This window comes from Candidatus Pelagibacter sp. PS_17 (assembly GCF_059417945.1).
In genome coordinates this window covers 1,207,603-1,321,394 of the sequence record NZ_CM182073.1, presented here as the reverse complement: position 1 = coordinate 1,321,394, position 113,792 = coordinate 1,207,603, and the positions used below count along the sequence as shown (strand labels likewise).

The window sequence follows — 113,792 nt, the reverse complement described above, 5'->3', positions numbered from 1 at the left end:
AAATATTAACTGTTTCTCTGATGAGGGTAGGGGATGGGATAAGTCAAATATTACTTTTAATAAAAATATACTAAACATAAATTTTAGAGAAAAATTTACATTCAGAAGAGGTAGAGTTAATTGTTCACTTAATGATGATGGAATATGGAGATGGTTCGGCGTTCAATTTTCAGTGAATCAAAATTAAATTAAACTTTCTAAATCTTTGCTAGATGGTAATAACTTTGCATCATCAAAATCTGTTAAATCATTTTGTCTAATAATTTGTTGTAAAATTTTAACATACTCTTTTCCTGTTTCTGCATATTTATCTAAGTATTCGGTAAGAATCATACTGTCTAATTCTTTTCCTTCATCTCGCAATTCTGCTCTTGCACTTCTAAAATCTTTATAAGACGAGTGTGTATTCAAATTTCTTTGATAAGCTTTTACGGACGCTTGCAAAACCTTAAATCTCATAACTTTGTGTGTACTATCATCTTCTGCATCAGCTGGTTTTATTCCTTCACCACTCCACGTCCACTGACCAAACAATGCATTTCCCTCCTGAGCAAACCTTGATGTTCCCCAACCAGTTTCCTTTGCAGCTTGTGCAATTGCCATTGAAACGGGCACTTCATCCATTCTAATTTTCAATGTTGATAAATCTTTATTTACAACTCCATATTGTTTAAATTTTATGTTTAACCACTCTTGTTCTGTCTTTGTATTTTTGCTTTTATTTAAAATACTAAAGAGCTTTATTCTATCTAGTTTAATACTATTATTTTCATCAATGACTAAAGGCAAAATTATCTGAATAAATAAGTCTTTTCTTTTTTTAGTATTTTCTATTTTTCCAATTTCTTTTGGTAATAGATCTAAATTTATAGGCTTTACTAATTTATTTTCTCTAACATCTTTTAAATTATAATTTGTTGATTTAAAAAGTTCTTCAATTGTTGCAGCACTTAATAGTATGGCATCTGAGGGCTGTTCATCGAATGTTAAAACATCTTCATATAAAAACTTTTTATTTAATTGTTCATCTAGTTTTGTTGTTTTGTTTTCTAATAATTTTTTTAAATTATTCTTTGAATTATTTTCATAATCCTTAGAAAATATCATTTTTTCTTTTGTAAGATTCATGGCTAATGGAGCTATAAAAAAAATCGATATAATGATTAAACTTGATAAAAAAGTTCTTGAAAGATTATCTAGTCCACTTTTTTGTGCTTCTAGTTTATTTTTTTTTTTTAAATCTTTTGCAGTTTCAAAAAAAGATGTAAGTTTTTTTCTAATAATTATTTTTTTTCTCATAACTATATTGCAACCACTTCTTTAACCTCAGGCAAATAGTGACATAAAAGATTTTGCACTCCTTGTTTTAAGGTCATTGTCGAGCTGGGACAGCCAGAACAGCTTCCTTGTAATTCTACTTTAACAATTCCATCTTTAAATTCTTTAAATTTAATATCACCACCATCTTTTGCAACAGCAGGTCTAATCTTTGATTCTAAGATACTTATAATTTGCTTTTCGATTTCAGTGTGTTCCTCTTTTTTTTCTCCAAGTAGCTCATTGGCAATTACAAATTCTTTTCCTGTAGAATAAAAATCATTAATCAGTGAAATAGCTATATGTTTAATATCTTCCCAATTTACTTCTTCATTTTTATTTATAGATATAAAATCTTCTCCTAAAAATACGCCTGTAACCCCATTAATTGATAAAATATTTCTTACTAATTCATTGTCAGTTTCTTCTTTTTTTATCACTTCAAATGAGCCATTATTGGAAACTGTTTTTCCAGGCAGAAACTTTAGTGAATTTGGGTTTGGTGTTACTTCGGTTTGAATAAACATCTTTTTATATATAATGATTACTGAGAAAATTTAAACTAATTAATATAATCTTATTAAAAACCTACTAAATCTTTAATTTCTTTTATTTTTTTTGAAGCAATTTTATTAGCTTTATTAGAACCTTCTAAAAGAATTTTATCTAAATAACCTTCATCATTTAATAGTTTTTTTATTTCTTTTGAGATTGGGTCAATAGTTTCAATTAAAGTCTCTGATAACTTCTCCTTAAACTCTGAAAAATTTTTTCCTTTAAATTCAATAATAGATTTTTCTAAATTTTGATTTTTTAAACTTGAATAGATCCCTAATAAATTTTCAGCTTCTGGTCTTTCATTCAAATCTTTAATATCTGAAGGAAGTGGCAAAGGATCCGTTTTTGCTTTTTTAATTTTATTTAAAATCTCTTCGCTATTATCTGTAAGATTAATTCTGCTCAAATCTGAAGGATCTGATTTGCTCATTTTTTTTAAACCATCTTTAAGACTCATTATTCTAGAAAACTCTTTCTGTATTAAGGGCTCTGGAACTTTTAAAAAATCTGTTGCATTAAAATCGTTATTAAATTTTTGTGCTATATCTCTACAAAGTTCTAAGTGTTGTTTTTGATCATCACCAACAGGAACATGGGTTGCGTCATACAGCAGAATATCAGCAGCCATTAATACAGGATAGGAATAAAGGCCAATACTAGCTTTTTCCTTATCTTTTCCAGCTTTTTCCTTAAACTGAGTCATTCTATTAAGCCAACCAATTCTTGAAACACAACTTAATATCCATGCGGCTTCAGAGTGAGCTGGAACCATTGATTGATTAAAGATTATACTTTTGTTAGGATCTATTCCACTTGCAATAAATGTTGCTGCAGTTTCTCTTATATTCTTTTTTAGTTCCTTAGGATCTTGTTTTACTGTAATTGCATGAAGGTCAACTACACAAAAAATACACTCATTTTCTTTTTCATTTTGGAGTTTTACAAAATTTTTAATTGCTCCAAGATAGTTTCCTAAATGTAGGTTTCCAGTAGGTTGTACTCCAGAAAAAATTTTTTTAATCATATCAATAGTTTAAATTAATATCCGTTCTTTTAAAAGCCTTGATTAAAACTGCAATGAAAAAATAAAATATAAGACCAGCAATAACGGCACCCACTAAATAGATCGCTTTAAAATTTTCTTGATAGGATAATTCATTATTAAAAAAATAAATTATATAGTTAAAAAATATTCCCATAATCACTGATGTTGTTAAAATTTTAATTAATCTATCTATAAAGATAAGATTAAAATTGAAAAAACTTTCTTTTTTTAAAAAGATAAACAATAGCAATGCATTAAACCAAGATGAAATGGTAGTTGCGATTGGTATGATTATAAAACCAATTTGTTTAAAAAAGATAACGCTTATAAATATATTTAATAAAACAGATAATAATGAAATATAAAACGGTATTTTTGTATTATGTCTTGCGAAAAAAAATGTCGAAAAAACTTTTATTAATGAAAAAGCAGGCAAGCCAATTGCAAAATAAAATAGAGCTTTTGCTGAATTCTTAACACTTAGCTCATCAAAAGAACCATAGCCAAATAATGAAGAAACAATTTCTTCTGAGGCAATCAATAATGCAACTGTTGCTGGGATACTCAAGAATAGACTAAGTTCTAAAGCTTTATTTTGAATTAAGTTTATTTTATCTTTATTTTGACTTTTAACATATTTGGATAGTTGGGGTAAAATAACTGTACCAATTGCAATTCCAGCAATGGCTAAATTTATTTGATAAACTCTGTCAGCATAATAAAGGTAAGAAACCGCACTAGCTTGAAAAGATGCAATAATTGTTCCTACTAAAATATTTATTTGAGTAACACCTGATGAAAAAATACTAGGTAATAATTTTTTAAAAAAGTTTTTAATTTTTTTATTAATGTTAATTTTAAATTTAATCTTAGGTGAAAAATTTTTTTTTACAAAAAAGTATAGAAAAATAAATTGTACAACGCCTGAAATGGTTACAGCATAAGATAAATAATAAACAAGATTATCGTCTAATATTTTTGCAAATAACAAAACTCCAATTAAAAGTATATTTAAAATAATTGGCGCAGCGGACGCTATTGCAAATTTATTATGTGAATTTAAAATTGCAGAAAAAAATGATGCCAAACTTATGAAAATTAAAAATGGGAAGGTAATTCTTGTTAAGGTTATAGCTAGTTCCATTTTATCATAATCGCCTTCAAAACCTGGTGCAATTAGATAAACAAATAAAGGCATCAATATCTCTACAATCAGAACTAAAATTATTAGACCTAGGGTGAGTAGATTAAAAATACTATTAGCAAAATTTTGTGCTTCTTTTTTTTTATTCAATAATGATGAGTAGCTTGGAACAAAAGCTGCATTAAATGTTCCTTCAGAAAATAACCTTCTAAAAGTGTTGGGAATTCTAAACGCCACAAAGAAAGCATCTGCCAAAATTCCAGTTCCAAGGAATACTGCTATTAAAATATCTCTTAAATAGCCCAGTAACCTACTAATTATTGTAAAAAAGCTAAACGTGCTTGTTGACTTAATAAGGTTCATAAATCATATTAGTCTTAAATTTGCTCCATTTGTATATCTAATTAACATAAATGAAAAAAACTAAAATAGATCATTATACTGATAAAGAGGCTCTAGAATTCCACAGCTTAAATAAGCCAGGAAAAATAGAAATAAATTCTTCAAAACCAATGACAACTAAGAGGGATTTGGCATTAGCTTATTCTCCTGGTGTTGCAGTTCCAGTTCAAGCAATCGCTGACGATCCAGAGACAGCATACGATTATACATCTAAAGGAAATTTAGTTGCAGTGATAAGTAATGGATCAGCTATTTTAGGAATGGGTAATTTAGGAGCACTTGCATCTAAACCTGTCATGGAGGGAAAGGCAGTTTTATTTAAAAGATTTGCTGATATCGATTCTATTGACTTAGAAATTGACTCTCAAGACTCCGATGAAATTATTAATAGTATTAAAAACTTTGCATGCAGTTTTGGTGGTATTAACTTAGAAGATATCGCAGCTCCTGATTGTTTTATAATTGAAGAAAAATTAAAAGAAATTTTAGATATTCCAGTTTTTCATGACGATCAACATGGAACGGCAATTATAACTACAGCTGCATTAATTAACGCCCTAGATATTAGTGGCAAATCAATAAAAGACATTAAAGTTGTTGTAAATGGAGCAGGTGCATCAGCAATTGCTTGTACAAATTTGTTTAAAAATAGTGGTGTACTTAGTGAAAATGTAATCATGCTTGATCGTAAAGGAGTGGTCTATAGAGGTAGAACTGAGGGAATGGACCAGTGGAAATCTGCCCATGCAGTAGAAACTAAAAAAAGAACTTTAGAAGAAGCTATAAATGGAGCTGACGTATTTTTAGGATTATCTGCCAAAGGAGCTTTGAAAAAAGAGTTAGTAAAAACTATGGCTAAGAACCCAATAATTTTTGCCTGCGCAAATCCTGATCCTGAAATAACACCTGAAGAAATAATGGAAGTTAGAGATGATGCCATTATTGCAACTGGAAGATCTGATTATCCCAATCAAGTAAACAATTTAATTGGTTTTCCTTATATTTTTAGAGGAGCATTAGACGTAAGAGCTACAACTATTAATGAAGAAATGAAGGTTGCAGCTGCAAACGCAATTGCAAAATTAGCAAGAGAAGATGTTCCAGATGAAGTTGTTGCCGCAATGGGAGGAGATCGTCCTAAATATGGAAAAGATTATATAATTCCATCCACGTTTGATCCAAGACTGATTAGTGTAATTCCTGCAGCTGTTGCAAAAGCTGCTATGGATAGTGGTGTTGCAAAAAAACCTATAAAAGATTTTGAGGCTTATAGAGACCAACTCAAACAAAGGCTAGATCCCTCAGTAACTATTATGCAAGGTATTAACTCTCATATCAAAAAAAATCAAAAGAGAATTGTTTTTGCAGATGGAGAAGACGAAAACACTCTTAAGGCGGCAATTGCATTTAAAAATTCTAAATTAGGTACACCAATTTTAATTGGTAAAAAAAATAAAATTAAAGAAAGAATAAAAGAAATTGGCTACAATGAAAATTTTGATATCGAAATAGTTAATTCTGAAGACACACCAAAAAGAGAGAAGTACGTAAACTTTTTATTTGAAAAATTGCAAAGAGAGAAAGGTCTTTTGGAAAGAGATTGTGATAGATTAGTTAGAAATGATAGGGTTGTATGGGCATCTTGTATGGTTGCTTGTGGTGATGCAGATGGTGCTGTCACTGGAAATACTAGAAGATTTGGAGCTTCTTTTGATAAAGTTACACAAGTTGTAGATGCTAGACCAGGTGAAATCATGTTTGGATTAAATATGGTTGTTGCTAAAGGAAAAACTATTTTTGTTGGAGACACGAGTGTAAATGAATATCCAAGTTCAGAGGAGCTTGCAGAAATTGCAATTTCATCAGCTAGAGTAGTTAAAATGTTTGGCTTTGTTCCAAAAGTTGCTTTTGTTTCTCACTCTACTTTTGGTCAACCTCTAACAAGTAGAACTAAACATATAAAAAAAGCTGTTGAAATTTTAAAAGATAAAAATGTAGATTTTGATTTTGATGGGGACATGCAGCCAGATGTTGCCTTAAATGAAGAATACAAAGAATTATATCCTTTCTCAAGTATTGTAGGAAATGCAAATATATTAATAATGCCGGGCCAACACAGTGCTGCTATCTCTTATAAAATGATGAAAAGCTTAGGTGACACAAAAGTTATTGGTCCTCTTTTAATTGGATTGGGTCAACCCATTGAAATAGCCCCTTTAAGATCATCTACTTCAGAAATCATAAATTTAGCATCAGTTGCTGCCTACTCTGCTGATGTAATTGATTATAAAAAAAGTTAATTTTTTTGAATTCTTAAGTCTTCAACCAAGACAATACTTGCAATAACATCTTCTACATCTAGTATTTCTTTTGCTTCATTTATTACTTCTTTTCTTTCTTCTGTGGTTAAAGAAATCCCATAAATAAATATTTTTTTCTTATAAGTATCAATTTGATAATTGGTTGCTTTAATTTTTTTGTTAAATATTAAAGCTGTACGAAGTTGAGATGTAATTAATAAATCTTTAGCAGATTGTTGAAAATTAAAATCTTCTTTTATTTTAATATCATTTTTAACTGATCTAGCACCTTTTGTTTCCCATGCAAGTTTAGTAATTTGAAGTTTTTCTTCAGGATCATCTACTTTTCCTGTTACAAAAATTTTTCCATCTAAAACTTTTGTGCTAACAGCTAAGATATAGCTCTTGTCTCTTAAGGCTAATCTTGCAGCTAAATTTTTTTGCATTACAGAATCGTCTATTTGGGTCCCTAAAGATCTTGGATCAAACGCAACACTAACACCTGTTCCAAAAACTCCTTTTGAGCTAATCCCAACACATCCTGTTAAGATTAAAAAAATTAAACTTATTAAAAATATTTTATTTTTCATTTTTTATTTTTAGACAATAATTGTAAATTTCTTTTTTGGATACATTAGTATTTTGGCTAATTAAGTCTGTAATATCTTTTATGCTTAGTTTTTTAATTAATTTTTGAATAATTATTTTATCAGATTCTTTTAATATTATCGATGAATTTTTTTCTTTTACCTTTTCAGAAATAACAATTGTTAACTCTCCTTTGGGATCAGATTTAAATGGTTCAAGTGTCTCCACATCTGTTCTTATATATTCCTCATAAAATTTGGTCATTTCTCTGCAAACCAAAATTTTTCTATTTGCAAAGTAACGTTTTAAATCTTTTATCGATCTATTAAATTTTCGTGGAGAAATAAAAAAAACAATACAGCACTCTAAATTTGCAAGCCTTTCGAAATCTTCATTTAATTTGCTATTTTTATCTGGAAAAAAACCATAAAAAAAATATTTTTCATTAAATCCACTTATGGAAACTGCAGAAGAAACAGCTGACGCACCCGGAATTGGAAAGATATCTATTTCGTTAATAGCACATTCATTGACTAATATAGCTCCTGGATCTGAGATAGATGGAGTTCCAGCGTCAGAAATCAAAGAAACGACCGATCCTGATTTTAAAATATCAATTACTTTCGATAAATTTTTTTTTTCATTAAATTTATGATTTGCAATAAGTTTTGATTTAATTTCATACCGTTCTAATAAATTTTTTGAAATACGTGTGTCCTCACACAGTACATAATCCGATTTTTTTAATACTTCTAGGGCTCTTAAAGTGATGTCGCTTAAATTCCCAATAGGAGTAGATACAATATAAAGACCACTTTTAACTTTATTATTTATATTTTCAGTATGTAGAATCATCAAATTATAATAGTTATAATAATAACATTAAAATGAACAAAATTATTAAAATTATACTTTTTTTAGCTTTTGGTTTCTTAATTACTCCAGTAGCACTCTTGGCAAATGAGAAAATTAGGATTGGTCTTCTTGTCCCTTTAACTGGAAAGAACTCTGAAATAGGACAATCTATAATTAAATCTACACGTCTTGCAATCAATACAATAAACAATGCATCAATTGAGATTATACCAAAAGATACACAATCAAACCCTGAGGTAACTTTAGTGGTAGCCAAAGAGTTGGCTAATTCAGGAATAAAAATTGTTGTTGGTCCAGTTTTTAACGAAAGTCTAATTTACCTGGATGAGTTAAGTGAATTAACATTCTTGGCTCTAACGAATAAAAATGATAATTTTTCCAAAAACATTATTAACGCTGGAATTAATGCAACTTCACAACTAAATGCAATTAAGAAGTTTATAGAATTAAACGAAATAAAAAAAACTATTTTTCTTACTCCAGATGTAAGTTTTAAAAATGAAATTGAAAAAGCTATTTCTAATTCTAAAATAAAAATATTAGAAAATTATATTTATAATACTGACCCGACTAAACTTACCAAACAAATTGAAAAAATTACACGTTATGAAATTAGAAAACAAAACCTTGAAGATGAAATAAATAGACTAGAGAAATCGGAACAAAGCAATAAAGAGCTCTTAATTGAAAGGTTAAAAAAGAGAGATACTCTTGGTAGTGTAAAATTTGACTCAGTGGTAATTTCTGATTTTGATGAAAGTTTAAAAAGCGTAACAACTTCCCTGCTTTATACGGATATAACTCCTAAAGAAAAATATTTTATTACCCTTAATCAATGGTTTGATGAGTCTCTTTTAAAAGAGACAAGCTCACAACCCTTGTATTTTCCCTCTGCAAATAAAGATAATTATGATAAATTTTCTAATGAATATTTTGAAAAATATAATCAGCACCCTAATCAATTATCATTTTTAAGTTATGACTTGGTTGGGCTTGTGTATTATTTAATTCTTCAAAACGAATCTGTTATTGATAAAAAAATGTTTACTAAAAAAACTTTGTTTAAAGGAAAGGTTGGAGTTTTTGAAATTAAAAACAATAAAATTAATCATATTTTAAATTTTTATAAAGCTGAAGATGGAGAATTTAAAAAAATCTTTTAATTTTTTTAAAAGCTTTAAATCTATGATCTATTTTATATTTCTGTGATGCTCTCATTTCACCAAATGTAATTTTTTTTCCAAGTGGTATGAAAATAGGATCATAACCAAAACCATTTTTACCTTTTATAACTGGTGAAATAAAACCCTCAACCTTTCCAATAGAATTTATTATTTCTTTATTTTTATTATAAATAGTTAAGGCACAAATAAACCTGGCCTTAATTTTTTTCTCTCGCCAGTTTTTGGCTTTTTTATCTAACTCCTTAAAAACTCTATACATTGCTTTTTTAAAGTCGCCTTTTTTACCCCCCCATCTAGCTGAATAAATTCCAGGGTCTCCATCTAAAACATCTATTTCTAAACCTGAGTCATCAGACAGACATATCATTTTTGATTTTTTAGAAAAAAATTTAGCTTTGATTAAGGAGTTTTCCTTAAATGTTTTGCCATTTTCAGGAGGGCTTTTTATTTTAAAGTCCTGTGGAGAATATATTTCAACATTTTTAGGCAATAAATCCTTAATTTCTCTTAATTTTCCTTTATTATTAGTGCCTACCAACAATTTTATAATTTTATTCTTTAACATCTAGCAATTATCAAATTTCATACCATATAAGTTGTCATGGAAAAAGATCAAAACATTAATTCTGAAAACCAAAATGAAGAAATTAAAGAGAGTGATGCTGAGGAGCAAAACCAAGTAGAACAAGAAATTTCAGCCGATAAAACTAAAGAGGCAAAAGAGGTTACACCTGAAGAAAAAATTAAGGAGTTAGAAGATAAACTTACTAGAACTTTTGCTGAAATGGAAAATCAAAGAAGAAGATTTGAAAAGGAAAAAGATGATGCTTTTGATTATGGTGGATTTTCTTTTGCAAAAGAAGCTTTAAATTTAATTGATAATCTTGAAAGGTCAAAACAAATTTTAGAAAGTGATGAAGTATTAAAAGATACTGAAGCTTTAAAAAAAACTTTAGAGCATTTTGAAATTATTAGTAAAGATATGGTGTCGATTTTTTCAAAAAATGGAATTACACCTGTTGTTTCTATTGGTAAAAAATTGGATCCCAATCAACACCAAGCTATGATGGAAATTGATGACGATCAAAAAGAACCTGGAACAATAGTTCAAGAAATTCAAAAAGGTTTTATGATGAAAGATAGACTTTTAAGACCAGCATTAGTCGGAGTTTCAAAAAAAACTAAAACTCCAGATGAACAAAAAAGCGAGGAAAATAAAGAAAATTCAGACAATTAATTATAATTGTAAGAACTTGTAGATTAAAAATTAACACTTATATGAAGGGAAGGAATTAAATTATGAGCAAAATTATAGGAATAGATTTAGGAACAACAAATTCATGCGTGTCTATCATGGAAGGTAGTCAGCCAAAAGTTTTAGAAAATGCTGAGGGTGCAAGAACAACTCCTTCAGTTGTAGCTTTTACTGAGGATGGGGAAAAACTTGTGGGTCAACCTGCAAAAAGACAAGCTGTAACCAACCCTGAAAATACTATTTTTGCCGTAAAAAGATTAATTGGAAGAAGTTTTGAAGACCCTACTGTAAAAAAAGATATTGCAGCTGCACCTTTTAAAATTGTGAATTCAGAAAAAGGAGATGCTTGGATTGAAGCTAAAGGGGAAAAATATTCACCTTCTCAAATTTCAGCTTTTATTCTTCAAAAGATGAAAGAAACAGCTGAAAAATATTTAGGCCAAGAAGTAACGAAAGCTGTAATTACGGTTCCTGCATATTTTAATGATGCTCAAAGACAGGCAACAAAAGATGCTGGTAAAATTGCTGGCCTTGAAGTTTTAAGAATTATTAACGAACCAACAGCCGCTTCTCTTGCTTACGGTTTAGATAAAAAACAAAATAAAAAAATAGCTGTTTATGACTTAGGTGGTGGAACTTTTGATGTCTCTATCCTTGAGTTAGGTGATGGTGTATTTGAAGTTAAATCTACAAATGGTGATACATTTTTAGGTGGTGAAGACTTTGACAATACAATCGTTGATTATTTAATTGGTGAATTTAAAAAAGATTCTGGAATTGATTTAAGATCAGATAAATTGGCTCTTCAAAGATTAAAAGAAGCTGCTGAAAAAGCAAAAATTGAATTATCTTCTACAGAGCAAACAGATGTTAATTTACCTTTTATAACAGCTGATAAAACTGGTCCAAAACATATTAATCTAAAAATGACTAGAGCAAAATTAGAGGCTTTGGTTGAAGATTTAATCTCAAGAACATTACCACCATGTAAAACTGCTCTTAAAGATGCAGGGCTTACTGCAAGTGAAATTGATGAAATTGTAATGGTTGGTGGAATGACAAGAATGCCTAAAGTTCTAGCTGAAGTTAAAAACTTTTTTGGTAAAGAACCTAATAAAAGTGTAAACCCTGATGAAGTTGTAGCAATGGGTGCTGCAATCCAAGCTGGTGTTCTTCAAGGAGACGTTAAAGATGTCCTTCTTTTAGATGTAACACCTTTATCGCTTGGAATTGAAACATTAGGTGGGGTTTCAACAAAATTAATTGAAAAAAATACAACAATACCAACAAAAAAAAGCCAAGTATTTTCAACAGCTGATGACAATCAACCTGCCGTATCGATAAGAGTGCTTCAAGGTGAAAGAGAGATGGCATCTGACAATAAAATGTTAGGAAACTTTGAACTAGTTGGAATTGCGCCTGCTCCAAGAGGAGTGCCTCAAATAGAAGTAACTTTTGATATTGATGCAAATGGAATTGTGAGTGTTTCTGCTAAAGATAAAGGAACTGGAAAAGAACAAAAAATTCAAATCCAGGCCTCAGGTGGCTTAAGTGATGAAGAGATTGAAAAAATGGTAAAAGATGCTGAAGCAAATAAAGAAGAGGACAAAAAGAAAAGAGAATCTGTTGATGTTAGAAATCAAGCAGACACTCTTTTACACTCTACTGAAAAAAATCTAAAAGAGCATGGTGCCAAAGTTTCTGATGTTGATAAAAAAGCAATTGAAGATGCCTCAACTGATTTAAAAGAAGCTATTAAAGGAACTGATACCGAAGTAATTAAGAAGAAAACCGAAACTTTAGTTCAAGCCTCCATGAAGTTAGGTGAAGCAATTTATAAATCTCAAGAGAAAAAAGAAGGTTCACCAAAAGAAGGTGATAAAAATGATGAAGGAAAAAAAGACGATAATGTAGTTGATGCTGACTTTGAAGAAGTTAAAGAAGAAAGCAAAGAAGGCAAAGAAGAAGATAAAGAAAAAAGCGCCTAAGACTTACAGCAACTATCATCTTAAAGTAACTTATGGCTAAAAGAGATTTTTATGACGTCTTAGGGGTTAGCAAAAGTGCAAGCCCTGAAGAATTAAAATCTGCTTACCGTAAATTAGCTGTAAAATATCACCCAGACAAAAACCCAGGTGATAAAGCCTCAGAAGATAAATTTAAAGAAGCTGGTGAAGCTTACGGCATTCTTTCAGATAAAGAAAAAAAACAAAACTATGACAACTTTGGCCACGCTGCTTTTGAGGGTGGTGGAGGTAGACAGGGAGGAGGCTTTGGTGGTGGTTTTGGTGGAGCTGATTTTTCAGATATATTTGAAGATTTTTTTGGAGATTTTGGTGGTGGACAATCAAGAGGAAGACGAAAAACTAATAATAGAGGGTCTGATCTTCGATATGATTTATCTATTACCCTTGAAGAAGCATATGAGGGTAAAAAACAAGATATAAAATTCTCAACTACAGAAAAATGTAATACTTGCAGTGGTAATGGTTCTAAACCTGGTCATTCTCCAGACAGATGTACGGTTTGTGGTGGAAATGGAAAAGTAAGATCTAATCAAGGTTTTTTTACTGTTCAACAAACTTGTCCTCAATGTGCAGGCTCTGGTGAAGAAATAACAAATCCATGTACAGATTGTAATGGTCAAGGTAACAAGCAAGCTTCCAAAAAAATATCAGTTACAATACCTAAAGGTGTCGATGATGGAACTAGGATTAGATTAGCTGGCAAAGGTGAAGCAGGATCCAAAGGTGGAGCAAATGGTGATCTTTATCTTTTTGTAAATGTTCATTCACATGATTTATTTAAAAGATCTGATGAAAACTTATTTTTTGAATTTCCTATATCCATTGCTGATGCAGCTTTAGGAACCACAATAGAGATACCAACAATTGATGGTGGAAAAGCTAAAATTAAAATACCTGATGGAACTCAAAATGGAAAACAATTTAGGCTAAAAGGTAAAGGTATGCCTTATATGAGAGGTAGTGGAAATGGAGACCTTTATGTCCAAGTAAATACTGAAGTTCCTATTTCTTTAAATAAAGAGCAAAAAGCTTTACTTGAAAAATTTAGAGAAATTGAAAATGAAAAGTCCAATCCAAGTATCAAACAATTCTTTCAAAAAGCAAAAAGTTTTTGGAAAAACTAAAGACTAATTAACTAAAAAAGGTTAATATTTTCCTAGATGAAAAAAATTAATTTAGCTATTTCTGGCTGCTTGGGAAGAATGGGTCAACAGCTTATTAAATCCTCAAAAAATAATAAAAACTTTGAACTAACTGCTCTAACAGAAAACAAAGCTATCAATAAAAAAATTGCTGGCATCAAGCTTGATGTAAACACAGAACAAACTTTTAAAAAAACTGATGTAATAATAGATTTTACAGTCCCAAACTGTACTTTAGATATTTTAAAAATTGCATCTAAATTAAAAAAAAGAGTAGTAATTGGAACAACGGGATTTAATCAAAAAGAAGAGGCCTTGATTAAAAAATTTTCAAAAACCATTCCAATTTTAAAAGCTGGGAATATGAGCCTTGGTGTTAATTTATTAATGTATTTAACTGAAATTGCCTCAAAGTCACTAAATGAAGAATATTTAAGCAAGGTATTTGAAGTTCATCACAAACACAAAAAAGATTACCCATCAGGAACAGCCTTAATGCTGGGAAAAGGAATTGCAGATGGAAAAAATAAAAACCTTTATAACTTAATGGGTAAAAAATTTTTAAATAAAAAATCTTTTCCTTATGGAAAAAAAATTAATTTCAATTCAATTAGAAAAGGTGAAATTATTGGTGAACATGAAGTTACATTTTCTAGTGGCAAAGAAATAATAAAATTAAATCATGAAGCTTTTGATAGAGCACTTTATTCAGATGGAGCTCTAACTGCTGCAAAATGGTTGATTAATAAAAAACCAGGACTTTATTCAATGAGAGATTTATTGAACTTTAAATAATGGATGAACAAGATAAAGCAAAAAAAATACTAAAAATTTTAAATAAACTTTATCCAACAACCCCTATCCCACTAGATCATACTAGTAAATTTACTCTCTTGATGTCAGTTCTTTTATCAGCACAATGTACTGATCTAAATGTTAATAATGTAACTAAAAATATATATCCAAAATATAATAGACCTGAGCATTTTGTAAAATTAGGCAAAAAACGAATAGAAAAATTGATTAAAAGTATTGGTCTCTTTCGAGTTAAGGCTAAAAGTATTTATTTGATGTCTAAACAGCTTCTTGAAAAGCATGGGGGCAAAGTACCCAAAAGCTTTGAAGAGCTCGAAAAACTGCCTGGTGTAGGCCATAAAACTGCAAGTGTGGTTATGTCTCAAGGTTTTGGGGTTCCAGCTTTTGCAGTTGATACCCACATTCATAGATTGGCTCAAAGATGGGGTTTAACGAATGGCAAAAATGTTATTCAAACTGAAAAAGATTTAAAAAAAATATTTCCAGAAAAAACATGGAGCAAATTACATTTACAAATAATTTATTATGGAAGAGAATTTTGTAAGGCAAGGGAATGTTATGGTTTGACTTGTAAAATTTGCACGACTTGTTATCCTAATCGAAAAAATCCAGTTAAAATAAAAAAAGCTTAATATGAAAATACTAGGAATTGGTAATGCAATTGTTGACGTCATTTGTAAAGTTGATGACCAATATTTAATAAATAATCAATTAACAAAAAGCACAATGAAATTAGTTGATGAAACTGAATTTCAAAAACTTTTATCAACTCTTAAGATAGAAGAAACTATTTCTGGTGGGTCAGTTGCAAATTCTATTGTTGGGTTATCACAATTAGGAAATAATGTTGGGTTTATAGGTAAAGTTAACGATGATGATTTGGGACAAAAATACGAAGAAGGTCTAACCAAAGAAAAAGTTCAATATTTTTATAATAAAAAAAAGGAAATCTCACCAACTGGGACTTGTTTAATTTTAATCACACCAGATGCAGAAAGAACTATGGTTACATTTTTAGGTATTGCTGGAAAAATTAGCCCTAGTGATATTAATGAAAAAGCAATTAAAGATAGTGAATTGATATTTTTAGAGGGATATTTGTGGGATGAGGGTGAACCAAAGTCAGCTTTTGATAAAGCCATGTTGATCTCTAACACTAAAGCAATGTCCTTATCAGATCAATTTTGTGTGGAAAGACATAAAGGTAACTTTTTAGATTTAGTTAAAAATAAACTTGATATTACCTTTGCTAATGAACAAGAAATTAAATCATTAATTGATGCTAAAAGCTTTGATGATGTTATTGAATTTGGCAAACAACTAGGAAAACTCTTAATTATTACACGTGGTGAAAAAGGAAGTATTGCTATTAAAAATCAAGAAATTTTAGAGTGCCAAAGTAAACCTGATTTAAAGGTTGTAGACTTAACGGGTGCTGGAGACCTCTTTGCAGCTGGTTTTCTTCATGGGTTGATTAATAATATCTCAACAAAAGAATGTCTCGAAAAAGGAACCGAAATGTCTTCAAAAATAATCCAAAAAGTTGGTGCTAGACTAAATTAACGTATTTTAATCAATAAAATAGCCATTTTTATGGCTTAATATAAATTTTTCATCTTTAAATAAATCACTTATTTTTTTTCGTAATCTATAAATATGTGTTTCTACCGTATGGGTTTCCATATTTGATGCATAACCCCATATATTTTTTTGTAGGTCTTCAACATTGTGTTTAATTTTTTTATCATTTAAATACAAAATAATTTCAATTTCCTTTTCTGTTAATCTCAACTTTAAATTATCTTTAGAAAAAAATTTAGAATTTAGATTTAATTCATAGTCTTTAATTGTAATATTAGACTGTTGGGTAAATTTTAATTTAATTAATTTAATATTTATTAACTCTATTAATTTTTTAAAAGATAAGGGCAAATCATTAAAATCTAAAAAATTTTTATCAGTTATATTATTATTGAATAATAGTTTATGATCTGTTTTTGAAATTACTAAATAATCTAATCTATTTAGATCAAATTTCTTTTTAAAATCTTCTTTATTCTCAATTTTTATAATCGTAAAAGATAAATTTTCTTTTATCTCGTCTAAAATTTCATATAGTGAATTAAAGTTTAAAATAAAAACATTTTGCATAATTATATTTAATATTACTTATGATAATTCATGTACCAAATAAAAACACTCTTATAATTGATGACTTTAAATTGAAATGCTGTGTTGGAAAAAAAGGCTTAAATTCTAAGAAAAAAGAGGGTGATTATTCAACGCCTAAAGGATTATTTAATTTAAGAAAATTATATTTTAGAAAAGAACGTGTTGGTATTCCAAGTTGCAAAATTAATAAAAAGATCATTAAACAAGATATGGGTTGGTGTGATGACCCAAAACATAAAAAATATAATGAAGAAATTAAAACAAACAATAAAAATCTTAGGGAAAACCTGCATAGAAAGGATCATAAGTACGATTATATAATTTCAATTAGTCATAATGAAAAAAAAGTTCCAAATAAGGGAAGTGCTATATTTATTCACCTAACTACTAATTACAAACCAACCGCTGGATGTGTTGCCTTAAAAAAAAAGGATTTTGAAATATTATTAAAATTAATAGATAAAAAAACTAAAATTAAAATTGGTTAAGCTCTATTACCAAATATTTTTGAGCCCACTCTAACGTATGTTGCATTATTTTTAACCGCCTCTAAATAGTCTCCTGACATACCCATGCTGAGTTCCTTAAAATTTAATTCTTGATTTATTTTATTCATTTCAAAAAAATATTTTCTAGTATTTTGATCATTTGGTGGAATGCACATTGTGCCAATAACATCTAAATTTAAATCTTTACAGAATTTATAAAAGTTACCTAATCTTTCTTTATTTATTCCAGATTTTTGATCATCATTACCAATATTAACTTGAATAAATATCTTGGGATTTTTTCCTTGTTTAGTTTGCTCATCAGCAATTTTAGTTGCTAATTTTTCACTATCTACTGAGTGAATATAGTCAAATATTTTTAATGCAAATTTAACTTTATTACTTTGAAGCCTTCCAATTAAATGAAGTTTAATGTTCTTATTTTGGTTTTTTATATCAGTCCATTTATCTAGGGCCTCCTGAACCTTGTTTTCCCCATAATGAAGATGTCCATGATCAATTAATGGCAAAATATTTTCTATTGGAAAGGTTTTTGATACTGCAATAATTTTAGGCAATTCATCATGATTTACTTTAGATTTAATAAGCTCTTCTATATAAATTAAGTTCTTAATCGTGTTATGCATAATAAAATTTTAAAGAAATATTACTTTATAAATAAATTTAATCAAAGTCACATAGATAAACAAGATAAACGAACAATCATAATATTTAGAAATTATGATCAAAAAGTAGATGAAAAACTAATTATAAAGATAAAAAATTATTGTAAAAAAAAGGGTAATAAATTTTTATTATCTAACAATATAAAATTAGCCATAAAACTTAAATTGGATGGTGCTTATATTCCTTCATTTAATAAAGATAAAAAACATCTTTCTTATTCTTTTAAAAAACATTTCATTATTTTGGGTTCAGCTCATAATATTCATGAGATAAAGATTAAGGAATCTCAAAACATAAATGTAATTTTACTGTCTTCAATATTTAAAAAGAATAATAACTTTTTGGGTGTTTATAGATTCAAATTGCTTTCTCTTTTAACAAAAAAACCAGTTATAGCTCTTGGTGGAATTTCAAATCATAACCTAAAAAAGCTAAACCATACAAGCTGCATTGGTTTTGCTGGTATTTCTTTCTTTGAACAAAAAAAAGGCCCCTAAAAAGGGGCCCTTTTATTAATTTGTGATCTAAATTAAATTAGAATGCAAATGATAAACTTACACCTGCGTATTCGTAATCTTCACTTGTTGCAGTAGTGTAACTTGTATTATCTGCTTCTTGATAATTAGCACTAATAGTCATTCCACCTGAAGTATACGATGCTACAATCTTAGAGTACTCAGCATCCGAAGTTTCCGAAGTACCATTACTGTCGATTTCTTCTTCTGCATAAGATACTGAAAGTGCATCAGATATAGTGTATGACAATTTAAATGATGTAGCGTCTTGGTCAGCAGTAGCTGTATTACTGTCACTTTCGTGATCAGAATACGCAATTGTTACTGGTCCGTAAGCATATGATGCTTTTATAGACGTTGTATCAGTGTTAGTAGTTGATCCACCAGAACCAGCTGCTTGACCATCATTTGAACCTGCTCCGTAGCTTACTGATAAACCTTCAATACCAGTATACGTTAAAGCATAAGCAGAGTCAGACTCGTCTTCACCAGTTGCTGGAGTATATGAAACTGCTGCAGTTACACCATCAACCATTGAAGGAAGAGTATAATGAATGATGTTATCACCACTTCTTGATTCTCTAACTGTAGTTCCACCTTTTCCATCAAAGTTATCCCAGATGTTTCCAGCTGCAGTATCACCTACTGCCGCTTGTGCAGAGTCTCCACCTTCACCATGAAATACAAGAGTTCCCATAGCATCAGAGCTAACTGTTACTGAGTGAGCATCAAAAATTGAACCTGAATCTGCTGTATTCGCCGCAGCATTTGCAGCCGTCTCAGCATTGTCAAATTCATCAATCACGAATGATAATGAAACATTCATTCCATTGTCTAATTCACCTGAACCAGAAAATGTAATTTGGTTTCCCATTGAGAAAGATTTAGTAGAGTTTTTTGCAGTTCCACTGTAGTTTTCCCAGTTAATTGACGCTGAACCAGACACTGCTAATTCACCAGCAAATACTGATGTAGAAACAAGTGAAGCTGCTAAAGCAGTCATACCTATTTTTTTAAAGTTATTCATATTTTTCCTTTGTTTGTTGTTATTGTTATTATTAATAATAAACAGCGAATATGTATCAAATTAAGACCTATTTTTTATAAAAATGAGTTTTTTTTATTTACATTTATTATAAGTGTTGTATTTTTACATCACTTTAAAAGTGGCTATTTACTTATACTTTTAGTAATTTTCAGAATATATTGTATAAAACTATTAAATTAACAACTAATTATTATGATTTCTTTTAAAAACCTAAAAACTATCTTTGTTCTAATTTTATCATCTATTATTTTAATTTCATGTAATGGCAAACTTCCTGGGGCCGATGCTCGAAAGTACCCTGATGACCCAAAACTTAGGGTTAAAAAAAACCTAGAAGAAGGAAGAGGGTTTAGGCTATCAGATAGTATGAGTAAGTCTTTCAAAGGTGGGGGTGTTTTTGAATTTGCAAGTTCTAATGAGCTATGGAGAGCATCACTTGATACTATAGATTTTATGCCTTTAGCATCAGTTAACTATAGTGGAGGCATTATAATTACAGATTGGTACTCAACCGATCAAAACTCAAATGAGAGTATTAAAATTTCAATTAGATTTTTGACAAATGAAATTAGATCCGATGCTTTAGATATTAAAGTTTTCAATAAAAAATGTATGTCAGGATCTAATTGTGTGACCTCTGAAAAACAAGGAAATATTAATACTGAATTAAAAACTAAAATTTTAAAAACAGCAGCACTTTACGAAGCTCAAAAAAAATCAGAAACCTCCAAAGAATATAAGGGTGCTCAAAATTATTAGACTATAAGTTTAAAATAAAAAATTAAATTTTTGTGGATAGATATAATTTCAAAATAGTAGAAGATAAGTGGCAAAAACTTTGGGAAGAAAAAAAGTCATTTTCAACTAAAGTTGATAAAAACAAAAAAAAATTTTATTGTTTGGAGATGTTTCCTTACCCATCAGGTAAAATTCATATGGGCCATGTAAGGAATTATACAATTGGTGATGTGTTAGCTCGTTTTAAAGCTTTGCAAGGTTATAATGTTCTTCATCCTATGGGATGGGACTCATTTGGAATGCCTGCGGAAAATGCTGCAAGACAAAATAATTTAGATCCTAAAACTTGGACTGAATCAAATATTAAAACCATGAAATCTCAGCTTAAAAAACTTGGGCTATCAATTGATTGGGATAAAGAAATCTCAACTTGCTCACCAGAGTATTATAAACATCAACAAGAATTTTTTTTAGACCTGTATGACAAAGGATTAGTTTATAGAAAAGAGAATTATGTTAACTGGGATCCAGTTGATCAAACTGTCCTTGCAAATGAACAGGTAGTTGATGGTAAGGGTTGGCGGTCAGGAGCTATTGTTGAAAGGAAGAAGTTAAATCAATGGTTTTTTAACATCTCAAAATTCTCTGAAGAACTTTTACAAGGATTAGATGGCTTAGATAATTGGCCCAATAAAGTAAAAGTTATGCAAAAAAATTGGATTGGAAAATCTTTTGGTTGTGAGGTCGAATTTAAAGTGGAAAGTGAAAAACCCATTGAAAGCATTAAGTGCTACACAACAAGACCCGATACTTTATTTGGCTTTTCCTTTCTTGCTCTCTCAGTTGATCACCCTTTAGCAAAATATTATGAAGAAGATAAGAAATTTCAAGAATTTAAAAAAGAATGTTCTAAAACAGGAACTACTGAAGAATCTATTGCCTCTGCTGAAAAATTGGGCTTTAAAACAGATCTAATTGCAGTTAACCCACTAGATAAAAATATGAAGGTTCCAGTTTATTTTGCAAACTTTGTATTGATGGACTATGGGTTAGGTGCTGTTTTTGGTTGTCCCGCACATGATCAAAGAGATCTAGATTTTGCAAAAAAATATAATTTAAAAATTACACCCGTTGTTAAGCCTGAAAAAGATAAAGATTTTGAAATAAATAATGAAGCTTATACGGGTGAAGGATATCTTTATAATTCAAATTTTCTTGATGGTTTAAAGGTGCCAAGCGAATCTATTATTAAGACAATAGAATTTCTTGAAAAGAATAATTTAGGGACAAAAAAAACTAATTATCGATTAAAGGATTGGGGAATATCAAGACAAAGATATTGGGGTTGCCCTATTCCAATGGCTTATGATGAAAATGATCAGCCAATTAAAATTCCAAAAAATATGCTGCCTGTTAAACTTCCAGAAATTGATAAATTAAGTAGTGCAGGCAACCCCTTAGATTCTGAGAATGAATGGAAATATTTTAATTTAGGTGGAAAAAAATATAGAAGAGAAACCGATACATTGGATACTTTTGTTGATTCTTCTTGGTATTTTTTACGTTTTTGCTCTTCTCACAATACCAATCATGGCTTTACACAAGAGGAGGTTGATTATTGGATGCCAGTTGATCAGTATATTGGTGGGGTTGAACATGCCATTTTACACTTATTATACTCAAGGTTTTTTATGCAAGCTCTCTCCTATAAAAATGATACTTTTAAATTAAAAGAACCATTCGATGGTCTATTTACACAAGGTATGGTTTGTCACGAAACTTACAAAGACCAAAACAATACATGGTTAAGTCCAGAAGAAGTGTCTTCTGAAGATGGTAAAGAATTTTATAAAAAAGATAATCCTTCTGAAAAAATAATTGTTGGACCAACAGAGTCTATGTCAAAATCTAAAAAAAATACTATTGATCCAGAAAATATTATAAAAAATTATGGGGCAGATTCTGTTAGATTATTTATTTTATCAGACAGTCCTCCAGAAAAAGATGTACAATGGTCTGATCAGGGAATGTTAGCGTCATTTAAATTTGTTCAAAAACTATGGACATTAAATTCTAAAATTTTAGATAAAATAAAAAATAATGACCAAGATGATGAGGGTAAAGATTTAACTAAATTTACTAATCAACTAATTAATAAAATAACACAAAACCTAGAAAAGTTTCATTATAATGTAATTGTTGCTAACTTTTATGAAATGTATAATTTTCTAATCAAAGAAATAGATAAACCTATAAAAAGAGAGATTTTAATTGAAAACTATAAAAAAATTTTAATTCTAATGAATCCATTTATTCCACATTTTTCAAATGAATGCTTGAATAACATTAATGAAAATCAAATAAATTGGCCAAAAATTTCAAAGAAAGATTTAATAGAAGAAGATATTAACTTTGTTGTTCAAGTTAATGGTAAAAAAAGAGCTATTTTAAAGATAAAAAGAGATGTGGTTGAAAAAGAAATTTTAGAGATCGTAAAAACAAATCTAGAAATTGAAAAATTTTTAAAAAACCAAACAATAAAAAAATCAATATTTGTACCCAACAGGCTTATAAATATTATACTATAAAAAATGTTCCGAAAACAAATTATACTTCTTCTTTTATTACTACTATCATCATGTGGGTATGAAGCAATTTACTCCAAAAAGAATTCTGTAAATTATAATTTTTCAGTAAGCGAATTAAACTTTGTTGGAGATAGAACAGTTAATCTAAAAATCAAAGAAAAACTAAATAACTATGCTCAAGCTAAAAAAGATAAAGATTTTATACTAAGAATCTCTAGCACTTCAGAAAAAATAACTTTAGCAAAAAATACTGCTGGGGACGCCACATCCTTTAAAAATTCAGTTTCTGTTAATGTAGAAGTTTTGATGAACAATAAATTTAAAAGCAATTTTATAATTTTGGAAAGTTTTAATTATAATAACATTTCTAATAAATTTGATTTGAAAAAATATGAAGAAGAAATTAAAAATAATTTAGCTGAGGCAGCTTCTGATAAATTAATTTTTAAACTATCCAATATTCAATGATACTAAAGTCGTTTGAATTAAACAAAATAAAACTAAATAATTATAAATTTTATCTATTCTATGGTGATAATGAAGGTCTAAAAGAAGAGAATATTAAAAATTTATTTGAAAAAAACTATAAAGATAAAATTCATAGATATGAAGAAAAAGAGATACTAGATGATATTAATATTTTTTTTAATAGCGTTCTTACTAAATCATTTTTTGATAATGAAAAACTCATAATTATTAATAGAACTACGGATAAAATTAAAACAATCATAGAAGAGTTGATAGAGAAAAACCCTGAAGATATACAAATTATCTTAAATTCAAAAAATTTAGAAAAAAAATCTAGCTTACGAAAACTATTTGAAAAAGAAAAATCAATTGTATGTATCCCGTTTTATGAAGATAATAATCAAACTTTAAACTCAATTATTAGTCTTTTTTTTAGGAATAAAAAAATCCCAATATCTCAGCAATTAATTAATGTCTTAGTAGAAAGAAGCAGGGGCGATAGAAAAAATCTGAATAATGAATTAGAAAAGATTGAAAATTTTTCATTAAATAAAAAAAATTTGAACATTCAAGAAATAATTAAGTTAACTAACCTTGCAGATAATTATAGTGCTTCGGAACTCGTGGATCACTCATTAGCTAAAAATACTAGGAAAACAGTCACTATTTTAGGTGAAAACAACTATTCAGACGAAGATAATATCATAATTATTAGAACATTATTAGCTAAGCTAAAAAGACTAGTTAAAATTTACGATTTAATTGATGAAAAAAACAATATTGAACAAGCAATTTCTACGTGTAAACCACCAATTTTTTGGAAAGATAAACCTCTCGTTACTCAGCAAATAAGGTCTTGGAAAAAAGATGGGTTAGAGCAGTTAATTTATAAAACTAATGAAATTGAACTTTTAGTTAAAAAAAACTCAGCGCTTGCTAAAAATATATTGACAGATTTTATAATTAATAATTCAAAAAAAACTAATAATTAGATTGAATAATTTCAATTATTTTATTCAACTGATCTAAATCTTTATATTCTAATAATAAAGATCCTGAATTATTTTTTTTATTTTTAATTAAAACATTAAGACCAATTTTTTCTCTAATTGAGTTCTCCAAGACTTGTAGGTTAATATCCTTAGATGTTTTAAGAGAGTGCTTTTTAGTTTTAAATATTTTAACAAAATTTTCTGACTGTCTAACTGAGAGATTTTTTTCAATTATTTTATTTGCAACAAACTCTGCATTATCCAGACCTACTAAAATTTTTGCATGTCCTGCTGATAATTTTTGCGTTTGAATTAACTTTAAAACTGCTTGAGGAAGGTTAAGTAATCTTAAACAATTAGCAATATGGCTTCTACTTTTTCCAATAAATTGCGCTACTTTATCTTGATCATATGAAAACTCTTCAATAAGACGCTGATAACCTTGTGCTTCTTCTATTACATTTAAATCATTTCTTTGAACATTCTCAATAATTGCAAATTCTAAAGATTTTAAATCATCTATGTTCGTTATAACTACTGGAACTTCGTGTAGCCCTGCTTTTTGTGCTGACAACCACCTTCTCTCACCTGCAATTATCTCATACTTTGAGCTACCTTCATTAGACTTTCTGACAATAATTGGCTGAATAATGCCTCTTTCTTTTATTGAGTTAGTTAAATCTTGTAAACTTTCTTCATCAAATGTTTTTCTTGGCTGAAATTTATTACTTACGATATCAGATATCGAAACTTTATTGATATTTATTTCCGCTTTTGTTTCACCTATTAAAGATGACAAACCTCTACCTAGGCCTTTTTTTATTTTATTTGCATCCATTATGCGGCGCTCCCTATTTTTTGTTCTTGATTAATAAATTCATCTGTAAAGTTAAAATATGATTTACTACCTGGACAAGATTTATCATACATTAAAACTGGCATGCCATGGGACGGTGCCTCAGACAGTCTAACATTTCTTGGAATCACTGTTAGATAAACTTTTTCATTAAAATAGTCTCTTGCTTCTTTTTCAACTTGTGTGGATAGCTTATTTCTTTTATCAAACATTGTTAAAAGTATGCCTCTAATTTTTAATTCAGGATTTAAATTAACTTTTATCCGTTCTATGGTTTTCATTAGCTGGGTTAAACCCTCTAAAGCAAAAAATTCAGTCTGCAGTGGAACTAATAGTGAGTGAGAAGACACAAGAGCCATAACGGTAAGCAAGCTTAGTGATGGTGGACAGTCTATAAGCACATAATCATAAGTTGTTCTAGAATCATTTAAATAAGCGGTTAATTCACGTTTTAAAATAAATGCTCTCATGCTATCATCAGCTGTCTCAACCTCAAGCCCAGATAAATCTACATTCGAAGTGATAATATCTAAATTTTTAAACTCAGTTTTTCTAATCACATCAGAAATGACTCTTGTTCCATTTAGCACCCCATAAATAGTATCTGTCGAGCCTTCTAAATTGGAAAGACCAAGACCCGTAGTAGCGTTTCCTTGTGGGTCAAGGTCTATTACTAAAACTTTTTTCTCTTGTTGCGCTAAACCTGCTGCAAGATTAATTACTGTTGTTGTTTTTCCAACCCCACCCTTTTGATTTATCACAGAAATAATTTGCATTTAGTTTTTTAATTTTTTTTTTTATATTTTTTATATTTAATAAAAATGAATCTTCGCTCGTAATACTTTTTTTTTTTCAAAATCAAAATCCCAATTCATTAAAGTTTCTTCTAAAACTTTTTCTCCGTTTTTTCCCATGAATACAATTAAATTTTTATAACTGCTAAAATTTTTATAAACTAAATCTAAAATTATTGGTAAAGGTTTAAAAGCTCTTGCCATTATTGTACCCGAGTCTAAATTTTCTGCTTCAAAAATATTTTCTTGCATAACTTCAGTATTTAATTTTAAATCTCTTGATACTTTTCTTAAAAAAGAGCTTTTGTGGTGACTTTTTTCATATAAATGAACTTTGGCTAAATTTTTTTGATTTTTAATCATAATTGATATAATTATACCTGGCATACCTCCACCTGAACCTATATCTGTTACAATATTACTATTTAAATCAACAAATTCAATAATTTGCGCTGAATCAATTATATGACGCTCTCTAATTACCTCATTTTTAGCTGTTTCTTTACTTATTATATTAATTTTTTCATTTTCTTCCTGAAGCATAGATATGAATAGATCAAACTCAATTAATGTTTCACGTGGAACATTTTGGTTTTTTAGTAGTGGATAATTTTTAAAAATTTCTTCCATTAAGCTATTAGCTTAATAGACTTTCTTTTTACATGTGACAACAAAATATATACGGCAGCTGGAGTTATTCCATCAATTCTCAGTGCTTGCCCCATAGTTTTTGGTTTTATTTGTTTAAATTTGGCTTTTACCTCATTTGATAGTCCAGAAAGATCATCATAATTAACATTTTCAGGTATAACTAAATTTTCGTCTCTTTTAAATGCTAATATATCTGCTTTTTGTTTTTTAAGATAACCTCTGTAATGAGCATTTATTTCAATTTGCTCATCTATTTTTTCATCAAAAAAAGGAATTTCTGGCCAAATTTCTCTTATTTTTTTCATATCAACACCTTTTTGAGTCAATATTTCATTAGATTTTCTTAAAATACCATCCTTTGCTATTTTAATATCAAATTTTTTTATTTTTGTTGGGGAGATTGATGATTCAGACATTATTTTTGATATTATCCCTAATTTATGTTCTTTATCTTTAAAAATATCTTCTCTTTCTTTTGATATTAATCCAATTTCAATTCCTTTATTTGTTAACCTTTGGTCGGAATTATCTGCTCTAAGACTTAGTCTATATTCTGCTCTTGAAGTGAACATTCTGTAAGGCTCTGCAACACCCTTTGTTACCAAATCATCTATCATAACTCCAATGTAGGCATCTGATCTATCTAAAATAAATGGTTCTTCTTTCTTAAAAGATAACGCAGCATTAATTCCAGCAATTAATCCTTGGGCTGCAGCTTCTTCATAACCAGTCGTCCCATTTATTTGTCCAGCAAGATATAAATTTTGAATTTTTTTAGTTTCAAGAGTTAAAAATAGTTCCCTGGGGTCAATATAGTCATATTCTATGGCATAACCTGGTCTAATTATCTTAACGTTTTCTAAACCGTTGATACTATTACAAATTTCTTGCTGAACATCTTCAGGTAAAGATGTAGATATTCCATTTGGGTATATTGTGTGGTCATTTAAGCCCTCGGGCTCTAAATATATCTGATGACGGTCCTTATCTGCAAACTTTACTATCTTATCCTCTATTGAAGGACAGTATCTTGGGCCAACCCCCTGTATGCTACCTGAATACATAGCACTTTTTTTTAAATTTTTTTGGATTATCTTATGAACTTTTTCATTCGTATAAGTCATCCGACATGAGACTTGTTTGTTTAAATTTTTTTTAGTTAAGAAAGAAAAAAAATAAGGATCTTCATCTGCAAACTGTTCTTCTAAATTATCATACTTAATTGTTCTAGCATCAAGTCTTGGTGGTGTCCCTGTCTTCAGTCTTCCTATTTTGAAATCATATTTTTCAAGTTGTTCACTTAATCCTGTTGAGGGCTTCTCATCAAACCTTCCAGCTGGTGTTCTCTCATCACCGATATGGATTAAACCATTCAAAAATGTGCCAGTTGTTAAGATTAGCTTACCACATAAAATTTTTTTACCTGATTTCGTTTTAAAACCACTTATAGTGTTTTTATTAAAAATAAATCTTATTACAGGATCAGAAAAAATGCTTAAATTACAGTAGTTTAGTAATTTTTCTTGCATATATTTACGGTATAATGATCTATCTGATTGAGTTCTAGGTCCTTGTACTGCAGGTCCTCTGCTTCTATTTAATAATCTAAATTGTATTCCTGATTTATCCGCAACCTCTCCCATCACACCGTCTAAAGCATCTATCTCTCTAACAAGGTGACCTTTGCCAAGACCACCTATCGCTGGGTTACAAGACATCTCTCCTATAGTCTCAATTTTGTGTGTGAATAGGGCAGTGTTAATTCCAAGACGAGCAGACGCTGCAGCCGCTTCACAGCCAGCATGTCCTCCTCCAATAACCACTACTTCAAATGATAAATCATTTTTCATAAGTTAAATTTATAACTGATATTAATATTTACAAGCAGACAGTATTTTTTTAATAAATATTTCTTAAGTTAATTAAGGCTACGTGTTTATGATTAAAATTGAAGAATTAGTGATAGATATCAACTAAAATGGAGAAAATTAGCTAAAAAAACCCTTTAAATATTGATTATTTGCCGATGCAAAAATCATTGAAAATACTACCTAATATCTCTTCAACATCTACTTTTCCAACTACCATTCCTAAATGTCGGGTTGCTAAACGAAGATCTTCTGCAGCTTTATCAAAATCTTCAGCTTCATTTTTTTCTTCAAAGTTTTTCAAATAATTTAAGCTTTGTTGAAGATGTTGTCTATGTCTTGCACGGGTAATTAAAATATCTTCACTTGTGATAAATTTATTTTTTAATTTGTTTTTAATCTTTAAAATTAAATCTTCTAAGTTGAGATTATTTTTTACTGAAATTAAAACATGTTCATAATTTTTTATTTCAGAATTTAAATCTTCTTTTAGAAGATCAGATTTATTGACTACAAGTATTGCATTTTCATCCATCAATTCCTTCAAAACTCCTTTAAAATCCATGCTTTTAGCGTCTATAACAATTAACTTTAAGTCTGCATTTTCTGCTTTATCAAGTGCTAATTTTATTCCTTTTTTTTCTATTTCATTTTTAGAATCTCTAATTCCTGCGGTATCAGAAACAACCACTGGATAACCATCAATATTTAAATGGGTCTCAATTACATCTCTTGTTGTTCCAGCTATTTCTGAAACAATTGCTGCATCTCGATTAGAGAGGTGATTTAGTAAACTAGATTTTCCAGCATTTGTTGGGCCTATGATTGCGATCTTAAAACCTTCTCTAATTCTTTCACCAACTTTCTGATCGTCTAAAATTTTTTTTATATTTAAAATTACTTCATTAGAAATTTTTTTTATATTTTTCAAAATATCTTCAGGCAGGTCTTCATCTGGAAAATCTATTTTTGCTTCAACGTGTGATAAAATTTTTAAAAGTTTTTCTCTTAACTCATTAAACTTATCTGCAGAATTTCCATTCATAATTTTTATTGCTTGTTGTCTTTGGATTTCAGTTTCTGCTGAAATTAAATCTGCAATACTTTCTGCTTTCAACAAATTTATTTTTCCATTTTGAAATGCGAGTTTTGTGAATTCACCTGCTTCAGCTAGACGACAGTTTTCAATTTTTGAAATAGAGTGGTGTAGGGCGTCAATTACTGCTTTGCTACCATGGATATGAAATTCAGCCATATCCTCGCCTGTGTAGCTCTCAGGGCCAGGAAACCACAATATTATACCCTCATCAATTAGCTCAGAAGTATTGATTTTGTTGATTTTTCTTAATGTAGCTACTCTTGGCTTAGGAAGCTCTGCATTTGTTATTAGCTTTATTACTTTCTTGGTGTCTTCTCCAGAAACTCTAACAATTGCTATCCCAGAAATTCCTGGACCAGTAGAGAGAGCATAAATTGTCATGCTAATATTATAGCTTCAATTTTGTAGTTCTGTAAAACTTTAAATCAATTGGTAATAAATTTTTACTAAGCTGGTTTATTCATTGAGCTAAAGAAATCTGCATTACTTTTTGTTTCTTTAAGTTTTGAATTAATAAATTCAATAGCATCCATTGTTCCCATAGGACTGATAATTCTTCTTAGCACATTCATTTTTGAAAGGTCGTCTTTATCAAACAATAATTCTTCTCTTCTTGTCCCAGACTTGGTTATATCGATTGCTGGATAAATTCTTCTTTCGGCAATTTTTCTATCCAAAACTGTTTCACTATTTCCGGTTCCTTTAAATTCTTCAAAAATTACTTCATCCATTCTTGATCCCGTATCAATCAAGGCTGTTGAGATGATTGTTAAAGATCCACCTTCTTCAATATTTCTTGCAGCACCAAAAAATCTTTTTGGTCTTTGAAGTGCGTTCGCGTCAACTCCACCTGTTAATACTTTTCCAGAACTTGGAATTACTGCATTATAAGCCCTGCCCAGTCTTGTGATCGAATCTAATAAAATTACTACATCTTTTTTATGCTCAGTTAATCGTTTTGCTTTTTCAATTACCATTTCAGCTACAGCAACGTGTCTTGATGCAGGCTCATCGAAAGTAGAACTGATAACCTCACCCTTAACCGTTCTTTTCATATCCGTTACTTCTTCTGGTCTTTCATCAATCAATAAAACCATCAAGTAACTTTCTGGATAGTTTTTTGCAATTGAGTTTGCAATACTTTGTAAAATCATTGTCTTACCCGCTTTAGGAGGAGATATAATTATTGATCTTTGACCTTTCCCAATTGGACTCACAAGATCAATTAATCTTGGGGTTAAATCTGGTTTTTTTTCAATCTTGGTTGTCTCAACTTCCATCACCATTTGTTTGTTTGGGTAGAGTGGAGTTAAATTGTCAAATGCAATTTTGTGACGAGCTTTTTCTGGCTCTTCAAAATTTATTTTTTCTACTTGTAATAACGCAAAATATCTTTCCCCCTCTTTGGGCGCTCTAACAGGTCCTTCGACGGTGTCTCCTGTTCTTAAACCAAATTTTCTTATCTGACTTGGACTAACATAGATATCGTCTGGTCCAGCCAAATAGTTTGATTCCATTGCTCTTAAAAAGCCAAATCCATCTTGTAATAATTGTAAAACTCCTGCTCCAGTTATCTCTTCTTTTTCTGCAACTTTTTTTAATATAGCAAATAAAATTTCTTGTTTTCTAAGTGTGCTAGCATTTTCAATCCCAAGCTTTTCTGCTTGAGCTATTAATTGTTCAGACGATTTTAGTTTTAGTTCTTGAATATTCATGTTGAGGGATTGTGATTAGGGTTATTGGATGGATTGAATATATATACTCTAACGAGTATTTCAAGTCTAGATCGGTTTAAATATAACAATAAAAACAACCAAAATAAGCAATATTGTTGGCACTTCATTAATTATTCTAAAAAATTTAGAGGATTTAGTATTTTGATCTAGTTTAAAATCATTGAGCAATTTACCTAAATAGAAATGATAAATTGTTAATAAAGTTATTAATATTAATTTTAGTTTTAACCAAAGGGTTAAGATGGCCTCAAGTCCAACAACAGAGATTAATATTAATCCAAAGATCCAAGATAAAATCATTGCTGGCATCATGATGAAATAAAATAATTTTCTTTCCATTGTTTTAAATATTGAAGATGAAATTTTATGATCAATATTTTCAACATGGTAAACAAAAATTCTTGGAAGATATAAAAGGCCAGCCATCCAAGAAATTACAGCTATCAGGTGAAGACTTTTAAACAGTAAATAACTATTCATAATTTAAACAAGGACACTTTTTGAAATTTGAAGGACACTGAATTTTTGGAGGATAAAGGTTTTCACTTAATTTATATTCGTTTTTTTTTATTATTAATTCCGACATTGCTTTAATAAAATCCACATTAGTGCCAAGAGCTGGAACACGTGTATAATTTTTGCATCCATTAGCATCTGCCATCTCCTTATATTCTATATCTAGTTCAACCAATGTTTCTGAATGTTCAGAAACAAATGCGATAGGTACCAAAACAATGTGCTTGCCAAGTTTAGAATTTTCAATAATTATATCTTCAGTAGACGGTCCTATCCACTTCAGTGGACCAACTCTACTTTGATAACTTAATATCCAATCCAAGTTTTCAATATTCAGACTCTCGACAATTTTTTTGACAGATTGTTCTACTTGCCATTGATATGGATCTCCCTTTTTAATATTTTTTTCTGGCAGGCCGTGAGCAGAAAATATTAGTTTAAAATTTTTAAGATCCTTAATTTTTTTTTTTATTTCTTTTGTGTGTGCGTTGATAAAATTTTGATCTGTAGGGTAACAACAAATTGTGCTTGTTTTAACTTTGTAGTTATTTTTTTTACAAATATCTTTCCATTCTTTAATTGAAGACCCGGAGGTTGCGGCAGAGTATTGTGGATAAAGAGGCATTAAAATAACTTCTTCGGGATCAAATAGTTGAACATCTTTGATCACATCATTTGCTCTTGGGTTCCAACACCTCATTACAATAAAACATTTATATTCATTGTCCATTTCAGTTTGGTTTAGTTTTGTTTCGAGTGCTTCTGATTGCTCCATCGTTAATTTTAGTATTGGTGATGAACCACCAAGCTCCTCATAAATTTTTTTAGCAACGGGCGCTCTTCTATTGGATATTAGTTTTGCTAGAGGATATCTCAATATAGTTGGTAAATTTAGAATTGCTGGATCATTAAACAGATTGAATAAAAATGGTTCTACATTTTCAATTTTATCAGGACCACCTAGGTTAAATAAAATTACTGCTTTTTTCATTTAATAATCTTTAACTATTTTAACCAAATACTCTACCATATCTGGATTGGTTTCGGGTAATACCCCATGACCCAAATTAAATATATAGGGATGATCTTTAAAGGTGTTTAAATATTTTAAAGTCTCTTTTTTCAAATTTTCTTTGTCCGTTAATAAAATTTTAGGATCGAGTCCTCCTTGAACTGGTATTTTTATTTCTTTACATACTGAAACAGGATCAACATCATAATCAATATTAACTGCATCAGGTTTAACAATATCGCAATAATTTTTATAATTTTTTATTCCTCTGGGGAAACAAATTACAGGAATATTTAATGATTTAATATAATTCACTAAATTTAGTGTTGGAACATAAACATAGTTTGGTAGGTCTTTTTCTTCCAGGAGACCCGCCCAACTGTCAAAAATTTGAATTACAGTTGCACCGTTTTTAATTTGCTGGTCAATATGTAATTTTAAAAACTTTTCTAAAATTATTAAAACCCTATTTATTAAAAATTCATCTTTAAAAAAATCTTTTACTAATTCTTTTTTTGGGGAATGTTTATTAATCATATAAACTAACAATGTCCATGGTGCACCCACAAATCCTATTAAATTTTTATTTTTTATTAAATTGTCTTCACTAACTTTTTTGATTGATTTATAAACTGGATATAATTTTTCTACAAAATCAATTTCATCAATCTTAGATATTTTTTCTAAATCTAATAAACCCAGTTTTGGACCAAAATTTTTTTCAAATTTTACTTCTTGGTTTAATCCATATGGGATCATTAAAATATCTGAAAAAATTATAGCCGCATCTAAGTCAAATCTTTTAAGAGGTTGTAAAGTTATTTCTGAAGATAGGTTTTCGTTTAAACATAGGTTTATAAAATCTGGATTTAATTTTCTAATTTCTCTAAACTCTGGTAAATATCTACCTGCTTGTCTCATTAACCATATTGGAGAATTATTAGTTTTTTTGTTTATTATGGTTTCTTGGATGGGTGTCATAATAATAAGTAAATATTTAATTATAGTATTAGTTATATAGTATGTGAATAATGGTAATTAATTGTTTTCCAGTTTTTATACACTATTTATCAACAATTAATAATTTATAGAATTAGCACATAGTTTTAAATTAAGGGTTTATTTAATATTATTAGATAAAATGTATATTAATGCTTAACATGTTTATTAATGTTTATAAAAATGGATTTTTACAAAGAAAAATAACAAACAAGTTTATTTTGAAGGATGATAAAAATAATACTTAATTATCAACATTTTATTCATGAGTAATACATATCAAATATACCTTATTTCTGACTCCACAGGTGAAACACTAGATAGAGTTTTTCTAGCAATTAAGGCTCAATTCAAAAACATAAAATATGATGTTAAATCTTATTTTTTTACAAGAACAGAAAATCAAGTTTCAAAAATAATGGATGAGGCAAAAAAAAATGATAATGCAATAATTTTATATACGATTGTTGACACTTCACTTGCAAAATTTTTAGCAAACAAAGGAGATGAAAAGAAAATTCCATGTTTTAGTGTTTTAGGAAATTTAATAATGAACTTCTCTAAACTTTTAAATCAAAAAGCATCTCACGTCCCAAGCGGGCAACATGCTTTGAACGAAGAATATTATGAAAGAATAGAGGCCATCCAATTTACAATGGCTCATGATGACGGAAACCTTGTTGAAGATGTAGATAAAGCAGATTTGATATTATTGGGGGTAAGCAGAACAAGCAAAACACCAACATCAATTTATCTTGCTAATAGAGGTTATAAAACTTTGAATATTCCTTTAGTAAATGAACAATCAATACCAGAAAGCTTAAAAAAGAACCCCAAACTTTCTTGTGTAGTGGGTTTAACAACCGAACCTCAGCGCTTAGTTGATATTAGAAAAAACAGAATGAATGCTCTTAAAGAAAAAGAAAATACAAACTATACAAATATTAGCAAAATTGAAAAAGAAATTAATGAAGCTAAAAAAACATTCACAAAATATAAATGGCCAACAATTGACGTTACTAGAAAATCAGTAGAAGAAACGGCAGCATCAATAATTAAGATATATGAAATAAACAAAAATAATGGTTAAAGAAATTATACTTGCATCAAAAAGTGGTGTGAGAAAAAAAATTTTAGAGGAAAATAATATTCAATTTAGGGTGGAGCCATCTAATGTGGATGAGGATAGTGTTAAAGAAAGTTTGTTAAAAGAAAAAGTAACTCCAACGATTATTTCAAAAAATCTAGCAGAATTAAAGGCCAATAAAATTAGCCAAAAATTTACAGAAGAAATTGTACTTGGTGCAGATAGCGTAATAGATTTAGAAGGCAAAATAATCTCAAAACCAAATGATAGAGAAGAGGCACTAGAAATTTTAAAAAGGATGAATGGAAAAACTCATCAATTGATAAGTTCAGTTTGTATATCAAGGGGTGGATCAATGATATGGAATTACACTGATAAAGCCTCATTAACCATGAAAAATATGACTTTTTTAGAATTAGAGAACTACCTAAAAAAAATTTCTGATAAGGATCTGTATGCTTATAATGTTTATCAAATTGAAGGAGAAGGAAGAAATTTATTTTCAAAGATAGAAGGAGATGAAGATACAATTATGGGCCTTCCAGTCAAAAAAATTAAAGAATATCTTAAAATTATAAAATGAAAAAAAATTTTTTAGTTATAGGAAATCCAATTGACCATAGCTTGTCACCAAAACTACACAATTACTGGATAAAAAAATATAAAATTGATGCAGTTTATGGAAAAAAGCTCTTAAATAGTAATGAGATAAAAGAATTAATTTTTAATATAAGAGAAGAAAAAATTCATGGAATAAATGTAACAGTACCATTCAAAAAAATAGTTATACCTTTTTTAGATGAATTAAGTGAAGAAGCAAAAATTTCTCAATCGGTAAACACAATCTATAAAAAGGATAATAAAATTTTAGGCGATAACACTGATATTGAAGGTTTTAAACTTAGTTTAGAAAAAATAGAACAAGAAACTAAAAATAAAAAAGCCCTAATACTGGGGGCGGGTGGAGTTGTTCCTTCAATTATTACTGCGCTTAAAAAAATGCAAATTAAAAAAATTTATTTAAGTAATCGAACAGAATTAAAGGCAATAGAACTAAAGAGAAATTTTCCGGAAATTGAAATAATTAAATGGGGAGAAACTTTAGATTTTGATATAATCATAAACGCAACAAGTATTGGATTAAAAAAAGAAGATGAAATTAATATTAATTATCAACAAATAAGCAAAAATAAATTTTTTTATGATGTAATTTATAATCCACCAGAAACAAACTTTTTAAAAAATGCAAAAAAATATGGTGGAATAACAAAAAATGGTAAAATGATGTTTATTTATCAAGCTCAAAAAGCCTTTTTTATCTGGCATAAAGTTGTTCCAGAAGTAGACAATGAAACAATTAATCTTTTAGATGTATGATTAAAATTGCAGTTGTAGGAGATATTGGTTCTGGAAAAAGTCATATTGCTAAACTTTTTGGTTATCCAGTTTTTAATGCAGATCAAGAAGTAGCAAGCATATATAAAAAAAACAAAAATTGTTTTAGAAAATTAAAAAAAAATTTACCTAAATATTTTTCAGTATTTCCAGCAAACAAAATACAAATTATAAAAGCAATAGAAGACAGTGAAAAAAATTTAAAAAAAATTACAAAAATTATTCATCCAGAAGTTAGAAAGAAATTAAGTATTTTTTTAAAAAAAAATAAAAAAAGAAAAGCTATAATTTTAGACATTCCTCTTTTATTAGAAAATAAATTAAACCAAAAAAGTGATATAATAGTTTTTGTTCAGTCAAAAAAAAGTGAAATTATAAAAAGACTAAAAAAAAGAGATAATTTTAATTTAAATTTATATAATCAATTTAAAAAAATACAGTTACCACTTAGTTATAAAAAGAAAAAAGCCAATCATGTTATTAAAAATAATTTTACCAATAAGCTTGTTAAGCAAAGTGTAAAAAAAATACTAAAAAAAATTATATAAAATGAAAGAAGTGATATTAGACACTGAAACAACAGGACTATCTGCTAGAGATGGACATAGAATTGTAGAAATCGGATGTATTGAGTTAGAAAATTTGATACCAACCAAAAATAGATTTCATTGTTATCTTAATCCTGAAAGAAAAGTTTCTGAAAAAGCCCTAGAAGTTCATGGTTATACGGATGAATTTTTATCTACTCACAAAAAGTTTGGAGATATAGTTGATGAGTTTTTGGGTTTTATAGAAAATAAGAGACTTGTAATACATAACGCTGAATTTGACCTATCTCACTTAAACAATGAATTATCATTGCTAGGTAAGGCAAAATTAAATAGTGAAAATGTTGTGGACACACTTACTTTAGCCAGGGATAAATTTCCAGGCTCTCCAATAAGTCTTGATGCGTTGTGTAAAAGATACAGAATAGATAACTCAAAAAGAACACAACATACTGCCCTTATTGACTGTGATCTATTAGCTAAAGTTTATATTAATCTTCTTGATCAAAAAGAACCAACTTTAAATTTTAAAAATGAAGATAATGAAAAAATAATAATAAACTCCAATGACACAAACCAGTATTATAAAAAAGTAGTTAAACCATCAGAGACAGAACTTAAACTTCATAAAGAATATCTAAAAAATAGTTTAAAGAAGAATTTTTTTAATTAGCTCTTTGTTTGTATAATTCAGTAAAATTAATTTTTTTTTCAAATTTTATTCCAGGATAGCCAGAGTCGGTTAATAAATTTAAAAATATTCTCTCTAAGTCAGGGTAAATTTTATTAGGCACGTCACATAGAATAATTTTTTCCATTTCTTTTTTATCAGAAACCTTTTCATCTACTTTAACTATAGATGTGTAAGTTATCTCAAAATGTGCTTTTTTTAAAATTTCAGGTTGGTCTGAAAATTTTATGATTGTGTTGACTTCAATAATTCCATTTTTCACTGCCTTTGAATTAATATCAATGTTTAATTTGTATTTAGAAATTTTATCTCTTACAAATATATGTGTTGAAGTGTCAGGTGTTTCACTCGACATATCTTTAATAAAACTTCCAATAATTTTATAATTTTCTGTCATTTTCATCCTCTATATCTTCAAATTCACCATTAATAAAATCTTGTTTTTTATTTATAGGCTTTTTTTTAATTGATACTTTTTTAAATATCAATTTTCTTGTTGGTGGAAATATTATTAATAAACCCAAGAAGTCTGTAGCAAAACCAGGTAAAATCAAAAGTAATGCTGCAAATGCTAAAGCTGCACCAGAAATAATTTCATAAACTGGCAGTTCATTTTTTACCATTTGAGACATTCCGGACTTTAGAGTGTTAAAGCCCTCATATCTGGCGTAGATAACCCCAAAAAAAGCCGTAATAAAGATAAGTAAAATGGTGTTAAAGGCTCCAATTTGAGAACCCAGCTTGATAAATAAATAAATCTCAACGATTGGAATACCAACTAATAATAATAAAAATGTGTTCATTTGTCCTTAGTCTAAATTGCTAGTTGTAATTAATCAACATAGTAAATATTATTAAATTTATGAGTTATAGTTTTGAATACATAGATATTATTCTTTTAGCAATGATTGCTGGTTTTATCTTTCTTCGTCTTAGAGGAATACTTGGTAAAAAAACTGGTTTCGAAGGAAAAATTCCACCACAATTTGAAAAGGAATTTCAAAAAACAAATATAACCCCAAAACCAGTTAGTGAAAATTTTGATGAGGTGTCACAAAAAGAATTTTTAAAAGGCGCTAAAATTGCTTATGAAACAATTATTACAGATTTTAGTGATAGTGATAATAAGCTGATAGCAAGCAAACCACTTTTAAGTAAAAAAATTTATGATCAGTTTAAAGAGGCGCTTGAAGATAGAGCTAACAAAGGTCATTTTGCTGAAATAACTTTTATAGGGATTAAGTCAGCTGTAATTAAAACGCACAAAAAAATTGAAGATAGCTTAGAAGTTACAGTAGATTTTGTTAGTGAAATTATAACATGTATAAAAGATAAAGATAAAAATATTGTATCAGGGGATAGTGATAAAATAAAAACTGTTTATGATACTTGGGTTTTTTCAAAAGACATTAAATCATCAAATCCAAATTGGTTATTAATTAATACTATTACCTAATTGATTAAGAAGATAACAGACAAAGATAAAGAAGATTGGGAAAACTTCCTAAATAATAAAAAAAAAATTCTTAATAAAAATTCTGTAAAACAAAAAGATATAAATAACCCAGACAAAAACATACAGGACTGGGAAAATTTTTTAAACACTAAAGAGAAAATTCCCAATAAAGATTTTATTCTTAAAAAAAATATAAGATACGAGAAGATAAAGAAAATAGATTTGCATGGTTACACTATTGAAGAAGCAAATAAGGCCATAGAACAATTTATTCAAAAATGTTTTGATGAAAATGTTACTAAAATAATAGTGATTACAGGTAAGGGACTAAGATCTAAAAATATAGAAAATCCTTACCTCTCAAAGGATTTAAGTATATTAAAATATTCAGTTCCAGAATTTATTGAAAAAAATAAAAGTTTAACACAGTTTATTATTGAAACTGCAGATGCTAAGATTGAAGATGGTGGTAGTGGAGCTTTTTATATTTATCTTAAAAATAAAAACAAATTTAAAGAATAAATTTAGATAAATCTATATCCTTAACAAGTTCATCTAGGTTTTGTCTTACATAATCAGAATCTATTATAATTTTTTCACCAGCTCTATCTGTTGCAGTAAAACTAATATCATCTAATATTCTTTCTATAATAGTATGAAGTCTTCTAGCACCAATATTTTCTACAGTGTTATTAACTTCTGAAGCCATATTGGCAATTGCATCGATACCATCATCAGAAAATTCTAGCTCAACGTTTTCTGTTTTTAAAAGAGCAACATATTGTTTTATCAAACTATAGTCTGGTTCTTTAAGAATTCTTTTAAAGTCATCACTGGTTAAAGCTTCAAGCTCAACTCTTATTGGAAGTCTACCTTGTAACTCTGGAAGTAAGTCTGAAGGTTTAGCAAGCTGGAATGCTCCAGATGCAATAAATAAGATATGATCAGTTTTAATTGTACCGTACTTTGTACTTACTGTCGTTCCCTCAATTAAAGGAAGCAAATCCCTTTGCACTCCTTCTCTAGAAACATCTCCACCAGATCTATCTGTTCTTCCTGAAATTTTATCTATTTCATCTAAAAAAACTATTCCATTATTTTCTGTTGAATCTTTTGCTGATTTTATAATTTTATCTTCTTCTATTAACTTGTCAGCTTCATCATTAATTAAAATTTCATGAGATTCTTTGACAGTCATTTTCTTCTTTTTCTGTTTATTACCAACAGATTTTCCAATCATCTCTCCAATATTTATCATTCCAATGTTTGCTCCAGGCATTCCAGGAATTTCAAATGCAGCTTGAGAGCCACTATTATTTACTTCAATTTCAATTTCGTTATCATCTAAATCACCATCTCTTAATCTTTTTCTAAAACTTTCTCTAGTAGCAAGACTTGCTTTATTTCCAACTAGAGCATCCAAAACTTTTTCTTCTGCTAATTTTTGTGCTTTCGTATGAACTTCTTTTCTTTTTTTTACTTTCTCCATTGCAATTGCAATTTCAAGAAGATCTCTTATAATTTGTTCAACATCTCTCCCAACATATCCAACCTCAGTAAATCTTGTAGCCTCCACCTTTACAAAAGGAGCCTCAGCTAACTTAGATAGTCTTCTAGAAATTTCTGTTTTACCAACTCCAGTTGGCCCAATCATTAAAATATTTTTAGGTAAAACTTCATTCTTCATTTCACCTTTTAAAGCTTGTCTTCTCCACCTATTTCTTAAAGCAATAGCCACCGCCTTTTTAGCTTTATTTTGTCCAACAACATATCTGTCTAATTCAGAAACTATTTCTCTAGGTGATAAAGAACTGACTAAAGAGTTATCTTTCTTTTCAGTTTTTTCTTTTGGAAAAGGTGTAACGTTTGTGTCTTCCATTAAATTTTTTCAATTTTAATATTATTATTAGTGAATACACAAATTTCAGATGCAACTTGAATTGCTTTTTTAGCAACTTCTTCAGCACTCAAATCTGTATCTAATAAAACCTTAGCAGCAGCCAAAGCATAATTTCCACCTGATCCTATACCTATGGCATCACCCTCTGGTTCTAACACATCACCAGTTCCTGAGATTATAAAGCTATTCTCTTTATCGCCAATAGCCATTAAAGCTTCAAGTCTTCTTAAATATTTGTCAGTTCTCCAGTCTTTTGCTAACTCGACAGCTGCTCTTGGAAGATTACCAGCATGTTTTTCAAGTTTTGCTTCTAGCCTTTCAAACAAAGTTAGAGCATCTGCAGTTGATCCAGCAAATCCAGCTATTACATTTCTTTTTTCAATTTTTCTAACTTTTGCAGCAGTACTTTTTATAACTGTATTGCCCATACTAACCTGGCCATCTCCAGCAACCACTACTTCATTGTTTTTTCTAATAAGTACTATTGTAGTCATAGATTATAAATGGATATTAATTTTTATTCTTCAAGTAGTAGATTGCAAATATTGATATAGTTAATTAATCCCTATATACATATTATATATTATGAGCAGAATTGGAAAAGTTTCCAGAAAAACAAAAGAAACCAGTATTAGTGTTGAAGTTAATATTGATGGCAAAGGTCAATATAAAATTGATACTGGAATAGGTTTTTTAGATCATATGCTCGAACAATTATCAAAGCATTCACTTATTGATTTAAAAGTTAAAGCAAAAGGTGACACTCATATAGATCTTCACCACACAACAGAAGATACTGGAATTGCTATAGGTGAGGCTTTAAAAAAAGCATTGAAAGATTTTAAAGGAATTAAGAGATACGCTCATGCAATGATTCCAATGGATGAAACATTAACAAGAGTTGCAATTGATGTTTCAAATAGACCTTATTTAATATGGAAAGTTAAATTAAAAGTAGAAAGACTTGGAGAGATGGACACAGAACTTTTTAAAGAATGGTTTCAAGCTTTTTCTCAATCAGCAGGAATAACTTTGCACATGGAAAATATTTATGGAGATAATAGCCATCATATAATTGAGTCTTGTTATAAGGCTCTTGCAAGATCATTAAGAACAGCTTTAGAGATAGACCCTAGAAATAAGAAGAGCATTCCATCAACTAAAGGCTCATTATAAGTTTAATGAATGTCACAATTGTTGATTATAACTCAGGAAATATCAGCTCTGTAATAAATTCCTTTAAAGAAGTCGCTAAAGATAAAGTTAATATTGAAGTAACATCAGACTTAAATAAGATTAAATCAAGCGATAAAGTAGTTTTACCGGGACAGGGATCGTTTAAGAGCTGCGTTGATGCATTAAATGCCATAAATGGCTTAGTAGAAACACTAAATGAGTTTACAGTTACTAATAAAAAACCTCTTCTTGGAATTTGTGTTGGTTTACAGATGTTTGCAGATCTTGGATATGAAGAAACTGAAACAAAAGGGCTTGGTTGGATTTCAGGAAAAGTTTCAAAGATTGATAATCAAAATAATAAATTCAAACTTCCGCACATTGGTTGGAATGAAATTAATATTGTTAAAGAAAGTAAGATTTTTAAGAACATAGAAAATAAGTCACATATGTATTTTGTACACAGCTACGAATTTATTCCAGATGATAAAAGTGTAATTTCAGCAACAACAAATTATTCATCAAATATTGTCTGTTCAGTTGAAAGAGAAAATATCTTTGGAACCCAGTTTCACCCTGAAAAGAGTGATAAATTAGGACTTAAAATTATAGAAAATTTTTTAAATTTATAAATATGAAAATATTTCCAGCTATAGATATTAAAGATAAGAAATGTGTAAGATTAATTAAAGGGGACTTTAATAATAAAACTGAATATGAAATATCACCGGTTGATCAAGCTGGTAAATACAAAGATTATGGCTTTAAAAATTTACATATTGTTGATTTAGATGGTGCCTTAACAGGAGAGACAGTTAACCTGGATATTATTAAAGAAATAGTTCATAAATTTGATTTAAAAATTGAAGTAGGTGGAGGCGTTAGAAGCATTGATAGTATTGAAAAATATATAAATGCAGGAGTTGAAAAAGTTATTTTAGGAAGCGCAGCTATAAAAGATAAAAATTTTTTAAAAGAAGCATGTCAAAAATTTCCAAATAAAATTGCCTTAGGTCTAGATGCTAAAGATGGATACTTGTCAGTTTCAGGATGGAAGGAAAATTCTAATCAATTAACTTTAGATTTTTTAAAAGAAGTAAACGATTATGGTGCTAGCAGATTAATTTATACAGACATAAATAGAGATGGTACCAAACAAAGTCCTAATTTTGAAGAAACAATTAATGTTGCAAATGTATCTAATTGCCCAGTAATTATTTCAGGAGGAGTGTCTTCAATTGATGACATTAAAAAAGCAAAAGGTTTAAAAAATATTGAAGGAATAATAGTTGGTAAGGCTATTTATGATGGTGATATTAAATTGGAAGAATTAGTAAAAGAATTAGATGCTTAAAAATAGAATTATACCCTGTTTAGATGTTAAAAATGGGAGAGTTGTTAAAGGAATTAACTTTGTAGATTTAAAAGATGCTGGCGATCCAGTTGAGCAAGCTAAAATTTATAGTGATGGAGGTGCTGATGAGATTTGTTTTTTAGACATTACTGCTTCCAATGAAAATAGAGACACAATATATGATGTGGTTGAAAGAACGTCTAAAAAATGTTTTGTGCCGTTAACGGTTGGGGGTGGGGTTAGAGGAGTTGAAGATATTAATAAATTACTAAATTGTGGCGCAGATAAAGTTTCAATCAATACTGCGGCAGTTCAAAACCCTGAAATGATAATTGAAAGTTCAAAAAAATTTGGATCACAGTGCATTGTTATTGCAATAGATGCTAAAAAAAATGGCAATAAATGGGAGGTTTTTACTCATGGTGGAAGAAAAAACACAAATATAGATGCAATAGAATTTGCAAAAAAAATGGAAGATAATGGAGCAGGAGAATTATTAGTTACTTCTATGGATAGAGATGGCACTCAAATTGGTTATGATAATGATTTAATGTTTAAAATATCTTCAACAGTTAATATACCAGTGATTGCCTCTGGCGGAGTAGGTAACCTGGATCATCTAGTTGATGGTATAAGACTTGGCAATGCTAGCGCTGTACTAGCAGCTTCAATCTTTCATTACGGAACACATTCAATTAATGAAGCTAAACAATATTTGAATTCAAAAGGAATTCCCGTTAGAATTTAGAGATGTCAGAAAATCTATTAAATTTAGTAAATACAATTAGAGACAGAAAAAATAAGGATGAAGATAAATCTTATACTTCATCGTTATTATCAGGTGGCCTGTCAAAATGTATAAATAAAATGGAAGAAGAATTTGATGAACTAAAAGAGGCCCTAAATGATAAATCTAATATAGTTCATGAAGCAGCAGATACAATATATCATATATTAGTTGCACTTGAGGCAGCCGATATTAAGTTTGAAGACGTCTTAAAAGAGTTGGAAGACAGAAAAAAACAATCAGGTATTGAAGAAAAGAATAATAGATAATGAGTTACGACAAAAATAATATTTTTGCAAAAATTTTGAGAAAAGAAATTCCTTGTAAAAAAATATTTGAAAATGAACATGTCCTTTCTTTTCATGATATAAGTCCTCAAAAAAAAATACATGCACTAGTTATTCCAAAAGGTGAATACATTGATTTAGATGATTTTAATGCTAGAGCTTCAGATCAAGAGATAGTTGCGTTAAGTAAAGCTATTACAGAAGTTTCGAAAATATTAAATATCTCAACAGACACAGGTAAAGGTTATAGAGCTTTAACAAATTTGAGTGAAGATGGCGGTCAAGAGGTTCCACATTTACACTTCCATTTATTTGGAGGAGAAAAAGTTGGAAAAATGGTTGAGTGACAGAAAAAATTTATCGAAGTTATTTAGAGATAAGATCTCTAGATGAATTAAAAGAAGTTAAGAGGCCTGCAGAGAATTACTCCGTAGAGCTTGTAGACCCAAAAGATTTTCAATTAAATAAATTTTTTTACAAATCTATTGGTAAGAATTGTCAATGGGTTGATAGACTTATTTGGACAAACTTAAAATGGACAGATTATGTTTCTAATGACCAGTTATTTACATACATTCTTAAAGATAAAAGTGAAATAGCTGGCTATTTTGAACTCTTATTTAATAAACAAAGCAAAGAAGCTGAAATTGCTTATTTTGGAATTTTAGAAGAATATTTTGGAAAAAAATTAGGAGGATATTTATTAAGTGAGGCAATTAAGTGCTCATTTAATATGGGTGGTGTAAGAGTTTGGCTTCACACTTGTTCTCTCGATCACAAAAATGCGTTAAAAAATTACCTAGCTAGAGGTATGAAAAATTTTAAGTCTGAAACCTTAATTAGATGATTAATTATTTTCAGGTAATTTAAAAATATTTCCATCTATCTCTTGGTTTTTTTTGATAGAAGAAATAAATGTTATTGATAAATTTTGATAAATATCTTCAGTTTGCCATCCAATTAAATTTAAATCTTTCTTATCAAAAAAAATATTAATTTCGTTATTGTTCTCAAAAATTTTAAAATTTAAATACTTATTGTCGATATCCCTTGGCTCCAGTTTTTCTATCTTAGAAATTAGATATTCTTTATCTAGTAAAAATTCTAAAGGAGTTTTGTTAAGTGGGTAGCGATAATAACTTCCCTTGTTACTGGTTTTAATAACTAAAGATTTTCCATTTGATACTAAATTTTTTTTATTAGGATTACTGTACTCACAAAAAATTTTTTTAGGATATTCAATGATACATTTTCCATCTTCACTTTTATCATTAATTGTTTGTATAAAATTGAAACTTAAATTATTAGTAAGTTTCATTTGCGAAATTATTTTATCTTTTGATGATGAGTTGGCTGGAAGATAAAAACTGAAAAACAATAAGATAATTATTATTTTACGCATTAAAGCACATCTCTTTTACCAACATGATTAGCTTTACTCACAACTCCGTCCGCTTCCATCATATCAATAATTCTTGCAGCTCTATTATACCCTATTTGCAATTTTCTTTGTAAAAATGAAGTAGATGCCTTGCCCTCTGATTTAATGATATCAAGTGCAGCCTGGTACAACTCATCTTTATCTCCAGAGCTAGAAGTTTCTCCACTCAATTCTTTCTCATCAGCGAAATTTAGGATTTCATCTATATAATCTGGCTCTGCTTGACTTCTTAAATAATTATTAACTTTTTCAATTTCAGTTTCAGATACAAATGGAGCATGAATTCTAACAATCCTATTTGCTGAAGACATATAAAGCATATCTCCCTTACCAAGTAGTTGCTCTGCACCTTGTTCGCCTAAAATTGTTCTACTATCTATTTTTGAGGTTACCTGAAAAGATATTCTGGTTGGAAAATTTGCTTTAATAGTTCCTGTAATAACATCAACACTTGGTCTTTGTGTGGCCATTATAATGTGAATTCCAGCAGCTCTTGCCATTTGTGATAATTTTTGAATATAATTTTCTATTTCTTTACCAGCAACAAGCATTAGGTCAGACATTTCATCAACTACAACAACAATATAGGGCATGGCCAAAGTGTGCTTAGCATTATAGCCATCAATATTACGGACTCCTTCTTTGGTCATAAGTCGGTATCTATTTTCCATCTCTTTAACAACCCAACCTAAGACAGAAGCTGCTTTTTTTGCCTCAGTAATCACAGGACATAATAAGTGAGGTATGCCTTCATAGGTTGATAGTTCAAGCATTTTAGGATCGATGAGTATGAACTTACATTTGTCTGGCGTGTGCCTGTAGAGTAAAGACAAGATAATAGTATTTATACAAACAGACTTACCTGATCCAGTGGTTCCAGCAATTAATAAGTGAGGCATAGAAGCTAAGTCTCCAACAATAGGAACACCGGAAATGTTCTTACCAAGTGCAATTGGTAATCGAATATCTTTTTTATTAAAATCAGAGTTAGAGAGTATTTCACTTAAATAAACATTCTCACGACTAGAATTTGGAAGCTCTATACCGATGGTGCTACGTCCTGGAATAGTAGCAATTCTTGCAGATTCAGAGCTAGTATTTCGAGCAATATCATCTGAGAGATTAATAATTTTTGATACTTTAACTCCTGCTGCCGGCTCAAATTCATTTAGTGTTACTACAGGGCCATGACTAACCTTTTTTATATTCCCACTAACCCCAAAATCTAATAAGATTTTTTCTAAAAATTCACTATCAATATAATCTTCATCTTTTAGTTTTTCCCTATCTTTTTGTGTTGGGATTTTAAGTAAGTCAATAGTAGGTAGTTTGAAGCGAATTTTTTTACTAGGAGATTTATTTTCACTTTTTATAAAAGGTAAATCTTCTTGAATTAAATTTGTAATTTCTTCTTGTGGTATAAATTCACTAATTATCTCATTTTCATTAGTATAATTCTTTTCTTTTTTTATAAAGATTAATTTAAAAAGTTTTTTTATTAATTTATAAAAATAAATAATTTTAAAATGAATACTAATTAAAAATAAAATTAAAATAATTAAAATTAAAAAGTAATAAGAAATTTGATAATTAATATTAATTAAAGAAGTTAAAAAAGTTGTTTCTAAATATTTTCCAATAAAACCACCATTTCCATTAATATAAAGGTTGAAGGCAGTAGGGTAAAAAAAAGAAAAAAATAAAGAACCAAATGAAGAATAAAGAACTGAATAAAAAATACTTTCAAATATCAAAAAAATTTTTTTATTCAGAACTATATTTATGCCGGAAAATATGAGAGTAAATGGAATTAATAAAGAAATGAGTCCAAAGGTTTGAAAAAAAAGATCAGCTGTATAACTTCCATTAAAACCAAGCAAATTTTTAATTTCTGTATTATCTGGGAAAATAAAATTAGGGTCATCGGGAGAAAAAGTTGCAAGGGAAACCAGCAAAAGAAGACCAATTATAACAAAAGCAATTCCAGCAGTTTCTATAATTCTATTTATACCGAAATTAATTGTATTGTTGGCTAATTTTTTAAATTCCATAAATAAATGAGTCTAATTAATCACTTTGTATCATCTAATTTTTATTGTTAAAATTAAAATTATTATGAATGTTTGTATTATTGGTGAAGGTCTAACTGCTCTATCTTTAGCTAAAAGCCTTATAAATAAAAAAATAAATGTTCATTATTATTATAAAAGTAGAAATAGTAATTTTTCCTCCAATAGAACAATAGGAATATCTAAAAGTAATTTTGAATTTTTCAAAGAAAAAATTTTTCAAATTTCAAAAAATAATTACTGGAAAATAAATAGAATAGAAATTTATACTGTTAAAATTGATACAAAAAATTTATTAAAATTTGAAAATGATAAAAATGATCTATTTTATATTATAAAAAATGATGAACTTTTAAAATCGTTAAATAGTAACCTTATTAAAAGTAAACTTTTTAAAAAAATAATATTAAGCAAAAATATTAATGAGGAGTTTTTAAATAAAAAAGAATATGATTTAATAATAAATTGTGATGCAAATAATTTTTTAGCAAAAAAATACTTTAATAAAAAAATTATTAAAAATTATAATAATCTTGCTTATACCACTATTTTAAAACATAAAAAAATAGAGAATAATACAGCAACTCAAATTTTTACAAAGCAAGGTCCAATTGCATTTTTACCAATCTCTAGCACTGAAACATCTGTAGTATACTCAATAGATATTAAGAATAAAAAATTTGATAATAACGATGTAATAGATTTAATTAATAAAAATAACCCTAAATATCTAATTAATAAAATTGATAAATTAAATAGTTTTGAGTTGAGTTCTTCAAATTTAAGAAACTATTATTATAAAAATATCTTAGCTTTTGGAGATATGCTTCACAGAGTGCACCCATTAGCAGGACAAGGATTTAATATGACAATACGAGATCTTAAAATTCTAACTAAAATTATCGAAGACAAAATTGAATTGGGTATGCAATTAGATTCACAGATATTTGATGAATTTGAAAAAAAAACGAAAGATAAAAATTTTATTTTTTCTAAAGGTATAGATTTAATATATGAATCCTTTCACCTAGATAAAAAAGTTCAAAATAAAAGCTTTAGCAAAATTCTTAAAAGAATTGGAAAAAACAAAAATCTAAATAATTATTTTATTAAACTAGCTGATGCAGGAATAAATTTTTAAGTTTACTGAATAGTTGTATTGTGAAAATCATCAAAACTGTAAGTACTCAATATTTCAGAAATCTTATCTTTTCTTGCTTCTAAATTTTTACTTTCTAATAAAATTTGTTTTTCTTCTAGTGAAAAAGGAGATGCCATTGCTAGAGCATTTATCGTTTCATTCAAATCTTGTTTCTCCAACGATTTCCAATTTATAATATATCCTTTTTTTTCAAATAATAATTTTAAATCCTTAAATATTGATTCTAGATCAGAAAATTTTAATTTCTTTTTTTCAGGAGTTAAATCAAGCTCAAAATTATCATAACTAGTTTCGCAAATACGATAAGGTTTTGAACTTTTAATTTCTTTAGTTATTTCAAACCGCGTTATACCATTTAGATCAATCATATACCTACCATCTGATGTATCTTTAAAATTGGTTATTTTACCTAAACAGCCAACCTTATGAAGACCAGGGATTGAACTATCATCATTATTTTTTGGTTGAATCAAACCAATCATCTTGTTTGTTTTCATACTATCATTAATCATTTCAATATATCTTGGTTCAAATATATTTAATGGAACCGTTGTATGTGGAAATATAATAAAGTTACTCAACGGAAAGACAGGGATAGTTTTTGGTAAATTTTTCATAAAATTTTATTATTAGAATAACTATTATTCATCTATAATAATTGTACAATGATATTCTGGATAGCATCTTACCCAAAAAGTGGAAATACTTGGTTAAGAACTTTGATTAGTACTTATTATTATTCCAAAAATGGGATTTTTGATCAAAGTATTTTAAAAAATATAGGACAGTTCCCAGAAAAGAGACATTTTGTAGGTTTTAACTATGATCAAGAAAATGTGGCAGACACTACAAAACTATGGATTAAATCACAGGAAAAAATTAACGCTGATAAAAAAATAAGATTTTTTAAAACTCATAATGTTTTTGGCAAGGTAAACGGTTATGACTTTACGAATAAACAAAATTCTGCAGGATGTATCTACGTTGTTAGAGACCCCAGAAATGTAATAACGTCATTAAAAAATCATTATGAGATGAATTATGAAACATCTTTAAAATGGATGACTAACTCAAAAAATTATATTTATGATATTCGAAATGTTAAAGAGGATGGTTATAGCGATTTTCAATTTATAAGCTCCTGGAACATGAATTATAAATCTTGGAGGGTTCAAAAAAAAATTCCAATAAAAATAATTCAATATGAAGATTTATTAAAGGAAACGTATGTAGTATTTAAAGATATTATTGAATTTATAAACAAAACTTTAAATATAAAAGAAGAATTAAATAGAGATAAATTAAAAAATTCAGTCAACTCTACTTCTTTTAACAAACTAAAAAGTGACGAAAAGAAAAATGGTTTTGTTGAAGCTGTGCCTTCAAAAAAAAATGAGAAAAAAATTCCTTTTTTTAATTTGGGTCCTGACAATGACTGGAGAAAAATTTTGGATAAAGATCAACAATCAAATTTAACAAAAATCTTCAAAGAAGATTTAATCGAACTTGGTTATGAGTAAAAATACCTAGATAGGCTTAACTTCAATTTTAGCAAATAGTGTTTTTTTTGATCTTTTTTAGAAAATTTTGATATTAATTAAAAACTTTATTATTGCTTGCTTTGAAAAAACCATCTATTTATATTGTCTTTTATAAGCGGGTCTAGCTCATTGGTAGAGCGAATCGTTGCCAACGATTAGGTAGAGGGTTCGATTCCCTTGACCCGCTCCAAAATTTTAAAACATACTAATCAATGAGTGATTTACTTAATAAAAAATGTGTACCATGTGAGGGTGGAATTTTACCTTTTGATATTAGTGAAATTCATAAATATCAAAAAAAAGTTGATGGTTGGGATGTAAAAAAAAATATAAAAGAAATATATTTTTTAGAGAAAAATTTTATTTTTAAGAATTTTGTTAATAGTCAAAATTTTATAAATAAAGTTAGTGAAATATCTGAAAATGAAAATCATCATCCAGATATTTCTTTTGGTTGGGGATATGCTAAAATTGTAATTACTACTCACGCTATTGAAGGACTGTCAGAAAATGATTTTATTTTAGCAGCTAAAATTGATCAAATTTTTAATGTCTAAAATGTCTCGTTTTTGAGAAAACTAAAATAGTACCAGTTTGGTTTGCAAATTTTATTATCTCTTTATCTCTAATTGATCCAGAAGGCTGTATTACAGCTGAAACTCCTGATTGTACTAATTTTTCAATACCATCAACAAATGGAAAAAATGCATCAGAGGCTGCTACAACATCTTCATTTAAGTTTTGGAATTTATTCATTTTATCTATAGCAATTTGACAGCTATCAAGTCTACTAGGTTGTCCTGAACCAATACCAACTGTTGCTTCTTGGCTTGCAAGAACAATTGCATTTGATTTTACATATCTACAAACATTAAATGCAAAAATTAAATTTTTTAACTGAGATTTATTTGGTTTTAGTTTTGAAACGACTTTGAAATCTTTAGGTTTAAAAACTTTTAAATCCTCAGATTGTGTTAAAATAGATTCGTTCACAGAGCCAAATCTTATTAAATCTTTCATCATAAATTCTGATGCATCAATAATTCTTATATTTTTTTTCTTTTTTAAAATTTTTAAAGCATCAGTTTGAAAACCATTAGCAATAATAACTTCTAAGAAAATTTTATTTAGCTCTAATGCTAGAGTTTTATTTATTTTGAAATTACAAGAAACTATGCCACCAAAAGCGCTAACTGGATCAGAAGCAAGAGCCAATTTATAACTTTTTAAACTATTTTTTTCGATTGAAACACCGCAAGGATTAGCGTGTTTAACTATAACGGTTCCGGAGTTTTTTGGTAAAGATTTTGATATTGTTAATGCAGAAAAAATATCATTATAATTATTATAACTTAACTGCTTACCATGAATTTGTTTAATATTAAGATTTTGAGCTTTAGAATAAATTGCAGCTTCTTGATGTGGATTTTCACCATATCTTAATTTTTCAATTAAATTTCCATAAATAATTTTTTTTTTGGGAAAATTGTTTTTTTTAATTTTATTAAAATAGTTAGAAATTACAGCATCATAATAAGCTGTTTCAGAAAAGGCCTCTAAGGACATCTTTTCTCTAAATTCAATAGATGTTGATCCTTTATTATTTTCTAATTCATTAATTAAGGTTTCATATTGATCTGAGGATGTAATAACAGTAACATCGTTATAGTTTTTGGCAGCTGCCCTAACCATAGTGGGACCTCCAACATCAATATTCTCTATTATTTTTGAATGATTGGTTGTTTGATCTAAAGTTTTTTCAAAAGGATAAAAGTTAACAATAACAAGGTCAATTTTATCATATTGATTAGCTTTTAGTTCTTTAGTGTGAGATTTGTCGTTTCTTTTACTTAATATACCAGCATGAATTTTTGGGTGTAGTGTTTTAACTCTTCCACCAAGAATTTCTGGTGAGCCCGTATACTCTGAAACTTCTTGGCATTTAAATTTAAGTTTCTTTATTTCTTTAAAGGTGCCTCCAGAGCTAATTAATTCAATTTTGTATTTCGCTAAAACTCTTAAAAGACTGCCTAAATCTTTTTTATCAGATACTGAAATAAGAGCTTTTTTTATTTTTTTCATTATAATTTTGTGATTTCCCATCTTATAGTTTGATTTTCTTCATTAGTCATTCCTGAAATAAATATATTTTGATTATTTGTAAAAGAATTTTTTTCTCCAAAATATAACCCTTCTTCAATATTTATCTTAGAATTTTCTGAGCTAAATTTCCAACCTTCTCCATCAAGATCAATAAGTATTGATTTTTCATCTTGAGTTTTCATTAATCGAATATTTGGCTCCAAGTGAAATCTAATATCAAATTTTAAGTTTTTAATACCCTTGTTAGAAATAATTTTATCATGGCCAATGAATTTTAATTGTTCTGGGTAAAATTCTATTTCTCGATCATGAACAATACCAAGTGGTTTTGAATAGCCATCATGAGAAGCATTAATTTTCCAATAATTTTTTTCAAATACTACTTTTTTTTTTAATATTCTTAATTCTTGATTAATTTTAGATTTTTTACCTCTTACTTTGTTAAAATTACAAGAGGATTTATCATCTAAAATTAGTGTGCTATGGACTGCGCTTGACTTAGATATCTCATTTAATTGATGATCAATTTTTTGAAAATAACCACAATTACTAATTAATTTTTTATTATTTGATATAATCTCAAAAGATAAAGCACCAGCTTGATAATCTGAAGATAATTTTTTATTTGGGCTCGATCCAATATCCATTATTAAAGAATTTTTTTTATTATTAAGGACAACATAGCCACCCAGCTCATTATTTTGATTTTTAAAATTATATCCAAGTCTTTTTAAATAAAGGTCAAAATTATGGTTATTTGTTTTATGATTACCATTAAAGAGAAAATCTATTTTATTGTTTTGCCAAATAAAAGCGTAAGCCTGACCTAAATAATATATATTTTCATTTATAAAATCTGGTATTTCATTTTGAGATTCTTTGAACCATTCCCTAATTAATATAAAATATTTTAAGTAAAAACTTAACTGTCTAATATTCCTTGATTTTGGAAAGCCATCATTATCCAATGAATATTTGGCTAGTTTTTTTAGTAAACTTAACCCAGTATTTAAATAATTATTATTTTGAGGGTACGATAGACCAGTTAAAATGATAGCTGCACACCCTATAATTTTATTATCGATTAATTCAGAGATTTCAATTTCATTAATAAGGTGATTGATCTGCTTCTTTATAGTGCCGTTAAACTTGTCTTTATAATCTATATTGCCATCTTCATAGGTAAGCCTAGAATTTGAAATCCAAGCTATTATTCTTTTTCCAATTATATCAATTTTCCAATTTTTAGAGTTGTACCTGTCATTTGTATTAATCCATTGATTAATGACATTTTGAGTATCTTTTTTTGAAGATCTAAGATCTAGGCTAAATAGCCAAAAAAAACTGTTTAAATTTTGTTGGTCTTTTTCTTTTAAATTTGGATTATCCCAAATTTCATTTAACGAATAATTTTCTATGTTAATCTTTTTTTTATCATATTTTATAAGGCCATCTAACAAGCTAGGGCTTGGCTGATATTCTAGTAACTCAATAGAAGAGGGTGTAATTTTTTTATTATATAGATAGGAGTTTAAATAAAAGTGACGAATTTTTTTTTTAATAAGCCTAAATGAATTGTTTAAAATCATTATTCTAACTTGATTTTAAAAGGTCTATATTTTTTTTTATATCTCCATTGTTATTTTTAAATATAGTTGTCCCAGAAACTAAAATATTTGCTCCAGCTTCTATTGCTAGTTTATTATTATCAAAATTGATTCCACCATCAATCTCGATATCAAAATCTATATTTTTTTGATCTCTTATTTTTTTTAATTCTTTAATTTTTTCTAAAACTTCTGGCATAAATTTTTGTCCTCCAAATCCAGGGTTTACGCTCATAATTAGAACTAAATCTATCTCATTTAATAAGTCAGTTATTAAATTAATTTTACTTTCTGGATTTAAAGAAACCCCCACTTTTTTTCCTAAACTTTTAATATGTTCAATAGAGACTGCTAAATTTTCAGTTGCTTCTGGGTGTATAGTAATAATATCTGCACCTGCATCTGCATAATCTTTAATATACTTATGCACAGGTGAAATCATTAAATGAACATCAAATGGTAGTTTTGTAAATTTTCTTAATGATTTTATGATTGGTGGACCCATGGTTAAATTAGGAACAAAATGACCATCCATCACATCCACATGGATCATATCTGCACCACCTTCTTCAAGTCTTTTTATTTCATTTCCTAATTGACTAAAGTCAGCAGATAAAATTGAAGGAGATATTTGTATTTTTTTCATTGATTGCTAGCTCTACTAGTATCAATTTTTAAAATTTAATTGAATTAAATAATTGATAAATTTGTTTAGAAATTTCACTTTCTAGAGGAAATGACAACATTCCCATTACAGAATAACCTAAGACCCATGGCATAAAGTAAAATCTAATCATATAAAAGAACCATGCTACATATAATGGTACCAGAGGTCCTATAATGAAAGAAGGGGTTATTGGTTTAAAAATTTTTATTAGTGGATCGGTATATTTGACAAAAATCTTCATAAAAAAGAACTCTGAGTCTTCTTTTTGAAAAATATTCATCGCAACTCTTCCTATTAAAGTCCACATAATCATACCAAATAAGTAATCTATAAAATAAATTAAGGGATGGAAGTTTGCTGACATTTAATGAGTTATATTAGAAATGAGATTAAATTAAAAGGGGCGAAATTAATCGCCCCTTAAAATTAAAGTTTATTAGTTCTACTTACCAGTAACAGTTTTACCACTTGGTATACGAACTTCATCAACCATTTTTTGAATTGATTTATCTGGTTCTTGAGTCATTAAACTCACTACAACCATTGAAACAAAACTAACAGCTGCTCCGAAGATACCAAATGTTAGCTGAGTAAGTCCTAAGAACCCACTTCCACCATTTCTTACCCATACAAGGTACCAAATAGCAGAACCAAGACCTAAAACCATACCAGCAATAGCACCTTCTCTGTTAGCTCTCTTCCACCATACACCAAGTACAAGTGGGAAGAACAATCCAGACATCGCAAAGTCAAAAGCCCAGATCACTGAACCTAAGATACCTTGGATCTCCATTGCCGCAATAGTTGCTCCAGCAAAACCAATTATTACAAGTAATACCCTTGCAACAAGAAGTCTTTTTGCAGTCTCTGCTTTTGGATCAATCATTTTGTAATAAACGTCATGAGAGATCGCATTTGCAATTGCTAGAATCAAACCATCAGCTGTTGACATGGCAGCAGCCATACCTCCAGCAGCAACCAGTCCTGAGATTACATAAGGTAATCCAGCTATTTCTGGTGTTGCTAACACAACCGCTTTACCACCCATGAAAAACTCGTTTAACTCAAGAGTTCCATTGCCGTTAAAGTCACTGATGAACATCAAGTTTGCTTGATTCCAGTTTTGGAACCAATCTATTGATTGAACTTCAGCAAATGATTTACCAATAATACCTGTTGGTAGTGTTGGATCGATCAACGATAGTTTAGATAGTGTTGCTAACATTGGTGCAGAAGAATACAGAAGGAAGATAAAGAATAACGACCAACCAACTGATTTTCTAGCTGCTTTTACACTTGGAGTAGTAAAGTATCTCATCATCACGTGCGGTAATGAAGCTGTTCCCATCATCATCGCCAATGCTAATGAAATAAATGCCCAAGGCGTTGCATTTACTGCAGAGTGTGCTTTAGTTATTCCAGCTAACCCTTTAGGTACCGTTGCTAGATCAGCAGCAGAGTTTTTAACAAAACCAAACTGTTGTTCTAACTCACCAATTCTAGCTACTTCATCAGCTAACATAAAGTGAGGGAAGAAACCTGCACCCATTTTGTTACTGATCCAAAAAATTGGAAGCAAGTAAGCTATAATTAGTACGATATATTGTGCAACCTGTGTCCAAGTTACCGCTCTCATACCCCCTAACATTGAACAAAGTAAAATACTTATTAGTCCAATATATACAGCGTATTTAAAGTCGATATCTAGAGCAACAGATGCAATAGTACCTGTAGCGTTTATCTGTGCAGTCACATACGTAAATGAAGCAACAGTTAAAACTATTACTGCACATAGTCTCGCTAAATTACCACCGTATCTTGTACCTACAAAATCTGGAACTGTGTAACAGCCAAATTTTCTTAAGTATGGTGCTAATAAAGTTGCAACTAATATGTAACCACCAGTCCAACCGACAAGTAGAGCCATATATCCATAGCCTTTGAAGTAAATACCACCTGCCATTGCAACGAATGAAGCACCAGACATCCAGTCTGCCGCCGTCGCCATTCCATTGAATACAGTGGGCACTTGTCTTCCAGCCACGTAATATGCGTCTGCTTGAGCTGTTCTTGATAGATAACCGATCAATGCATAGATGAATATTGTAAAGGCTACAAAAGCAACACCTATTGCTTTAGCAGTCATACCCATCTGTTCACCAATTGCCATTAAGATTATGAAACCTATAAAACCTCCTGTATAGATTCCGTAAACTTTTGGCAAATTGTCTATAAATTTACCTTTAATCATTATTGATCTCCCCTTTCGTTGAAGCCAAATTCTTCATCGATTTTCTCTTGCCTATTAGCAAACCAGAAACATAAAATTACAAAAATTCCAAGAGATCCTTGACATGTAAACCAGTATGTCCATGGATAACCGAAAGGTCCTGTAACCTCATTCATTTCAGCTGCAAAAAGGAAGATGCCGATTGAGAAAACAAACCAAATAGCCAGTGTTACGAATAACAATGATCTAGTCTTTTCCCAGTGTTTTGTTGCGTTTGACATTTATACCTCTCTATTTTTAGTTATAACTACCCTAAACCATAACCATTCTGTAAGTTTTTAAAAGACTTAAAATTGTTCATATTAGGTGCTTATTTACTTACTTTTTTAAGGTATAATGACCATATATATGAATTTTTATGCAAAAATATAAACTCTCTTGGAAAGACATATCGTTTGATGATTTTAAAGTTTACTTGTTTGCCATGTTTAGGGCTTTTATTCCAAAGAAAAAAATTAAGAATTTAGATGAGCTTGAACACTTTATTCAGACAAAATCTGCTTGGGTAACACAAGTAACTTTATATAGTTATTTAAAAACCAGGATGGGAACAAGGTATGTTCTTCATTTTGACAATGACGTGTTCATGGCATCTCTTGATATTGCCAGATGGAATATTTATTCTGTTGCTTTACAGGATCTGACATTATTTACGTTTTCTTATTTAAAAGTTAATTTTAATTATCAAAACATCAACCAGTCTAAAGAGATTTTTTCTAAAATTTTAGATGATGAGATTTCTAATAGGATGCCACTTGATATTATTGAGGAAGCAAAAAAAACTTTTAATGAAAGACTTCAAAATATAAACTGGGAAATTTATTATAAAGATTTACCCTTTAATCCTAGTGCTTTGTCATTATACAAATGGGCACCAATAGCTGAAGAGCTTAAAACTTTAGATCGAAAAATCGTATTGAATTCTATGATATTGAAATGGGATATTATTAAAAAAGAATTTGAGAAATTAATAGAATTTTAAATATTCTTTCTATTATCCACCAAACTTTGCACAACACTTGGGTCTGCTAAAGTTGTTGTATCCCCTAATTGTTCATGTTCATTAGCTGCAATTTTTCTTAAAATTCTTCTCATAATTTTTCCAGACCTTGTTTTTGGAAGACCAGGTGAGAAATGAATAATGTCAGGTGTCGCTAGTACACCGATTTGTTTTCTTACCCAAAGTTTTAAATCTCTCTCAAGATCTAGGTCAGCTATCTCCCCAACATTTAGAGTTACATAACAATATAGGCCATTACCTTTAATGTCATGTGGGTATCCAACTACAGCAGCTTCGGCAACCTTTGGATGAGCAACAAATGCACTCTCAATTTCAGCAGTTCCAAGGTTATGACCAGAGACAATAATTACATCATCTACACGACCAGTTATCCAGTAGTAGCCATCCTTGTCTCTTCTAGCCCCATCCCCAGTAAAGTATTTTCCATCGAACTGAGAGAAATAAGTATCAATAAATCTTTGATGATCACCGTACACAGTTCTCATTTGTCCAGGCCAAGATTGAGAAATGCACAGTCTTCCCTCACCAGCTCCTTTGATTTCTTTACCATCTTTATCAACTATAGAGGGCTTAATTCCATAAAAGGGTTTACTTGCAGAACCAGGTTTTAAATTCATAGCACCTGTTTGTGGACTAATTAATATTCCGCCTGTCTCAGTTTGCCACCATGTATCAACTATTGGGCATTTAGAATTTCCTATTGTTTTATAATACCACATCCAAGCTTCAGGATTTATTGGCTCTCCAACAGTACCTAATAATTTTAAAGATTTTCTTGAGGTTTTTTTAACAGGTTTATCTCCCTCTCTCATTAAAGCTCTAATAGCAGTGGGCGCTGTATAAAAAATATTAACTTTATATTTATCAATGATTTCCCACCATCTTGAGCTGTCAGGGTAGGTTGGAATTCCTTCAAACATTATTGTTGTTGCACCATTAGCAAGAGGGCCATAAATTATATAACTATGGCCAGTAACCCAGCCAATATCAGCTGTACACCAATAAATATCTTTTGGTTTATAATTAAAAATATATTGATGGGTCATAGATGCATAAACCATATAACCACCCGTTGTATGTAAAACCCCCTTTGGTTTTCCAGTAGAACCAGATGTGTAGAGAATAAATAAAGGATCTTCTGCATTCATTTCCTCAGGCTCACATTTAGTTGACATATCTTTAATTAAATCGTCAAACCAAACATCTCTTCCTTTAACCCAATTAACTATATTACCAGTTCTTTTAACAACTATACATTTTTTAACATTTGGACAGCTTCTTAAAGCTTGATCTGTGATCTCTTTTAAAGGAATAGTTTTTCCACCTCTAACTCCTTCGTCAGCTGTAATAATATATTCTGATTCACAATCATTAACTCTGCCAGAAATAGAGTCTGCCGAAAAACCACCAAAAATAATAGAATGAACGGCACCAATTCTAGCACAAGCAAGCATTGTTACAGCAAGCTCTGGAATCATAGTTAAATAAATTGTAACTCTATCACCCTTTTTAATTCCTAATTTTCTTAAACCATTTGCAGTTTTTGAAACTTCATTATGTAATTGTTTGTATGAAATTTTTTTTGTATCTTTTGGGTCATCCCCCACCCAAATAATAGCGGTTTTATCTTTTTTATCTTTAAGGTGACGGTCTATACAATTAGCAGAAGCATTTAAAGTCCCATCTTCATACCATTTAATTCTAACTTCTTTTTTACTGTACTTAACGTCTTTAATTTTTTTATATGGTTTAATCCAAGTAATTCTTTTCCCCTCATTCTTCCAAAAGTCATTGTTATTTTTAATCGAGTCTGAGTATTTTTTTTGGTATTTTGTTTTATTTACTAAAGCACTTTTTACCCACTCAGATTTAGTTTTTATGATTAATTCTTTTTCTTCGATTTTTTTTAAAACCTTTTTCTTAAAAGGCTTTACTTTTTTTTTAGCCTTAGTTTTTTTAGAAACTTTTTTAACTTTTGATATTGATTTTTTTTTTGGCATATATTTCTAAATATTACTCATCTTGTTTAAAATTTTCCAGCTTTTAGAGTCTATCGGCATAACAGATAATCTACTTTGTTTAATAAGTGATAAATGGCTAAGAGACTTGGTTTTTTTAACCTCTTCTAGAGTTACACTTTTCTTTAATTTTTCTTTAAACTTTACTTGAACAGCTACAAATCGTCCATCTTTGTCAGTTTTATCTAAAAAAGCTTCTTTAATAACCTCAACTATACCAACAATTTCTTTACCTATATTTGAGTGATAAAAAAAACAAAGGTCTCCTTTTTTCATTCCTCTTAAATTTTTTGCAGCTTGATAATTTCTTACTCCATCCCAAGGAGCACCTTTAACACCAGCTTTTTTTTGCTGATCAATTGACCAAACGTCAGGTTCTGATTTCATTAACCAATACTGCATTACAATCTTACTCCAGCACCCTTTAAAAAAGCAGCATCTGCATCTAGAGGCCACCTAGGTTTTGCAGGACTATCTAATTCACTAAACTGTTTTAACTTAAATTTTTCTAATCCAACCATTGCAATCATTGCCGCATTATCTCCACATAAATTAATAGGTGGAAATATTGCTTCAAATTCTTCTTCTTTGCAAAGATTAGTTAGAACTTCTCTAATTCTCTTGTTTGCAGCAACACCACCTGCAACTACAAATTTATTTTTAATTGTTGTGTTCATTTTTTTAAATTCTTCAAAAGCAATTTTACTTTTCTTATATAGTATTTCTTCAATTGTTTTTTGAAAAGATGCTGCAAGATCATATTTTTCTTGTTCAGTTTTTATTTGTTTTGATATTTTTAAAACAGCAGTCTTTAAACCCGCAAATGATAAATTACACCCTCCTTTATGAAAAATCGGCTTTGGTAGCTCATATTTATTGGGATCACCTTTTTTTGCATACACTTCAATTTGTGGCCCACCTGGAAATTCTATTCCTAATAATTTTGCCGTTTTATCAAAGGCTTCACCTACAGCATCATCAATAGTTGTTCCTAATCTTTTATAATTTCCTAAGCCTTGCACACTTAAAAATTGAGTGTGACCTCCAGAGATTAAAAGTAATAAATAAGGATAATTTAATTCAGAATTTAGTTTTGGGCTTAATGCATGTCCTTCTAAATGATTAACAGCTATAAAAGGTTTGTTTAGCGAAGAGGCCATTGCTTTTCCAAAACTTAAACCAACAGACAGACAGACCATAAGACCAGGTCCTGCTGTGGCTGCTATTGCATCCAGTTCTTCCATTTTTACTCCACTTTCATCAAATGCTTTTTTTGTGATTAAATCTATTTTTTCCATATGGGATCTTGCGGCAAGTTCTGGCACAACACCGCCAAACTCTTTATGAACATCCACCTGACTTGAAACAATACTTGATAAAATTGTTGGCATACCTTGCTCATTTTCAGTTATGATAGAGGCCGCTGTTTCATCACAGCTTGATTCAATTCCTAAGATTATGGGTTTTTTATTCATTAAATTAGTTTTTATTAATAATACATTCTCAATATAAGTATGAAGTATAAAGCAATTAAATGAAAAATAGAAAAATTATTATAGGCTCTAGAGGAAGCAAATTAGCACTAATCTATGTTGAAAAGGCTAGAGAAAAAATTCTCAAACATTCAAAAGATTTTGGAATTGAAGAAGTAATCATTAAAGAAATTGTAACTAAGGGTGATCAAGTTCAAGACAAAAGATTATCAGAAGTAGGGGGTAAGGGACTTTTCTCAAAAACTATAGAGGTTGAATTATTAGAAAAAAAAATAGATATAGCGGTACATGCATTAAAAGATATGCCTTCTGAAGAAACTAGAGGATTGTTAACAGATTGTTTTTTAGAAAGAAATGATCCTAGAGAAATTTTAATTAGCAAAGACAATAAACATCTAAAAGATTTAGCATCAAATTCAATTATTGGAACATCCTCATATAGAAGAGAATTTCAGATTAAAAAAATAAGAGATGATCTTAATTGTAAATTAATTAGAGGAAACGTTGATACAAGGATAAGAAAACTTAAGGAAAATTTATATGATGCAATTATCTTATCTTATGCTGGAATCGATTCTTTAGGATTAAATCAAAATATCTCTCAAACTTTTTCTACTTCAGAAATTATACCTTGTGCTGGACAAGGAGTTATTGCCTTGCAGTGTAGAGATAACGATGAAAGTTTAATTGAATTATTAAAACAAGTTGATCATCAATCAACACATAGCTCAATAAAAGCTGAAAGAAATGTTTTAAAGGTTTTAGAAGGAGATTGTGAAACAGCAGTAGGAGCATTTGCAAATATTGAGGGGAATAAAATTAATCTTGAAGTAGAGCTTTTTTCACTAGACGGCAGTAAAAGATTTTATTTAAAATCATCTGAAAGTGTAGATAAAGCAGAAGAATTGGGAATAGAGATGGGAAAAACTCTTAAAAAGATGTCTAATAATTCTTACAAAAAATAATATGCATATTTTATTTACAAGACCTCTAGAAGATTGTCATGAAATGATATTAAAATTTCAATCATTGGGTCATGAAATATCTCATTTACCTTTAATTAATATTGAAGGTTTAAAATACGAAGCACCAAACTATTCGGAGTTTAAAGCAATTATTTTTACCAGTGCTAATGCTGTTAAATTTTTGGACATTAAGAACATTGATAAAAAATTAAAATGCTTTTGTGTTGGAAGTGCTACTGAAAAAAAAGCCAGAAGTGTTGGTTTTCAAAATGTTTTTGCAGCTGAAGGAAATGTTAGTAATCTTAAGGAATTAATTTTGCAAAATTTTAAACCTTCTGATGGAAAGCTAATTTATATAAGTGGAGAAATAATTTCTAGTGATTTGGACAAAGAGCTTATTTCGAATGGGTATACGATAGAACGATTAATTAATTACAGAGCTAACCCAATTGAAAAATACGATGAAAGCTTTATCGAAAAATTAAAATTAAAAATGCCTGAAATTACTTACATTTATTCGCAAAATAGTGCGATTAATTTTTTAAAAGTAATTAAAAATTATCAGCTAGAAACCCTATGGATGAATACTAATTTAATGTGCATTGGAGAAAAAACCTCTTCAATTCTTAATGAAATAAAGTGGAAAAAAATTTTTCTTTTTAACCCTGGAGAAGAGGAATTTTTGCTATATAAAATTTAGCTATGGACATTTTTAACAATTTTAGTGACCTATTTTTTTCAGTTTGGTCAAAGGGAATTCACGGTATTGATATTTTTCAAATATTAATTGGAATTGGGATTTTTTTTATTTTTTTAATTTTTAGAGGAATTATCAGTAAAGTAATTATTAAAAGATTAGAAAGTATCTCTAAAAGAACAACCAATAAACTAGATGACACTTTCGTCCATGCGATGGTTGGGCCAGCAAGATTTCTTCCCATTGTTCTAGGTTTTTTTATTGCAAGTTATTACATGTCTTTTGGAGAAGATGGTAAAGTAGCTATTGATACAATTAATAGAACTTTAATAACTATTTTTATTTTTTGGGTGATACATCAAATTGTTGAACCCATCTCTTATATTTTAAGTGGTTTAGATAAAATGTTAACTAGAGAGTTAATTGGCTGGATTATTAAATCATTAAAAATTTTGATTTTCATTCTAGGCTTAGCGGCTGTTCTTGAACTTTGGGGAATAAAAATTGGACCAATTATTGCTGGACTGGGTTTATTTGGTGTTGCAGTTGCTTTAGGTGCACAAGACTTATTTAAAAATTTAATATCAGGAATTTTAGTTTTAGTTGAAAAAAGATTTAAGATCGGCGATTGGATTTTAGTTGAAGGAACAATTGAAGGTATTGTCGAAAAAATTGGATTTAGATCAACAGTGATTAGAAAATTTGATAAATCTTTAGCAATAATTCCAAACTTTCAATTTGCTGAAAACTCAGTAGTTAATATTAGTGAAACAACCAATTGGAGAATAAGATGGTCCATTACTCTTCAATACGATACCACTGTTGCACAGTTAAAAAAAGTAAGAGAAGAAATAGAAAACTATATTAATAAAAGCGAGGACTTTAGCCAAAGTGTTGGTGTTGCGGTAAGAATTGAAAAGTTTTCTGATAGCTCAATAGATTTATTAGTTAGATGTTTTACGGCCAGCAACAGTTGGAGCGACTCTCTTTTAGTTAAAGAAAGATTAGCGATTGCAATTAAAGAAATAGTAGAAGGAAACAAAGCTTCATTCGCATTCCCAAGTCAGTCAATTTATATCGAGAAAAAATGATAGCAATTTTTTATTTGGTTCTTCAAATATTAAAGCTCTATTCTTATGTGGTAATTGCAAATGTAGTTATCAGCTGGCTTGTTGCATTTAATGTTTTAAATACTCAAAATAGATTTGTTTATTCTATTTTAGAGGTGACTTATCGATTAACAAATCCTGCACTTAATAAAATAAGAAGTTTTTTACCTAATTTAGGATCAATAGATATTTCACCAGTTATATTACTTTTATTGATTTGGTTTATAGAAATGTGTATGAAGTTGTACATTGCGCCAATGATTTTTTAGAGGAACACATGATCTTAATAGATGGGAAAAAAATAGCAGCTGAACTTAGAGAGCAATTAAGACAAGAGGTCGTAGAGCTAAAAGCTAAACACAATAAAATTCCTGGGCTTACAGTTATTTTAATTGGAGAAATGGCCCCTAGTCAAATTTATGTTCGTATGAAAGAGAAAGCTGCGAATGAAGTAGGGTTAAAATCTGAAGTAATTAGATACCCTGAAGCTGTGGAAGAAAAAACAGTATTAGATAAAATTGAGGAATTAAATAAAGATGAAAGTATTTCAGGAATTTTAGTTCAACTACCTTTACCAAAACATATCGATAAGCAAAAAGTTATTGAAACTATTTTACCAGGAAAAGATGTTGATGGGTTTCACCCAATGAATGTTGGAAATCTTTCTTCAGGTTATGAAAGTTCAGTTCCTTGTACTCCTTTAGGATGTTATTTAATGATTAAAAAAATTGAACCAAATTTGAGTGGAAAAAAAGCTGTTATGATTGGTAGATCAAATTTAAACGGTAAACCAATGGCGCAGTTACTTTTAAAAGAAAATTGCACAGTAACAATTACTCATTCAAAGACTAAAGATTTAAAAGCAGAATGCTTGGAGGCAGATATTATAGTTGCTGCTGTTGGCATTCCAGAGCTTGTGAAAGCGGACTGGGTTAAAAAAGATGCAATTGTAATAGATGTTGGGATTAATAAAACTGAAAACGGTATTGTCGGTGACGTTGCATTCGAAGAAGTTTCAAAAGTTGCAAGAGCTTTAACACCTGTTCCAGGTGGAGTAGGGCCAATGACTATTGCCTGCTTGTTAAAAAATACTATTGAGTGTTTTAAAAGATCTCAAAAATAAAAATATCAATATAGGTGGCAAAATTTATAATTTTTATATTTATAATTATTGCATATAACTCATCACTAATTGCTATGGAAAAAAAACCTTATCATCATTTACCAGATGGAACTTTTAGAAATCCAGAAGGATCACCTGTTAGAACTAGTCAAGCGAAGTTTTCTTACACACAATTCATTAAATTGAAAAAGAAAATAGACATGACGGTCCCTAAAGAACACGTTGTTGATAAAGAAAAAGTTTTATCTGATTTGGAAAAGTATAAAAATGAAGATTATATTGCTTGGATTGGTCATGCTACTTACTTAATTAAACTTGGAGATACAACAATTATAACTGATCCAGTGTTTTCAAAAAATGCGGGACCTTTAATTTTTGGCCCAGACAGATTTACTGAGCCTGCCTTAAATTTAAATGAAATTCCAAAGACTGATTTATTGTTATTAACACATAATCACTATGATCATCAAGATATGGGAACCATTAGAAAATATCCGTTTAAGAATACAAAAGTTTTGGCACCACTAAATCTTGGAAAATACTTTACAAAAAATAAATTTAAAGATGTAAATGAAATGGATTGGTATGAGGAAATTCAAGTTAATGATGATCTGAAAGTAACATTACTCCCAGCTGTCCATTGGTCGAAGAGAAGCCTTACAGATATGAACAAAACACTCTGGGGCAATTTCTTAATTGAATATAAGGGTAAAAAAATCTTATTTGCTTGCGATACTGGCTATGGAAATATTTACAAAGAATTAGGTGAAAAATATGGTCCAATTGATTTAACAATGATTAATATTGGAGCTTATGACTTTAAGCCTATGTTTGATAAATCGATTTATCACACAACACCAGAAGAAGCTTTAAATGTAGCAAAAGATTTAAGAAGTAAAAAGGTTATGGGAACACACTGGGGAACTTTTGTTTTATCGCTGGAACCTATTATGGAACCACCAGTAAGATTTAAAGCTAGTGCTGAGGAGTATGGTTTTAAAAAAGGTGATGCTGTAATCTTTAAAATTGGAGAGATAAATTCATTAAAAAATATATTATCTAATTAAGATTATTTTTTTTCCATTAACCATAAAGCATTTTCACTTAAGAAAAATATTTTACCATTAGATGGATGAACTTGAATATCTCTTATTCTTCCAACATTATCTTTAAATATAACATCTTCTTTCACATTAGTTGGATCATTAAATATTAGTTTTCTTAAAGATCTATCTTTTAAAGAAGTAATTAGCGCATGCCCATTCCACTCTTTAAACTCATTTCCTTTGTAAATTGTAATAGCACTTGTAGCTATGGAAGGTACCCAATATTGAATTGCTTTAGTAAAACCTAGCTTCCATTTTGGGCCAATAGGAATTCCAGAATAATTTTTTCCACCCCAGCCTAAAATTTTCCATCCATAATTTTCTCCTTTTTTAGCTTCTCCAAACCAATCACCACCTCTTGCTCCATGATTACTTAAATATATTTTTCCATCATAATCAGAGAGTGTTAAACCTTGTGGATTACGAACACCTATTTGATAAATTTCAGGCAACCAATCTGGTTTACCAGTAAACTTTGGGTTATCTTTAGGAATACGACCATCAGTATGAATTCTAATAATACTACCAGGATGTTTTGTGGGATCTTGGGCAATCATACCTTGGCCTCTTTCACCAGCTGATGCATAAATATAATTATCTTTAATCGCTAATCTTGAACCAAAATGATAACCAGAATCTATAGGAGGGTTTGCTTGAAAAATATTTTTAAAATTTAATTCTTGTTTGTTTAATTGTGCTTTTGCAATTGATGTGCTTGTTTTTAAATTTCCCCTATCTTCTGAATAAGAAATCCACAGAGTATTATCTTGGTAAATAATATCTAATAACCCACCTTGGCCGACTTCTAAAAAATTAAGATTATGTTTAATCTCTGTAACTTCTTTTGAAATAAGATTAATAATTTTAATTTTTCCACTTTTTTCAGTAATAATGATTTCATCATTGTTAATAAAGGATGATCCCCAAGGTTCATCTAACTCTATAATTTTAGTGAATGTATAATTATTGGAATAGCTTTTTGAAGCAAAGAAAAGAAAAAAAATTACTAATAAAAAATATTTTTTCACTTTAAGAAAGTTTTGATCTACCACCATCAACAGCTATTATCTGTCCAGTAATCCAAGAACTCTCTTCAGTAATTAAAAATTTTGCAAGCGCTGCAGAATCTTTTCCTTCACCCAATCTTTTAAGAGGATGAGCTTTAGCAATTCCTTCTGCAATTGCAGGATTTTTTAACATTGGTTCTGCAATTTTAGATTTTGATAAACTGGGTGCAATACAATTCACTCTAATATGTGGAGCAAACTCAGCAGCAAGTGTAACAGTTAGTCCCTCAACTGCAGCTTTAGCAGAAGCAATAATTGTGTGATTAGTAAAACCTCTTTGAGCAGCAACAGTTGAAAATAAAACAACTGAGCCTTTGTTCTTTTTTAAACTTTCTTGAAATCCTTTTATCGCTTCAATAGCTGAATAAAGGTTTAGTTTCATACATTTATTCATGTCTGCTTCTGTAACCATCCTTAATGGTTTTAAATCAATAGATCCCACACAGTAAGCGATACCCTTAATTTCACTAATGTCTGATTTTACTTTTTCTATAAATCCTTCTTCTAAAACGTCAGCAACCGTATAAGTGCAGCCTAATTTTTCTGCAATAGTTTTAACTTCATTTTCATTTCTTGCTATTAGGTGAATATCATTTCCTGAATTTTTCAATTGTTCAGCTAAGCTGGAACCCACAGAACCTGTCGCACCAAAAATAAGATATTTTTCTGACATATAATTTTTATTTAGTTATATTTAACTATGAAATTGTTTTTTATACTTGGCAATCAATTATTTCCATTAAAATACGTAGACCGCTTCAAAAAGGACCACTCTTTTTACATGGCAGAAGACTATGAACTATGTACTTATGAAAAGCATCATAAACAAAAGATCCTGCTATTTCTCTCTTCTATGAGGTCTTATGCAGATATGCTTAAAGCAAATAAATACAAACTTGAATATTCTAAAATTGAGGACAAAGATTTTAAAGATACTTATTTTAAAAAATTAAAAATTATCATTAATCAAAAAAAAATTACTGAAATTTCAAGTTTTGAGGTTGAGGATAAATCTTTTGAAAAGAAAATTTCACAATTCTTAAAAAAAGAAAAAATTAACTGGAATATTGTTCAAACTCCAATGTTTTTAAACTCAAGAGATGAGTTTAAAAATTATTTAGTAAAATCAAAAAAACCTTTTATGGCAACATTTTACAAAGAAGTTCGTAAAAAATCTGGAATATTAATGGGAGCAGATGGAAATCCTATTGGGGGTAAATGGAGTTTTGATGAAGATAACAGAAATAAATTACCAAAAGATATATCAATACCAAAATTTCCAAAAATTAACGAAACTAATCATACTAAAAAATTAAAACCAATTATTGAAAAATTATTTAAAGATCATCCTGGTAGCACAAATGATTTTTGGTTAGCAACAGAATACAATGATGTGGTCAAACTTTTAGATTTTTTTATTAAAGAAAAATCAAATTTATTTGGCGATTATGAAGATGCTGTTAATCAAAAAGACAATATTTTATTTCATAGCGCATTAAGCCCGTACATTAATTTAGGATTGATAACCCCTGAAATTATCATTCAAAAAATTTTAGAATTTCATAAAAAACACAAAATTAGAATGAACTCACTTGAAGGTTATATTCGTCAAATAATAGGCTGGAGAGAGTTCATGCGTGGAATTTATCAAGGTTACTCTGATGAAATGGAAACAAAAAATTTTTTTAACCATGAGAGAAAAATGAAAAAGTCTTGGTATGAAGGCACAACAGGTTTGCCTCCATTGGATCATGCAATTAAAAATGCCGTTAATCATGGCTGGTCTCACCATATTGAAAGATTGATGATTTTATCAAATATAATGAACCTTTGTGAGGTGAAACCAACAATTGTTTATAAGTGGTTTATGGAAATGTTTGTAGATTCTTCTGATTGGGTGATGGTTCCTAATGTTTATGGAATGGGCTTATTTAGTGATGGAGGTATTTTTGCAACGAAACCATACATTTGTGGATCAAGTTATTTTATGAAAATGATGGATTTTAAAAAAGGGGAATGGTGTAATACGATGGATGGTCTTTATTGGAGGTTTATAGATAAAAATAGAAAATTTTTTTTAAAGAACCCTAGATTGTCTATGATGGTTTATGTTTTTGATAAAATGAAAGATGAAAGAAAGAAAATGATTTTATCTGAAGCTGATAAATTTATTAAACAAAATACTATTTAATGAAAAAAGAAAATCTACCTTCAAAAGTTTGTCCCGTTTGTAAAAGACCTTTTGTTTGGCGTAAGAAATGGAAGCTTAATTGGGATAAGGTAAAGTATTGCTCCAAAAAGTGTTCTAAGTGATTTACTTATCTTTATTTGCTATATCTTTTTTAGCTGCAACAATTTTACCATTTTCATCTGAGCTCACATTGGCAGGATTAATTGCAACATCAAATTTTGATAATTTATTATTGTTAATTGTTGCTAGTTTTGGGAATATCTTGGGATCAGTTGTTAACTGGGTCTTGGGATTTTATTCAAGAAATCTTAGTACAAAAAAGTGGTTTCTGTTTAAAGACAAACAAATAGAAAGCTCTTCAAAATGGTTTAATAAATTTGGTAAATGGTCATTATTATTTGCTTGGGTTCCAATAATAGGTGATCCACTGACTTTAGTTGCAGGTTTATTAAGAGTTAGATTTTTAGATTTTATTATTTTAGTGGCAATTGGAAAAGTAAGTAGGTACGTCTTAATTTATTATTTGTTTTAATATTTACTGAATTTATCCAGGTAACTATGCTAGAAAAGTGAATGCTTGAAATATTTATTCAAACTTTCTTTTTATATTTTATTGTTATTGATCCACTAGGAAATACACCTTTATTCTTAGCAGTAACTCAAAATATGAGCAGCCAACAAAGAGTTAAAACTGCATTGAGTGCAACAATAATTGCATCAATCATATTGCTATTCTTTGCATTTCTTGGAAGCACTTTATTAAATTATTTGAATATATCTTTTCCAGCATTTACAATTGGTGGAGGCATCATTTTATTAATAATTTCCATGGAAATGTTGTTTGATAAAAGACAACAACGAAAAGAAGATGACATTGATTTTAATTCTGAAAATGTAAGTGTATTTCCTTTAGCAACACCCATTATAGCAGGACCAGCTGCAATCACATCTGTTATTGTTTCTGTTTCAGATATGGGAAGTAATTTTACAAACCAATCTGTTGGAATGATTGCTTTAGCTTCAGTTTTGCTTTTAACTTTTATATTTTTTTTTACTGCTTCAAAATTTTCTCAGATAATAAATAAAAAAGTTATTAGTGTAATTTCAAGAGTAATAGCAATTATTCTAGTTGGATTAAGTGTTCAGTATATTTTAGACGGAATAAAAACCTTTTTAGCTTAAAGTATTGTTCAGTAGACTATTTTAAAATGCTATAAATATAGTAATGAACATAATTGTCTTACAGCATATAAAGATTGAAGACCCAGGCTATATCAAAGATTTAATGTTAGCTGATGGTTTTAACTTAACCACTATAGAGCTAGATGAAGGTGAAAAAATCCCAAGTGATCTAAGAAAATTTGATGGAATGTTTTGTATGGGTGGTCCAATGGATACTTTTATGGAACAAGAATATCCATGGCTAATTGAAGAAAAAAAAGCAATTAAAGAATTTGTTGTTAATTTAAAAAAACCTTATTTAGGTTTTTGTCTTGGGTGTCAGTTATTAGGTGAGGTAATAGGTGGTAAGGTAGTTAAATCAAATCCAGCAGAAATTGGAATAATGGATATAAATTTTACTAAAGAAAAAAAGGAGGATATTTTATTTTCAAAATTTCCAGATCAAATTAAAAGTTTGCAGTGGCATTCATATGAAGTGCAAGGAATAGATAATAATAAGGATGTAACTTTACTAGCATCATCTCCTATTACTAAATATCAAATTTTCAAATACCAAAATCACGCATATGCAATTCAATTTCATATAGAAATTAAAGACACAACAGTTAATGAGTGGGGGTGTGTGCCTGAATATAAAAAAGCTCTTGAAAGTCAATTAGGTGAGGGAGCTTTAGATAAATTTGATCAAGCTGCAAAAAATAATATGCCTGATATGAATAATTATTCTAAGATACTTTATGAGAATTTTAAAAGGCTATTATGAATAATAAATTTTTTGAATGGGCAGGGGTTATTACGGCAATCCTTTATTCTATGTTTGTAGCCTTAAACATTGGAATAGAGTTTTTAGGATTTTGTTTGTTGCTGTTGTCTGCCATTTTAATTGGTATCTGGGCATATAGAGGAGGTCACAAGGGAATACTTGTGTTGCAATTTTTTTATGCAACAGCAGGTATAATTGGAATGATACGTTGGTTTTAATTAAAATTAGCAATAATTTTTGGAATATAGTTTTTAAAATTAAAAAAACCTTTATTACAATATTGCCAAGAAAACTGATCCAACTTTCTATATAAAAATCTTATATTTTTTAATTGATTATTTTGAATAAAATTTAAATTTTCACCAACGGTTGGATAAAGCGCATAAACTTCTTCGGTAATATTTTTTAAATCATTAATGTTAATAGTTTCACAATTTATTGATTTTTCTTTCAATCTTATTTTTTGATCCTCTAAAAGATTTGCTTTAAATTTCAACACCTTTTCACTTAATTTGATAGTTCTATCTGTTTTATTTGAGACTAACAAAATTTTTTTAAACTTATGTTCTTTAAAATCAGAAAATTCAAATGTCATATTATTTTCAAATATTAATAAAGTTTTATCTTCCAAAATCTCAGAATTTTTAAAGCCTTTGCTAATAACAGAATATATCTTATCATTGGATATAGGTTTGGCATTTTCATTAAGTTTTATGTTTTTAAATCTATTATTTGTAAATTTATTTATATTCCATTCACTTGCAAGGTAATGCTTGCCTTGAGTTTGAATGCCAGCAACCCATCTCCAACCAAGGGTATTTGATGCAGCATCCCCATCATATAGATGTTGCATAAAAAACTCAGCTCCCAACTGCCATGGTAATTCTAGTGTAAAAATCCAAATGCTAGCAAACCACATTCTTGTGTGGTTATGAAGATAATTGTTTTCTTTAAGTTCACTTACCCATTGATTAAAACAATCTACATTTGTTTTTCCTTCAGTTGCATCCAAATAACTTTGATTGTTTTTAAATTCTTTTTTAATTTTATCTAATTCTATTAAGTAATCTGACCAAACATCAGGTCTTAGTTCTAGCCAACCTTTCCAATAAACACGCCAAAGAACTTCCTGAATAAATTTTTCATTATTTGCAAATGAAAACTTTTTAAGAGATTTATTAATTACTTCTAATTCATTAATTATTCCGTGAGTTATATAGGGGGATAAACAAGAAACATTAGATCTATTACTAGGCCCAAAATCAAAATTTCTTAGTTTTGAATAATCTGAAAGATTTTGTTCAACAAAAGTATTTAATTTATCAACGGCTTTAGCCCTTGAAGCTTCAAAAATCATTTTAAACTATTTAGATTTTCTTTTCTTTAGACCCAATTTATCACTGTGTCTTAATCTTAAAATAACTATTGCAGATGCAATTAGAACTATAGCTATAGCTTCATAGACTAATGCTGATGGATCCATTTCTTTTCCTTGTAATATAATAAATCGTGCGAGAGCAGTGATGGCAATTAAAAGAGGTAAAGTTATACTGATTGATTGTTGATTCCAAAAAACACGAACCATTGCTAAGACTTCTAAATAAAGAAACATTAAAAGTAAATCTGCTAGCATTACAGATTGATTTAGAAACATATTATTAATTTCCATACCAACAGCAATTACAGTGCTCACTAAAATAATGCACATTAGTGCAAGCTGTAAAATTTTTGCTATTTTATCCATTACTTATCCTTACTAAATGGTAGCCACTTTTCAAACACAGATTTTACTGGTCCATCATATGGAATTGAATAAGAGCTAGGGTTTGGACTTGTTAAAATTTCTATTCCCTTAGAAAATACAAAGATGAATACAATTACAAAAACAATAACCATAATCTTAAATGGATCAAAGTTTTTAGTTTTGAATACACTGCTAGATTGCGCCTCTGCTTTATGAAAATGTTTGAATGTCATGTAAACTGCAAATATCAATCCAATATGAGCAACGTATAAACCGGCCCAACCAAATGCAAAAGTTGTATAAGAAAATATGTATAAACTAAAAACAGTTGTCCAAACGAAACTCAGAACTAATAAAATTTGTAATCTAACAGATCTTGGTAAAGACCTCAGATCATTTTTGCTATCATCAAATAAAATGTTAGCAGCATCTTTCATCCAATTTTTTAGAGCTTCCATATAGCTAGAATAGATATTTATATGTTAAAGGCAAAGGATAAAGTGTCCTTTAATTTTTAGCTTAAATTGGACTTTATTACACTTTCTAAATTTGCAGAGCTTTGGGCGCCTGAAATAAAATCTGTTCCTATTTCAAAGAAGGGTACTCCATTAATTTCTTTTTCTCTTGCAACAGAAATATATGAATTAATTTCTTCAATATTTTTTAAATTAAAAAAATCATTGATTGTATCTCCATTAATATTAAATTCTTTACCAATATTAATTAAGATTTCTTTATCTCCAATATCAAGACCTTCAATAAAGTATGATTGATATATTTTTTCTTTAATTTCGTTGTGTACATTAGATTGTTCGGCTAATTTTATTAATAAGTGAGAAAATACTGTATTGGGTGTTTTCTTTATCTTATCTAGATTAAAATTAAGATTTTCTTTATTCGCCTCTTCTGTCATTCGATCATACATTGGTTGAGCAAACTCTTTCCCACCAAACTTTATTTCTAAGTACTTGTTTCTTTCAATTCCTTCTTTAGGCATGTCAGTATTTAGTTGAAATGGAACATGTTCTATCTCAAACTTAGTCTCAGGAAAATTTTTTAATGCTTTATTTAATCTTGTCTGACCAATAAAACACCACCCACAAATTGTGTCAGCAAATACTTTTATTTTCATTAATTTATGAACGAAGCTTTTGTTTATGAAAGTTAATAAATCTTTCTACATTTGATTTATTAAAGGTTTTATTTTCTTCAAAAGAAACTTTTTTCATTGAGTAAGCATTACTTTTTGTCTGTCTAGACATTATAGTGATATTGCCTTTGTATAATTTAAGCTTAACAGAGCCATTAACTTTATTCTTTTTAAGATCGACAATTTTTTGAAGTTTAAATCTTGCTTTTGAGTACCAGTAACCATTGTAAATAAGTTCAGCATATTTAGGCATAATTTCATCTTTTTTATGCATAGTTTCTTTGTCCAAAGTAACAGACTCAATTGCTCTGTGCGCTGACATTAAAAGTGTTCCACCAGGCGTTTCATAAACACCTCTAGATTTAATCCCAATAAATCTGTTTTCAACTAAATCAACTCTACCTATTCCATTTTTGCCGGCAACATTATTAAGTTTTTCTAACAAATTTCCAGGCGATAGTTTTTTACCATTAACAGTTATGGGGTCTCCATTTTTAAATCCTATAGTTACAAATGAAGCTTTGTTAGGTGCTTTTTCAGGAGATACTGTTCTTTGAAAAAGAAACTCAGGAGCTGAATTTTTTGGGTTTTCTAAAACCTTACCCTCAGTTGATGTGTGGTATAAATTATCATCAATAGAGAAAGGAGGAGCACCTTTTTTATCTGTTGGAATTGGAATATTGTTTTTTTTTGCATATTTAATTAAATCTGTTCTAGAGTTTAATTTCCATATTCTCCATGGTGCAATAATTTTTACTTTTGGACCAAAGTAATGATATCCTAATTCAAATCTCACTTGATCATTTCCTTTGCCAGTTGAACCATGAGAAACTGCATAAGCTCCAAATTTTTTAGCGGCAGCAATTTGACGTTTTGCAATTAAAGGTCTTGCAATTGAAGTACCCAATAAATAAACACCTTCATAAATTGCATGCCCTCTAATCATTGGAAAGACATAGTCTTTTACAAATGTATCTTTTAAATCTTCAATAATGATATTTTTAACACCTAGTCTTTTGGCATTTTTTATAATTTTTTTTCTATCAATTTCTTGCCCAACATCTGCAGTATAACAAATAACTTCTGCATCATAATTTTCTTGAAGCCATTTTAAAATAATAGAAGTGTCTAGTCCGCCAGAATATGCGAGTACAATTTTCTTTTTAGATTTCATTTAATTAACTGCAGCTAGTTTTTGCAGCATTATAGGCTTTCGTAAATCCTAACAATGAATAATGGTCTATAGTTTGAGAGCCTTTTTGATTATGACCAGTGATCATAATTCTTGATCCTTTCTTCATGGTCTTAATCATTTTGTTTTCAAGTTTGTTATCAGCAATCCAAGCAAAACCTTCTTGAGCAATATCAAATTTGTATTTAGATTTACCTGAAGTAGCTATAATTGAGTTTTGATTATTAAATTCATAGCCACCAGTAACGCTTATTTCATCATTTATTTTTTCGGCAGGTCTAAATGAAACAAACATTCTTGCTTCTCTAGGGTTAGATTTTGGGGCCTGCAACACAGGAACTGATTGAGCAAAACAAACTTTACCGGTTTGTTCAGTTATAATAATTGTTTCCCAGTCTTTAAATTTACCAACTTTTTTTACTTCTTGTGAATTTACGCTAACAGCAAATAAGCTTACAAGAATTAGAATTATAAAATTTTTAATTATGGACATGGGTTAGGGTAAATTTTTTGTACTTCATTTATTTCTTTAATTACGTCTTCACTTAAATCTATACCTATACTTTCTATATTAGTTTTCAACTGTTCCATTGTCGTTGCACCAATGATAACCGATGTTACAAACGGCTGAATTTCTAAAAATTTTAAAGACATTTGAGCTAAATCCAGATTGTGTTTCTTTGATATTTCATAATATAATTCAATAGCTTTTTCAGCATTTTGATTATTATATCTAGACCAAAAATCACCATCTCTTTCCATTCTAGAATTTTTTGGCAATTGTTTATTTCTGTATTTTCCAGATAAATAACCACACGCGAGAGGAGAGTAAGCTAGCAATCCGGCTTGCTCCCTAATAGACATTTCTGCAAGTCCAATTTCATAAGTTCTATTTAATAAATTATAAGGATTTTGAACTGAAAGCATTCTTGGTAAATTTTTATCTTTTGAAAGCTCTAAATATTTAGATAATCCCCACGGTGTTTCATTCGATACACCAACGTATTTAATTTTTCCTTGATCAATAAATTTTTTTAAATTTCCTAGAATATCTTCAAACCTAGTCCACTCATTGCTATCATCATGTTCATAACCTAGTTTGCCAAAAAAATTTGTTTTTCTTTCTGGCCAATGTAATTGGTACAAATCAATACAATCCGTTTTTAATCTTTTTAAACTTCCTTCAAGTGCTTCTGTAATATTCTTTTCTCCAAATTGATTTCCACCACCTCTTACATACTCTCTCATTGGGCCACAAACTTTTGAAGCTAAAATTACTTTGTCTCTCTTTTTTGTTTTTTCAAACCAATTACCAATAATAGTCTCAGTATGACCAAACGTTTCTTGTCTTGGTGGAACAGAATAAATTTCCGCAGTGTCCCAAAAGTTTACACCCTGATCTAAAGCATAATCCATCTGCTCAAAACCTTCATTTTGGGTATTTTGTTCACCCCAAGTCATAGTACCGAGACAAATAGTGCTTACTTTTAAATCTGTATTTCCTAATTTTTTATAATTCATAATTATTTAATCTTATTAAGACATCTTGAAATAATAGTAAAAGGCTATTATATATGTGTCATGGAATTCAATAAGCAAAACATATTAAATAAAGTAAAAGAAGCTCAGCAATCAACAGTAGTAATGGATGAGGGCTTAAGAGCCTACATGCTAAAAGTCTACAACTACATGGCTTCTGGTATTTTGTTAACAGGACTTATATCTTTAATATTTTTCAAACTATCTGTAGTAACAGATGCTAATGGATCAATTACAGCATTAACAAGCTTAGGAAATACAATATTTCTTTCAGGTTTTAAATGGATTGTAATGCTTGCTCCACTTGGAGTAGTTTTTTACATGAGTGCTAGAATTAATAAAATGACAGCTTCAACTGCTCAAACAACTTTTTGGGTTTTTGCGTCTTTAATGGGGTTATCACTATCCTCAATATTCTTAGTTTATACTGGAGCGAGTATCACTAGAGTATTCTTTATTACCTCTATTACTTTTGGTGCAATGAGTTTGTATGGTTACACAACTAAAAGAGATCTTACAAAATTAGGATCATTTTTAATGATGGGCTTAATTGGAATTATTGTTGCATCAGTTGTTAACATGTTCTTAAAATCTTCAATGATGGATTTTGTAATCTCAATTCTAGGTGTTTTAATTTTTGTAGGTCTTACTGCTTATGACACTCAAAAAATTAAAAACATGTATGTATCAAGCGATACGGGTGAGTTGATGGGTAAAAAAGCTGTAATGGGTGCTTTAACTCTTTACCTAGACTTTATAAATTTGTTTATAATGTTGTTAAGATTATTTGGTCAAAGACGATAGTCTTTTTATTTCTTAAGGTTCTTCCAATTAGTATTTTTAAGTAAAATTTCTAGATCAAAGGAATTTTTTAAAACTTTCCCATTAGAATCTGTAATTAAATACTTTAAATTTTTATTGCTAGGTTTAAAGTTTTTACAAATTTTATACAAAGCATTCTCTGCTGCATTTTTAAAGACACTAAAACTAACCTGCCTGTTAGAAATGTTTAGACCATAGTCTTTCCATGATCCTTCAGAGACCATTTTTGCATATAGATCTAAAATGATTTTAAGTTCATTTTTTTCAAAAAATTGTCTTTCTTCTATTTGTTTGTGAGGATTATTTACAACTAGCTTTAAGTTTCTATTCATCAAGCTTGTATTTATTAATCAATGATATTTGAAATGCTGTAAAGACAAGGGTTATTGGTAACATGCCCCATACCTTAAAATTAACCCAAAACTCTTCTGTTTGCGTTCTCCAGACACATTCATTAAGGATTGCAAGGAAGAAGAAAAAGTACATCCATCTTTTGTTTAATAATTCCCAACCCATATCAGTTAGAGCAATTGATTTACCCATAATTTTTTTAAGGACAGGTTCTTTTGTAAAATATTTTCCAAAATATAAAGCAAGGGCAAATAAAATATTAATGATCGTTGGTTTTACATAGATAAAAACTGGATCATTAAAATAAATTGTTAGACCCCCAAAAAATGTAATTAAGATACCACTTATTAATGGCATCATAGGTATTTTTTTTTCAAAAAACCAAACAACTGCTAGTGCAATTAATGTTGCAACTATGAGTGGAGGAATCGCAACTGCTAGGTTCTTATCATTATTATAATAATAATAAAAAAAAATGGCTAAAGGCCCAAAGTCTGTTGCAAATTTAAGAAAAGATTTATTCACTTGACAGATATTAACATAATAAAAAAAATATAAATGTTTTTTATTGATTTTTATTTTTAAACCCCCATATTAATAACAATGGCAATTCAAAAAGCAAAATTTTCAATAGGAGACATTGTAAAACATAAGCACTTTGAGTTCAGAGGTGTAATTTATGATGTTGATTTCGAATTTAATAATTCTGAAGAATGGTATCAATCTATTCCAAAGAATGTTCGTCCTAGAAAAGATCAGCCTTTTTATCATTTGTTAGCTGAAAATGATGAAATTACATATGAAGCATATGTTTCAGAACAAAATCTATTAATGGACGATTCAGAAGATCCAATTAAACATCCTTTAATTGAAGAGATTTTTTCTGGTAAAAGAGGCTCTAGCTACTTTAAGCCCTCTAATTAATTCTTTTTTCAAACACAATTAATTCAAATCTTCGACATATATAGTTGCTATCTATATTCATGTTCTGATCAAGAGTGTTAAATAACGTTTTTATCATTATTGACTCCCTCTGCATTCTTGATCAGGATGATCTTCCATAAAAAAAATTAAATTATCTTTTTTTTAATATATATAATTTAAGAATGTTTAAATATTTTGAACCTAATAAAATTTTTGCAATAACCTCTAAAGCACCAAAGTACGTTCTATTTTTATTTATTATTGTCCTAACAATTGGTTTATCAGAAGCGCTTATACTTTCACCTGAGGATTATAAACAAAGTGATGCAGTAAGAATTATGTATGTTCATGTGCCAGCTGCATGGATATCACTTGGAATATTTACAAGTTTAGCTTTTTTGTCTGTTGGAAGTTTTGTTTTTAAAAATAAAAATTTTGCATTAATTGCTAAAAGTTTAGCACCTTCTGGATTCATCTTTAATATTATAGCATTAGTTACAGGATCAATTTGGGGAAAACCAACTTGGGGTACTTGGTGGGCTTGGGATGCAAGAATAACTTCTATGTTAATTTTAGCCTTGTTTTATGGAATGTATTTATTAGCTTGGAGAATTTATGAGGACAAAGAACAAGTAATAAAAGTTACATCTTTGATTGCAATTTTAGGAGTGGTAAATGTTCCCATCATTAAATTTTCTGTAGACTGGTGGAACACGTTACATCAACCAGCTTCAATTAATATTTTATCAACCAACACAGCAATTCACCCATCAATGTTAGTCCCATTGGGCATTATGACTGCGGCATTTGCCCTTTTTTCATTACTCATTTTTTTGATGAAATATAATACCGAACTGATAAAAGTTAAAAATAAAGGATTAGATAGATTATGATAAATGAAATAATTTCAATGAATGGATATGGAGCTTACGTTTGGTCAGCTTTTTCATTTACATTGATTAGTTTTACAGCCCTGTACTTTGTAACTAAATTACAACTTTCAAAAGAGCAAAAAAGATTTGCTTCTAAATTTGGTTCTCTAAATGTTGAGAAAGCTAGAGCTGCAAGATCACAAAATATTAATAGAGAAATATTATCCAATACATCAAATATTTAACTAATAAACCATGTATGGTAAAAAGGTTAAATTACGATTTATATTCTTAGCTTTAATCTTAGCCTCAGTAATTTTAACAGTTTTTTTAGTTTTACAATCATTAAAAGAAAACGTTGTATATTTTCAGTCTCCGTCTGAAATAAAATCTTTAATAGAATTAAATAAAAAAAAAATAAGAGTGGGTGGGATGGTTAAAGAACAATCGATTTTTATAGATTCTGATAAAGTTAATTTTGTCATTACTGACTTTAAAAATGAAATTAATATTGTCTATACAGGGGCAGTCCCTAATTTATTTGCTGAAGGAAAAGGAGTGGTTGCTGAAGGTTTTTTAAAAGATAAGAATTATTTTACAGCTACTAAAATTTTAGCAAAACATGATGAAAATTATATGCCCCCAGAAGTTAAAGAAGCCTTAGGAGATAAATAAATTGCTAGCTAATCAGATAGGTTATTATTCTTTAATTTTAGGGTTGTTACTTTCGGTATTGCTTTGTGGAGTTTCAATTAAAGACTTCAATAAAACTAATAAGCAGATTAACCAAAATATATTATCTCTATCATTTCTACAGTTAGTTTTTGTAATTGTGAGTTTTTTGAGCTTGATTGTATCTTTTATAAACTCAGACTTTAGTAATGAGACTGTTTTTAATAATTCTCACACAACCAAACCATTATTCTATAAAATCTCAGGAACTTGGGGAAACCATGAAGGAAGTTTGTTATTATGGTTATTAGTATTAACTTTATTTATTTTTTTGTTTTTAATTAAATCAAGAGAGCAGCCTAAAAAATATAGAATTTTAACTTTATTATTTCAGCAAATAATAATTATCGGGTTTTTCTTATTTGTATTAATAACATCTAATCCTTTTAATTATTTATTTCCAATTCCTAATGAAGGTCTTGGTCTTAACCCAATTTTACAAGATCCAGCTTTAGCAATTCATCCTCCAATTTTATATTTAGGTTATGTTGGTACCTCTATAATATTTTCATCATCCCTTGCCGCAGTTACACAAAATTATGTCACCAAAGAATGGGGACAGCATATTAAAAAATGGGTTTTAGTTTCTTGGATTTTTCTAACTATTGGAATTATGCTTGGATCAATTTGGGCATATTACGAACTAGGATGGGGAGGTTTTTGGTTTTGGGACCCAGTTGAAAATGTTTCTTTAATGCCATGGCTAACACTAACTGCATTATTGCATTGCATTGTAGTGTTAGAAAGAAGAGCATCACTAACATCTTGGGTGGTTATACTGTCTATTACAACATTTACCCTAAGTATGTGTGGAACTTTTTTAGTAAGATCCGGAATATTAAATTCTGTACATACATTTGCTAATGACCCTGCAAGAGGTATTTTTATATTAATATTTTTATTTGCACTAATTGTCTTATCGTTAGGAATATTTTTTATATTTCACAAAGAAAATAATAAAAGCTCAAATAATTTTTTTTGGCTTAGTAGAGAAACTTCTATCTTAATAAACAATTGGTTTATGATGTATTTTTTAGCTGTTGTTTTAATAGGTACGGTATATCCAATTTTTCTAGATGTAATATCTAGTGAAAAAATATCAGTAGGGCCTCCTTTTTATCATAAATTAATTGTTCCTTTTTTAATACCATTTCTATTATTCATGTCTCTTGGACCAAGACTTAAATGGATTAAATCAAAAATTGAAAATAAGAACTCACTAATTATCACATTTATAATTTCAGTAATGTTAACCTTTTTTATTATAAAAAATTTAACTGCTGACTTACTTTTTTATACAGTTTTAATTTCAGCTGCTTTTTTTCTTTTCTTTACAACTTTAAAAGAATTATTTATTAAAAAATTTAATAATATTTCTCAAACTGTTTCACACTTTGGTTTTAGTTTATTAATATTAAGCATTCTATTTAATAGTATTTTATCCTCAGAAATTATAACCAACATAAAAATTGGTGAAAGATATGATTATAATAAAGGTGAAATTTTTTTTAAAAAGGTAGAAGAAAGAAAAGAAAGTAATTTTAACTCCATCATTGCCTCTTTTGAAATAAAAGACAAAAATGGCAAAACTATAGAATTAAAACCTGAGATTAGAATTTATAATCAGCCTATAATTATTACTAGTGAAGCAGATATAAGAACAACACTATTAGAGGATAAGTTTTTAGTAATGAACCTTGTAAAGGGTAATGAATATTTTAATATTAGATATCAAATAAAACCATTTATGGTTTGGATATGGGTATCAGTTTTATTGTTAAGTCTTGGTGGATTAATGAGTTTATTTAAAAAGGAGATATGAAAAATAAGTTTAGCTTATTTGTTGTAGTTATTTTTTTAAGCTTTTGTTTTGTTATTTTTTATAAAGGATTAAATACTCCAAATAACTACACACCCAAGGTTAATGAAAAAAAAAATATCCCAACCTTTAAAGCAAAAGACTTTTATTCAAACAATTATGTAAATTCAGAGAAAATTTTTGAAGAGAACATCTTTTATATTGTAAATATTTGGGCTTCCTGGTGTGTACCTTGCAGAACAGAACACCCCTTATTAATGCAACTAAGTAAAAACCAATCAATTAAACTAATTGGATTAAATTATAGGGACAATTTTAATAATGCAAAAAAATTTATCAATGACCTTGGCAATCCATATTCAAGAATTTTAATTGATAAAGATGGAACTCTAGGAGTTGAATTTGGAGCTTATGGAGTTCCAGAAACTTTTTTAATAGATAAAAATAAAGATATAATCAAAAAATTTGTTGGTCCAATCAATCAAGAAATTGTTAGTGAAATTAAATTAATTATTAAATGAAAGTATTAAAAATATTTATAATCCTATTTGTAGTTGCAAACTTTTCAGAGTTAAAATCAGCTGAAACAAATGATATTTTAAAGAATAAAATTTTAAAGAATGTTCGTTGTTTAATTTGTCAAGGTCAGTCAGTATACGATTCTGAATCAGAGTTTGCTTCTAGCATCAAATTAATTGTTGATAGAAAAATTAATGAAGGATTAAAAGAAAAACAAATATATCAATTTTTAAGAGAAAAATATGGTGACTGGGTAATTTTTGACCCCCAATTAAACAAAAACACATATGTTTTATGGTTATTACCATTATTGTTATTTTTGTTTGGCGGTGCAATAATATATAAAAAAATAATATTAAATAAAAATAACAAAATTTAAATGAAACATTACAAGTTGATATCAAGATTTATTTTTATCATTTTCTTCAGCCTATTATCTTCAGTTGTTTATGCTGAAGAAAATAGTTCTAAATTTAATGTTTATTCTGGAATGTTTGATTTCAGTGATACTGGTAAAAAATCAACATTAATTGGATTTCAACATCAAAATGAGGATTTAAATAGAGATACTTTTTTAGGTAATATTTCTCCCATAACAGGTGCATTAGTGACTGCAGACTCTGCTGCATATATTTATACAGGTGTTCAGGCACAATATAAGCTAGGTAAAATTAATTTTATACCAAGCTTTGCACCAGGATTATACAGTAAGGGTGATGGTAAAGATCTTGGTCATATTCTAGAATTTAAAAGTGAATTACAAATTTCAGTAGACTTTGTTAGTAATAGTCAACTTGGTTTTTCTTATAATCATCTTTCTAATGCAAGCTTAGGAACAAAAAATCCTGGTGCTAATAGTTATATGTTTAACTTTTTTAAAACATTTTAACTTAATCAATGAACCTAAAAGACTGCTATAATTTTAATGACTTTAGAAAATTAGCAAAAAAACGATTACCTTCTCCAATTTTTCACTACATTGATGGTGGTGCAGATGATGAAAAAACCTTAAAAAGAAATACAGATTCTTTCGATGATTGTGATTTAATTCCAAATATTCTTGCTAGTGTTGGTAAACCAGATCTTTCAACGACTGTTTTTGGAAAAAAAATTGATATGCCAATCTTTCTTTCACCAACTGCAATGCAAAGACTCTACCATCATGAAGGTGACAAAGCCTCAGCAAGAGCTGCTGAAAAATTTGGGACCTTTTATAGTATGTCTACAATGGCCAATAATACTATTGAAGAAGTTGCTGATATTTCAAATGGACCAAAGTTATTTCAATTATATGTTCACAAAGATCAATCAATTACTGACGATCTAATAGATAGATGCAAAGTGTCTGGTTTTAATGGTATGTGTTTGACAGTTGATACATTAGTTGCTGGAAACAGAGAAAGAGATCACAGAACTGGTTTTACTACTCCTCCAAAATTGACACTTCAAAGCTTAATGAGTTTTGCCATGCGACCTGAATGGGTATTTAATTATTTTACTCATAAAAAATTTGAATTATCCAATGTTAAAAATAAAACAGATAAAGGAACCAATATTTCAAAATCAGTCATCGAATATATTAATGAACAATATGATCCGGCCATGAATTGGAAGGATGCAGAATATTGTGTAAAAAGATGGAATGGCCCATTTGCACTTAAAGGTGTGATGTCAATTGAAGATGCAAAAAGAGCAATAGATATTGGCTGTACAGCAATAATGATTTCAAATCATGGGGGCAGACAATTAGATGGCTCAAGATCACCCTTTGATCAAGTTAATGCAATTAGAGAAGCTGTAGGGGATAAATTAGAAATTATTTTAGATGGCGGAGTAAGACGTGGAACTCATGTTTTAAAAGCTTTAGCAGCTGGTGCAACAGCATGCAGCTTTGGGAAAATGTTTTTATTTGCTTTAAGTGCTGGGGGTCAACCAGGTGTGGAACGTCTATTGCAAAACATGCATGATGAAATCAATAGAAATATGGTATTAATGGGTTGTAAGACCTTGAAAGAATTAGACGCGTCAAAATTAATTTATAGAAAATAGTTTTTACTTATCAAAATTATATATATAAAAAATAAATTAAATTATAGAATATTGATATTAGAATTTAATTATTATGAAATTAGCAAAAAATTTACAAAGACTAGGAACAGAATCTGCATTTAGTGTTTTAGCTGAAGCAAAAAAATTAGAAGCACAAGGCAAACCAATGATCCACTTAGGTTTAGGTCAGCCTGATTTTAAGACACCCCAACACGTAGTAGATGCTGCAAAAAAAGCATTAGATGAAGGTCATCATGGATATGTTTTATCAAATGGAATTTTAGAGTGCAGACAAGCTGTTACTAGAAAAATTAAAAAACTTTACAATAAGGATATTGATCCTGAAAGAGTATTGATAATGCCAGGTGGGAAACCAACAATGTATTATGCTATACAATGTTTTGGTGAACCAGGTGCGGAAATTATACATCCAACACCAGCATTCCCAATATATGAGTCAATGATTAATTATACAGGTTCAACAGCAGTTCCTTATGACTTAACAGAAGATAAAGATTTAAAATTTGATCCAGAAAAAATTCTATCTTTAATTACAGATAAAACTAGATTGCTAATATTAATTAACCCGAATAATCCAACGGGAAGTTTTGTTGAAAAATCTGCAATAGATGTTTTAGCAGAAGGGTTAAAAAAACATCCTCATGTAGCAATCCTTAGCGATGAAATTTATAGTAGACAAATTTATGATGGAAAGGAAATGCCAACATTTTTTAATTACCCCGATCTGCAAGATAGATTAATCGTTTTAGATGGTTGGAGTAAAGCTTACGCCATGACGGGTTGGAGAATGGGATGGAGTGTGTGGCCAGAAGAATTAATACCACATGTAAACAGACTAATTATTAATAGTGTTTCATGTGTTAATGCTCCCTCACAATTTGCAGGAATTGCAGCTTTAGATGGACCAGATGATGCAATCCATGAAATGATGGTAAAATTTGATCAAAGAAGGAAATTGATTCACGAAGGTTTAAATAGTTTACCAGGTGTGGAATGCAGTTTACCAGGAGGAGCCTTTTATGCATTTCCTAAAGTTATTGGAACAGGAATGAATGGTTCAGAATTTGCAAAAAAATGTATGCATGAAGCAGGAGTAGCAATAGTTCCAGGAACAGCTTTTGGTAAAACTTGCCAAGATTACGTAAGATTTAGCTATGCAGCTTCACAAGACAACATATCTAACGCATTGGAAAATATCAAAAAAATGCTAGGCTAAGACTAATGAGTGAATTAGTTCTGCCAAAGATTGACAAAGCAACGATTAATAAAAAAGAATATATTTTTAAAAATCTTGCAAAAATTATCAATCCAGAAAATGTTTTAAGTCATGCAGATGATATTAAACCATATGAAACTGATGCATTAGCAGCTTACACACAGACACCATTGGCTGTTGTGATGCCAGAAAACACTGAAGAAGTAAGTAATATTTTAAAATTTTGTCATAAAGAAAATATTAAAGTTGTACCAAGAGGGGCCGGCACTGGTCTTTCAGGAGGAGCCCTACCTTTAAATGATGCAATTTTATTAAGTCTTGGAAAATTTAATAAAATTATAGAAATTGATTTTGAAAATAAATGTGTAGTAACCCAACCTGGTGTAACAAATTTAGGAATAACACATGCCGTACAACATAAAAATTTTTACTATGCACCAGACCCATCAAGTCAACTTGCATGCTCAATAGGGGGTAATGTTGCTGAAAATTCTGGAGGCGTCCATTCTCTAAAATATGGAACAACAACTAATAATATTTTAGGTGTTGAAATGGTAATGATGGATGGAACAGTTTGTAGAGTTGGTGGAAAAACTCTTGATCAAGAAGGGTATGATCTAATGGGATTAATTTGTGGTTCAGAAGGATTATTAGGAGTGATTACTGAAGTGACAGTAAAAATTTTAAAAAACCCTCAAGTAGTTAAAGCAGCGCTAATAGGCTTTCCAACAATTGAAGAAGGTGGAAACGCAGCATCAGAAATAATTTCAAGTGGAATTGTTCCAGCAGGTATGGAAATAATGGATAAAGCTTTGATAGAAGCAACAGATAATTTTAGTAAAGCAGGATATCCAAGAGATGCGGAACTTTTATTGATTGTAGAATTAGATGGAACCGAATCTGAGGTAGATGAATTATTAAAACAAGTCAGAAGTATTTGTGAAAAAAATAATTGCTCAAGTTTAAAATTGAGTAAAAATGAAAAAGAAAGACTATCATTTTGGGCAGGTAGAAAAGCAGCATTTCCAGCATGTGGAGCTATGGCACCAGATTATTATTGTATGGACGGATCCATACCAAGAGGAAAACTTGCGGAAGCTTTACTTGAAATAAAAAGACTTTCTGAAAAATACAAATTACCTGTAGCAAATTGTTTTCATGCAGGAGATGGAAATTTACATCCATTAATAATGTTTGATGGAAGTGATAAAGAACAACTGCGAAAAACAGAGGAATTTGGAGCCGAGATACTAAAGACGTGCGTTAGATTAGGGGGAGTGATCACTGGAGAACATGGGGTAGGAGTAGAAAAAAGAGAACTAATGTGTGAGATGTTTAATAATACAGATATTCAACAACAATTAGATATTAAAAAATCACTGGATGAAAAAAATTTACTAAACCCAGGAAAAGTTTATCCAATATTAAGAAAATGTGCAGAGGAAGGAAGGGTACATGTCCACAGAAATGAAGAAAAATTCCCAGATCTTCCAAGATTCTAATAATACTTATTATCCAGAAGATGAGCTGCAAGTTTCAAATCTAGTTCAGGAACTTTACAAAAAAAACCAACCAACAGAAATAATTGGCACAGGTTCAAAAAATTTTATTGGTAACAACATTCAATCTGCAAAAAAACTATCTATGTCTAAGTTGTCAGGTGTAATTGAGTATTTGCCTGAAGAACTATATATTAAGGTTAAAGCTAACACGCCATTAGAGTTAGTTGAAAAGGAGTTAGAAAAAAACAATCAAGAACTTGCTTTTGAGCCTATTGATTTTGGATTTATTGAAAATGGAAAATCAAATAAGGGCACCATAGCAGGCCATTTAGCTTGTAACTTTGCTGGCTCTCGAAGATTTAAAGTAGGAAGTTTAAGAGATCACATATTAGGTTTTAGAGGTGTGAATGGTAAAGGAGATATAATTAAATCAGGTGGGACAGTTGTAAAAAATGTTACAGGTTATGACCTATCAAAACTAGTAACAGGATCTTTTGGAACTTTAGTTGCTTTAACTGAAATAACATTGAAGGTTCTACCTAAAAAAAAATTATCTAATACAATTACTATACATACTGATGATAAAAAATTAGTTAAAAATTTATTTGATAAGATATCTAGTTCAAGCAGCGAAGTCTCTGGAGCTGTTTATATTCCTGAAGAACCCAAAGATGAAAATTATGACCAAAACAAAGAGATGGTCTTTAAATTTAATGACTTAAAATACAAAGGTTCATTTTTAGCACTAAGAATAGAAGGAGATAAAATTTCAATAGATGAAAAATTAAAAGCTTTAACAAATGAACTGGAGCTTAGTAAGCTGAATACAACAGTTTTAGATGTTCATCAATCAACACCATTTTGGAAAAAAATAAATAATCTTGAAATATTCAAATCAACAAAGAATAACCTTTTAAGAGTAGTAGTGCCTCCTTCGAAAGGCCCTAAGTTGATGCAATTCTTAGGTAATAAGTATAAATATTACATTGATTGGTGTGGCTCATTATATTGGATAGAGGTTCAATCAAAAAAGAACTCTAAGGTTAGCGATATTAAAAAATTGACCAAAGAATTAGGTGGTTATTTAACTATCATAAAGACATCGGATGAATATGATTACGAAGAAACAATTTTTACAGTAGACGATACAAGACTTTTAATATCAGAAAAGATCAAAAAAAGTTTTGATCCTAAAAGAATTTTTAATCCTGGAAAAATGTATAGAGGAATTTAATGCAAACAAACTTTACTGAAAAACAATTAAAAGACAGTGACAATGCTGCAACAGAAAAAATTTTTAAAAAGTGTGTTCATTGTGGTTTTTGTAATGCAACTTGTCCAACCCATCAAATATTTGGTGACGAATTAGATGGACCGCGAGGAAGAATTTATTTGATTAAAGATATGTTGGAAAATCAAAAAAAGCCAACAGCAAAAACTGTAAAACATATAGATAGATGTTTGTCTTGCTATAGCTGCATGACCACTTGTCCTGCTGGAGTAAATTATATGCACATCATTGATCATGGTAAAAAATATATTGAAAAAAACTATGAAAGATCTTTTTTTGATAGAACAATTAGAAATTTTTTATCAGTAGTGTTACCAAATACAGGATACTTCAGATTAGCAAGTTATATGGTTAAATTAGCTAAACCTTTTCAATTTTTAATGCCATTAAAAATAAAAGATATGATGAATTTGATGCCGACAAGTTTTCCTAAAAAAACTATAAAACAAAAAGAAGTTTATTCTGTAAGTGCAAAAAATAAAATTGCAAGAGTTGCTCTTTTAACTGGATGTGTTCAAAAAGAAATTTCTCCTCAAATTAATGAGGCAACCATTAGACTTTTAAACAGACATGGAGTTGAAGTGGTTGTGCCTAAAAAGATTAGATGTTGTGGATCATTGAACCATCATTTAGGAAAAGAAGATGATGCCCACCAAGATTTTAGAAATAATATTAATACTTGGTATGATGAACATCAAAAAGGCAATTTAGATGCTATTTTATCAAATACTTCTGGTTGTGGAACGACCATGAAAGACTATGGTTTTATTTTTAAAGATGATGAAGAAATGAAAAAGAAAGCAAAAGTGATTTCTGATTTAACAAAAGACGTTTCTGAATATTTAGATACTAATTTAAAATTAAACTTTAAAACAAAAGACAAGAAATATAAAATTGCTTATCATTCTGCATGTTCAATGCAACATGGACAAAAAGTACACAGTCAACCCATGTCATTACTTTCAAAAACAAATAATGAAATTATGGAAATTCCAGAAGGACATATCTGTTGTGGGTCTGCTGGCACTTATAATATTTTGCAAACTGAAATTGCTAAAGAATTATTAAGTAAAAAAGTAAAAAATATTGAAAGTTTGAAACCAGATTTTATTTCAACAGGAAATATAGGTTGTATTACTCAAATTTCTAATGGAACCAAAACTCCAATTTTACATACCATTGAGATATTAGATTGGTATACTGGCGGTCCAAAACCAAAAATATTACAAAATAAGTAATTTTATTTATTTATTTTTTTGATGGTGTTCTACTAATGGAATGTAATGGTGTGGTTGTCTCATTTTCATCATGAATTTATCTCTTACAACATTAGTAGGATAATTTGTGTCCAAGTTAGATGTATCTATTTTTAAATGAGTTATATCTTCATCTTTGTGAATTAAACTTTCTTCTCTTGGAAATTTAAAAGGATCTGGTCCAAAAATTCCACTTTTACCAAGATAAGTATTTTTTTTGTCAAAAATATTTGCATACAAGAAATATATGTTATTTTCACCACCTCTTATTCTAAAATGATTCCAGTGATTTGGGTCAGCCCCCATAGGAATAGGATAGTTTTGTCTAATATTACTTCCCTCGTGGCCATGAGTGAAAGTTCCCTTTTGTGCGGATGCGCATAAAACTAAATCACATCCATATAACCCCAAGCAACGTGCAGACTCAGGAAAAATAGCATCATACCCAATCATTAAACCAATCCTTCCAATTTTGGTGTCATAATACTTCCATTCATTACCTTCAGTAGCCCACTTCTTATCTTCATTGTTTAAATGAATTTTTCTATAAACACCTATAATTCCCTCAGGGCCAAATAGTATTGAAGAGTTATAAGATTCTTTTTTTTCTTTTTCAGCAAACCCACAACAAATATATAAATTATTTTTATTTGCATAATTTGCTAATTGTACGATTTCAGGGCTTTTTTTACTAATAGCAGATTTATTTTTATTTAAGTGACCAGTCAAAGCTAATTCAGGAAAAACCACTAATTCACTTAAATTATTTTTAGCTATTTGCAAATGTTTAAAAATTTCTTTCAAATTTTGGTTTATATTATTTGTTGTATTCATTTGTACGATAGAAACCACCGACTCCTTTCCTTTAGGCAAAGGATCCATTCCATACAGTCCAAAAAAATCTAGCGGATTCCATAAATAAGGATTTGTAGGTAAATTTAAATACATTTCAGGCCTTCTATCATCAAATATTTTTTCATTTAAAACTTGTCTTTTTCTAGACCACGAAATATCAATGTTTGCATAAGCTAATCCATCACCCTTATCAATTACAGAAGCTATGGACCCGTCAGGATTAATTACACAGCTTCCACCACTAAATTGTACAGTTCTTTCTAATCCCCATCGGTTTCCCTCTATTAAGTAACAGCTATTTTCGAAAGCTCTACTAATCCAATATGGGCCAGGCGTTCTTTCTCCAAGCCAGTTACTTATATGAATTATAATGTCAGCTTTTTGTAGGGCAACCAGTCTAGCAGTCTCGATAAAATGTATATCCATGCAAATCAAAATACCTATTTTTCCAATTTCTGTATCAAAGACTAAATGATCTTGTCCAGGAGCTGACCATTTAGGTTCAGCTATGTAAGAGTGACTTTTACGATGCTTACCAATTATACCCTTAGGTCCAATAAGTACTGCTGTATTATAATATAGTTGAGTTTCTTTATCTACTTCGGGTAAACCAATAACAATAAAACAGTTAAATTTTTTTGCTATCTCATAAAATTTTTCTGTAGTAGGCCCTGGTATTTGTTCGACCAATGAACTAATTTCTTTTCTGTTCAGGAAGCAATATCCAGTTGTCCCCATTTCTGGTGTCACAATAAGTTTTGCCCCATTTTTTGCTGCTTCCTCACAAAGGTTTATTAGAGAACTAACATTGTAATCTTTTTTAAATTGAGAAGGTTCGTATTGAACTGCTGCAACTTTATAATTTTTTTTTAACATTCATTTTATTTAACCACATTGATAAGAAAATTTATTGTAAAAAATGAAATTATTTTCATGTATTATTTTCATATAATATTTTCTCTATTTTTTGATAATTCATTTTGTTTTAATCTTTAAAAATAATAACTAAGGGGTAATATATGAAAAAAACAATTGCACTTCTAGTATCTGGTTTTTTATTGTTCTTCAGTACTGTATGGTCTGCTGAAACAATTAAGCTTGGTATTTTAGAAGATGAAACAGGAAACTTTGCTATAGCAGTGGTTCCAAAAATACATGCCTATGAATTAGCAGTAAAAGAAATTAATGCTAATGGTGGCGTTTTAGGTAAGCAACTTGAAATAGTAAGATACGATACTCAGTCAGACAATAGAAGATTTCAAGAGTTTGCTAAAAGACTGATCAAGAAGGATAAAGTTGATGTTGTATTTGGAGCATTTTCTAGTGCATCTAGAGAGTCAATAAGAGGCATTATGGAAAAAAATAAAATGCTTTATTTTTACAACAACCAATATGAAGGTGGTGTTTGTAGTAAAACTACCTTTATGACTGGAGCAGTTCCTGAACAACAATTCAGTACTTTGGTACCTTGGATGATGGAGAAGTATGGAAAAAATGTTTACACAATAGCGGCTGACTATAACTTTGGTCAAATTTCAGCTGAATGGGTTAGACAGATAGTTAAGGATGCTGGTGGAACAATGGTAGGTGAAGAATTTATACCTCTAGATGTTTCTCAATATAGTCAAACAATCCAAAAAATCCAAAAAGCAAAACCAGATGTTTTGATGACTCTTTTAGTTGGAGCTAAACAAGCTTCATTTTATGAACAACAAGCTTCAGCTGGTTTGGGGATTCCAATGGCTACTTCAATCAATGTAGGACAAGCGTATGAGCATAGAAGATTTGCTCCTCCAGCGTTAGAGAACATGTACGTAACTGTAAATTACATTCAAGAAGTTCATGAAGTAATTAAATCAGGAGAGTTTCATGATAAAAGTAAAGACTATGTGGAACGATTCAGAGCACTATATCCAAATGAACCATATATCAATATGGAATCAGCCAACGCATATAATGCAATAAATATGTATGCCAAAGCAGTGGAGAAAGCAGGTACTACTGATACGATGAAAGTAGTTGCAGCTTTAGAGAGTGGCATTTCTCACGATGGTCCTTCAGGTGTTGTGACTATGGATCCAAAAAGTCACCATGGAAGTCATACGATTTTCTTAGTGAGAGTTGGAAAAGGTCATGAAGTAACAATACCTAAAATTTGGAAGGATATTAAACCATACTGGTTAGGAGATAATGGATGTGATTTAGCAAATAAAGCTGATTACTCTCAGTATACTCCATCAAATCCACCAAAAAACTAACATATAAAATTAAACTTAGCGGTAATATTATTACCGCTAAGTTTTAAATTCAAATAATTATAAAATTCTATGGTTTTTCTTTTTAATATTTTTTACCAGTTTGGAGACTCTTTAGCATTTTTGCTTTTAGCAGCTATCGGATTGGCTGTAATTTTTGGAATGATGAAAATTATTAATCTTGCACATGGAGAATTCATCACAGTTGGAGCATATGGCACGGTCGTTTCTGGAAAAGTTTTTAATTTACCTTTACCTATTGCAATGGCGTTTGGAGTTATAGTTACTATAATTTTTGGTTTAATATTAGAAAAATTTGTAATTCGATATTTATATGGAAGACCGTTAGATTCAGTTGTTGCCACGTGGGGAATAAGCTTAATTGTTTCACAATCTTTTTTAGTTATTTTTGGACCTTCTTATGAAGGACTACAGACTCCTATGGGTAATTTTCAGTTAGGAGAATTTTCTTATTCAGAATACAGAATCTTTCTAATCTTCTTTGCATTATTTATTTTGTTTCTTTTATATTATTTGTTTATGAGGACAAGTTTTGGCACACTAGCAAGGGCTACAATTGAAAACCCTTCAATATCATCATCAATGGGTGTAGATGTTAAAAATGTTTACTCAACAACTTTTGCAATTGGTGCTGGTTTAGCTGGTCTAACAGGTGCATTGTATGCTCCAACAATGACTATTGTGCCAAGTATAGGACAAGCCTTTATTGTAAGTGCATTTATTACAGTTGTTACAGCCGGTGCAAGCCCTTTTGTAGGATTAGTTCCAGCTGCTGCATTTCTAGGAACAGTTCAGACATCAGTTACATTTTTTTATAAATCAACAATTGGGTTAATAGCAATATTGTGTGCTGTAATATTAATCATAAGATATCTGCCAAATGGTTTTAGTGGTCTAATACTTAAAACAAAATCTAAATAAAAATGAAAGTTAATTATAAAAAAAATAAATTACAAATTATAACTTTTTTAATCTTGGGAACATTGCCATTATTTATTGATAGTTATTATCTTGATAATTTTTCTTATTTTATGTGTTGGACTTTTATTTCATTAGGTCTTGCCGTAATCTGGGGAATGGGAGGTATTTTAAGTTTTGGTCAAACAGCTTTTTTTGGTTTAGCAGGATATGGGTTTTCAGTAATAAGTATAAATTTTTTGGGAGTTGCTGGTGTTAGTTTGTGGTCAATTATTTTAGCCTTAATGCTCACAGGAGTTTTTGGTTTGATTGTTGGATATTTTTTGTTCTATGGTGGAATTTATGACGTATTTATTGGAATAGTAACTCTAGCAATAACTTTGGTTCTTGAAACTTTTATGCAACAAACAGCAGGTCCAGAATACACTATTGGTGCTGCAAGATTAAATGGTTTTAACGGTATGCAAGGCATGCCAATAATAGGTTTTGAAAATATTCCTTTTGGTTTAGTTGAGGGAGTGACTCAGTATTACTTCATTTTAATATTATCAATATTAGTTTTAATTTCTTTATATAAGTTCAAAAGTTCTAAAATGGGATTGATATTTCTTGCTTCAAAAGAAGACAGAGATAGAGTTTCAAGTCTTGGACATAATGTTCAAAAAATACAATTAATTGGGTTTACAATCGCGTCTGTATTGGCGGGGATTAGTGGTATTCTTTATACTAATTGGGGAAGCTATATAACTCCTGACTCAATGGGTTTAGTTTCAGCAGCGTTGCCAGTTGTTTACGTTGCTGCAAGCGGGAAAAAAGATTTCTTTTCAGTTTTTATAGGTTGCATATTTTTTGTGTGGCTTTCTCAAACTTTAGCAATAAATGGTAAGCAATTTGCAATAATAGTAATGGGCTTAATCTTAGTAATTGCTACGAGGTTTTTTCCCGATGGAATTATTCTAATGTTAAAAAATAAATTAATAGAAAAAGTTAAATGGCTTCAATCTTAGAAACTAAATCAGTAACTAAAAAGTTTGGTGGCTTTACTGCTGTAGATGATGTTTCTTTGACAGTAGATCCAGGAGAAATAAGATTTATCATTGGCCCTAATGGAGCTGGAAAAAGTACATTCTTTAAACTAGTTATTGGTTTTCACTCTCCAAATGCTGGAACTATTTTGTATAAAGGTAAAAATATTGAAAAGTTAAAACTTCATGAAAGAATAAATTTAGGAATGGGAGTTAAATTTCAAGCCCCATCTATTTTTTCAGAATTGACTGTTCTTCAAAACTTGTCATTAGCAAACAACAGAGAGGACTCTCTTAAAATAAATGATTTATTAAATGATTTTTCTCTTGAAAAAGAAAAAAATAATTTAGCTGGCGATTTATCTCATGGCAAAAAACAATGGCTTGATATAGCGCTATCGACTATTTCTAAACCTGATTTAGTTTTTTTAGATGAACCAACAGCTGGCTTATCTGTTGATGAAACAAGATTAACTGGAGAAATTGTTAAAAATCTAAACAAACAGGGTATTACTTTTGTAGTCGTGGGTCATGATATGGATTTTGTAAAACAGACAGCCTCAAAGGTTTCATTACTACACTTAGGAAAAATGTTCATAGAAGGAAGTGTTGATCAAGTTCTTTCAGACAAAGGGGTAAATGATATTTATTTAGGATTAAGCTAATGACAAAAAACTCAATATTAAAAATCGAAAATGTGTCATCTGGGTATGGCTCTACTGTAATTGTTAACAATCTCTCTTTTGAAGTTGATCAGGGTCAAATTCTTTCTATTACTGGAAGTAATGGAATGGGCAAAACAACTTTGATGAAGACCATAATGGGACTTATAGATGTAAGAGAGGGAAAAATTACCTTTAAAAATAAAGACATAACAAACTCAAGCCCAGATTACCGGTCAAAATCAGGAATAGGGTATGTACCCCAAGGACGTGAAATCTTTAGCACCTTAACAGTTGAGCAAAATATAATGCTTCCAATTTATACTAGAAAAAAACTTTCATTTAGTATTCAAGATAAATTAGAAGAAATTTATTCTTTGTTTCCAATTTTAAAAGAAAAAAGATATGCAGACGGATCATCATTAAGTGGAGGACAGCAACAGCAACTTGCAATAGCTAGAGCCTTAATTTTTGATCCAGAAATAATTATTTTAGATGAACCGGCAGAAGGAATTCAGCCTTCAATCGTAAAATTTATTGGAAATATTTTGTCAAATTTATCAAAAAATTCAAAAAAAACATTTATTGTTGTTGAACAAAATATTTCATTAATTAGTCAGCTAAATTCTGACTGCATTCTATTAGAAAAAGGAATTTTAATAAAAAAGTTAAAGTCTTCAGAAATAAATACTGTTGAAAAGGCAAGAGATTTGTTAAGTTTACATAACTAATAAAAAGGAGGAAATATGAGTTGGTTAAAAAATTCTATAATGATGACAAAAGGTGTGGGTAGAGACAGTAAAGGTAAAATTCATAACCTCACTGAAGAAGTGCAGGGAAAATATCAATATACAATGGGACCGTATTCAGATCCAGTAATGAACATTAAACCAGGTGATACGGTAGTTGTTGAAACTAGAGATGCATTTGAGGGAAAAATTCAAAAAGAAACAGATAAGCCTTCTGAAAAACTAGTAATGCCATTTTTAAATCCTCAAAATGGTCCCATAATGATAGAAGGTGCAGAAAAGGGAGATGCTATAGCTGTATATATTGATAAGATGGTACCAAGAGGAAGTAATCCTTTAGGAACTTGCTGTATGATAGAGGAGTTTGGAGCCTTAACGGGAACAAGTTATACTGCAACATTAAACGATCCATTACCTGAGAAAGTAAGAAAAATAAATTTAGATGAAAAAAATGTTTATTGGTCAGATAGAATAACCTTGCCATATAAGCCACACATTGGAACTTTGAGTTGCTCTCCGGAGATAGATTCTATCAATTCGTTAACACCAGATAATCATGGAGGAAATATGGATCTTCCAGATATGGGACCTGGAAGTATAACTTATTTACCTGTCAGAAGCCCTGGAGCTAGATTATTTATAGGAGATGCACATGCATGCCAAGGTGATGGTGAGGTATGTGGAGTTGCTGTTGAATATCCGACCACAACAACAATAAGAGTAGATCTTATAAAAAATTATACGATTGATTGGCCAAGGCTAGAAACGGAAGATATGTTAATGGCCATAGGAAGTACAAGACCCTTAGAAGACGCAACTAGAATAGCCTATAGAGAGCTAGTTAGGTGGCTTGCTAAAGACTATAATTTTGACACTTGGGATATTTATATGATTTTGAGTCAAGTTGGCAAGGTTAGATTGGGAAATTTTGTAGATCCCAAATATACGGTTGCAGCAGGTATGGAAAAAAAATATCTAAAGTAAATTTTAAATTTATTTAGGAATGTATTCTAAAAAAATTTTTAAGCAGATAAATACTTTTTCAAGCTCTTTAGCTTTTGCTAGAAAAAAAAATATTTTAATTAAACCTTTACCAATTAATATTTTAAAGAATATTAATTTAGTAAAACAAATTAAAAATTTTGCTGAAGCAAAACTTGAATGGCATCCAATAGGTTTTAAAATTGGAGCAACAAATAAGGATATAATGAAGGTTTTAAAGACTAAAGAACCTTTTTATTCATTTGTCTTTAAAGAGCAAACCTTCAAGAACAAAGAAAAACTTAAATTACCTCATAATACTTTAGGTATTGAATTAGAAGTTGCTTACAAAATAAGTAAAAAAATATTTAACATCAAAATTAATAAAAAAAAACAATTAAAAAAATACATCAATGGTATTACACCAGCTATCGAGTTGGTTGGTTATAGACAAAAATTAAAAAAAATTCATTTTGTTGGACAGGCAGTAGTTGATTTTGGTTTAAATATTTCACTTATAAAATCCAAAATATATAAGATAAAGAATATTTTGGATTTTCATTCAAAAACCAAAATAACAAATCTTAATAATAAAAAAGTTTATTTGGGGCATACAAAAAATGTTTTGGGAAATCCAATAAATGCATTATTTTGGCTAATTAAGGAATTACAAAAAAGTGGGATTTCTTTAAATGACGATTTTTGGGTTACGACAGGGTCAACCACATCTATAGTTCCTGTTAAAAAAAAAGAAAAATTTATTGGTGAAATTTTACCAATTGGAAAAGTTCAAGTTAGTTTTTAGAAAAAAAGTCTATTTAAGTAATTGTTTAATAGCACTAGAATAGTTGGATATATGTTTAATATTCCAATGTATATATGAAGATAAAAGTAGTGGAGAAGGTCCAATTAATTTTTTTTTACTATCTGTTACCGAGTTATTACTTATATGAATAATATATTTTTTAGTTAAAGCTTCATTAACAATATGTAAAATAGTTTTATTAGAATATTCATTTAAATTTTTTATTATTTGTTCTTTATAAGCAAATGAATTTTTCCCATATAAACTCATGATCTGTAGAAGAACATGGTATCTTTTCATAGTTTTTAAAAACCATTTTAAGCAACTTTCTCCACCAAAATCCTCTAATCTCTTCGTCATAAGTTTATTAATATTACAAAGTAAAAGGTTAAATTTTTGAGGAGAATTTATTTTTAAATTTGAATTAACTCTATTAGTGCTATCTATTATTTCAAATATTTTTTTATAGTCATCGATTGGCATCTTATTACCATACTAAATTGTTTAAAAAAATATAGAGATATATTGCTACAATTTTGATTATTTAATTGGGAAAATGTTAAAAAAAGTAATGCTAATAAAAAACTTGATGGATATATTAAGATTATTAAGTTAATAATTTTTTATGAAAAAAATTATAATTACACGAAGATTGTTAAAAGAATCTGAGGAAAAAGCTTCAAAAACATTTGATGCAAAGCTTAATGGTAATGATGAGCTATATTCTCAGTCAAAACTTATTGAATTAAGTGAAGGTCATGATGCAATATTAACTTCTTTAACTGATAAAATGGATGAAGAGACCATAAACAAACTTCCAGACAGTATTAAGGTAATTTCTAATTTTGCAGTTGGATTTGGGAACATTGATTTAGAAGCAGCAAAAAAAAGAGGAATAGCTGTGACTAATACACCAGAAGTTTTATCTGATGCCACAGCTGAGATTGGAATTTTATTAATTCTTGGAGCATGTAGAAGAGTTCCAGAGGGCATTCAGGCTGCAAAAGAAAGTAGCTGGAAATGGTCTGCAGATTATTTGATAGGAAAGCAGTTAACTGGTACGAGGCTTGGAATTTTAGGAATGGGGAGAATAGGTCAAAAGATTGCAAAAATTGCAAAATCTTTAGGAATGATTATTCACTATCACAACAGATCAAAATTAAGTGACGAAAAAGAACAAGGTGCCATTTATCATGATAGCATTAAAAGTCTTTTTGGAGTTTCAGATGTATTGTCAATTTGTTGCCCCGCAACAAAAGAAACTGAAAATTTAATTAATAAAGAAACATTAGAATATTTTCCAACAGGTGCGGTTATAACAAATGTAGCTCGTGGAGACATTGTTGAAGATGAAGCTTTAATAGATGCATTAAATAGAAGAAAAATCTATGCAGCAGGACTTGATGTTTATAAAGGTGAACCAAATTTAAATCCAGGCTATCTGAAGATTAAAAGTGTTTTTATTTTGCCTCACCTTGGGAGTGCCACTAAGCACACAAGAATTGCCATGGCCAATTTAGCTATAGACAATATTGATGAGTTTTTCAAAACTGGAAATTGCAAAAATAAAGTAAATTAATTTCTTTATAATTTCTAATTGTGAATAAAGTTATTTTATCAAAACAAAAAGCGATAACCATATTTTTAGTATTTGCGCTTGGTTATTATATCTCTAATTTACTAAGAGCAATCACTGCAACAATTTCACCTAATCTTATATCAGAATTTAATTTGTCAGCTGGTGACTTAGGACTTTTGGGAGGTGGATATTTTTTAGGTTTTGCTGCTGTTCAAATTCCATTAGGCTATTTATTGGATAATAAAGGACCAAAAAAAATAGTATCATATTTTTTACTTATAGCCGTATTGGGCATGATCTCATTTTCTTTATCAGAAAATTTTATTACTCTTTTATTATCAAGGATTTTAATTGGAATAGGTGTGGGTGCTTGTTTGATGGGACCATTAACCGCTTATAGAATTTGGTATCAAGACGAAACACAGCAAAGAGCAAACTCATGGATGTTAATGGTGGGAGCAATTGGAATGCTCTCTTCTAGTTTGCCTGTACAATTTTTTTTACCGATAATTGGATGGAGAATGGTATTTATCACTTTAGCTCTATTAACCATATTTTGTATTATTTTAATTATTTTTTTTATACCGAATTGGAATAAAGCAAATATTCAAAGTAACTCAAATGATAATGGTTCTTTAAAAGAAATTTGGAACAATAGTTTTTTTAAAAGCTTAGTTCCAATGGGATTTTTTAATTATGGTGGATTGTTTGCTATTCAGACACTTTGGGCAGGACCATGGATGATTAAAGTCTCAGGATATACACCTGAACAAAGTGCAAATGGTCTTTTCTTAATTTATTTTTCTCTCTTAATATCATTCCTATCTTGGGGTTATTTAGTTCCTAAAATTTCAAAAAATGTTTCAGATGCGATAAGATTATTGAAGTTTGGTGCACCGTTAAATTTAATTGTTCTAGCTTTTATAATTTATCTTGGACCTAAAGCAGGAGCATATCACTGGGCTTTTTTTGCTGTAAGTTCTGTTTTTTTATCCTTAACCCAACCAGCAGTAGGTATGGCTTTTTCACTTTCAAATGCAGGAAAAGCACTGACATCATTTAATCTGCTTCTTTTTATTGGAGCATTTGCGCTTCAATGGATCATTGGTGTTATTATTGATCTCACAATGAACTTAGGCTATTCAGAAATTTCAGGCTTTAGATTTGCTATGATATTTTTTTTATTAACTTCTTTCTTTTCCTACCTATTTTTCTTAATAAGAAATTATAAAAATTAATTTTATTTTAGATGTTTGTAAATTGTGGTTCTTGATACACCAAGTTTTCTAGAAGCTGCACTAATATTTCCAGTTTCTATAAATGCAGATTTAATTAAAACACATCTTTCTTCCTTAAACTTAGAACCTTTACAGTTATTGCACGCATAAGTTTTTATTCCTGTTTCTTTGGATATTTTTTTCTTAAAATTTTGACTTTTTATTATAAAGACATACGAACCTAAATGATCAGAAATTTTTAGGATTTTATTTTGTAAAAGTTCATTTGCTATTGAAGAAAATGAAGTTGTAAAAATATTATTAAAATTCTCATTCTTTAATGGTGCTAGTCCATGTAGCATTATTCGTGCGTTTGAATTAGAACCAACAACAAATCCATCACCATTAATTGCAAGCAAACCAACACTATTAGTACTAAGATATTCTTGGCGTGGATGGAAAGATAAAATTAATTCATCTTTAAATTGATTTATAAATAATTTTGTTTCAATGCTTTTTGTAGCAAGCTTAACTAGCGCCAGTGTGTGCTGCTCTCTTGAATGCACATCAGTAGAAGCATCTATTATACCTATTGTTTTACCTTCATGATTTAGTATTGGACTTGCAAAGCAAGATAATTTTCCATGTGACTCAAAAAAATGCTCTTTACCTGAAACTATGGAGTCTTTATTGAGAGTTACAACCTGTCCTAATCCATTAGTACCTCCAATTTCTTCTCTCCAAATTGAACCAGGTATTACAATTTTTCCAACATCAGTTTTAAGACAGGTTTTATCGTAAATAGTATCCATAACTGAGCCAGTGCTGTCAGAATATGCTACCATAAAGTTTGTTCCAGCTATTTGTGAATATAGAAGTTCAAGCTCAGGGTTTATCAGTCTTCTAATATATTCATTTTTTTCTTTAAGCTCATCAAGCTCTTTAGAAGAAAGAATCGTTCTCTTTGGTTTTTTAAGCGGATCCAATCCTGTTGAAATACATCTCTTCCAGCTATCAGCTATATCTTTATCAATCAAAGAAGATAAAAAACCTCTTTTCTTAGTGAGGTTAGAGAATTCTTTTTCAACAGATGTTAAATTTGGCATTTCTTATTTTAGGACATAATTAAAAATGAACAACCAACCAGAAGTTGTATTTTGTTAACTTTTTGAACACTTTTTTGTGCAGTTGACTCTTAGTTGACCTGAATATTGGATAGGGTTTGTTATTAAAAAAATTAACAAACAAAAAAAATAGAGAGTAATTATGAAAGCACAAGTTCTACATAAATATAATCCAAAAATGGATGAAAAAGTTTGGGTGACTGAGCAAGAAATGCCAGATCCAAAATTAGAAAAATCGTCAGATGTTATTGTTAAAATTGGTGCTGCAGGAGTTTGTAGAACTGATTTACACATTATCGAAGGTGTATGGGAACATATTCAAGATCCTAAAGGAGATTTATTACCCATGGTTATGGGTCATGAAAATGCAGGTTGGGTTGAAGAAGTGGGCAAGGATGTCGTTGGATTTAAAAAGGGTGATCCAGTAATTTTGCACCCAATCATTTCTGGAACAGATGGAACTTGTTTAAGCTGTCGTAGAGGCTTAGATCAGCATGCCGAAGAAGGTGCCTTTCCAGGACTAAACATTAAAGAAGGTGGATATGCTGAACTGCTTAAAACTAGTGTTCGTAACTTAATTAAACTACCAACAATATTAGCGCCAAAAGATGTTGCACCATTTTCTGATGCAGGGCTTACCGCTTATAGAGTTGTTAAAAAAGCTACTAGACATTTATTACCAGGTCAGACTTGCGTAATTATTGGAGCTGGTGGACTGGGTCATATAGCAATTCAATGTTTGAAAGCAATGTGTGCTGCAAATATTATTATTGTTGAAAAATCTGCTGAAGCATTAAAACATGCGATGTCACTTGGTGGTGATGAAGGAGTTTTGATTGATGGCAATGAAGTTGAAAGAGTTTTAGAACTTACCAAAGGTAAAGGTGGTGAAGCTGTAATCGATTTTGTTGGTGAAAAAGGATCCACTGCAATGGGTATCAAAATGACAGCAGGAAGTGGATACTATTATATCGTTGGCTATGGTGAAGAAATCAGAGTTCTAGCTGTCGATGTAATTATTTCAGAAAAAACAATTGTTGGAAATTTAGTGGGAACGTGGTCTGAGTTATATGAGCTGATGGAGTTAGCTAACAAAGGGTTAGTTACGCTTTCTATGCAAGAATATAAATTAGGCGATGCTAATAAAGCACTTCATGATCTTAACGAGGGTAAAGTTAAGGGAAGAGCTGTTTTAGTTCCATAATAATAAAAAAAGGAGAGAGTAATGAAAATAATAAAAACTTGCTTAAGTGCTATGATATCAGGAATTCTGATATTTAGTCCAGCTTATGCAGATAAGTGGAGTGATCAATTTCCACATATCAAAGCGACAGGAGATATTCCAGGTGATTGTTCTTATGAAGAAATTTCTAAGAAAAATTATAAAGGAAAAACTCTTAAAATAAATACGCACGCAGTTCCAGTAATCGGACAGCCTACAGCTCTTCATGCTGAACAGTTTGCAAAACTAACCGGCGCAACAGTTGATGTAACACATACACCTGCAGGTGATTTGTATGCAAAAGCTATGGTTCCTTTTAAAGCTGGTCAAGCCCCATACGATATCGTATTTGGTTTTTCTAACTTTATAAATGACTGGAGACAGTATTTAGCACCAGTTCCAAAAAAATACATGAACACAAAAGAGATGAAAGACGTTACAAAATCTCATGTGGGTGTTTCTTCTTGGGATGGAACTATGTACCAATATCCAGTTGATGGAGACAGACATTATCTAAAATACAGAAAAGACGTAATAGATAATCCTGAAATGCAAAAAAAATACAAAGCAGACACTGGTAAAGAGTTAAAAGTTCCTACAACTTGGAAAGAATATGGCGAAATGGCCAAATACTTTAATGGTTGGGATTGGGATGGAGATGGAGAAAAAGAATACGGTTCAGCTGAAGTTATGAAAAAAGACGACTTAATGTTCGCAGCTTTTTTCAGTAGATCAGTAGCGTATGCTAAAAATCCTAGAACTCCAGGTGGTTTCTTTTTTGATTTAGAAACTATGAAACCAAATGTTAACAATCCAGGGTTTGTTGAAGCTTTAACTGACTGGGTAGAAGCTACTAAGTATGTTCCTCCAGGAGGAATTAACTTTGGACTAGGTGATGAAATTGGATCATTTGGTGGTGGACAAACTCTATTTAGTTTTTCATGGGATGATGCTTTTATTGCAGCAATGCAAGATGATAGTCCTATTAAAAATAAAGTAGGTACAGCTCCTCTTCCAGGCGCAGACAAAGTTTGGAACAGAGTTACTGGCAAATGGGAGAACCAATACAACCAAGCACCGTACATTGTATGGGGTTGGGCAGTAGGTGTTGCTAAGAAAAGTAAAGTTCAAGAGATGGCGTTTGATTATCTTTGTTTCTTTTCTAATGGAGCAAACCACCAAGCTGACTTAGCTATTGGTAACTTTGGTGTTAATCCATTTAAAAACTCTGATTTCGATCCAAATCTTTACATAGATACAATGGGTTGGGATAAAGAGATTGCAGAATCTTACACTAAAACACTTAAAGACATGGAAAAAAGTAAGAATAGAGTTTTCCCTTTAAGAGTTCGTGGTGTATTTGAGTTCACTAGTGCAGTTGCAACTGGAACTTCTAAGGCTTTAGCTGGTCAGCTATCTCCTCAAGAAGCTTTGGATGAAGTTGCTAAAGAGTGGGAAGCAATTGTCAAAAGAGTTGGTAAATCAGCAGTACAAGAGGATTATGCTGTTGGTGTCAAAATGGAAGACAATAAGTTATAAAAATAATTTTATATGGCCACCTTTAATTAGGTGGCCATATACATGCAATATAATCAATATTCAAAGTCATGAACTTTAAACATAAATACATTTTTCTATTTCCTGGTTTATTTGTTCTTATAGGTATCTTAATTTTCCCGATAATATTTGTAGTTCGTTTAAGTTTATCAGGGTGGAATAGTTATAATGGTTTAAATTTTATAGGCCTTGAAAACTATATAAGATTATTTACAGATGACCCAAGGTTCTGGGAATCATTTTTTAGATTAAGTTTTTTGTCAGTAACAACTGTTGTTCTTCAATATGTAATTGGTTTTGCATTAGCACACATGGTCTGGAAGGAAATTAAGTTTCAAAGGTTTTTTAGAGTATTATTTTTAATACCTATGATGACCACACCAGTTATCATGACTGTTATTTGGAGAACTTTTTTTCATGAATCTCTAGGTCCTGTAAATGATATTCTGGGCAACTTTGGTCTTTCACCAAAATGGCTCACAGATCCCACTTTAGCTAAATTTACTGTAATTATAGTTGAGGTTTGGCAGTGGACACCTTTTATGTTTTTACTATTGTTAGCAGGCCTTTTATCACTTCCAAAGGAACCATTTTTAGCAGCTGCGATTGATGGAGCTAGCCCAGTCAGAAAATTTATCTATGTAACATTTCCATTAATGGCACCTATATCTATCGGTGCAATTATTATTAGATTGATTGAAGCCTCAAAGATAATGGATACAGTTTATGTGTTAACCTCTGGTGGTCCAGGAACCTCAACTGAGACTTCAAGTTTTTATATTTTTATTAAAGGTTTGAGAGAGTTTCAAATGGGATATGCAGCTTCAATGTCATTCACATATTTAATAATAATGATCATAAGCTTAACTGTTATTGCAAAAGTATTAACTAAATTATTACTAAAAGATTAAATATGGGAAAACTATATACATTTTTAAAATATTTTTTTATAACAATTTGGACGGTATTTGTTGTGGCACCTTTTCTTTGGGCACTTACAACTTCCTTCAAAGATTTTAATTCAGTTAATGGAGGTGTTACTTATATTCCATGGGTTGATTTTGAACCAAACCTAGAAGGTTGGAGGGTTTTAATTAAATCACCAGCAGAAGGAGGGGTAGATATTGTTGAACCTTATTTTAACAGTCTGTTTGTAACATGTACTGCAAGTTTAATAAGTATAATCCTTGGAACCTTATCTGCTTATGCACTTTCAAGATATACTTTTAAAGCAGGTCCCATAAAAAATAATGACATTACCTTCTTTTTTATTTCTCAAAGAATTATGCCACCAATTGTTTTATCAATACCTTTCTTCTTATTTTTAGGAGCTGTAAATTTATTAGATAGTCTAATCGGGCTGATAGTCGTTTATATTGTTTTGTTAATGCCTATAGCAGTTTGGATTATGGTTGACTTCTTTAACAAGGTACCGAGAGAAATAGATGAAACAGCATTAATAGATGGATGCAATCCTTACCAAGCATTTTTTAAAGTCGTATTACCAAATTCAATACCAGGTTTAATTGTTGCTGGAATGTTTTGTATAATATTTGGATGGATCGATTTCTTTTTTGCATTTATTCTAACTTTTACCGAAGTACAATTATTACCAGTTAAAATAGTTGCCTTAAATTCTTCAATTACACCATGGTGGAGCTTATCTGCTTCAGCATTAGTTTCTGTAGCACCATTAATCGTAGTTGCATTTATTGTTGAAAGATATTTGTCAAAAGGAAATTTGTCTGGAGCAATTAAATAATGAATTTAGTTGGTGAAAATTTATCATATAAATTAACTGAAGAGTTACAGTTGAGAAAAATCTCTTTTAATTTTGAAAAGGGAAAATTATATACAATTTTAGGAAGAACACTTTCTGGGAAAACGACTCTATTAAAAACAATAGCTGGATTACTTATGCCAGACAGTGGAACAATTAAATTTGAAGGTAAGAATTTTTTAGAGATACCAGTGTGGGAAAGAAATATTGCTATGGTTTATCAGCAATTTATTAACTACCCTCACTTAAATGTTTTTGAAAATATAGCCTTTCCATTAAAACAGAGAGGTTTAGATCCTCAAAAGATTAATGAAGAAGTTTTTAATTCTTTAAAATTAGTAGGATTAGAGGGCTATGAAAAAAGAAAAATTCAAGAATTATCAGGCGGTCAACAACAAAGAGTTTCAGTTGCAAGATCACTGGTAAAAAATGCAAAAATTTTATTATTAGATGAGCCATTGGTTAATTTAGATTACAAATTAAGAGAGCAGTTGCGTGAAGAGTTTAAAAACATATTCATTAATGGCCTATCAGAAGAGAGTATTGTAATTTTTTCAACAACAGATCCTAGAGAAGCAATGGAACTTAATGGTGAAGTTATTGTTCTTGATGAGGGTAAAGTGCTTCAAGTGGGTGCTGCAAAAGAAATATTTGAAAACCCTAAAAATTTAAAAGTTGCAGCTATTTCAAATGATCCACCAATGAACATTTTAAAAGCTGAGATAGATTCTAATAAAATAAAATTTGAAAATATTGAAATAGATATTCCAGATCATTTATCAAAAATAAAAGATAAAAATTTTAATTTTGGCATAAGAGCATCAGATGTAGAATTAAATGATAATGGATTTGAGTTTGAAGTAGAGCTTGCAGAAATTAGTGGTTCAGAAACCCTACTCCATCTAACTAGAGGAAATGCAAAAATTATAACTAGTATAGAAGAAGTTATGGATTTTAAAATTCGAGATAAAGTTAAAATTAATTTTAAATCAAACAAAGCTTATGCATTTGATGAAACTGGAAATTTAGCTTCATCTCCATTTGGAGGTAGTAGTGTCTAAAATTAATTTAAATAAGATATCTCATTCATATAATCCAAACGATGCAAATCCAACTTATGCACTAAACCCATTTTCAATGACCTGGGAAGATGGAAAGAGATATGCAATTTTAGGCCCGTCTGGATGTGGTAAAACAACAATGTTAAATATTGTATCAGGGTTAGTAAGGCCTTCATCAGGAAAAATATTATTTGACGACAAAGATGTTACGGATCTTAAAACTGAAAATAGAAATATTGCGCAAGTTTTCCAGTTCCCAGTAATTTACAGCACTATGACTGTATATGATAATTTGGCTTTCCCTTTGAGATGTAGAGATTTTTCTAAAGAAATAGTTGATGAAAGAGTTAATTCTGTTGCAGAAACATTAAATTTAAAATCTTTCTTAAATTTGCCTGCTAGAAAACTTACTGCCGATCAAAAACAATTGATTTCTCTTGGTAGAGGACTTGTAAGAGAGGATGTAGCAGCAGTTCTAATGGATGAGCCATTAACAGTTATAGATCCTGATCTAAAATTTAAATTAAGAAGAAATCTTAAAGAAATAAATGAACAATACAAAACGACCCTTGTATACGTTACTCACGATCAAAACGAAGCTATGACTTTTGCTGATAATATTATTGTTATGAGTGAGGGTGAGGTGGTTCAAACAGGGACTCCCAAAGAATTGTTTGAAAGACCAAAAACTACTTTTGTTGGATACTTTATAGGATCTCCTGCGATGAATTTGTTTAAAACAGAGGCATTATCTAATGATAGTGTTAAGATTAATGACACGTTAATAAAAACAACAACAGATCTAACAAAGTTAAAAGATAAAAATATTAAATTAGGAATAAGATCTGAATATATAAAATTAGCAGAAAATCAAAAAGACAATGTGCTAGCTGCAACTGTAGATAAAGTAGAAGATCTTGGAAATTATAAATTGCTAACAGCTAAAGTTGGAAATCTTACAATCAAATCTAAAATCAATAGAGAAACTGAAGTACCTTCTGATAGCGTAAAACTACATATTCCTGCTGAGAGATGTTGTGTTTATGAAGATGAAAAACTAATATAAATTCAAAACTATTTCTATCTCAGATTGTAAAATGATCTTATAGCGTCATTTTCACTATAGACTCTAATCCTGAATTATAATTAAATCCTTACAGTTAATTAACTAACAGAGGAGAAATAATGATTAAAGATAAAAAATCTCTGAAGGCTACAACGCCTTCAAGACGTAAGTTCTTTAAAGCAGCAGCAGTCACAGGTGCAGCAGCAGCAACAGCTGTAGCAATGCCTAATATTGCAACTGCAGACGGACACGTTACATTAAAGATGCAAGCCGCTTGGCCTTCAGGTGCAAACATCTTTTTTGAAATGGCGCAAGACTACTGTAACATGGTTAGCGATATGTCAGGTGGATCACTTAAAATTGATCTTCAGCCTGTAAACGCAATCGTTAAAACTTCAGAAATCGGAGCAGCGGTAAGTGATGGAATCGTTGATATGGGTCACTGGGTGACTGCATATTGGTACGGTAAAAACGCTGCAGCTTCACTTTTTGGAACTGGTCCTTCATACGGAATGTCATCTCAAGAAGTTATGGGATGGATGGAGTATGGTGGAGGAAGAAAACTATATGAAGAAGCAGTAGCTAGTGTTGGATTTAACTACACAGGTTTCTTTCATATGCCTATGCCAGCACAACCTTTTGGTTGGTTCAAAAAGAACGTAACTAAAGTATCTGATGTTAAAGGCATGAAGTATAGAACAGTTGGTCTAGCGACTAACGTTTTAACTGCTATGGGAATGGTCGTAAGACAATTACCAGGTGGTGAGATTCAACCAGCAATGAAAACTGGTTTGATTGATGCTGCTGAGTTTAACAACCCAACATCAGACTCACAGTTTGGAATGCAAGATGTCTCTAAACACTATCACTTAGGAAGTTTCCACCAATCTCAAGAGATGTTTGAAATTCCTATGAACACGAAGAGACTGAACAGCCTTTCACCTGCTCATCAAGCTATCTTAAAAAACGCTGCTTATGCTGCGAATACGGATAACTACTTCAAAGCGCTTGTTAGATATTCTGACAGTTTAGCTGATTTGATGAACACACATAAGGTTAACGTTTACCAAACGTCTGATGCCATTTTAGCTGAACAGTTAAAAGGTTGGGATAAAATTGTTGGAGAATTCTCTGCAAAAGATGCATTCTTCAAGAAGGTAATCGACTCTCAAAAAGCATATGCTAAGAAAGTAATGAAGTACTTGCTGATGAATCAGCCTAATTACAAACTAGCTTATGAAAATGAGTTTGGTCCAATTGGAAAAGTTAAAATCTAATTAACTTTTTAATATTTTAAAAAGGGGGTCTCGGCCCCCTTTTTTTTATAGTACAGTTTTTAACAAAATTAGAGTATCCTATTTAAACCATGATGAGAGCCTACATAAAATTAGCTGACACTTTAAGCACTTCAATAGGTAAGGCTTTTTCTTGGTGTATTGTTATCTTGATGGGTGGAACTTGTTATGAAGTTATGATGGCCTACGTATTTAATAAGCCAACACTTTGGAATTTTGACTTTAGTATGCAGATGTACGGCGCAATATTGATGATGTCAGGCGCTTATTGTTTAGCAACTGAATCTCATGTTAGAGGGGATGTAATTTACAGATTATTTAAACCAAGAACACAAGGTTGGATTGATTTAGTGCTTTATTTTATCTTCTTTTTCCCAGGAGTAATAGCCTTAGCATTTTATGGGTATGAATATGCAGCACTTGCTTGGAAGATAAAAGAAACTAGTTGGAGTAGCCCAGCCCAAATTAATATTTATATGGTAAAATCTTTAATACCAGCTGCGGGAGTTTTTTTGGTTATTCAGGGAATTGCTGAAGTGTTTAGAGCAATTATTTGTATTAAAACTGGACATTGGCCAGCAAGAATGGTTGTTGCAGAAGAAACAGAACAAATCTTAATGAGAACAGCACAAGACGAGGATCAAAAAGATGTTATTTAGTCTAACAAACCCAGAAGTCGCCATCTTAATGATGGGGCTGTTTTTATTTGCAGTGCTATTAGGTTTTCCAATTGCCTTCACCTTGATGGCAATGGGAATAGGTTTTGGATATTATGCTTATTACGATCCTGCTTTAATGGATCACATATTTGATAATAGGATATTTTCATTATTTGTAAAAAATACATACACCGTTATGGACAATAACGTGCTCACCGCCGTCCCACTATTTTTATTTATGGGATATTTAGTTGAAAGAGCCGGAATTGTATCAAAATTATTTTTTGCAATAAGACTTGCGGCTCACAGATTGCCAGCTTCAATGGCAGTAGCTGCTCTAATAACGTGTACTTTATTTTCAACAGCAACTGGAATTATTGGTGCTGTTGTAACCCTAATGGGTCTCCTTGCTTGGCCTGCGATGGTTAAAGCAGGATATGATAAAAAATTTGCTTCAGGAGTAATTTGTGCGGGTGGATGTTTGGGTATTTTAATACCACCTAGTATTATGTTAATTGTTTATTCGGTAATAGCTCAGCTATCTCCTTTGAGATTATTTGCTGCAGCAATTTTTCCAGGACTTTTACTTGCAGGACTTTATATAGCTTATGCAGTAGGTAGAGCTTGGCTCCAACCATCAATTGCACCTAAGCCAAGAGCAGAAGATATTCCGCCAAGAGCTGAAATTTTAAAAGAAGTATTAGTTTCTTTCGTCCCTCTTTTTGGATTAATTATGTTGGTTCTTGGAACAATCTTAGCAGGTATTGCAACGCCAGCAGAGGCAGCAGCAGCAGGAGCGTTTGGTGCTATATTGTTATCTTGGTTTTACAAAACACTTAAATGGCAAAGCTTTAAAGAGTCTGTTTTTCTAACAGCAAAAACTACAGCAATGATTATGTGGTTATTTATTGGTTCTTGGACTTTTTCTTCTGTATTTTCTTATTTAGGTGGTCATGAAATTTTTGAACATTTTTTTACATCAATTGAAATATCAACATGGCAATTTTTAATTATTACTCAAGTAATAATTTTTCTTTTAGGATGGCCATTAGAATGGACTGAAATTTTAATTATATTTGTTCCAATATTTTTACCCCTACTTGAAGTATTTAATGTTAATCCATATTTCTTTGCAATGTTAATTGCCTTAAATTTACAAACATCATTTTTAACGCCTCCTATGGCAATGTCAGCCTATTACTTAAAGGGCGTTCAAAAGAAGAATGTTGAATTGATGGAAATATTTGCAGGAATTATGCCGTTCCTAGGAATAGTAATATTTGCTATGTTTCTTATGTATATGTTTCCAGGTATTGCTTTGTGGCTGCCAGAAACATTATTTGCAAACTAGATAATTTTAAATGCTAAATATATTTACTCTAACAACTAATAAATTGGTTGATCACCTAAAATCGGGTCAGATTTCATCTGTGGAAGTTTGTAATCAATATATTGAGAGAATTGAAAAATTTGAAAAAGATGTAAAGGCGTGGGAATATTTTGATAAAAAAAAGCTTTTAGAAAAAGCGGCGGAGGCAGATGAATACAGAAAATCAGGAAAACCTCTTGGGTCTTTGCACGGCCTACCAATTGCAGTTAAAGATATAATAGGTACTTTTGAAATGCCTACTGAATGTGGCTCTCCTGTTAGAAAAAAAATGCCAAGCTCACAAGATTCTGAAGTTGTTAATCTACTTAAGATTGAGGGAGCAATAGTAATGGGAAAAACTGTAACTACTGAACTTGCATATTTTCACCCAGGCAAAACTACTAACCCACATGATA

126 protein-coding genes, 1 tRNA gene and 1 pseudogene (2 of these 128 only partly in view) are annotated in these 113,792 nt (G+C 29.8%); 79 read left to right on the top strand and 49 right to left on the bottom strand.

The window, feature by feature from the left end:
* Positions 1-187 carry the final stretch of a polysaccharide deacetylase family protein gene (locus AC5SML_RS07030; RefSeq protein WP_494617183.1) on the top strand. Its footprint begins 812 nt before the window's first position, so the window shows 187 of its 999 coding nt (coding positions 813-999); the start codon falls outside the window, past its left edge; it ends in the stop codon at positions 185-187.
* On the opposite strand, the gene AC5SML_RS07025 is transcribed toward AC5SML_RS07030, so the two are convergent.
* Genes AC5SML_RS07025 through murJ form a run of 4 tightly spaced genes read right to left on the bottom strand, consistent with a single transcriptional unit; the run spans position 184 to position 4,427 of the window.
* The gene (locus AC5SML_RS07025) at positions 184-1,299 is read right to left on the bottom strand and encodes a glucosaminidase domain-containing protein (RefSeq protein ID WP_494617181.1); all 1,116 of its coding nucleotides are present in this window, start codon (positions 1,297-1,299) and stop codon (positions 184-186) included. The two genes, AC5SML_RS07030 and AC5SML_RS07025, sit on opposite strands and share 4 nt — an antisense overlap.
* A 2-nt stretch (positions 1,300-1,301) precedes the next feature.
* Positions 1,302-1,844, bottom strand: coding sequence for a NifU family protein (locus AC5SML_RS07020; protein ID WP_006997529.1), 543 nt, complete (start codon positions 1,842-1,844; stop codon positions 1,302-1,304).
* Between the two features lie 53 nt (positions 1,845-1,897).
* A complete protein-coding gene (gene trpS, locus AC5SML_RS07015) occupies positions 1,898-2,899 on the bottom strand; it encodes a tryptophan--tRNA ligase (protein WP_011281665.1) in 1,002 nt (333 codons plus the stop codon).
* A gap of 1 nt (position 2,900) precedes the next feature.
* On the bottom strand, positions 2,901-4,427 hold the full coding sequence (gene murJ / locus AC5SML_RS07010; RefSeq protein WP_494617180.1) for a murein biosynthesis integral membrane protein MurJ: 1,527 nt from the start codon (positions 4,425-4,427) through the stop codon (positions 2,901-2,903).
* A 50-nt stretch (positions 4,428-4,477) separates the two neighbouring features.
* Between murJ and AC5SML_RS07005 the strand changes: the two genes are divergently transcribed.
* Positions 4,478-6,766, top strand: coding sequence for an NADP-dependent malic enzyme (locus AC5SML_RS07005; protein ID WP_494617179.1), 2,289 nt, complete (start codon positions 4,478-4,480; stop codon positions 6,764-6,766).
* On the opposite strand, the gene AC5SML_RS07000 is transcribed toward AC5SML_RS07005, so the two are convergent.
* Positions 6,763-7,356, bottom strand: a complete 594-nt coding sequence (locus tag AC5SML_RS07000) for a BON domain-containing protein (RefSeq protein WP_494587320.1) — start codon at positions 7,354-7,356, stop codon at positions 6,763-6,765. The genes AC5SML_RS07005 and AC5SML_RS07000 overlap by 4 nt on opposite strands.
* Positions 7,346-8,209, bottom strand: a complete 864-nt coding sequence (gene rsmI, locus AC5SML_RS06995) for a 16S rRNA (cytidine(1402)-2'-O)-methyltransferase (protein ID WP_494617178.1) — start codon at positions 8,207-8,209, stop codon at positions 7,346-7,348. Before rsmI ends, AC5SML_RS07000 begins: the two co-directional genes overlap by 11 nt.
* Before the next feature lie 32 nt (positions 8,210-8,241).
* Here rsmI and AC5SML_RS06990 point away from each other — a divergent pair, with 32 nt between their 5' ends.
* Positions 8,242-9,393 (top strand): ABC transporter substrate-binding protein, encoded by a 1,152-nt coding sequence (locus AC5SML_RS06990; protein WP_494617176.1) that lies wholly within the window; start codon positions 8,242-8,244, stop codon positions 9,391-9,393.
* Here the strand turns inward: AC5SML_RS06990 and rdgB are convergent.
* The gene (gene rdgB / locus AC5SML_RS06985) at positions 9,377-9,979 is read right to left on the bottom strand and encodes an RdgB/HAM1 family non-canonical purine NTP pyrophosphatase (RefSeq protein WP_494617175.1); all 603 of its coding nucleotides are present in this window, start codon (positions 9,977-9,979) and stop codon (positions 9,377-9,379) included. The genes AC5SML_RS06990 and rdgB overlap by 17 nt on opposite strands.
* Before the next feature lie 36 nt (positions 9,980-10,015).
* Between rdgB and AC5SML_RS06980 the strand changes: the two genes are divergently transcribed.
* From AC5SML_RS06980 to AC5SML_RS06955, 6 genes are all read left to right on the top strand, one after another.
* Positions 10,016-10,651 carry a nucleotide exchange factor GrpE gene (locus tag AC5SML_RS06980; protein ID WP_494617174.1) on the top strand — a complete coding sequence of 212 codons (636 nt, stop codon included), beginning with the start codon at positions 10,016-10,018 and terminating at the stop codon, positions 10,649-10,651.
* A 62-nt stretch (positions 10,652-10,713) separates the two neighbouring features.
* The gene (dnaK, locus tag AC5SML_RS06975; RefSeq protein ID WP_494617172.1) at positions 10,714-12,657 is read left to right on the top strand and encodes a molecular chaperone DnaK; all 1,944 of its coding nucleotides are present in this window, start codon (positions 10,714-10,716) and stop codon (positions 12,655-12,657) included.
* Positions 12,658-12,689: 32 nt separating this feature from the next.
* Positions 12,690-13,820 (top strand): molecular chaperone DnaJ, encoded by a 1,131-nt coding sequence (gene dnaJ / locus AC5SML_RS06970; protein ID WP_006997540.1) that lies wholly within the window; start codon positions 12,690-12,692, stop codon positions 13,818-13,820.
* Between the two features lie 36 nt (positions 13,821-13,856).
* Positions 13,857-14,633, top strand: a complete 777-nt coding sequence (gene dapB, locus AC5SML_RS06965; RefSeq protein ID WP_494575088.1) for a 4-hydroxy-tetrahydrodipicolinate reductase — start codon at positions 13,857-13,859, stop codon at positions 14,631-14,633.
* Positions 14,633-15,286, top strand: coding sequence for an endonuclease III (gene nth / locus AC5SML_RS06960; protein ID WP_494617171.1), 654 nt, complete (start codon positions 14,633-14,635; stop codon positions 15,284-15,286). The genes dapB and nth overlap by 1 nt, the downstream gene beginning before the upstream one ends.
* Before the next feature lies 1 nt (position 15,287).
* Positions 15,288-16,217: an adenosine kinase gene (locus AC5SML_RS06955; protein WP_494617170.1), complete on the top strand. Its 930-nt coding sequence runs from the start codon at positions 15,288-15,290 to the stop codon at positions 16,215-16,217.
* A gap of 6 nt (positions 16,218-16,223) precedes the next feature.
* On the opposite strand, the gene AC5SML_RS06950 is transcribed toward AC5SML_RS06955, so the two are convergent.
* Positions 16,224-16,805 (bottom strand): helix-turn-helix domain-containing protein, encoded by a 582-nt coding sequence (locus AC5SML_RS06950; RefSeq protein ID WP_494617168.1) that lies wholly within the window; start codon positions 16,803-16,805, stop codon positions 16,224-16,226.
* A 20-nt stretch (positions 16,806-16,825) separates the two neighbouring features.
* On the opposite strand from AC5SML_RS06950, the gene AC5SML_RS06945 reads away from it, so the two are divergent.
* Positions 16,826-17,314 (top strand): L,D-transpeptidase family protein, encoded by a 489-nt coding sequence (locus tag AC5SML_RS06945; protein ID WP_494617166.1) that lies wholly within the window; start codon positions 16,826-16,828, stop codon positions 17,312-17,314.
* On the opposite strand, the gene AC5SML_RS06940 is transcribed toward AC5SML_RS06945, so the two are convergent.
* Positions 17,311-17,961 carry a YggS family pyridoxal phosphate-dependent enzyme gene (locus AC5SML_RS06940; RefSeq protein ID WP_494617164.1) on the bottom strand — a complete coding sequence of 217 codons (651 nt, stop codon included), beginning with the start codon at positions 17,959-17,961 and terminating at the stop codon, positions 17,311-17,313. The genes AC5SML_RS06945 and AC5SML_RS06940 overlap by 4 nt on opposite strands.
* Between AC5SML_RS06940 and AC5SML_RS06935 the strand changes: the two genes are divergently transcribed.
* Positions 17,956-18,498 (top strand): thiamine phosphate synthase, encoded by a 543-nt coding sequence (locus AC5SML_RS06935; protein WP_494617162.1) that lies wholly within the window; start codon positions 17,956-17,958, stop codon positions 18,496-18,498. The two genes, AC5SML_RS06940 and AC5SML_RS06935, sit on opposite strands and share 6 nt — an antisense overlap.
* Positions 18,499-18,535: 37 nt before the next feature.
* Here the strand turns inward: AC5SML_RS06935 and AC5SML_RS06930 are convergent, their stop codons facing one another.
* Complete coding sequence (locus AC5SML_RS06930) at positions 18,536-19,543, bottom strand: porin (protein ID WP_494617160.1); 1,008 nt, start codon at positions 19,541-19,543, stop codon at positions 18,536-18,538.
* Between the two features lie 213 nt (positions 19,544-19,756).
* On the opposite strand from AC5SML_RS06930, the gene AC5SML_RS06925 reads away from it, so the two are divergent.
* From AC5SML_RS06925 to holA, 4 genes are read left to right on the top strand one after another with little or no spacing between them, the layout of a single operon-like run.
* Positions 19,757-20,323 carry a DUF3576 domain-containing protein gene (locus AC5SML_RS06925; protein WP_494617158.1) on the top strand — a complete coding sequence of 189 codons (567 nt, stop codon included), beginning with the start codon at positions 19,757-19,759 and terminating at the stop codon, positions 20,321-20,323.
* 32 nt (positions 20,324-20,355) lie between these two features.
* Positions 20,356-22,890: a leucine--tRNA ligase gene (gene leuS, locus AC5SML_RS06920; RefSeq protein WP_494617157.1), complete on the top strand. Its 2,535-nt coding sequence runs from the start codon at positions 20,356-20,358 to the stop codon at positions 22,888-22,890.
* Between the two features lie 3 nt (positions 22,891-22,893).
* Complete coding sequence (locus tag AC5SML_RS06915; RefSeq protein WP_494617156.1) at positions 22,894-23,358, top strand: hypothetical protein; 465 nt, start codon at positions 22,894-22,896, stop codon at positions 23,356-23,358.
* A complete protein-coding gene (gene holA / locus AC5SML_RS06910) occupies positions 23,355-24,350 on the top strand; it encodes a DNA polymerase III subunit delta (RefSeq protein WP_494617155.1) in 996 nt (331 codons plus the stop codon). Before AC5SML_RS06915 ends, holA begins: the two co-directional genes overlap by 4 nt.
* Here the strand turns inward: holA and AC5SML_RS06905 are convergent.
* The 9 genes and pseudogenes from AC5SML_RS06905 to hemE all read right to left on the bottom strand — a co-directional run bounded on the left by AC5SML_RS06905 (position 24,340) and on the right by hemE (position 33,863).
* Positions 24,340-25,188: a ParB/RepB/Spo0J family partition protein gene (locus tag AC5SML_RS06905; RefSeq protein WP_494617153.1), complete on the bottom strand. Its 849-nt coding sequence runs from the start codon at positions 25,186-25,188 to the stop codon at positions 24,340-24,342. The genes holA and AC5SML_RS06905 overlap by 11 nt on opposite strands.
* The gene (locus tag AC5SML_RS06900; protein WP_494574033.1) at positions 25,188-25,982 is read right to left on the bottom strand and encodes a ParA family protein; all 795 of its coding nucleotides are present in this window, start codon (positions 25,980-25,982) and stop codon (positions 25,188-25,190) included. Before AC5SML_RS06900 ends, AC5SML_RS06905 begins: the two co-directional genes overlap by 1 nt.
* Before the next feature lie 13 nt (positions 25,983-25,995).
* Positions 25,996-26,630, bottom strand: a pseudogene (locus AC5SML_RS06895) (16S rRNA (guanine(527)-N(7))-methyltransferase RsmG); the annotation flags it as partial.
* On the bottom strand, positions 26,630-28,501 hold the full coding sequence (mnmG, locus tag AC5SML_RS06890; protein ID WP_494617151.1) for a tRNA uridine-5-carboxymethylaminomethyl(34) synthesis enzyme MnmG: 1,872 nt from the start codon (positions 28,499-28,501) through the stop codon (positions 26,630-26,632). The pseudogene AC5SML_RS06895 and the gene mnmG, both read right to left, overlap by 1 nt.
* Positions 28,502-28,667: 166 nt before the next feature.
* Positions 28,668-29,999: a tRNA uridine-5-carboxymethylaminomethyl(34) synthesis GTPase MnmE gene (gene mnmE / locus AC5SML_RS06885; RefSeq protein WP_494617149.1), complete on the bottom strand. Its 1,332-nt coding sequence runs from the start codon at positions 29,997-29,999 to the stop codon at positions 28,668-28,670.
* A gap of 65 nt (positions 30,000-30,064) precedes the next feature.
* A complete protein-coding gene (gene rho / locus AC5SML_RS06880; RefSeq protein WP_006997560.1) occupies positions 30,065-31,333 on the bottom strand; it encodes a transcription termination factor Rho in 1,269 nt (422 codons plus the stop codon).
* Positions 31,334-31,399: 66 nt separating this feature from the next.
* A complete protein-coding gene (hemJ, locus tag AC5SML_RS06875; protein WP_494617148.1) occupies positions 31,400-31,834 on the bottom strand; it encodes a protoporphyrinogen oxidase HemJ in 435 nt (144 codons plus the stop codon).
* A complete protein-coding gene (gene hemH, locus AC5SML_RS06870) occupies positions 31,827-32,861 on the bottom strand; it encodes a ferrochelatase (protein WP_494617146.1) in 1,035 nt (344 codons plus the stop codon). The genes hemJ and hemH overlap by 8 nt, the downstream gene beginning before the upstream one ends.
* Positions 32,862-33,863: a uroporphyrinogen decarboxylase gene (gene hemE / locus AC5SML_RS06865; protein WP_494617145.1), complete on the bottom strand. Its 1,002-nt coding sequence runs from the start codon at positions 33,861-33,863 to the stop codon at positions 32,862-32,864.
* Between the two features lie 283 nt (positions 33,864-34,146).
* Between hemE and AC5SML_RS06860 the strand changes: the two genes are divergently transcribed.
* Genes AC5SML_RS06860 through dnaQ form a run of 5 tightly spaced genes read left to right on the top strand, consistent with a single transcriptional unit; the run spans position 34,147 to position 37,584 of the window.
* On the top strand, positions 34,147-34,971 hold the full coding sequence (locus AC5SML_RS06860; RefSeq protein ID WP_494617144.1) for a pyruvate, water dikinase regulatory protein: 825 nt from the start codon (positions 34,147-34,149) through the stop codon (positions 34,969-34,971).
* Positions 34,964-35,551, top strand: a complete 588-nt coding sequence (locus AC5SML_RS06855) for a Maf family protein (protein ID WP_011281637.1) — start codon at positions 34,964-34,966, stop codon at positions 35,549-35,551. Before AC5SML_RS06860 ends, AC5SML_RS06855 begins: the two co-directional genes overlap by 8 nt.
* Positions 35,548-36,345, top strand: coding sequence for a shikimate dehydrogenase (gene aroE, locus AC5SML_RS06850; protein ID WP_494598782.1), 798 nt, complete (start codon positions 35,548-35,550; stop codon positions 36,343-36,345). The genes AC5SML_RS06855 and aroE overlap by 4 nt, the downstream gene beginning before the upstream one ends.
* The gene (gene coaE, locus AC5SML_RS06845; protein WP_494598781.1) at positions 36,342-36,911 is read left to right on the top strand and encodes a dephospho-CoA kinase; all 570 of its coding nucleotides are present in this window, start codon (positions 36,342-36,344) and stop codon (positions 36,909-36,911) included. The genes aroE and coaE overlap by 4 nt, the downstream gene beginning before the upstream one ends.
* A gap of 1 nt (position 36,912) precedes the next feature.
* Positions 36,913-37,584: a DNA polymerase III subunit epsilon gene (dnaQ, locus tag AC5SML_RS06840; RefSeq protein ID WP_271480205.1), complete on the top strand. Its 672-nt coding sequence runs from the start codon at positions 36,913-36,915 to the stop codon at positions 37,582-37,584.
* Here dnaQ and AC5SML_RS06835 read toward each other — a convergent pair.
* Together AC5SML_RS06835 and AC5SML_RS06830 are read right to left on the bottom strand one after the other, a co-directional pair.
* Entirely contained in the window at positions 37,577-37,999 is a 423-nt protein-coding gene (locus AC5SML_RS06835; protein ID WP_494617142.1) for a protein-export chaperone SecB, read from the bottom strand. The two genes, dnaQ and AC5SML_RS06835, sit on opposite strands and share 8 nt — an antisense overlap.
* A complete protein-coding gene (locus AC5SML_RS06830) occupies positions 37,983-38,405 on the bottom strand; it encodes an FxsA family protein (RefSeq protein ID WP_006997570.1) in 423 nt (140 codons plus the stop codon). The genes AC5SML_RS06835 and AC5SML_RS06830 overlap by 17 nt, the downstream gene beginning before the upstream one ends.
* A gap of 59 nt (positions 38,406-38,464) precedes the next feature.
* On the opposite strand from AC5SML_RS06830, the gene AC5SML_RS06825 reads away from it, so the two are divergent.
* Both AC5SML_RS06825 and AC5SML_RS06820 read left to right on the top strand, forming a co-directional pair.
* Positions 38,465-39,058 carry a Tim44/TimA family putative adaptor protein gene (locus AC5SML_RS06825; RefSeq protein WP_011281635.1) on the top strand — a complete coding sequence of 198 codons (594 nt, stop codon included), beginning with the start codon at positions 38,465-38,467 and terminating at the stop codon, positions 39,056-39,058.
* Positions 39,059-39,580, top strand: a complete 522-nt coding sequence (locus AC5SML_RS06820; protein WP_494617141.1) for a Smr/MutS family protein — start codon at positions 39,059-39,061, stop codon at positions 39,578-39,580.
* Here AC5SML_RS06820 and hslU read toward each other — a convergent pair.
* Together hslU and hslV are read right to left on the bottom strand one after the other, a co-directional pair.
* Positions 39,570-40,937, bottom strand: coding sequence for an ATP-dependent protease ATPase subunit HslU (hslU, locus tag AC5SML_RS06815; RefSeq protein ID WP_494617140.1), 1,368 nt, complete (start codon positions 40,935-40,937; stop codon positions 39,570-39,572). The genes AC5SML_RS06820 and hslU overlap by 11 nt on opposite strands.
* Positions 40,937-41,452, bottom strand: a complete 516-nt coding sequence (gene hslV, locus AC5SML_RS06810; RefSeq protein WP_006997574.1) for an ATP-dependent protease subunit HslV — start codon at positions 41,450-41,452, stop codon at positions 40,937-40,939. Before hslV ends, hslU begins: the two co-directional genes overlap by 1 nt.
* Before the next feature lie 91 nt (positions 41,453-41,543).
* Between hslV and hisB the strand changes: the two genes are divergently transcribed.
* The 7 genes from hisB to AC5SML_RS06775 are packed head-to-tail and all read left to right on the top strand — an operon-like array spanning position 41,544 to position 45,409.
* Positions 41,544-42,134, top strand: coding sequence for an imidazoleglycerol-phosphate dehydratase HisB (hisB, locus tag AC5SML_RS06805; RefSeq protein WP_018413686.1), 591 nt, complete (start codon positions 41,544-41,546; stop codon positions 42,132-42,134).
* A 5-nt stretch (positions 42,135-42,139) separates the two neighbouring features.
* Positions 42,140-42,766, top strand: a complete 627-nt coding sequence (gene hisH, locus AC5SML_RS06800) for an imidazole glycerol phosphate synthase subunit HisH (RefSeq protein WP_494617139.1) — start codon at positions 42,140-42,142, stop codon at positions 42,764-42,766.
* A 2-nt stretch (positions 42,767-42,768) separates the two neighbouring features.
* Entirely contained in the window at positions 42,769-43,488 is a 720-nt protein-coding gene (gene hisA / locus AC5SML_RS06795) for a 1-(5-phosphoribosyl)-5-[(5-phosphoribosylamino)methylideneamino]imidazole-4-carboxamide isomerase (RefSeq protein WP_494617137.1), read from the top strand.
* The gene (hisF, locus tag AC5SML_RS06790; protein ID WP_494617136.1) at positions 43,481-44,236 is read left to right on the top strand and encodes an imidazole glycerol phosphate synthase subunit HisF; all 756 of its coding nucleotides are present in this window, start codon (positions 43,481-43,483) and stop codon (positions 44,234-44,236) included. The genes hisA and hisF overlap by 8 nt, the downstream gene beginning before the upstream one ends.
* A gap of 2 nt (positions 44,237-44,238) precedes the next feature.
* Positions 44,239-44,544, top strand: a complete 306-nt coding sequence (gene hisE, locus AC5SML_RS06785; RefSeq protein WP_494617135.1) for a phosphoribosyl-ATP diphosphatase — start codon at positions 44,239-44,241, stop codon at positions 44,542-44,544.
* Positions 44,544-44,909 carry an HIT domain-containing protein gene (locus tag AC5SML_RS06780; protein WP_018413681.1) on the top strand — a complete coding sequence of 122 codons (366 nt, stop codon included), beginning with the start codon at positions 44,544-44,546 and terminating at the stop codon, positions 44,907-44,909. The genes hisE and AC5SML_RS06780 overlap by 1 nt, the downstream gene beginning before the upstream one ends.
* Positions 44,906-45,409 (top strand): GNAT family N-acetyltransferase, encoded by a 504-nt coding sequence (locus tag AC5SML_RS06775; RefSeq protein WP_494617133.1) that lies wholly within the window; start codon positions 44,906-44,908, stop codon positions 45,407-45,409. The genes AC5SML_RS06780 and AC5SML_RS06775 overlap by 4 nt, the downstream gene beginning before the upstream one ends.
* Here the strand turns inward: AC5SML_RS06775 and AC5SML_RS06770 are convergent, their stop codons facing one another.
* On the bottom strand, positions 45,410-45,964 hold the full coding sequence (locus AC5SML_RS06770; protein WP_020168941.1) for a LolA family protein: 555 nt from the start codon (positions 45,962-45,964) through the stop codon (positions 45,410-45,412).
* Complete coding sequence (locus tag AC5SML_RS06765; protein ID WP_494617132.1) at positions 45,964-48,054, bottom strand: FtsK/SpoIIIE family DNA translocase; 2,091 nt, start codon at positions 48,052-48,054, stop codon at positions 45,964-45,966. The genes AC5SML_RS06770 and AC5SML_RS06765 overlap by 1 nt, the downstream gene beginning before the upstream one ends.
* Positions 48,055-48,118: 64 nt before the next feature.
* On the opposite strand from AC5SML_RS06765, the gene AC5SML_RS06760 reads away from it, so the two are divergent.
* Positions 48,119-49,213, top strand: a complete 1,095-nt coding sequence (locus tag AC5SML_RS06760) for an FAD-dependent monooxygenase (protein WP_494617130.1) — start codon at positions 48,119-48,121, stop codon at positions 49,211-49,213.
* A gap of 2 nt (positions 49,214-49,215) precedes the next feature.
* Here the strand turns inward: AC5SML_RS06760 and AC5SML_RS06755 are convergent, their stop codons facing one another.
* Positions 49,216-49,851, bottom strand: a complete 636-nt coding sequence (locus AC5SML_RS06755; protein ID WP_020168938.1) for an LON peptidase substrate-binding domain-containing protein — start codon at positions 49,849-49,851, stop codon at positions 49,216-49,218.
* 48 nt (positions 49,852-49,899) lie between these two features.
* Here AC5SML_RS06755 and AC5SML_RS06750 point away from each other — a divergent pair, with 48 nt between their 5' ends.
* The 3 genes from AC5SML_RS06750 to AC5SML_RS06740 all read left to right on the top strand — a co-directional run bounded on the left by AC5SML_RS06750 (position 49,900) and on the right by AC5SML_RS06740 (position 51,332).
* On the top strand, positions 49,900-50,754 hold the full coding sequence (locus AC5SML_RS06750; protein ID WP_020168937.1) for a sulfotransferase domain-containing protein: 855 nt from the start codon (positions 49,900-49,902) through the stop codon (positions 50,752-50,754).
* A 136-nt stretch (positions 50,755-50,890) separates the two neighbouring features.
* Positions 50,891-50,965, top strand: a tRNA-Gly gene (locus AC5SML_RS06745).
* Between the two features lie 22 nt (positions 50,966-50,987).
* Positions 50,988-51,332: a 4a-hydroxytetrahydrobiopterin dehydratase gene (locus AC5SML_RS06740; protein WP_494617129.1), complete on the top strand. Its 345-nt coding sequence runs from the start codon at positions 50,988-50,990 to the stop codon at positions 51,330-51,332.
* On the opposite strand, the gene purH is transcribed toward AC5SML_RS06740, so the two are convergent.
* The 6 genes from purH to AC5SML_RS06710 form a co-directional block, all read right to left on the bottom strand.
* A complete protein-coding gene (gene purH, locus AC5SML_RS06735) occupies positions 51,322-52,878 on the bottom strand; it encodes a bifunctional phosphoribosylaminoimidazolecarboxamide formyltransferase/IMP cyclohydrolase (protein WP_494617128.1) in 1,557 nt (518 codons plus the stop codon). The two genes, AC5SML_RS06740 and purH, sit on opposite strands and share 11 nt — an antisense overlap.
* Positions 52,857-54,467, bottom strand: a complete 1,611-nt coding sequence (locus AC5SML_RS06730; RefSeq protein ID WP_494617126.1) for a heparinase II/III family protein — start codon at positions 54,465-54,467, stop codon at positions 52,857-52,859. Before AC5SML_RS06730 ends, purH begins: the two co-directional genes overlap by 22 nt.
* Positions 54,468-54,471: 4 nt before the next feature.
* Positions 54,472-55,131: a ribulose-phosphate 3-epimerase gene (gene rpe, locus AC5SML_RS06725; protein ID WP_020168933.1), complete on the bottom strand. Its 660-nt coding sequence runs from the start codon at positions 55,129-55,131 to the stop codon at positions 54,472-54,474.
* Between the two features lie 28 nt (positions 55,132-55,159).
* Positions 55,160-55,516 (bottom strand): hypothetical protein, encoded by a 357-nt coding sequence (locus AC5SML_RS06720; RefSeq protein ID WP_006997590.1) that lies wholly within the window; start codon positions 55,514-55,516, stop codon positions 55,160-55,162.
* Between the two features lie 78 nt (positions 55,517-55,594).
* The gene (locus tag AC5SML_RS06715; RefSeq protein WP_011281626.1) at positions 55,595-57,403 is read right to left on the bottom strand and encodes a sodium:solute symporter family protein; all 1,809 of its coding nucleotides are present in this window, start codon (positions 57,401-57,403) and stop codon (positions 55,595-55,597) included.
* Complete coding sequence (locus AC5SML_RS06710; RefSeq protein WP_006997592.1) at positions 57,403-57,663, bottom strand: DUF4212 domain-containing protein; 261 nt, start codon at positions 57,661-57,663, stop codon at positions 57,403-57,405. The genes AC5SML_RS06715 and AC5SML_RS06710 overlap by 1 nt, the downstream gene beginning before the upstream one ends.
* 137 nt (positions 57,664-57,800) lie before the next feature.
* Here AC5SML_RS06710 and AC5SML_RS06705 point away from each other — a divergent pair, with 137 nt between their 5' ends.
* Positions 57,801-58,424, top strand: coding sequence for an esterase (locus tag AC5SML_RS06705; RefSeq protein WP_494617123.1), 624 nt, complete (start codon positions 57,801-57,803; stop codon positions 58,422-58,424).
* Here the strand turns inward: AC5SML_RS06705 and acs are convergent.
* From acs to tsaD, 3 genes are read right to left on the bottom strand one after another with little or no spacing between them, the layout of a single operon-like run.
* A complete protein-coding gene (gene acs / locus AC5SML_RS06700; RefSeq protein WP_494617121.1) occupies positions 58,421-60,463 on the bottom strand; it encodes an acetate--CoA ligase in 2,043 nt (680 codons plus the stop codon). The genes AC5SML_RS06705 and acs overlap by 4 nt on opposite strands.
* Before the next feature lie 6 nt (positions 60,464-60,469).
* Positions 60,470-60,883, bottom strand: a complete 414-nt coding sequence (locus AC5SML_RS06695) for an EVE domain-containing protein (protein WP_020168927.1) — start codon at positions 60,881-60,883, stop codon at positions 60,470-60,472.
* Positions 60,883-61,956, bottom strand: a complete 1,074-nt coding sequence (gene tsaD / locus AC5SML_RS06690; protein ID WP_006997597.1) for a tRNA (adenosine(37)-N6)-threonylcarbamoyltransferase complex transferase subunit TsaD — start codon at positions 61,954-61,956, stop codon at positions 60,883-60,885. Before tsaD ends, AC5SML_RS06695 begins: the two co-directional genes overlap by 1 nt.
* A gap of 59 nt (positions 61,957-62,015) precedes the next feature.
* Between tsaD and hemC the strand changes: the two genes are divergently transcribed.
* The 6 genes from hemC to AC5SML_RS06660 are packed head-to-tail and all read left to right on the top strand — an operon-like array spanning position 62,016 to position 66,935.
* Entirely contained in the window at positions 62,016-62,939 is a 924-nt protein-coding gene (gene hemC / locus AC5SML_RS06685; RefSeq protein ID WP_494617119.1) for a hydroxymethylbilane synthase, read from the top strand.
* Between the two features lies 1 nt (position 62,940).
* A complete protein-coding gene (locus AC5SML_RS06680) occupies positions 62,941-63,639 on the top strand; it encodes a uroporphyrinogen-III synthase (protein WP_494617117.1) in 699 nt (232 codons plus the stop codon).
* Positions 63,640-63,641: 2 nt separating this feature from the next.
* Positions 63,642-64,727 carry a mechanosensitive ion channel family protein gene (locus AC5SML_RS06675; RefSeq protein WP_006997600.1) on the top strand — a complete coding sequence of 362 codons (1,086 nt, stop codon included), beginning with the start codon at positions 63,642-63,644 and terminating at the stop codon, positions 64,725-64,727.
* A complete protein-coding gene (locus tag AC5SML_RS06670; RefSeq protein ID WP_006997601.1) occupies positions 64,724-65,014 on the top strand; it encodes a YggT family protein in 291 nt (96 codons plus the stop codon). Before AC5SML_RS06675 ends, AC5SML_RS06670 begins: the two co-directional genes overlap by 4 nt.
* 8 nt (positions 65,015-65,022) lie before the next feature.
* Positions 65,023-65,868 carry a bifunctional 5,10-methylenetetrahydrofolate dehydrogenase/5,10-methenyltetrahydrofolate cyclohydrolase gene (locus AC5SML_RS06665; RefSeq protein ID WP_011281620.1) on the top strand — a complete coding sequence of 282 codons (846 nt, stop codon included), beginning with the start codon at positions 65,023-65,025 and terminating at the stop codon, positions 65,866-65,868.
* Positions 65,869-65,882: 14 nt separating this feature from the next.
* Positions 65,883-66,935 (top strand): MBL fold metallo-hydrolase, encoded by a 1,053-nt coding sequence (locus AC5SML_RS06660; RefSeq protein ID WP_494617116.1) that lies wholly within the window; start codon positions 65,883-65,885, stop codon positions 66,933-66,935.
* A gap of 2 nt (positions 66,936-66,937) precedes the next feature.
* Here AC5SML_RS06660 and AC5SML_RS06655 read toward each other — a convergent pair whose 3' ends face one another.
* Both AC5SML_RS06655 and AC5SML_RS06650 read right to left on the bottom strand, forming a co-directional pair.
* Entirely contained in the window at positions 66,938-68,029 is a 1,092-nt protein-coding gene (locus AC5SML_RS06655) for a PQQ-dependent sugar dehydrogenase (RefSeq protein ID WP_494617115.1), read from the bottom strand.
* Positions 68,004-68,714 carry an SDR family NAD(P)-dependent oxidoreductase gene (locus AC5SML_RS06650; RefSeq protein WP_011281617.1) on the bottom strand — a complete coding sequence of 237 codons (711 nt, stop codon included), beginning with the start codon at positions 68,712-68,714 and terminating at the stop codon, positions 68,004-68,006. Before AC5SML_RS06650 ends, AC5SML_RS06655 begins: the two co-directional genes overlap by 26 nt.
* 27 nt (positions 68,715-68,741) lie before the next feature.
* Between AC5SML_RS06650 and AC5SML_RS06645 the strand changes: the two genes are divergently transcribed.
* Genes AC5SML_RS06645 through AC5SML_RS06620 form a run of 6 tightly spaced genes read left to right on the top strand, consistent with a single transcriptional unit; the run spans position 68,742 to position 72,395 of the window.
* Positions 68,742-70,232 (top strand): cryptochrome/photolyase family protein, encoded by a 1,491-nt coding sequence (locus AC5SML_RS06645; RefSeq protein ID WP_494617114.1) that lies wholly within the window; start codon positions 68,742-68,744, stop codon positions 70,230-70,232.
* Positions 70,232-70,354, top strand: coding sequence for a DUF2256 domain-containing protein (locus AC5SML_RS06640; RefSeq protein WP_018413654.1), 123 nt, complete (start codon positions 70,232-70,234; stop codon positions 70,352-70,354). Before AC5SML_RS06645 ends, AC5SML_RS06640 begins: the two co-directional genes overlap by 1 nt.
* The gene (locus AC5SML_RS06635; RefSeq protein WP_494617112.1) at positions 70,351-70,764 is read left to right on the top strand and encodes a YqaA family protein; all 414 of its coding nucleotides are present in this window, start codon (positions 70,351-70,353) and stop codon (positions 70,762-70,764) included. The genes AC5SML_RS06640 and AC5SML_RS06635 overlap by 4 nt, the downstream gene beginning before the upstream one ends.
* Positions 70,765-70,805: 41 nt before the next feature.
* Positions 70,806-71,414 (top strand): MarC family protein, encoded by a 609-nt coding sequence (locus AC5SML_RS06630; RefSeq protein ID WP_011281614.1) that lies wholly within the window; start codon positions 70,806-70,808, stop codon positions 71,412-71,414.
* 43 nt (positions 71,415-71,457) lie between these two features.
* On the top strand, positions 71,458-72,177 hold the full coding sequence (locus AC5SML_RS06625) for a type 1 glutamine amidotransferase (RefSeq protein WP_011281613.1): 720 nt from the start codon (positions 71,458-71,460) through the stop codon (positions 72,175-72,177).
* Positions 72,174-72,395 carry a hypothetical protein gene (locus AC5SML_RS06620; protein ID WP_011281612.1) on the top strand — a complete coding sequence of 74 codons (222 nt, stop codon included), beginning with the start codon at positions 72,174-72,176 and terminating at the stop codon, positions 72,393-72,395. Before AC5SML_RS06625 ends, AC5SML_RS06620 begins: the two co-directional genes overlap by 4 nt.
* Here AC5SML_RS06620 and AC5SML_RS06615 read toward each other — a convergent pair.
* From AC5SML_RS06615 to AC5SML_RS06585, 7 genes are read right to left on the bottom strand one after another with little or no spacing between them, the layout of a single operon-like run.
* Entirely contained in the window at positions 72,392-73,534 is a 1,143-nt protein-coding gene (locus tag AC5SML_RS06615; RefSeq protein WP_494598754.1) for an FAD-binding domain-containing protein, read from the bottom strand. The genes AC5SML_RS06620 and AC5SML_RS06615 overlap by 4 nt on opposite strands.
* 6 nt (positions 73,535-73,540) lie before the next feature.
* Positions 73,541-73,921, bottom strand: a complete 381-nt coding sequence (locus AC5SML_RS06610; protein WP_011281610.1) for a phosphate-starvation-inducible PsiE family protein — start codon at positions 73,919-73,921, stop codon at positions 73,541-73,543.
* Positions 73,921-74,379: a membrane protein gene (locus tag AC5SML_RS06605; protein ID WP_011281609.1), complete on the bottom strand. Its 459-nt coding sequence runs from the start codon at positions 74,377-74,379 to the stop codon at positions 73,921-73,923. The genes AC5SML_RS06610 and AC5SML_RS06605 overlap by 1 nt, the downstream gene beginning before the upstream one ends.
* 56 nt (positions 74,380-74,435) lie before the next feature.
* Positions 74,436-75,053 carry a DsbA family oxidoreductase gene (locus AC5SML_RS06600; RefSeq protein ID WP_494617110.1) on the bottom strand — a complete coding sequence of 206 codons (618 nt, stop codon included), beginning with the start codon at positions 75,051-75,053 and terminating at the stop codon, positions 74,436-74,438.
* A 4-nt stretch (positions 75,054-75,057) separates the two neighbouring features.
* On the bottom strand, positions 75,058-76,245 hold the full coding sequence (locus AC5SML_RS06595) for an argininosuccinate synthase (protein ID WP_018413648.1): 1,188 nt from the start codon (positions 76,243-76,245) through the stop codon (positions 75,058-75,060).
* A gap of 4 nt (positions 76,246-76,249) precedes the next feature.
* Entirely contained in the window at positions 76,250-76,756 is a 507-nt protein-coding gene (locus tag AC5SML_RS06590; protein WP_011281606.1) for an invasion associated locus B family protein, read from the bottom strand.
* Entirely contained in the window at positions 76,747-77,784 is a 1,038-nt protein-coding gene (locus tag AC5SML_RS06585) for an aldo/keto reductase (protein WP_011281605.1), read from the bottom strand. The genes AC5SML_RS06590 and AC5SML_RS06585 overlap by 10 nt, the downstream gene beginning before the upstream one ends.
* A 60-nt stretch (positions 77,785-77,844) precedes the next feature.
* On the opposite strand from AC5SML_RS06585, the gene AC5SML_RS06580 reads away from it, so the two are divergent.
* Positions 77,845-78,606, top strand: a complete 762-nt coding sequence (locus tag AC5SML_RS06580) for a Bax inhibitor-1/YccA family protein (RefSeq protein WP_018413646.1) — start codon at positions 77,845-77,847, stop codon at positions 78,604-78,606.
* Positions 78,607-78,611: 5 nt separating this feature from the next.
* Here the strand turns inward: AC5SML_RS06580 and AC5SML_RS06575 are convergent, their stop codons facing one another.
* Both AC5SML_RS06575 and AC5SML_RS06570 read right to left on the bottom strand, forming a co-directional pair.
* Positions 78,612-78,956: a DUF2794 domain-containing protein gene (locus tag AC5SML_RS06575; RefSeq protein WP_011281603.1), complete on the bottom strand. Its 345-nt coding sequence runs from the start codon at positions 78,954-78,956 to the stop codon at positions 78,612-78,614.
* Positions 78,949-79,500, bottom strand: a complete 552-nt coding sequence (locus AC5SML_RS06570; protein WP_020168912.1) for a septation protein A — start codon at positions 79,498-79,500, stop codon at positions 78,949-78,951. The genes AC5SML_RS06575 and AC5SML_RS06570 overlap by 8 nt, the downstream gene beginning before the upstream one ends.
* Positions 79,501-79,578: 78 nt before the next feature.
* On the opposite strand from AC5SML_RS06570, the gene hspQ reads away from it, so the two are divergent.
* The 13 genes from hspQ to glcF all read left to right on the top strand — a co-directional run bounded on the left by hspQ (position 79,579) and on the right by glcF (position 91,158).
* Positions 79,579-79,899 (top strand): heat shock protein HspQ, encoded by a 321-nt coding sequence (gene hspQ / locus AC5SML_RS06565; protein WP_006997624.1) that lies wholly within the window; start codon positions 79,579-79,581, stop codon positions 79,897-79,899.
* Positions 79,900-80,081: 182 nt separating this feature from the next.
* Positions 80,082-80,792: a heme ABC transporter permease CcmC gene (ccmC, locus tag AC5SML_RS06560; protein WP_271626513.1), complete on the top strand. Its 711-nt coding sequence runs from the start codon at positions 80,082-80,084 to the stop codon at positions 80,790-80,792.
* The gene (locus AC5SML_RS06555; RefSeq protein WP_011281601.1) at positions 80,789-81,016 is read left to right on the top strand and encodes a heme exporter protein CcmD; all 228 of its coding nucleotides are present in this window, start codon (positions 80,789-80,791) and stop codon (positions 81,014-81,016) included. The genes ccmC and AC5SML_RS06555 overlap by 4 nt, the downstream gene beginning before the upstream one ends.
* Before the next feature lie 10 nt (positions 81,017-81,026).
* Positions 81,027-81,446, top strand: coding sequence for a cytochrome c maturation protein CcmE (ccmE, locus tag AC5SML_RS06550; RefSeq protein WP_011281600.1), 420 nt, complete (start codon positions 81,027-81,029; stop codon positions 81,444-81,446).
* Between the two features lies 1 nt (position 81,447).
* A complete protein-coding gene (locus tag AC5SML_RS06545) occupies positions 81,448-83,325 on the top strand; it encodes a heme lyase CcmF/NrfE family subunit (RefSeq protein WP_011281599.1) in 1,878 nt (625 codons plus the stop codon).
* Positions 83,322-83,843: a DsbE family thiol:disulfide interchange protein gene (locus AC5SML_RS06540; protein ID WP_011281598.1), complete on the top strand. Its 522-nt coding sequence runs from the start codon at positions 83,322-83,324 to the stop codon at positions 83,841-83,843. Before AC5SML_RS06545 ends, AC5SML_RS06540 begins: the two co-directional genes overlap by 4 nt.
* Complete coding sequence (locus tag AC5SML_RS06535) at positions 83,840-84,220, top strand: cytochrome c-type biogenesis protein (protein ID WP_011281597.1); 381 nt, start codon at positions 83,840-83,842, stop codon at positions 84,218-84,220. Before AC5SML_RS06540 ends, AC5SML_RS06535 begins: the two co-directional genes overlap by 4 nt.
* Complete coding sequence (locus AC5SML_RS06530; RefSeq protein ID WP_271741788.1) at positions 84,221-84,730, top strand: acyloxyacyl hydrolase; 510 nt, start codon at positions 84,221-84,223, stop codon at positions 84,728-84,730.
* 8 nt (positions 84,731-84,738) lie between these two features.
* The gene (locus AC5SML_RS06525) at positions 84,739-85,890 is read left to right on the top strand and encodes an alpha-hydroxy acid oxidase (RefSeq protein WP_494617107.1); all 1,152 of its coding nucleotides are present in this window, start codon (positions 84,739-84,741) and stop codon (positions 85,888-85,890) included.
* Positions 85,891-85,963: 73 nt separating this feature from the next.
* Positions 85,964-87,127 (top strand): pyridoxal phosphate-dependent aminotransferase, encoded by a 1,164-nt coding sequence (locus tag AC5SML_RS06520; protein WP_271481366.1) that lies wholly within the window; start codon positions 85,964-85,966, stop codon positions 87,125-87,127.
* 5 nt (positions 87,128-87,132) lie between these two features.
* A complete protein-coding gene (locus tag AC5SML_RS06515) occupies positions 87,133-88,629 on the top strand; it encodes an FAD-linked oxidase C-terminal domain-containing protein (RefSeq protein WP_011281593.1) in 1,497 nt (498 codons plus the stop codon).
* Positions 88,595-89,863: an FAD-binding protein gene (locus tag AC5SML_RS06510; protein WP_006997635.1), complete on the top strand. Its 1,269-nt coding sequence runs from the start codon at positions 88,595-88,597 to the stop codon at positions 89,861-89,863. The genes AC5SML_RS06515 and AC5SML_RS06510 overlap by 35 nt, the downstream gene beginning before the upstream one ends.
* Positions 89,863-91,158: a glycolate oxidase subunit GlcF gene (gene glcF / locus AC5SML_RS06505; protein WP_494617105.1), complete on the top strand. Its 1,296-nt coding sequence runs from the start codon at positions 89,863-89,865 to the stop codon at positions 91,156-91,158. The genes AC5SML_RS06510 and glcF overlap by 1 nt, the downstream gene beginning before the upstream one ends.
* A 6-nt stretch (positions 91,159-91,164) precedes the next feature.
* Here glcF and AC5SML_RS06500 read toward each other — a convergent pair whose 3' ends face one another.
* Positions 91,165-92,907: a nitrilase-related carbon-nitrogen hydrolase gene (locus AC5SML_RS06500; protein ID WP_494617104.1), complete on the bottom strand. Its 1,743-nt coding sequence runs from the start codon at positions 92,905-92,907 to the stop codon at positions 91,165-91,167.
* 143 nt (positions 92,908-93,050) lie between these two features.
* Here AC5SML_RS06500 and AC5SML_RS06495 point away from each other — a divergent pair, with 143 nt between their 5' ends.
* The 7 genes from AC5SML_RS06495 to AC5SML_RS06465 all read left to right on the top strand — a co-directional run bounded on the left by AC5SML_RS06495 (position 93,051) and on the right by AC5SML_RS06465 (position 99,447).
* Positions 93,051-94,289 (top strand): urea ABC transporter substrate-binding protein, encoded by a 1,239-nt coding sequence (locus tag AC5SML_RS06495; RefSeq protein WP_494617103.1) that lies wholly within the window; start codon positions 93,051-93,053, stop codon positions 94,287-94,289.
* A gap of 69 nt (positions 94,290-94,358) precedes the next feature.
* Positions 94,359-95,228 (top strand): ABC transporter permease subunit, encoded by an 870-nt coding sequence (locus tag AC5SML_RS06490; RefSeq protein ID WP_494617101.1) that lies wholly within the window; start codon positions 94,359-94,361, stop codon positions 95,226-95,228.
* Positions 95,229-95,230: 2 nt separating this feature from the next.
* Positions 95,231-96,232: an ABC transporter permease subunit gene (locus tag AC5SML_RS06485; protein ID WP_494617100.1), complete on the top strand. Its 1,002-nt coding sequence runs from the start codon at positions 95,231-95,233 to the stop codon at positions 96,230-96,232.
* A complete protein-coding gene (locus AC5SML_RS06480; protein WP_494617099.1) occupies positions 96,217-96,915 on the top strand; it encodes an ATP-binding cassette domain-containing protein in 699 nt (232 codons plus the stop codon). Before AC5SML_RS06485 ends, AC5SML_RS06480 begins: the two co-directional genes overlap by 16 nt.
* On the top strand, positions 96,915-97,643 hold the full coding sequence (locus tag AC5SML_RS06475) for an ABC transporter ATP-binding protein (protein WP_494617098.1): 729 nt from the start codon (positions 96,915-96,917) through the stop codon (positions 97,641-97,643). Before AC5SML_RS06480 ends, AC5SML_RS06475 begins: the two co-directional genes overlap by 1 nt.
* Before the next feature lie 15 nt (positions 97,644-97,658).
* Positions 97,659-98,645, top strand: a complete 987-nt coding sequence (locus tag AC5SML_RS06470) for an acetamidase/formamidase family protein (protein ID WP_494617097.1) — start codon at positions 97,659-97,661, stop codon at positions 98,643-98,645.
* A 19-nt stretch (positions 98,646-98,664) separates the two neighbouring features.
* The gene (locus tag AC5SML_RS06465) at positions 98,665-99,447 is read left to right on the top strand and encodes a hypothetical protein (RefSeq protein WP_494617095.1); all 783 of its coding nucleotides are present in this window, start codon (positions 98,665-98,667) and stop codon (positions 99,445-99,447) included.
* Positions 99,448-99,456: 9 nt separating this feature from the next.
* Here the strand turns inward: AC5SML_RS06465 and AC5SML_RS06460 are convergent, their stop codons facing one another.
* Entirely contained in the window at positions 99,457-99,930 is a 474-nt protein-coding gene (locus AC5SML_RS06460; RefSeq protein WP_494617093.1) for a hypothetical protein, read from the bottom strand.
* Positions 99,931-100,072: 142 nt separating this feature from the next.
* Between AC5SML_RS06460 and AC5SML_RS06455 the strand changes: the two genes are divergently transcribed.
* The gene (locus tag AC5SML_RS06455) at positions 100,073-101,026 is read left to right on the top strand and encodes a 2-hydroxyacid dehydrogenase (protein WP_494617091.1); all 954 of its coding nucleotides are present in this window, start codon (positions 100,073-100,075) and stop codon (positions 101,024-101,026) included.
* A 20-nt stretch (positions 101,027-101,046) separates the two neighbouring features.
* Positions 101,047-102,264 carry an MFS transporter gene (locus AC5SML_RS06450; protein WP_494617090.1) on the top strand — a complete coding sequence of 406 codons (1,218 nt, stop codon included), beginning with the start codon at positions 101,047-101,049 and terminating at the stop codon, positions 102,262-102,264.
* Positions 102,265-102,266: 2 nt separating this feature from the next.
* On the opposite strand, the gene AC5SML_RS06445 is transcribed toward AC5SML_RS06450, so the two are convergent.
* Positions 102,267-103,349 carry a GAF domain-containing protein gene (locus AC5SML_RS06445; protein WP_494617088.1) on the bottom strand — a complete coding sequence of 361 codons (1,083 nt, stop codon included), beginning with the start codon at positions 103,347-103,349 and terminating at the stop codon, positions 102,267-102,269.
* Between the two features lie 160 nt (positions 103,350-103,509).
* Here AC5SML_RS06445 and AC5SML_RS06440 point away from each other — a divergent pair, with 160 nt between their 5' ends.
* From AC5SML_RS06440 to AC5SML_RS06395, 10 genes are all read left to right on the top strand, one after another.
* Positions 103,510-104,571: an NAD(P)-dependent alcohol dehydrogenase gene (locus tag AC5SML_RS06440; protein ID WP_011281587.1), complete on the top strand. Its 1,062-nt coding sequence runs from the start codon at positions 103,510-103,512 to the stop codon at positions 104,569-104,571.
* A 21-nt stretch (positions 104,572-104,592) separates the two neighbouring features.
* Positions 104,593-106,128 carry a type 2 periplasmic-binding domain-containing protein gene (locus AC5SML_RS06435; protein WP_011281586.1) on the top strand — a complete coding sequence of 512 codons (1,536 nt, stop codon included), beginning with the start codon at positions 104,593-104,595 and terminating at the stop codon, positions 106,126-106,128.
* A 68-nt stretch (positions 106,129-106,196) separates the two neighbouring features.
* Complete coding sequence (locus AC5SML_RS06430; RefSeq protein ID WP_011281585.1) at positions 106,197-107,057, top strand: carbohydrate ABC transporter permease; 861 nt, start codon at positions 106,197-106,199, stop codon at positions 107,055-107,057.
* A gap of 2 nt (positions 107,058-107,059) precedes the next feature.
* Entirely contained in the window at positions 107,060-107,908 is an 849-nt protein-coding gene (locus AC5SML_RS06425; RefSeq protein WP_271564568.1) for a carbohydrate ABC transporter permease, read from the top strand.
* On the top strand, positions 107,908-108,987 hold the full coding sequence (locus AC5SML_RS06420; RefSeq protein WP_271626895.1) for an ABC transporter ATP-binding protein: 1,080 nt from the start codon (positions 107,908-107,910) through the stop codon (positions 108,985-108,987). The genes AC5SML_RS06425 and AC5SML_RS06420 overlap by 1 nt, the downstream gene beginning before the upstream one ends.
* Positions 108,980-110,053, top strand: a complete 1,074-nt coding sequence (locus tag AC5SML_RS06415) for an ABC transporter ATP-binding protein (RefSeq protein ID WP_494617086.1) — start codon at positions 108,980-108,982, stop codon at positions 110,051-110,053. Before AC5SML_RS06420 ends, AC5SML_RS06415 begins: the two co-directional genes overlap by 8 nt.
* A 119-nt stretch (positions 110,054-110,172) precedes the next feature.
* Positions 110,173-111,330 (top strand): TRAP transporter substrate-binding protein, encoded by a 1,158-nt coding sequence (locus tag AC5SML_RS06410; protein ID WP_494576746.1) that lies wholly within the window; start codon positions 110,173-110,175, stop codon positions 111,328-111,330.
* 92 nt (positions 111,331-111,422) lie between these two features.
* Positions 111,423-112,007, top strand: coding sequence for a TRAP transporter small permease subunit (locus AC5SML_RS06405; RefSeq protein WP_494578795.1), 585 nt, complete (start codon positions 111,423-111,425; stop codon positions 112,005-112,007).
* Positions 111,997-113,358, top strand: coding sequence for a TRAP transporter large permease (locus tag AC5SML_RS06400; protein ID WP_027306877.1), 1,362 nt, complete (start codon positions 111,997-111,999; stop codon positions 113,356-113,358). Before AC5SML_RS06405 ends, AC5SML_RS06400 begins: the two co-directional genes overlap by 11 nt.
* Before the next feature lie 10 nt (positions 113,359-113,368).
* Positions 113,369-113,792, top strand: the start of a protein-coding gene (locus tag AC5SML_RS06395) for an amidase (protein ID WP_494617085.1). It continues 914 nt past the right edge of the window; only the first 424 of its 1,338 coding nucleotides appear in the window; the start codon lies at positions 113,369-113,371; its stop codon lies off the right edge, out of view.

Excerpts from the sequence above, each read along its gene's own strand:
- trpS (WP_011281665.1), bottom strand. The coding sequence starts at position 2,899 with ATGATTAAAAAAATTTTTTCTGGAGTACAACCTACTGGAAACCTACAT.
- ccmE (WP_011281600.1), top strand. The coding sequence starts at position 81,027 with ATGTATGGTAAAAAGGTTAAATTACGATTTATATTCTTAGCTTTAATC.
- AC5SML_RS06860 (WP_494617144.1), top strand. The coding sequence starts at position 34,147 with ATGAGTAATACATATCAAATATACCTTATTTCTGACTCCACAGGTGAA.
- AC5SML_RS06495 (WP_494617103.1), top strand. The coding sequence starts at position 93,051 with ATGAAAAAAACAATTGCACTTCTAGTATCTGGTTTTTTATTGTTCTTC.
- AC5SML_RS06730 (WP_494617126.1), bottom strand. The coding sequence starts at position 54,467 with ATGATTTTAAACAATTCATTTAGGCTTATTAAAAAAAAAATTCGTCAC.
- AC5SML_RS06425 (WP_271564568.1), top strand. The coding sequence starts at position 107,060 with ATGGGAAAACTATATACATTTTTAAAATATTTTTTTATAACAATTTGG.
- AC5SML_RS07000 (WP_494587320.1), bottom strand. The coding sequence starts at position 7,356 with ATGAAAAATAAAATATTTTTAATAAGTTTAATTTTTTTAATCTTAACA.
- AC5SML_RS06980 (WP_494617174.1), top strand. The coding sequence starts at position 10,016 with ATGGAAAAAGATCAAAACATTAATTCTGAAAACCAAAATGAAGAAATT.
- AC5SML_RS06780 (WP_018413681.1), top strand. The coding sequence starts at position 44,544 with ATGAGTTACGACAAAAATAATATTTTTGCAAAAATTTTGAGAAAAGAA.
- AC5SML_RS06935 (WP_494617162.1), top strand. The coding sequence starts at position 17,956 with ATGCATAATAAAATTTTAAAGAAATATTACTTTATAAATAAATTTAAT.
- AC5SML_RS06705 (WP_494617123.1), top strand. The coding sequence starts at position 57,801 with ATGCAAAAATATAAACTCTCTTGGAAAGACATATCGTTTGATGATTTT.
- AC5SML_RS06555 (WP_011281601.1), top strand. The coding sequence starts at position 80,789 with ATGATAAATGAAATAATTTCAATGAATGGATATGGAGCTTACGTTTGG.
- AC5SML_RS06670 (WP_006997601.1), top strand. The coding sequence starts at position 64,724 with ATGATAGCAATTTTTTATTTGGTTCTTCAAATATTAAAGCTCTATTCT.
- AC5SML_RS06405 (WP_494578795.1), top strand. The coding sequence starts at position 111,423 with ATGAGAGCCTACATAAAATTAGCTGACACTTTAAGCACTTCAATAGGT.
- murJ (WP_494617180.1), bottom strand. The coding sequence starts at position 4,427 with ATGAACCTTATTAAGTCAACAAGCACGTTTAGCTTTTTTACAATAATT.
- coaE (WP_494598781.1), top strand. The coding sequence starts at position 36,342 with ATGATTAAAATTGCAGTTGTAGGAGATATTGGTTCTGGAAAAAGTCAT.
- AC5SML_RS06440 (WP_011281587.1), top strand. The coding sequence starts at position 103,510 with ATGAAAGCACAAGTTCTACATAAATATAATCCAAAAATGGATGAAAAA.
- AC5SML_RS06640 (WP_018413654.1), top strand. The coding sequence starts at position 70,232 with ATGAAAAAAGAAAATCTACCTTCAAAAGTTTGTCCCGTTTGTAAAAGA.
- mnmE (WP_494617149.1), bottom strand. The coding sequence starts at position 29,999 with ATGACAATTTATGCTCTCTCTACTGGTCCAGGAATTTCTGGGATAGCA.
- AC5SML_RS06655 (WP_494617115.1), bottom strand. The coding sequence starts at position 68,029 with ATGGTGGTAGATCAAAACTTTCTTAAAGTGAAAAAATATTTTTTATTA.
- AC5SML_RS06855 (WP_011281637.1), top strand. The coding sequence starts at position 34,964 with ATGGTTAAAGAAATTATACTTGCATCAAAAAGTGGTGTGAGAAAAAAA.
- AC5SML_RS06760 (WP_494617130.1), top strand. The coding sequence starts at position 48,119 with ATGAATGTTTGTATTATTGGTGAAGGTCTAACTGCTCTATCTTTAGCT.
- AC5SML_RS06515 (WP_011281593.1), top strand. The coding sequence starts at position 87,133 with ATGAGTGAATTAGTTCTGCCAAAGATTGACAAAGCAACGATTAATAAA.
- AC5SML_RS06650 (WP_011281617.1), bottom strand. The coding sequence starts at position 68,714 with ATGTCAGAAAAATATCTTATTTTTGGTGCGACAGGTTCTGTGGGTTCC.
- AC5SML_RS06630 (WP_011281614.1), top strand. The coding sequence starts at position 70,806 with ATGCTTGAAATATTTATTCAAACTTTCTTTTTATATTTTATTGTTATT.
- AC5SML_RS06590 (WP_011281606.1), bottom strand. The coding sequence starts at position 76,756 with ATGTCCATAATTAAAAATTTTATAATTCTAATTCTTGTAAGCTTATTT.
- AC5SML_RS06710 (WP_006997592.1), bottom strand. The coding sequence starts at position 57,663 with ATGTCAAACGCAACAAAACACTGGGAAAAGACTAGATCATTGTTATTC.
- holA (WP_494617155.1), top strand. The coding sequence starts at position 23,355 with ATGATACTAAAGTCGTTTGAATTAAACAAAATAAAACTAAATAATTAT.
- AC5SML_RS06905 (WP_494617153.1), bottom strand. The coding sequence starts at position 25,188 with ATGGATGCAAATAAAATAAAAAAAGGCCTAGGTAGAGGTTTGTCATCT.
- tsaD (WP_006997597.1), bottom strand. The coding sequence starts at position 61,956 with ATGAATAAAAAACCCATAATCTTAGGAATTGAATCAAGCTGTGATGAA.
- AC5SML_RS06770 (WP_020168941.1), bottom strand. The coding sequence starts at position 45,964 with ATGCGTAAAATAATAATTATCTTATTGTTTTTCAGTTTTTATCTTCCA.
- AC5SML_RS06680 (WP_494617117.1), top strand. The coding sequence starts at position 62,941 with ATGCATATTTTATTTACAAGACCTCTAGAAGATTGTCATGAAATGATA.
- AC5SML_RS06500 (WP_494617104.1), bottom strand. The coding sequence starts at position 92,907 with ATGTTAAAAAAAAATTATAAAGTTGCAGCAGTTCAATACGAACCTTCT.
- AC5SML_RS06490 (WP_494617101.1), top strand. The coding sequence starts at position 94,359 with ATGGTTTTTCTTTTTAATATTTTTTACCAGTTTGGAGACTCTTTAGCA.
- AC5SML_RS06580 (WP_018413646.1), top strand. The coding sequence starts at position 77,845 with ATGGAATTCAATAAGCAAAACATATTAAATAAAGTAAAAGAAGCTCAG.
- hemJ (WP_494617148.1), bottom strand. The coding sequence starts at position 31,834 with ATGAATAGTTATTTACTGTTTAAAAGTCTTCACCTGATAGCTGTAATT.
- rdgB (WP_494617175.1), bottom strand. The coding sequence starts at position 9,979 with ATGTTAAAGAATAAAATTATAAAATTGTTGGTAGGCACTAATAATAAA.
- AC5SML_RS06600 (WP_494617110.1), bottom strand. The coding sequence starts at position 75,053 with ATGAAAATAAAAGTATTTGCTGACACAATTTGTGGGTGGTGTTTTATT.
- hisA (WP_494617137.1), top strand. The coding sequence starts at position 42,769 with ATGAAAATATTTCCAGCTATAGATATTAAAGATAAGAAATGTGTAAGA.
- hisH (WP_494617139.1), top strand. The coding sequence starts at position 42,140 with ATGAATGTCACAATTGTTGATTATAACTCAGGAAATATCAGCTCTGTA.
- AC5SML_RS06915 (WP_494617156.1), top strand. The coding sequence starts at position 22,894 with ATGTTCCGAAAACAAATTATACTTCTTCTTTTATTACTACTATCATCA.
- AC5SML_RS06720 (WP_006997590.1), bottom strand. The coding sequence starts at position 55,516 with ATGTCAGCAAACTTCCATCCCTTAATTTATTTTATAGATTACTTATTT.
- AC5SML_RS06430 (WP_011281585.1), top strand. The coding sequence starts at position 106,197 with ATGAACTTTAAACATAAATACATTTTTCTATTTCCTGGTTTATTTGTT.
- AC5SML_RS06955 (WP_494617170.1), top strand. The coding sequence starts at position 15,288 with ATGAAAATACTAGGAATTGGTAATGCAATTGTTGACGTCATTTGTAAA.
- AC5SML_RS06620 (WP_011281612.1), top strand. The coding sequence starts at position 72,174 with ATGAATAATAAATTTTTTGAATGGGCAGGGGTTATTACGGCAATCCTT.
- hisB (WP_018413686.1), top strand. The coding sequence starts at position 41,544 with ATGAGCAGAATTGGAAAAGTTTCCAGAAAAACAAAAGAAACCAGTATT.
- AC5SML_RS06925 (WP_494617158.1), top strand. The coding sequence starts at position 19,757 with ATGATTTCTTTTAAAAACCTAAAAACTATCTTTGTTCTAATTTTATCA.
- AC5SML_RS06695 (WP_020168927.1), bottom strand. The coding sequence starts at position 60,883 with ATGCAGTATTGGTTAATGAAATCAGAACCTGACGTTTGGTCAATTGAT.
- AC5SML_RS06510 (WP_006997635.1), top strand. The coding sequence starts at position 88,595 with ATGAAGAAAAATTCCCAGATCTTCCAAGATTCTAATAATACTTATTAT.
- AC5SML_RS06675 (WP_006997600.1), top strand. The coding sequence starts at position 63,642 with ATGGACATTTTTAACAATTTTAGTGACCTATTTTTTTCAGTTTGGTCA.
- acs (WP_494617121.1), bottom strand. The coding sequence starts at position 60,463 with ATGCCAAAAAAAAAATCAATATCAAAAGTTAAAAAAGTTTCTAAAAAA.
- AC5SML_RS06900 (WP_494574033.1), bottom strand. The coding sequence starts at position 25,982 with ATGCAAATTATTTCTGTGATAAATCAAAAGGGTGGGGTTGGAAAAACA.
- AC5SML_RS06465 (WP_494617095.1), top strand. The coding sequence starts at position 98,665 with ATGTATTCTAAAAAAATTTTTAAGCAGATAAATACTTTTTCAAGCTCT.
- hslU (WP_494617140.1), bottom strand. The coding sequence starts at position 40,937 with ATGGAAGACACAAACGTTACACCTTTTCCAAAAGAAAAAACTGAAAAG.
- dnaK (WP_494617172.1), top strand. The coding sequence starts at position 10,714 with ATGAGCAAAATTATAGGAATAGATTTAGGAACAACAAATTCATGCGTG.
- dnaQ (WP_271480205.1), top strand. The coding sequence starts at position 36,913 with ATGAAAGAAGTGATATTAGACACTGAAACAACAGGACTATCTGCTAGA.
- AC5SML_RS06480 (WP_494617099.1), top strand. The coding sequence starts at position 96,217 with ATGGCTTCAATCTTAGAAACTAAATCAGTAACTAAAAAGTTTGGTGGC.
- AC5SML_RS06755 (WP_020168938.1), bottom strand. The coding sequence starts at position 49,851 with ATGAAAAATTTACCAAAAACTATCCCTGTCTTTCCGTTGAGTAACTTT.
- AC5SML_RS06575 (WP_011281603.1), bottom strand. The coding sequence starts at position 78,956 with ATGAATAGAAACTTAAAGCTAGTTGTAAATAATCCTCACAAACAAATA.
- mnmG (WP_494617151.1), bottom strand. The coding sequence starts at position 28,501 with ATGAAAAATGATTTATCATTTGAAGTAGTGGTTATTGGAGGAGGACAT.
- AC5SML_RS06540 (WP_011281598.1), top strand. The coding sequence starts at position 83,322 with ATGAAAAATAAGTTTAGCTTATTTGTTGTAGTTATTTTTTTAAGCTTT.
- AC5SML_RS06835 (WP_494617142.1), bottom strand. The coding sequence starts at position 37,999 with ATGACAGAAAATTATAAAATTATTGGAAGTTTTATTAAAGATATGTCG.
- hemE (WP_494617145.1), bottom strand. The coding sequence starts at position 33,863 with ATGACACCCATCCAAGAAACCATAATAAACAAAAAAACTAATAATTCT.
- dnaJ (WP_006997540.1), top strand. The coding sequence starts at position 12,690 with ATGGCTAAAAGAGATTTTTATGACGTCTTAGGGGTTAGCAAAAGTGCA.
- AC5SML_RS06595 (WP_018413648.1), bottom strand. The coding sequence starts at position 76,245 with ATGAAATCTAAAAAGAAAATTGTACTCGCATATTCTGGCGGACTAGAC.
- AC5SML_RS06585 (WP_011281605.1), bottom strand. The coding sequence starts at position 77,784 with ATGAATTATAAAAAATTAGGAAATACAGATTTAAAAGTAAGCACTATT.
- AC5SML_RS06930 (WP_494617160.1), bottom strand. The coding sequence starts at position 19,543 with ATGAATAACTTTAAAAAAATAGGTATGACTGCTTTAGCAGCTTCACTT.
- hemC (WP_494617119.1), top strand. The coding sequence starts at position 62,016 with ATGAAAAATAGAAAAATTATTATAGGCTCTAGAGGAAGCAAATTAGCA.
- AC5SML_RS06460 (WP_494617093.1), bottom strand. The coding sequence starts at position 99,930 with ATGCCAATCGATGACTATAAAAAAATATTTGAAATAATAGATAGCACT.
- AC5SML_RS06715 (WP_011281626.1), bottom strand. The coding sequence starts at position 57,403 with ATGATTAAAGGTAAATTTATAGACAATTTGCCAAAAGTTTACGGAATC.
- AC5SML_RS06535 (WP_011281597.1), top strand. The coding sequence starts at position 83,840 with ATGAAAGTATTAAAAATATTTATAATCCTATTTGTAGTTGCAAACTTT.
- AC5SML_RS06400 (WP_027306877.1), top strand. The coding sequence starts at position 111,997 with ATGTTATTTAGTCTAACAAACCCAGAAGTCGCCATCTTAATGATGGGG.
- AC5SML_RS06945 (WP_494617166.1), top strand. The coding sequence starts at position 16,826 with ATGATAATTCATGTACCAAATAAAAACACTCTTATAATTGATGACTTT.
- AC5SML_RS06990 (WP_494617176.1), top strand. The coding sequence starts at position 8,242 with ATGAACAAAATTATTAAAATTATACTTTTTTTAGCTTTTGGTTTCTTA.
- AC5SML_RS06625 (WP_011281613.1), top strand. The coding sequence starts at position 71,458 with ATGAACATAATTGTCTTACAGCATATAAAGATTGAAGACCCAGGCTAT.
- AC5SML_RS06445 (WP_494617088.1), bottom strand. The coding sequence starts at position 103,349 with ATGCCAAATTTAACATCTGTTGAAAAAGAATTCTCTAACCTCACTAAG.
- AC5SML_RS06475 (WP_494617098.1), top strand. The coding sequence starts at position 96,915 with ATGACAAAAAACTCAATATTAAAAATCGAAAATGTGTCATCTGGGTAT.
- AC5SML_RS06665 (WP_011281620.1), top strand. The coding sequence starts at position 65,023 with ATGATCTTAATAGATGGGAAAAAAATAGCAGCTGAACTTAGAGAGCAA.
- AC5SML_RS06645 (WP_494617114.1), top strand. The coding sequence starts at position 68,742 with ATGAAATTGTTTTTTATACTTGGCAATCAATTATTTCCATTAAAATAC.
- nth (WP_494617171.1), top strand. The coding sequence starts at position 14,633 with ATGGATGAACAAGATAAAGCAAAAAAAATACTAAAAATTTTAAATAAA.
- glcF (WP_494617105.1), top strand. The coding sequence starts at position 89,863 with ATGCAAACAAACTTTACTGAAAAACAATTAAAAGACAGTGACAATGCT.
- AC5SML_RS06605 (WP_011281609.1), bottom strand. The coding sequence starts at position 74,379 with ATGGAAGCTCTAAAAAATTGGATGAAAGATGCTGCTAACATTTTATTT.
- AC5SML_RS06740 (WP_494617129.1), top strand. The coding sequence starts at position 50,988 with ATGAGTGATTTACTTAATAAAAAATGTGTACCATGTGAGGGTGGAATT.
- AC5SML_RS06435 (WP_011281586.1), top strand. The coding sequence starts at position 104,593 with ATGAAAATAATAAAAACTTGCTTAAGTGCTATGATATCAGGAATTCTG.
- rpe (WP_020168933.1), bottom strand. The coding sequence starts at position 55,131 with ATGAAAAAAATACAAATATCTCCTTCAATTTTATCTGCTGACTTTAGT.
- AC5SML_RS06485 (WP_494617100.1), top strand. The coding sequence starts at position 95,231 with ATGAAAGTTAATTATAAAAAAAATAAATTACAAATTATAACTTTTTTA.
- AC5SML_RS06940 (WP_494617164.1), bottom strand. The coding sequence starts at position 17,961 with ATGCATAACACGATTAAGAACTTAATTTATATAGAAGAGCTTATTAAA.
- ccmC (WP_271626513.1), top strand. The coding sequence starts at position 80,082 with ATGTTTAAATATTTTGAACCTAATAAAATTTTTGCAATAACCTCTAAA.
- rho (WP_006997560.1), bottom strand. The coding sequence starts at position 31,333 with ATGAATATTCAAGAACTAAAACTAAAATCGTCTGAACAATTAATAGCT.
- AC5SML_RS06525 (WP_494617107.1), top strand. The coding sequence starts at position 84,739 with ATGAACCTAAAAGACTGCTATAATTTTAATGACTTTAGAAAATTAGCA.
- hslV (WP_006997574.1), bottom strand. The coding sequence starts at position 41,452 with ATGACTACAATAGTACTTATTAGAAAAAACAATGAAGTAGTGGTTGCT.
- rsmI (WP_494617178.1), bottom strand. The coding sequence starts at position 8,209 with ATGATTCTACATACTGAAAATATAAATAATAAAGTTAAAAGTGGTCTT.
- hisF (WP_494617136.1), top strand. The coding sequence starts at position 43,481 with ATGCTTAAAAATAGAATTATACCCTGTTTAGATGTTAAAAATGGGAGA.
- aroE (WP_494598782.1), top strand. The coding sequence starts at position 35,548 with ATGAAAAAAAATTTTTTAGTTATAGGAAATCCAATTGACCATAGCTTG.
- AC5SML_RS07025 (WP_494617181.1), bottom strand. The coding sequence starts at position 1,299 with ATGAGAAAAAAAATAATTATTAGAAAAAAACTTACATCTTTTTTTGAA.
- AC5SML_RS07020 (WP_006997529.1), bottom strand. The coding sequence starts at position 1,844 with ATGTTTATTCAAACCGAAGTAACACCAAACCCAAATTCACTAAAGTTT.
- AC5SML_RS06530 (WP_271741788.1), top strand. The coding sequence starts at position 84,221 with ATGAAACATTACAAGTTGATATCAAGATTTATTTTTATCATTTTCTTC.
- AC5SML_RS06950 (WP_494617168.1), bottom strand. The coding sequence starts at position 16,805 with ATGCAAAATGTTTTTATTTTAAACTTTAATTCACTATATGAAATTTTA.
- AC5SML_RS06825 (WP_011281635.1), top strand. The coding sequence starts at position 38,465 with ATGAGTTATAGTTTTGAATACATAGATATTATTCTTTTAGCAATGATT.
- AC5SML_RS06455 (WP_494617091.1), top strand. The coding sequence starts at position 100,073 with ATGAAAAAAATTATAATTACACGAAGATTGTTAAAAGAATCTGAGGAA.
- dapB (WP_494575088.1), top strand. The coding sequence starts at position 13,857 with ATGAAAAAAATTAATTTAGCTATTTCTGGCTGCTTGGGAAGAATGGGT.
- hemH (WP_494617146.1), bottom strand. The coding sequence starts at position 32,861 with ATGAAAAAAGCAGTAATTTTATTTAACCTAGGTGGTCCTGATAAAATT.
- AC5SML_RS06470 (WP_494617097.1), top strand. The coding sequence starts at position 97,659 with ATGAGTTGGTTAAAAAATTCTATAATGATGACAAAAGGTGTGGGTAGA.
- AC5SML_RS06765 (WP_494617132.1), bottom strand. The coding sequence starts at position 48,054 with ATGGAATTTAAAAAATTAGCCAACAATACAATTAATTTCGGTATAAAT.
- AC5SML_RS06610 (WP_011281610.1), bottom strand. The coding sequence starts at position 73,921 with ATGGATAAAATAGCAAAAATTTTACAGCTTGCACTAATGTGCATTATT.
- AC5SML_RS06750 (WP_020168937.1), top strand. The coding sequence starts at position 49,900 with ATGATATTCTGGATAGCATCTTACCCAAAAAGTGGAAATACTTGGTTA.
- hspQ (WP_006997624.1), top strand. The coding sequence starts at position 79,579 with ATGGCAATTCAAAAAGCAAAATTTTCAATAGGAGACATTGTAAAACAT.
- AC5SML_RS06615 (WP_494598754.1), bottom strand. The coding sequence starts at position 73,534 with ATGATTTTTGAAGCTTCAAGGGCTAAAGCCGTTGATAAATTAAATACT.
- purH (WP_494617128.1), bottom strand. The coding sequence starts at position 52,878 with ATGGGAAATCACAAAATTATAATGAAAAAAATAAAAAAAGCTCTTATT.
- AC5SML_RS07005 (WP_494617179.1), top strand. The coding sequence starts at position 4,478 with ATGAAAAAAACTAAAATAGATCATTATACTGATAAAGAGGCTCTAGAA.
- AC5SML_RS06420 (WP_271626895.1), top strand. The coding sequence starts at position 107,908 with ATGAATTTAGTTGGTGAAAATTTATCATATAAATTAACTGAAGAGTTA.
- AC5SML_RS06520 (WP_271481366.1), top strand. The coding sequence starts at position 85,964 with ATGAAATTAGCAAAAAATTTACAAAGACTAGGAACAGAATCTGCATTT.
- AC5SML_RS06830 (WP_006997570.1), bottom strand. The coding sequence starts at position 38,405 with ATGAACACATTTTTATTATTATTAGTTGGTATTCCAATCGTTGAGATT.
- hisE (WP_494617135.1), top strand. The coding sequence starts at position 44,239 with ATGTCAGAAAATCTATTAAATTTAGTAAATACAATTAGAGACAGAAAA.
- AC5SML_RS06410 (WP_494576746.1), top strand. The coding sequence starts at position 110,173 with ATGATTAAAGATAAAAAATCTCTGAAGGCTACAACGCCTTCAAGACGT.